This is a genomic window from Sorangiineae bacterium MSr11954 (genome assembly GCA_037157815.1).
GTDB lineage: Bacteria > Myxococcota_A > Polyangia > Polyangiales > Polyangiaceae > Pendulispora > Pendulispora albinea.
Genome location: CP089984.1, coordinates 10,078,573 through 10,193,915 on the forward strand (window position 1 = coordinate 10,078,573; position 115,343 = coordinate 10,193,915).

Genomic DNA, 115,343 nt, shown 5'->3' on the forward strand with positions numbered 1-115,343 from the left:
GTCGAGGGCTCCGACTTTGCGGAGCGCTTCGAAGAGGGCGATGCCGACGGCGTTGGCCAGGTTGAGGGAGCGCACGGCGCCCAACGTTGGAATCGCCACCACGCGATCGGCGTGCGCCTCGAGGAGCTCCTCGGGGAGGCCCACGCTCTCGCGACCGAACACCAGCGCATCGCCGGGCGCAAAGTCGGCTTCAATGTAGCTCCGACGGGCCACGGCGCTGAAGAGGTGCAGCTTGCCCGGCTGCGCGCGCGGCGCGCCTTCCTTTTCGCCTTCTTTCGCGAACGCGTGCAGGAAGTGCGAAAAGTCGAGGTGCCGGCGCACGTCGACCAGGTGCCAATAGTCCACGCCGGCGCGACGCACGCTGTGCTCGTCGATGCGAAAGCCAAGGGGGCCCACCAGGTGCAAAGGTGAGCCGGTGGCGGCGCCCAGTCGCGCGATGTTCCCCGTGTTCGGTGGGATTTCGGGCTCCACCAGCACGATGTGGAAGGGATCGGGCAACGGATGGGCACGCAGGCGCGGGGTTTTGTCGTTGGTACGGGGCACGCGCCCGTGGACATAGCACGGCCAGGCCGCGAGCTACCCGCGTGCTAGGCTAGGTAAATGCAGAGTGTGCAGAGTGTTCCGCCCGAGGTGGAGCGCTTTCGGGTGGAGTACCGCAAGGCCAACGTGGGGCCGCACTACAGCGGGTGGTTGCACTTTGCATTCACCAGCGTCGGCTCCCTGGCCATTTTGGCCTTCGCGGCGATGCACGTGCACCGGCCGTCGGCGCTGGAGTGGCTGACGGTGCCCATCGCGTTCGTGTTCGCCAATGTCTGCGAATACTTCGGGCACAAGGGGCCGATGCACCGCCCCAAACGGGGGATGGCCATCCTTTTCCAGCGCCACACGCGCGAGCACCATCATTTTTTCACGCACGACGCAATGGCCTACCAGTCGTCCCGCGACTTCAAGATGGTGCTCTTCCCCCCCGTCATGCTCTTCTTCTTCCTCGGTGTGATTGCCACGCCGGTGGCCACCTTGCTCTTTTTCGTGGCCTCATCCAATGTGGCCTGGCTCTTCGTCATCGTGGCCATGGGCTATTTTTTGACGTACGAGTGGCTCCACTTCGTCTATCACTTGGACGAGAGCTCGTTCGTGGGGCGCCTGCCGGCGGTGAAAGTTCTGCGCCGACACCACCAGACGCATCACGACAAGGCGCTCATGGGGAAATGGAACTTCAACATCACATTCCCCATCAGCGATCTCATTTTCGGAACGTACTTCCATCCATCGCCATCGGCCCGAGCTGCCCGAGCTGCCAATGCGCGAACCTCCGGCGGCTCGCCCTCGACGGCGCCGGATCGCAGAGGATGATCGTGCAGAATCGCGGCTCTTGATTTACCCTCGCCGCGACACCCATGAGCACTCCCGCGCCCCCCGAACTGCGCAATCGCATCTGGCTCATCAACCCTCGTTTTCAGCTCAAATACACCGGAATGTTGGTGGCGGTGGTCGCCCTGGTCATGCTGGTCCTCGGCGTCGTCATCGGCAAGACGGCCAATACCGCGGCGCGCTACGCGCAGATCGCGACCCTGCAGGCCGAGAAGGCGATGAAGGAGTCGCAGGTAAACTCGCAGCTCACGCGCGAAAGCGTGCTTATGAGCGGAAACCCCGAGCTCCTCAAGGTGGTGGAGGAGGGGCTCTCGGAGACGGATCGCCAGGCGGAGGCGAACCTGCAGGCGGTGCAGAACAACCGCGCCGAGATCGAGATGCAGCGGAAGTTGGTGCTGGGGGTGCTCATTTTTGCCGGGGTCGTGCTCACCTTGGTCCTCACCGTGATGGGCGTGTTCATCACGCGGCGGGTGGTGGGGCCGGTGCACAAGATGAAGCGCCTCTTGCGGCGGGTGGGGACGGGCCGGCTGGTGGTCACCGAGCGCCTGCGCCGCGGCGACGAGCTCGAGGACCTGTTCGACACCTTCATGCAGATGACGTGGTCGCTGAAGGCGCTGCAGACCGGGCGCATCGCGACCTTGGACGCCACCATCCACAAAGCGGAAGAGAGCGGCGCATCGCCCGAGGTGCTGGACGGGCTGCGCGTGCTTCGCGCTCAGATGGTGCTCGGGCTCAGCAAACGGCTCACGCGGACCTCGATCATATGAAAGGTGAAGCGCTGATTCGCGAAACGGTCGAGGCGGTCTGCGAGCTGTTCGAGCGCGGAGAGTACAACCCGACGGCCATCATCGACTTGGGCGTCCTCGTGGCCAACGCCGACGGGACCATCGACGACGAGGAAGTGGAAGCGCTGCGGGTGATCTTTGGCCGCCTTCTGCGTACGCAGCTCGATGGCGACCTCGTTGAGCACCTCATCGTGGCCAGCCGCGAGGTCATCGACGCAGCCGGGGTGGGCTCGCGGCTCCGCTTGATTGCCGAGATCCTGAAGGACTGCGATGCGGTCGAGGAAGGCATCATCGTGGCGCTGGGCATCGCCTACTCGAGCGAGGGGTTTTCCGCTTCGGAGCGAACGCTCGTATCGTCGCTGGCCCACGCTTGCGATCTTCCATCGTCGCGGCTCGAGGAACTCATTGAAACTGTTCGCCTTGCGGTAGAGGCTCCGTAGGGCGAAGATTATTCACATGGCTGACAAGGGGCGCTGGTCGATCGTCAATCCGGCGGGCGAAGAGGTCACCTTTCTCTCACGCGAGGAGCTCGTTCAAGCCGTCCTCGAGGACGATATCGAGCCCCACGCCGAATCGATTCCCCCCGAGCAGCCCAATGCCGAAGCGACTTCGCCTGCGCAGCAGCGGCCCGAGACCGGCTCGAATCCGCCGCGCACGGGGTCGATGCCGCACGAGCCGGCGCGCACCGGGTCGATGCCGCACGAGCCGGCGCGCACCGGGTCGATGCCGCACGAGCCGGCGCGCACCGGGTCGATGCCGCACGAGCCGGCGCGAACCGGGTCGATGCCGCCGGACCAAACGCGCGCGGGATCGGTCCCGCCGGTGCGAACGAGCCGGCCGACCCCGCTGGATCGGCTCACCCCACCGGGGAATCGCACGACGCCCGCCCCGCGGTTCACGCCGCCGAATCGTCTGACGCCGGAGAGCACGGATCCTTCCGTCGCGCCGCTGCCGAGGGATGCGTTGATCCCGCCCGAGACGACCACGAGCCCGAGGATCAGCGAGTTCGCGGGCGACGAAAGCGACGACGGCGCACGGCCGAGCGCGGACGAGTTGCAACGCGCGAGCGCCGACGAGGTGCAGCGCGTGAGCCTCGACGAGGTGCAGCTCTCGAGCGCCAAGGTGCCGCTGGGCGAGCGCGTCACGGCCGACGAGCTCGAGGCGCCGCCTTCGTTGGGCGCGGGCGAAGCGCCGCGTTCGACGGGCGACATGGCGCCGCGCTCGACGGGCGACATGGCGCCGCGTTCGACGGGCGACGTCGCGCCGCTTTCGACGGGCGACGCGATGCCGCTTTCGTTGTCCGACGTTCTGCCGCCATCGTCGTTGGTCGGACATGTGTCGTCGCCTTCGACGGGGGACGTGTCGCCGCCTTCGATCGGAGAGGCGATGCCGCTTTCATTGTCCGACGTCATGCCGCCGTCGGCGGGGAACGAACCGACTCTTCAAATTACGCGGGGCCTGATCGCACCGGCTCCTCCCTCGCCGCCGTCATCACCGCCAGCAGCGTCGCGGCAATCGCCTCCCGAGGACGAAGGGTCGCCCTTGTCGCTGTCGGAGGTGGGGGGCGCGTTCGCGCCGCCGTCGGAGAACCTCGACGCAAAGCACGTGAAAGGCGCGGCCGAGCGCCCGGCGGACGGCGATGTGTCGGACGACGAGGAGACGGTGCGCAATGTCGACGTCGAAGCGGCCTTGAAGGACGAGCGGACGGCGGACATACCGCAGGGGCTCAAACGCGTAACGCCGCCGCCTCCCCTTCCCCTGGATCGGCGCCCCAGCAAATCGTCGCTGGTACCGCCCTTGCCGATCCGCCCTTCGAACGCTCTGGTTCGCGAACGCGAACGCGACGAACCGCGAGGCCCCGCGCGCTCCAGCATCACCTCCGCCACGCGCGTGGAGGCGCCGACCTCCACGGTCGTCATCACCGATCGCCGCACCCCCACGCCGCGACCGTCGAAGGCGCCCGAGCGCGCGCGCATCACCGCGCCATCGCTGCCGCCACCCGACATCATTCCGGACGCCCCCGCGTCGTCCCGTGAAACGTCGCCGTCCACCGCGGAGCGAACACCGGTGGCGGCCACCACGACGGCGTCGCCGTCGCGGAGAGCGACGTGGATCATCCCGGTGGCGCTGGTCGGCATCGGCGCCGCGTTTTGGATTGGCTCGCGCATGAACCGCGACGCCTCGCACGAGACCGCGCCTACGAACCAGCAACCCCAGCTGGAAACACCAGCCGCCACGGAGCCTGCGCCCGCGCCTCCTTCGCCGCCCGCGGCGCCAACGGAGACGGCCGCCGCGACCCCGGCGGCCGCATCCAGCGCACCATCGACCCCGCAGGCGGACCCCGCGGAGTCGGCCGCGCCCACCGCCTCGTCGCCGCCCGCGACCCCCGACACGCCGGCGACGGCGCAAGCCCCCGCGGCCACGGGCGCGAGCCCCGCTCCGGTCGCCGTTACGCCCACGCCAACCCCTGCAGCCTCGAGCAAGGCGCCGGCGGCCGCCACCGACAAGCCGCATCCGACACCACCGCCGACAGGCGCAGTCACCGCGCCCACACCGCCCGGCAACGAAGCGAGCGGCCCGATGCTCCGGCGGGCGGCCGCCGTGATGCGAAGCGGAGATTATGCGGCGGCGCGGCAGCTCTATCAGACGCTCCTGCAGAAGGAGCCCAAGAACCCCGAGGTGCTATCCGGCCTGGGCGACACGTCCCGCGCGCTGGGCGACAAGGCAGGGGCGCGCGGATATTATGTGCGTGCGCTGGACGCGAGCTCGACCTTTCTCCCCGCGCTGCTCGGTTTGGCCGACACGGAGTGGGATTTGGGCGACCGGGTGAGCGCGCAAAAACACTACAAGGACCTCCTCGAGCACCAACCCAACGCTCCTGAGCGAGCGCGCCAGCGGGCCAAAGGTCTAGGGGCACCGTGATGCCGGCGTGATAATCTGCTCCACATGTCGACGGCCGCCCGCGATTTGTGGCAACCGATGCTCGAAGGATTCGTCCGACTGCGTACCAAGTGGCCGCGCCGCGGCTGGAGCTGGGACAATCGGCTCAACTGCGTGACGTCTTCGATCAACGCCGATCTGGAGCACGAGGCGCGCATCATCGCCCGCGAAGGGCTCCCCTCGGAGTGGACGTCCGCCAGCATCGGCACCGCGCCGCCGCGCGTGCGCGATCTGGCCGAGCGCTCCGGAGGGCTGCGCGCAGGACAGCTCCTCTACTCGGCCGGCCCCGTCGCCGGCGTGCTCGCGTACGGCCTTTGGTGGCCGTGGGGCGACGGCGTCACCATCTCGCTCCGCATCGGCCTCGATATCGGGATCATGGACGAGCCGTATCCGCGCTTCCGCGACGTGTTCGGCGTGGAGTTCTAGCCGGTGTCGCGCGTGCGTAGCGGCGAGCGGTCGGTGGTGCTGATCACCGGAGCATCGTCGGGCATCGGCTTGGAGTTCGCGCGGCAGATGGCGCCCACCGCCAAGGCGCTGGTGTTGGTCGCGCGGCGCATCGAACGGCTCGAGAGCCTCAAAGAGGAGCTGGTTCGCGCGCACCGCGAGCTCACCGTGCACGTGTGCGGCTGCGATCTCACCGATCGCGAGGCCACGCGCCGCATGCTCTCCTCCATCGAGCACGCCACCGGCGGCATCGACGTGTTGGTCAACAACGCCGGCTTCGGCGATCTCGGGGTCTTCGATCGCGCCGACTGGGACAAGACCGAGCGCATGATCACCCTCAACGTGACGGCGCTCACCTACCTCACGCACCGGCTGCTGCCGTCGATGGTCTCGCGAGGGCGCGGCGGCATCCTCAATTTGAGCTCCGGCTTCGGGCTCTCGTTCATGCCGGGCTTCGCGACCTACATCGGCACGAAGCACTACGTCACGGGCTTCACCGAGTCGCTGCGCCTCGATCTGGCCGGCACGGGTGTCACGGTCACCCAAGTGTGCCCGGGCCCCGTGCGCACGGAGTTCAACGACACCCTCGGGAACTTCACGGGGGTCGAGCCGCCGTCCTTCGTTCAAATTTCCGCGGAGGAGTGCGCGCGGGCGGCGCTTCGCGGGTTCGAGCGCGGGCGGGCGTTGGTCATTCCCGGGCTATTCATCCGCGTCATGATGGTGCTCAACGCGCTGTCCCCGCGGTGGCTGAAACGCCTACTTTACGCGCCGATCGCGCGCAGGCTGCGTCGCGTCCAGGTGCAGCAGGCGAAGACCTGACCGCCCGGCCAAAAAAGCATTTGCATCGTCGGGCTTCCCCGTGCGTCCATCGGGCCAGAAGGGTCCCATGCGCACCTCGATCTCACGGCGAGCTTTCTCGAAGTCGGCCCTCTTGGGCTCATGTACGGCGCTGCTTTTTGCGGTTTTGTGCCCAAGCTCGGTCGCGGCCGAGCCCCGTCCCCTCCTAGGCGGCGGCAGCGGCGGATTTCTCACCGTGTCGTCCGTTCCGCCGGCAAAAATCTTCGTGGACGAGCAGGACATGGGTCGCACCACGCCCGTCGAGAACCTTCCGCTCCCCGCGGGCGACCACAAGCTCACCCTGGTGTCCGTCACCAACAATGGCGCGTTGAAGCGCTCCCTCGGCTTCACCATCACAGCCGGGCAGACGACGCGCCTCAAAATCAATCTGTAGCGTTACTTCACGACGCGCAGGTACGGCGGCAGCTCTTTCTTCGGCCGCGGCGGCGCGCTTCCAATGGGCGCGGACGAATCGCTCACGTCGCGGAGCGGGCTTCGCGTGTCGGCGGCGGCCGCCGGGGGCGGGACAGCCGAGAGGCGCGGGCGCGGCTCTTCGCCGGTGGTGCTCGCGACGCGCGGACGCTTGACGACGCCCTTCTTCTTCTTGGCCGTGTTCACATCGCCCTCGGGCGGATCGGCCAGGCGGCGCGGCCCGCGGCGGGGGGATGCGGCAGCGGCGGCCGCCTTTCCATTGTCGGGGCTCGAGTCCTTGGGCGCTGGCGCGACTTGGACGGGCCGCGTTTGGCGGGAAACCTCCACGGGGACGTCGTCGGGCCACACCATTCCGCGACCGTCTTCGCCGACCATGGCAAAGACGCTCGCCCACGGCACCACGCAATGAAACGGTGAACGATTGAAGCTGAGCGTGCAGCTCATACCATCATCGTCCAGGTGCAAATCGGGGATCGGAACCGGCATGTTCAGCCCGATCTGCAAGACGAGCTGGGGCTGGCTCTTGAACCAAGGTGGAACGATCACGCTGGCGACGCGCGGATCGAGGTGAACGTGAACACTCGAACGCTCCAGGAGCGCGAGCGCGACCTCTTTCTTAGGGGGCAACGGTCGGGACATCAGCTTCCAGCGGTTCATCCTACTACGACCTTGGGGCCTCGCGACAGCGGGGTCCGACGTGAGGGCGACGCCACCTCAGGTGGGGGCCCGATCCAGATGGAGACTCAGGTAGGGACGTGATGTGGGCCTGCGGAACCACACAAGAAAAATAAACCTTGACAGCAGAAAAACATCACAGGGCCGCGAGACGCGCCAGTCGATCGTACATAAATGTAGGGAGGAATCGGCCGATGGAGCTCCAAACATCGAGCGGCCACGGAAATGCGATGACCGCCGGGGCGCGTTCGAGCCGCCGAACCATGATGTGGGCTGCTTTTTGTGGCGAACACATCCACGGTGTAGGGACACGTCCTTTCAATGTGAGGACCATCGACGTATCGACGAATCCCGGTTGGACGTCGGTCACCTTGACCCCCGCGGGGGCGAGCTCGATGCGAATCGACTCCAAAAACGTCGAGAGCGCCGATTTGCTTGCACTATACATGGCTGAATACGGCATTCCACGGCGGCCCGCGAGGCTGCTCACGCCGACCAATTGCCCGCGTTGCTGACTGAGCATGATGGGCACTGCGGCCAGGATGGTGGCGATGGCGCCGCGGATATTGATATCGATCGCGCGTTCTACATCGTCCCACGACATCGTACTTATGTGTTGGTAGCTGCCGGCGCCCGCATTGGCGATCACGCAATCGAGGCTACCGAGCTCGCGCTCCGCGCGCTGCACCGTCTCGAAGACCGCGCGCGGCTCCCGGACGTCCAGCGGGAACACGCGAATCTGCCCGCCTTTTTGGGCGATGGCGCGCGCCTCCGAGGCGACGCGCGCGAGCTCCGGGGCGCGGCGGGCGGCGATCGCGACATGTGCCCCCTTACGAACATATTCGAGCGCCAGCGCACGTCCTATTCCGCTCGATGCTCCCGTGATAAAAATGGTCGCAGGCCGCATGAGAGAAACATTAGACCAGGGCGCGGGCGGGGCGAAGTTTCCATTCATCAGCGCGCGGGGTCTCGTCGAGCACGTCAGATCACGCGCAAAAGTGCGGGTTGAAGGACCGATGCTGCGACTGGGGATCCTGCCCGCATTCGAGCGCGTGTCGCGCCACCGGCTGCACAAGCTCGGCATACGAAGCCGTTCCGTGGAGACCGACATCGGACGGCTCCATGTCCTCGACGGCCGCGGGCGGGGCTCGCTTCCGCCCATCGTGGTGCTTCACGGCATCACCTCGTCGTCCGCCGCGTTCGGGGCCGTGCTCGCGCAGTTGCAGCGGCACACGCGCCGGATCATCGCGCCCGACGCGCCCGGCCACGGCTTCAGCGAGGCCCCGCGGAGCTTCCTCGATCGCGACTCGCTGCTCGACAACATGACGAGCGCGCTCGATCAAATCCTCGACGAGCCGGCCATCGTCTGCGGCAACTCGATGGGCGGCGCCATCGCGCTCCACTACGCGGCCACCCGGCCCGAGCGGGTGCGCGGCCTCGTCCTCCTCTCGCCCGCCGGCGCGCCGTGGAGCGAAGAGGAGGTCCGCGATCTGGTCGGCACCTTCGGCGTGAGCTCGGCCCGCGACGTGGGCGCGTTCATGGACAAGATTTATCACGCGAAGCGCCCTTGGTTCACGCCGCTCATCGCGGCCGATCTCGTTCATTCGATGCGCCGGCGCGCGGTGAGGGAGCTGCTCGCATCCGCCGCCCCGAACTACGGCGCCACCCCCGAGCAACTGGCCTCGCTCCGCATGCCCACGCTCCTGTGGTGGGGCCGCTCCGAGCGTCTCTTGCCCGCGAGCAACCTCGCCTACTTCCGCGAGCACCTCCCGCCGCACGCGATCATCGAAGAGCCCGAGGGCATCGGACACTGCCCCCACTTCGATCAAGCGCGCACCGTGAGCCGCCGCATCGCCGAGTTCGCGCGATCCATTCCCGTGTAAGCCGCGGGCGGCGGGCTCGCGCGGCCCGTCCGTGTGGGCCGCGCTCCTCCTCGCTAGGCCAAAAAGTAGAGCATGGCGAGGGAGAGCGCTAAGGTCGGTAAGAGCACGAGGGTGCCGAGGCGGATGAACTTGCCGATGGAGATCGCCACCCCGGCGCGGCGCAAGAGATCCATCCAGAGCAACCCGGCGAGGGAGCCGATGGGCAAGAGGCGCGGGCCGATGTCGCCGCCGATCAGCGCGGCGAGAATGGCGCGGCTCCCGTCGTGAGCGCCGTAAGCGCCGTGCTCGCGGAGCGCCATCATGTTCAAGATCGACATGGGGTGGTTGTCGACGATGGCGGAGCCCAGCGCGGCCACGGTGCCGATGACGCCGATCTCGGAGCCGGCGTGCGCCGACGCGGATTGATAAAGGGCCGCCAAGCGATCGACCACGCCCACGTGGCGGAGGCCGCCCACCACCAAAAACACGCCCCATAGAAACACGAGAATGTCTGGCGAGACATGCCCGAGCACCTTGCGCGCAGGCGCGATTCGGTAGTGCCAGGCGAGGGCGAGCGAGCTTGCCGCGCCGGCCACCGAGACGACCCAAATGGGGCCGCCGAGGGCCGCCATCACGGGATACGCCAAGAAAACGGCGAGCAAGAGCGCCATGGCCGGTCGCTCGGCGGGGTGCGCCTTCGCGATGGAGACCGGCGCAGGTTCGGCGACGGCGCTCTCCAGCTCATGTCGGAAGTGACCGCGCAGAACGGCGTACGTGAGGATGGCGCCGGCCACGGAGATGGGCAGCATGACGGCGGCATACGCGTTGAACCCCACGCCCGCGAACTCGGCCACGATCATGTTCATCGGGTTCGAAATGACGAACGGCGCGACCCCTGGCGCGAGGAACACCGCGAAGGCAAACGCCTCGGTGAGCGCGGGCCGGCCCGGATAGAGGCGGCGCGTGAGCGCGATGACCAGCGGCGTGAGGAGCAGGATCGCCGAGTCGTTGTTGAGCAGCGAGGGCGTGACGACGCTGACCAGAAACACGAGCCCGAACGCGCGCGCCGCCGAGGTGCGGTGTGCATACGATTCGATGCGCTGCGCGAGCCGTTCGAACGCGCCCACCTCCTGCACCACGCCGGTCAGGATCATGATGCTCGTGAGCGCCGCCAGCGGACGCCATTGCATCTGCGCGGACGTCCGCATGTCGTCCAGCCGCAGCAAGCCCGCCATGAACAAGACCGCGACGCCGACCAGCGCAGCGGCCCCCGGCGTAAAACGCAGCCCGCGAAGCCCGACCCGCGGACGCGAAACGGCCAAGGTGACGGTCACGGCAAGGGTGGAGTAGGCGACGGCTTCGTCCATTGCGCCGCCGCACTGCAGCACCCGGGCCAACGGCGCTCTCCGCGCGATCCGCGTCGCTGCACGCGCTACGCGCAGCAACGGCGCGATGCCGGATCGCGGCCACCGCGCGAACGAAGGGCCCGAGGGTGGTGACATGATCCACCCGAGCACGCGTTCGAAATGCCAATCCGACGATGTCGAGGAGAACGGCATATTCCGGGCGATCCCGCGCGGCCGCGGTCGTCGTTCGCGCCGCCAACCCCGATCGCAACGAGCTGGCTCGGGATCGGCGGTGCAGCAACGGCGACGCGCAGGCTCAGACCCACGACGCCCGATACGTCAGGTCGAGCGGGTGGGCCGGGTGAAACGACTCCTTCACGTAAAAGGCGGTGGCGAGCAGCTTGCCCGAGGTAATGAGGAGATCGCGCAACGCCAGACGGAAATAAGGAATGGACGCCAGGGTGAGCCCCAGGAGCTCCACCCGCGCCTCCTTGGGGCCCTCGCGGTAAACCACGATTCCGCCCCCGATGCAGGTGCGCTCCCAGATTCGACCGGACTGGGCAAGGGCCATCCATGGGGTCAACCCCACGTGCTTGGCGACGTTGCTCGTGATGGATAGCAGCTTGCGGTGCGCCGGGCGCATCAGCGCATAGGCGATGGCTTCCCGCTCGACGGCCGAGAGACCGAGCCGATCGCACGCGGTGTAGTGCGCATACACCACGTCGCTTGGAAACCAGACGCCGACCACGGGCGCCATCAGCGTTTCGCGGTGCATCTCGGGAATGAGCTTGGTATAGCGCTCGAAGAACCCGCAATCGCGGATGGCATTCTGCGAGGAGACGATCCACGTGCTACGAAATTTCGTGGTCGGCGCCACGCGCTCGCGAGGCACGTCCAGATCGACGAGAATCTCCGCTTCGTTCCGCCCCATCCGCCGATTATTGCATAACTGAGCTCGAGCGGAACGGTCGGCTCGACCTACCTATCGGTGTAAACGCAAGGTTCGTAGGCGGTGGCGATCGGGACACATGCGCGCGCGCCAGTGAGCACTGGCGTACGCCGCAAAAAGTAATTCGTCATCGATATCGAAATAGCCATTATCGTTCGTGCGAGCCTCGACGGGCGCGCACCTACGGGCCAGCAATGGGTGCCGAACCTCGCTCGAATCCATTTTTCGTCCATTTGCTGTATTTGAACATCGATGCTCGCGGGCTGCGTTATTGCCTTTTCGCGAATCATGCCATCGCCGGACACGGCCGAGGTCGACAGCGTCGAAGAGGCATTGAACTTGCGAAGGGCGCCTTCGAAAGGAGCATACATGACTTTTCGAAGGGTGCGCGGCACGCGCATTTTCATGCACGGCGTGGAGGTCACCTCGAGCGCGGCCGTTGCAGCGCTCGTCGTTTCGTGTTGGGGGAAGGAGCCGTACCCGGCGGAGCTCACACAAGGGCCCTCGGATCCTTACGGATGGAGCCACGAAATCGTCGAAGGCAACACGAGCCTCGACGTAAGCCAGCGGCTAGGTCGCGCCACCAGCATGATCGCAGGCCACTCCGTGCGCGATATCGTCACCAATCCTTCGGTGCGCGTTCGCGGCGACGATAAATCGTGCGTCAGCTGCCATGCATGGGCCACGATGGTCACGCGCACGGAGTTCTGCAATCGCTATGTACCGGTCTTTCTCGCGCTGCCGACATCGGCCGGGAAGCCCAGCGATCCCGCTTCGGCAAAACCGCAGCTCCTCAAGGATTTGCTCGATGAATGGCGCGCGCGCGGCTGCCCCGACTGATCGCAGCGCGCGACGTCACATCGATGTGTTCATGAAGGTAACAAGCATGTAAATAACGAGTATTTCATAAAATGTTGCAACGGCAGCGCGCCGCGGGCGCGGATCGCATGATCCTGAGGTGGATCGCGCGCCCATCAACGAGCGTGCAAAGACTCTTCACACTCTTTACACTCTTCCACTCTTCACACACGGGGAGCTCGAGGGTGCTCAGCGTATGAGAGCGTCTAGATTCTTGGCGCGCTGGCTGGGCAAAAACTCGGTGACTCGAAAATCGGCCAAGCCGTGCGCGATAAACGGATCCTCGCGCATGATGGTCTCGATCTCGTCCTTGCCGTCGCCCGCGGCCACGATGATCCCACCGTCGCGGGGCACCTTGCGGCCCGAGACCAAGAAATGCCCCGACGCATAATACTTTCGAAGAAAGACCATATGGTCCTTCATGCGTGCGTCGATTTCTTCCAGCGGTACCTTGTAGACGAGCTCGATGACGAACATGAGCCGTACCTTACATCAACCGCGCGGCTCCTTCGCACACGCGCATCAAGGGCACAATCGCCGATTCGGACTGCCACTTCCCGAGGACGCCACCGACTCTTCGCAACCGGGCACACCCTGGGCGGTACCCGGGGTTCCCGTCACCGTGATCGGCGGATTGACCGCGAGCGGCGGTGAGCTCGGCGTCGGCTGGTAAATACTCGACGGATCGTGACCCGCATAAGCCGAGGTGCCACGCGATTGGCCCGCGCACGCCATCAAACCAAGAGCCATCGCGATGACCACGGATACGCTTCGAACGGACATCCACAACCTCCATGCCTTGCGATGGCTGAAAAGAGGGTGGCGTTTCTTGCGCATTCCGGGAGCGTGGGTACAGAGCTCACCTTCTCCGCGAGCTCCTGGAACACGGGCCCAAGTCGCATAAGCACCCACACAATCCCGTTTGCGCCGCAGGTGCAAGCGTGCGCCTTTTAATGTTACCCATCATCAATACGGACCACGCCTGCGCGGGTCGAGGGTCGAGGACCAACGTCTACCCCGGAAGGAGATTGGATGATGAGCATTCGTCGATGGGTAACCCACACTGGAGGCATCTCGTTGCTCGCCGCGTTCGTCGCGGCGCTCGGCTGCGCCGATGGCACCCGCGGCGACGCGCCCGGAGAGCCGCCTGCTCGGGCTCCCCTGGCCGGACCGCCGCGGTTCGACGCGGGCAGCACCCTTCGAGCCGCGGCGTTCACGAGCAAATCGAACCCGAATCCGCACCTCGAGAACAACGACACCACCCTGGGGTTCTTCGACGTGGGCACGTGGTTTTGCTTCGATGGCGTGGAGATGAGCGGGGTGGGCAGCCTTGGCCTGCGCATGGCGGCCGCGAACACGGGCGGGGTCTTCTCCGTTCGAATCGATGGCAACGCGGGCACCGAGATCGGGCGCTACACGGTGGCGACGTCCACGGGGGGATGGGGCACGTGGGAGACGCGCACCATGACATTGACACCGGTATCCGGCGTGCATTCGCTCTGTCTGCGCGGTGAGTCGGGCTACGGCATTCTCAACCTCGCCTGGCTCGAGCTCGGGCAAACCACGGCGGCCGTTGGGGCCACCACCCCCTTCGTCAGCTACGAGGCGGAGGCCGGGAGGCTCGGGGGCGGGGCCGCGATCGTGGCCCTCACGTCGCCGCCGACCACGCCGTATTCGAGTCCGGAGCTGGAGTCTTCGGGTCACGCGTACGTTCGGCTGAATGCAACGCATCAGTACGTGGAGTGGGTGAACGACACCGAAAAGAACATCACGTTCATCGATGTTCGCGCGTCGATCCCGGATAGCGCCGATGGCAAAGGGCTCACGGCCACCTTGGATCTGTATGTCGATGGCGCGTTCCGCCAGACGCTCACCCTCACCTCCAAACAGACTTGGGGCTACGAGGGCAACGACCACTACAACAACGAAAGCCAAAATCCCTCGGACGGCCGCCCGCGCACGTTCTTCGATGACGTGCACACCTTCATCACGGGCGCCGCCGTGGCCCCCGGCAGCACCCTCCGGCTCCAGAAGAGCGCCGCGAACACGGCGGCCTTCTACGACATCGACGTGGTGGACGTGGAAGCTCCTCCCGCACCGCTCGCCCAAACGCCAAACTCCCTATCCATCGCGGCCGACTGCGGCGCGGTGGCCAACGACCGCAACGTGGACAACTCGGGCGCGATTCAGACTTGCATCGATAGGGCTGCGTCGCAAGGAAAGAGCCTCTGGATTCCCCCGGGCGCCTTTTACGTGAGGACCGTTGGCGGACTCCATGCCAATGGCATCACCATCGAGGGCGCGGGCATGTGGTACAGCACGATTTACCGCAACATGCCGCTGCCCAATGTGAACGGGTCGGGGCAGCCGCAGCCGCTGGGCGCCATCTTCAATCTCACATCGTGCACGGTGCGCAACTTTGCGCTCGATGCCAACGCAACGAGCCGGGCCCAAATCGACGGCGCCGGCGGCGCCATGGATACCACGGGCACCCATTGGGTGGCCGACGGCATTTGGACCCAGCACACGATGTCTGGGTTCTGGGCATCGGGGACTGGAGGAACGGTCAAGAACTGCCGATTGACGAGCATCTGGGCCGACGGATGCAATATCAACAACGTGAGCAACGGAGGAAAGGTCGGAAACGATCTCACCGTTCAAAACAACTTCGTACGTGGCACGGGGGATGATGCCATTGCCATCAACTCCGTCGATTACAATGACTTTGGCCCCACCCGCGTCTATTACACCCCCATGGCGAGGGCCAAGGTCATCAACAATACATCCATCGCCCCTTGGGGCGGCAAAGGAGTGGCGGTTTACGGTGGCGGCGGCCACGAGGTGCGCAACAATGCCATGAGCGACACGGCGCGCTATATCGGTCTTGGCGTGGGCAAGTTCGGGGCGAATGGCTCGAACCTCACCTCGGCAACGGTGACCGGCAACCTGGTCGTGCGCTGCGGCGGCAATGCCTATGTGCAGCAACAACCCGCTTTGCACATCGGCAACGGCGGCGATGGCCATGAAACGGGCACGGTCGCGAACGCCACCGTGTCGGAGAACACCATCGTGGATGCGCTCTACAACGGAGTGGGGTTCTCCGCGAGCACCGACACGCTTCTGCGAAACAATACCATTCGCCACCCTGGACTCGACGGTATCGTCATCTCGCCGCCCTTTTACCCTGCACCCACCGGCTCGGCGGCCATCCGCGACAACATGGTAACGGGGCTGAACTCTGGAAAGTCGGCCTTCCGCAATCTGTCGAGCGGCTTCACCGCGACCCTCAGCGGGAATAATTGGTAAAGATGGACAACTCGCGCCTCGCGCGGTCGAAACACCCGCGCGAGGCGCTTATGCCGGTGTGCATCCGGGATCGCCGCCCGCCGCCGGCTGTCCCATGAGGGAGGGTCGAGAATTTTTTCAGCAGGGAGAAGACGTTCTTCCCAGCGTAGATGAAGATTGCCGACGTAGCCTATGGCCTCTCTTTTTCTTCCCATCTTCGCGACGAACGCACAGTATCCGTAGTCTCAGGGCCGTTGGTCCCGCCCGAGCTGCTCTCGCTCCGCGGCCGCTTTGGCTCCGAAGCGCGATTTCATGGCCCGATCACCGAGTCGATGCGCGCGGAGGTGAAGCTCGGCCTCGACGCCATCGCGGAGGCGTGCGTCGTCCAGAATGGGCGCATCGTCGACGCGCACGTCAACAATCCGCATTGAGCCGCGGTCATCCGCGCGGGATCCGTCCACGTCACGGCTCGAAGCTGACGTGGACGTGGTCGAAGTGATTCTGGGTGATGCTCCCGCGGTCCTCCATTTGCGACCAGCCATCGCCTTGGTGGATGCGCTGGCGGTAAATGACATAGGCGATGCGGTACTTGCTCATGTTCGAGACGGCAAACTCCGCCAGGCGATTGCCGAACTCGTGATTGTCGCTGGGGACTTGGCCGTAGGCCTCGGAGGTCAGCATATCGAGCGCCAGATCGGCGCTGGGCTGGTGACCATTGTAGGTACCGGCGCGGCACGCCTCCACGAAGCAGCAGGCCTCGTTCGCGAAGGTTTGGGCTTGCGAGCGAACGGGCGGACCTTCGATGTCGACCTGTTTGTCGCAGGTGGACGAGTCGCACGAGGAGCACTGGCCCTGCGTCTGCTCCTGCGCCTGCGACGCCTTGCTGACTTGGGAGGAACAGTTGCTCGTGGCCCCCGTCGACGTCTGGCACGCCGAAACGGCGTTGGCGCCTGCCGATGCCGACGCGGTGAGCGCCGAATTGCAGCCGGTGGTCAAGCACCCGACGGGCTCCACGAGCTTGGTCTGCGGGCGGAGGCCGGAGGCTTGGAGCTCCCGGCTCGATCGCCCGGTGAGCTTGCCCCCGGCGCGCGCGGACTGCGTCTCGAGATCGGCGATGATGCGGTCGACGATCTTTCGTGCGCGCGCGTCGTTCGCGAAGGTGTTCTCGAGCACATTGAACCGCGCCCCGCCCGCGCCGGCCTCGATCGTCATGCGCGCGTGGCTCTCTTTGGTCGAGAGGGTCGCCTCGAAGGTGCCCTGCTTCGCGCTCGTTTTGTGCGCGAACTGAACGATCGGCGTGTGCGATCCGTCGTAGCCGCGCACGGTGGTGACCTCGGATTGGCCGCTGTCGAGCCCCCACGTCTCCACACCGAGCTCGGAGCGCGTCTGGTCCGACGCCTCCATGACGACGAGATCCCCCGTCGCCCCCTCGCTGACCGGTGCTTGCTCCGAAGGACTCGAACACGCCAGCCCCACGGCCACGAGAACGGTCGCCACGACGGGCACGATTCGATTCATATTTTTCGCATCAGCAACCGCAATGCCACTCGCATTGCCGCGCAAATGCAGCGATGAATGCGCGGATCTTCGCCGGCATCCCGCGGATCTTCGCCGCAGCGCCGAGGAACTCGGACTTCCGAAGATGGAAATGCGATTGCCACTTTCGCCATCGTGGGAGACACTACATGTACGACATCGAGGGGCATGCGCGGGCGCCTGCGGTGCGCTCCCAACGTGCCCGGGCGCGCCCGTCCATCGGTTGCGGCACCCAAGCTCACTGTGCCATTTTTGCAGAGCGCGTGCCGTTCTCGAGGGGCCGCAAATTCGCGATGATGCGAGGTGGCATAGCGGCTGATGAGGAGGGTCGCACCATGAATGAGGCAACCCCAAGTCCCCTTGCATCGCTCCTCGTGACGGCACGCGATGCGCTCCTCGAACGATGGGCGCAACGGCTCCTCCATGATCCCGAGGTGCCCAGCGCACAACGACTCTCGAGGCCCGCGCTCGAAGACAACTTCCCCGTGCTCATCGAGCGCATCGTTCAGCGACTCGAGCGAATGGCCGCGAACCAGGACGGTGGCAAGCCGGAGCACAGCCAATCCGAGGACGTCGGCGTCGCCCATGCTCGCCATCGCTTCGCCGCGCAATACACCATCGCGGAAGCGCTCCGGGAGCTCCGCCACTTCCGCGGGGCGGTCCTGGATATTTGTGACGAGCATCGGAGCGCGCTGACGATCGGGGAAGCGCGCGTGCTGCACGCGACCATCGACGAGTCCATGGAGATCGCGGCGAGCGAAATCGAAGGGATGGCGGTGCGCCGATTCGAACACGTGATGGCCATCGTCGCCCACGATTTGAGGGCCCCTCTTCAAGTGATCACCGGACATGCGACGCTCTTGAAGGAGGGCCTGGCGCTCGGCGCCTCGGATTGTGCGATCGTGGGGGCCGCGCTCGAGCGGAGCTCCAAGCAAATGGTGCGGCTCATCGAAGATTTGGGCCTCGCCTCCGAGCTGGAGCTCGGACATCTCTCCATCCAGCGCCGGAGCGTGGACGCGCGATCCATCGTCCAGAACGTCATCGAGCAACTGCGCTACATCGCCAATCGCAAATCGATTACCCTCGCGACCACGATGCCCGAGCAACCGGTGCTCGCGGTGTGCGATCCCGAGCGCATCGAGCAAGCGTTGGGCAACATCGTATCGAATGCCATTCATTTCACGCCGCGCGCGGGGCAAATCCGCATCGATCTCAAGGCGTCGCTGAAACAAGCCATGTTCCGTGTGCTCGACAGCGGACCGGGTATTGCGCCGGAGCACCGGGAGCACGTCTTTCATCCTTTCTGGAAAGGGTCGAGCACCCGTCGAACGGGCATGGGGCTCGGTCTCGCCATCGCGCGCGGTATCGTCGAGGCCCACGGCGGGACCATCTTCGTCACCAGCCCGCCGGGCTCCGGTGCCGTTTTCTGCTTCACCATTTCCCTCGAGGCCGACGAAGCGCCCAGCGAGAGCATCGAGATTGGTTCGCGCTGAGACGTGCTGAGGTGCGCGCGCGTCCGCGCGGCACGGCCTGTCGAAGCTCTTGCGTTTGCAGGGAGTGTGCGGAAAGAGGTGGCGCGATCGAGAGCTTTTGACTCATCCGTGATGCGCCCATGGTGGCGCAATTCCTGCGATGCGTTCGGGCGAACGAGCTCCGAGTGCTCACGGTGCTCGTTCATCCGGGGGGCCAGCACTTCATGCAGGAGGGCTCGCCAATGAGGAGGCTACTGGGGATCCGGGAGAAGTCGTGTATCGCGCCGCGTCCGAGGAGGTCGGCGATGAGGTGCACGCTCCGGAACCTTCCATCGTCGGGTACGAGGAGAGTGGCCGGATCGTGGCAAATTGCCCGCTTCTACCGGACTGCCACTGCCGCTGCGCGGCGCGCACACTGGCCTCGCAGCAGGATCGGGATCCAACAGCTCAACCGTTTTCATGGAGATCCGAGCGGCTCTTGCGAACGTGGTGAACGCGCTCGCGGAGCTGTTCGAACTCGCTCTGCAAGTGCTTCAGATCGTCATCGCTCATGTCCTCCAGCGCTAGGAGGCCATTGCGCGCGCGGGCGTTGCTGCGAATGAGCTCATCGAGCTTCAAATGGATCGCCTTCGCGTCACGATTTTGGGTGTTCTGAATGAGGAAGACCATCAAGAACGTCACGATGGTCGTTCCCGTATTGATCACCAGCTGCCAGGTGTCCGAGAAGTGGAACATTGGTCCGCTCACCGCCCAGATGGCGATGACGGCGACGGCGATGAAGAAGGCCGCCGACGTCCCTGCTTTTTCGGCGGTCGCGTGAGCGAATTTTCGAAAGCGGTCTTCCATGAAACGTCGAAACAGTGCAAAAAATGGGCACATGTCCTTGAACGAGAACGACACCGAGAACGAGACGGAGCCAACCGTAACTGGCAACCTTACCGATCGTGCCGGGTCGCTCGAGTCGACCATCGGGGAACAGCCAGTCCCCGCGACGTTCGCCGTCCTCATCGAGAGCGTCAAAGACTACGCGATCTTCATGCTGGACGCGCGTGGGATGGTCGCGACCTGGAACGCGGGCGCAAAGCGGATCAAGGGTTATGAGCCGCACGAGATCATCGGCCAGTACTTCGCGAAATTTTATCCTCCCGAGGTGGCCGCGAGCGGCAAGTGCGAAATGGAGCTCGAGGTGGCGGCGCGCGATGGGCGCTTCGAGGACGAGGGGTGGCGCGTCCGCAAGGACGGCAGCCGGTTCTGGGCCAACGTGATCATCACCGCGCTGCGCGACGAGCACGATCACCTCGTGGGGTTCGCAAAAGTGACACGCGACTTGACCGAGCGACGAAAGGCCGAGGACGAACGGATCGAGTACGCCAAGCTCCAAGAGGCGAGCAACATCAAGGACCAGTTCCTCGCCACCATCTCCCACGAGCTGCGGACACCGTTGAACGCGATCCTGGGGTGGGCCTCGCTCCTCAAGACCTCGGAGGATCTGCAGGAGATCGCCAAAGGTCTGGAGACCATCGAGCGCAATGGGGAGGCGCAAGCCGTCATCATCGACGACATGCTCGACATGTCGCGCATCGTCACGGGCAAGATGCGCATCGATCCGCGGGCCGTCGATCTCGCGGCCATCGTCCGCGATGCGATCGAGGTGGTGCGCCCCGCCGCGGACGCAAGAGAGATTCGACTCTATCCCACGGGGGTGGAGGAGCCGATACGGCTGGTTGGCGATCCGGTACGCCTTCAGCAAGTGGCTTGGAACTTTCTTTCGAACGCGGTGAAGTTCTGCGGAAAGGGAGGCTCCGTATCCATCGCATTGACGCGCGAGGACTCGAGCGTCCTGCTCCGCGTGGCCGACACCGGACAAGGTATCGCGGCGGAGTTTCTCCCCTACGTCTTCGAGCCCTTTCGCCAGGCGGAGAGCGGCCCCGCGCGCCGAGTGGGCGGCGTCGGCCTCGGTTTGGCCATCGTCAAGCACATCGTGGCGTTGCACGGGGGCGTCGTATCGGCCGAGAGCGCGGGGCCGGGTCAGGGAGCGTCGTTCACGGCCAAGCTCCCGGTCCGCGCCGTTGCCCCGGTGGAGCCGGAGATTCCCAAAGCCACGCCGGCCAAGCCTGGACCCGCCCCTGGGCAGAGCGCGCTGCGGCTCGACGGAATCCGCGTGCTCGCCATCGACGACGAGGCGGATGCGCGCGAGATCCTGAAGACGCTCTTTCGAATGCGCGGCGCGACGGCATATCTGGCGGGGTCCGCCGAAGAGGGCCGCCAAGCGCTCGCGTCGTTCAAGCCGCATATCATCGTGAGCGACGTCGGTATGCCGGGCGAAGACGGATATCAATTCATGCGGAGCGTCCGCGCGCTCCCCAAGGAGAACGGCGGGGTGACCCCCGCGATCGCGCTCACGGCCTATGCGTATGCCGTGGACCGGCAACGTGCGCTCGACGCGGGGTTCAACTACCATTTCGCCAAACCCGTCGACTATGCCGACCTCATTCGCGCGATGCACAACCTCGTCAGCGTGGTCGATACACCTTGGCGGAGAGGTGCGGAGTGAGTTGCGGGCGGCGCGATGCGGGGCGCCGTGCGGGCGGGAATGGGGAAACGCCTCCCGCGCGAGCCTGGTAGAGCAGCGCTGAAACAACATCGCATTATCCGGTCCCCTCGCCATAGCGCTGCGCGTTGGCGGCGATGGCGTCGGCGATGAACTGTGTCAGCCCGGCGGCGTGCTTCTCGTAGTAGGCTGCGAATCGTTCGTCGGAGACGTACAATCGTGACAATCCGACGTGTGCCGAATAGGAGCACGCGTAGAACCATCGATCGATGTGTTGGCGGTGCTCCTCGGCCAGGTCCATTGCGCGGGGATCGCGGGCGGGCACCCTCGATTGAAAGAGCGCTGCGAACGCGCGCACATTGGCGTCGACCTGCGACTGGATCGTCTGCCAATCTTCTTCGCGGTAGCCCTTTGCGCGCCTCTGGCTTTCGGCGTACGCCTCGGTGTGACCCCAGCGGGCCTCGGCTTCTTCGGCGTACTTGGACGGGTCGAATCCTTCGAGCTCTTCTTCCGGTTTCATGTTGGCACCTCGTTTCGGAGTGATGCACCCTCACGTCGCGAGAGGGTCAAGGGGACGACGTCGCTTTCGTTCGAGCACCTCGCTTCTGCTCTACCAAGTAGATGGATCGAGCAGGCTCGAGCGCATGCGTGTTGTCGCGTCAATCGCGTACATCGAGCAGCTGCTCGACCCATGCCTCATCGCCCTTCGTGCTGCGTGGAGGTGAGGGCAGAGTCCTCTTCGTCGCCGTGGGAGTTCGGGGGGAGCCATCGCCCAGGTGCAATGGCGACCGCCAGCGCGGCGACCGTCGCAAAGCGCTCCTCGGGCTTTTTGCGCAAGCAACGGGAGATGGCCTCCGCGAGCTTGGCCGACCAGCACGACCCCCACTGGAAGCGTACCTGCGATGTACCAGCGTGTACCGGAAGGCGATAATCGGTTGGTACACGGGTGAATAGCGATTTCGAACTTTCTCGACATCGCGACCCCGGCGAGCCACCACGGTGCACAGGCACGGATTTTGGAATTCGTCGGGCCGCTTTCGCGGTGATGCTCACATGAAGTCGAGACCACATCACTTGGAGCTTGAAACCGCAAGGCACTTACAAGATTCGCTCATGCAGTGACTCGGAGTACCTGCAGGTCCGCTCGTGTGACGTATCCCGCCCTTTCTTACAATCCACCCTCGCTACGGAGGCTCCCCATGACGTCCAGCGTTCTCGGATCATCCATCGCTACGTTTGCCCTCGTCGTCCTCGGAGCTGCGTCGACCAGCGCGTGCGACCGAATTTCGGGGACCGACGAGCAGCCATCTCCTCTGGTGAACGATGGGGGACAGGATCGTCGATGCCGGCCGCCATCCGCGCAAAACGCCTCGGGCCCGAACCGTGCGCCCGCTCTCAAGGTTCGATCGGTGTTGACGCTCACGGGTCCCGCTTCGGAAATGGCAATCCCATACAGTTTTGCGATTCATGACTACTTTCGCGAGTTGAATGAGAGCGGCGGGATCCGAGGCTGCCCGATCGATTACGATCTGCGGGATGACGCCTACGATGTCACCAAGGCACAAGCCATTTGGGACCTCTGGAAGGCGGCGCCCGATTGGGACGAAGTGGTTCAGGTCATGACCTGGGGTGACGATGCGACGCTCAACCTTTCCCCGCAAGCCACTCAGGAAGGAAAGCCGCTCGTCAGCGGCTCGCATGCAGGGCTCCTTGCCTCACCGCGCCCCATCGACGTGATCGTCGACGTCCCAGACGTCGGAGCGAATTTTCAGGAAGCGCTATTGCCGCAGCAGTTCAAGAGCCCGGGCTTCCCGAACAACTTCTTCGCCAGCACGGACGACTCGACGAGCGCTCGGGGTGCGGTGTTTCACGTAAGGCAGAACCAGGCCAAACGCCTGGGGTTCTTTTACTGCAACACCGCGGCTTTCTGTAGGAGGCCGTCGCCCGCCGCGCACGCGTACGCGAGAGAGATAGGTCTGCCGATCGGGCGCGATCTCTTCCTCGAGCCAAACGAGGACGAGGCAAGCTACCGCGAAAAGATCCGCTATTATTTTCGCGGCGAGATCGATTATAAAAAATCCCACCCCGACTACGATATGGTCGATTGGGTCTGGGTCGGGAGCTCACCACGCGCCATGGCGCTCATCGCGAAAGCCGTAGCTTCCGTCCAGCAGGAGCTGCGCGCGTCCATGCCGAACCCCATCCAACTGATCGCCAACGAGCGGGCCTTCGACGAGGGCCTCTATGCTCGCTGCGGCGCGGCTTGCGTCGGCAACGTGCATGGCGCTCTACCTTCCCTCGCCTTCGGCGATATGTCTTACCCCTCGCGGGAAATGCCAAAGGTCGTTGCGCTTTACGACAAGTGGCGCACCATCGACGGGTCGGGCAGCAGGGCGGTGTTCGCCGACGGGGTAAGCCTCGATGCGCGCACCGTCAATTACGTCAAAGGCTATGTCAGCGCGCTCGTGTTTCGCATGGCGGTCGAGCGCGTCCTCGATGCGGGCAAAACGGTGACGGCGCAAAATGTGAAGGAGGCCTACGAGTCCTTCGCGAGCGTAGGCACGGGTGGTCTGACCGAGAACTTGGCCTTCAGGCCCGAAGATCATCGTCCCCAAGGCACCGTCTACGTCTACAAATTCAGCCCCGCAGGCGAGCTGCTGAGCGAACCTCCTCCCCGCCTCACGAAGCTCGACCGATCATGGCTCGGATGGTGACCACGTCGCCCCACCGCGCCATCGCGACACGTCGATGATGGCGCCCCCCCATCCGCCCGCGCCGCCCGCCGGACGGTGTAGGGCTGGGTCGCGGGCGGCATCCGGCTCGCGTGCTTCGCCCTCGTCATGGTCCCGTGATCGCCGTCAGCTTGCTCGCCGCCTCGACGGAGACGAATGGGCGACACGCGAGCCCGCGCCACGACGTCAGAGACCGAAGGTGAAGAACGGCTGACACTTCAGCGGCGCGGCGTTCTCGGGATCCAGCGCCCGCAGCACCAACTGCGTGACATTGGGATCGATGGCCAAGCCCAAGTGGCCGCTGAAATCCTGCGAACAGGCGTCCTGCAGCACGATGTTGGTCACATTCGCCGCCTGGAGCACCCCGCTGGTATACGGGGTTACCACTTGGTCGTGGCGTGAGACGATGTTCGTGTAAATAGGCCCGGCCACCGCGACCCCGCCCGCGTTGAGCTTTTGCATGAACGGCGAGTCGGGCATGAACTCCAGACAAGACGCGCACGCATGACGGCTGAACAGATCGGCCAGACCGGGTGCGGCGCTCGTCAGCAAGCGAATCAAGGTCGAAAGCCCGCCGAGGGTGGTGCCCTGGTAGTTGGCGCCGAAGCCCACGAACCGTTTGACCTTGGATGCACCACCAAGGAATTTGACGTAGTAGGCCGGAACGGTGGTGCCCTCCGAGTGCCCGACGATGTCGACTTGCGAAGCGCCGGTGGCTGCAAGGACTTTGTCGACGAAGGCATCGAGCTCGGCGGCGCTCTCGGCCATCGAACCGATGCCGCCGACCCAAGGCCCGAGCACGCCGGTGCCATAGGTCGGAGAGAATACGCAATAGCCTTTGCTCGCCAGCTGGGGCCCGTGGAAGAACCAATTGCCAGCACCGGTCGCGCCGAGGCCGTGCATGAGCACGACGGGCTCGGGATGTTCCGCGGTCGGCTTGCAGTTCCAGTCGTTCGTTTGGGCGCTGGCCAGCTCGAGGGCGGCGGGCTCGGTGCCGTCGAGGACCACGATCGGCGCGGGGCCGGCGGCGTTTTGAACGGGATCCTCGGCCCCCCCAGCACTACAGCCGCCGAGCAGGAGCGCGAGCACCATGTATCCACCGGTACGTGTAACGTTCGCCATGATCGAGCACCTCCAGGGGATAATCTACGAAACCGAGCCGAGCACCGGCTTGTACGAGGAGGCTGTTCTATTTGTATGAACCGGCTATTTTGAATGCTCAATGCGGGAACCACTGCGATTCACTGCTTATTACGGTATGCGCCGATTCCTGCTGCTGGCGCCCACGTTCATCCTGGAGCCTCCCCGTCCCTATCGGCGCCTCACACCGACCTTGCTCGTGGCGTGCAGGGAACCATTTTGGCTCGAGTGCGGCGATGACTCGTCCCTGTCGGCCCGTGTCGCACTGATAGCCCCGAAAGTACCGCGACGGCGCTTGGTGGCCGTCAACAGCGATTTGGCGATCTTCGACCTGCCGATACATTCACGGTTCGGCGAAGAGCCCGTGCAATCCCTCGACTTCGAGCGATTCACCTCGCTGTTGCCGGCGCTGGCGGAGGCGTTCGCGGGCAAGCTGTCCTGCGCCGGGGTCGATCGGCTGTTCGAATCGGCCGTGCAGATCATCTCGGGCCAGGCGCCAACCCCGCCGACCCTCGATCCGCGGATCGAGCGCGCGCTGGAGCTCATCGACGAGCTGCCCTTCGACGAGGTGACCTTGACCGCGCTGGCGCGCCGTTTGTCGTTGTCCTCCTCGCGCTTGCGGCATCTGTTCAAGGAGGTCACCGGCAATAGCGTGAGCCACTACACGCGTTGGGCCGCGGTGTGGCGGGCCGTCTCGCTATGGTCGCAAGGACGAAAGCTCACGGAAATCGCGCACCAGGTCGGCTTTCACGATCTCGCGCACCTCGATCATGCGTTCATCGACGTCTTTGGCCTCAATCCATCGACGGTCATCAATCCGGAGAATGTCACGCTAATCCGCTGTCCGTGAACCACGTGGGGGAGCTTTCGACCTCGGGGGGTGAACACCAGCCGGTCGATCGACGTGTCCAGGCGGGGCCGGGCGACTTTAATCGGGAACCTCACGAGCCCGTCGTGACTCCCTTTGGCTGTTCCCCGTCCTACGTCCACCCGCACGGATGAAAGTGGAGATGCAAGCCATGGCCCGACCCCTTCTATTATCGTCGTACGTCTTTCTTTGCTCCGCAGCTCTTTTCCTGCTCATGAACGGATGTGGAGACTCGAACTCACAAGATTCGGGAGCTCCGCCGACGAGCAACACCGATGACGGTGAAACGCAGGCCGCGCGAGGCGCGCAGCTGTACGGTGCGCACTGCGCCTCATGCCATGGGCCGAGCGGCGAAGGCTCGGGGGAAGCTCCTCCGCTCGTGGGCAAGGAGGCGCTTCCGTTGCATCCGCGGTCCACACAAAGGGTGCGAACGAACCAATTCCACACCGCCCTCGACGTCGCGCAGTTCGCGGTGAGGACCATGCCGCCCAAAAGTCCCGGATCGCTCAAGGAAACCGAATATTGGGACATCATCGCCTTCGATTTGAAAGCCAACGGGGTCTCGGTGGCTGGCGTGCACATCGACGCGACGAGCACCGCCAACATCAAGTTGCGTTGATTTCGCTCCAGCGCGACGTATTGCCACGTGAAGGAGCTCACGCGAGCGCGTCCCGAGATGGAACGCGCGAGCATTGCCATGGCACATCCAATGCGTTGCCGATGGCATGACCACGCACCTGGATCGCCGTGCCCTACTCGGTTCGTTTGCGGCTTCGCTCGTTGCCGGCGTCGTCGGTGCTTGCAAGAAGGAATCGCCCCCAGCCGAGGGCGCCACCGCGTTGCCGCCGGCCAAGGTGACCCGCGACACCATGCCCATGCGCCAATTGGGCAAGACGGGTGTCGCGGTATCCATCGTTGGGCTGGGAGGGTTTCACATCGGTGTGCCCGAGGAGAAAGAGGGTATTCGCATCGTGCGAACCGCGCTCGACCGCGGCATCAACTTTCTAGACAATTGCTGGGACTACAACGACGGCGAGAGCGAGCTACGCATGGGAAAGGCGCTCCGGGACGGCTACCGTCAAAAGGCCTTTTTGATGACGAAGCTCGATGGCCGTACCAAGCGCGCCGCCGCCGAGCAGCTCGATCAGTCGCTGCGCCGCCTCGGCACCGACCGGATCGATCTGGTGCAGATCCATGAGGTGATCCGCGACACCGATCCCGCGCGCTGCTTCGGCGAAGGCGGCTGCGTGGAGGCGCTCACCGAGGCCAAAAAGGCCGGCAAACTTCGCTTCATCGGGTTTACGGGGCACAAGCACCCCGACATTCATCTGGCCATGCTGCGCGCGGCCGACGCCCACGGCTTCGCGTTCGACGCCGTGCAGATGCCGCTCAATGTCATGGACGCTCATTTCCGCAGCTTCGAGCGCAATGTGCTGCCCGTGCTGATCGACAAAGGCATCGGGGTGCTGGGGATGAAGTCGATGGGCTCCGGGATTTTGCTCGAGAGCAAGGTGGTGACGGCCGTCGAGTGCCTGCACTACGCCATGAACCTGCCCACCTCGGTGGTGATCACCGGGTGCGATTCGATGGGCGTCTTGGAGCAGGCCATCTCGGCCGCCATCGCCTTCAAGCCGATGGATCGAGCCTCGGTCGAGGTGCTCCTCGCAAAGACGCGCGACGCCGCCAAAGACGGCGTCTACGAGAAGTTCAAGACCAGCGAGAAGTTCGACGGCACCGTGCAGCACCCGAAGTGGCTCGAGGGCGCTCAGATTTAGCGCACGGCGCTGCGAGGTGCGGCGACGCGCGACTAAATGCTTTTGCTGCTGTCGCGCGCCGGCCCTTTGACCTTTCCTCGTCGAGCGCGCCGCTTTTCATGAGCCGATGTCGATTTCGATTCCTTGGGCGGGCTCGGAGGCGGCGTCGCCGACGCGGGTGTGGTCGTCTCCCGCGGGAGGCTCAGGGACACGGGCGGAGGAAGAACGGGCATGGGCGAGCTCGTTGCGGGGACGCTTGCCTTGTCTGCAGCCGCAGGAGCAGGAGCAGGAACAGAAGGAGAAGCAGGAACAGAAGCTCCCGTCTTGGCTGCGCTGGTTGCAACGTGCCCCGAACGCGGCACGGAGGGCTTGGCCTTCCAATAGCGTCCGTGGGGCGCGGGTGATCGAACGGGCTGATGACCGGCAGGGCGCTCCGCAGCACGCGCAGCTCGCGCCGGCCTCGGGGTAGGCTCGGCGTAGGCCGAACCGGCGACGAGGCTGCTAAGTACAAGGGCACAGGAGAGAGCGAGAACGCGCATGTGCACACGATAGTGGGCCATGCGGAGCGGGCAAGTTTTAGGCGGTGGTCGTGCGACCCATCATCCACACGGGGGTTCCGGCGCGGCACCATCCGGCACTCCGGCGTCCGGCGTTTGGGCATCCGGCGCCTGAGCATCCGGCGGAGGGGCGTTCGGAAGATTGAGCACCGAGCACTCGGACGAAGTCGATATCGCCGGCGGCGGTGGACAGCAACGGCTGTTCGCGGCGCATCTGTCGCGCGCGAGGTGAACGCACTGCAAGCCGGATTGGCAATCGGCGTGGCCATTGCGGGTATCGCAGCGCTCACCTTCGCCCTGATTCGGCTCGGTGCAGGCGGCCAACGAAGAAGAAACAGCGAGGAGGAGGGCTCCGAACACGGAGATGACAAGGAAGTAGCCGCGCATGGTGCTCGCTATCTGGGACGGTCCCGCGCGCACCAACCTATCGGCGCTCGCCCCTATTCCGCCGTGGGTCGATCATTCCGCGCCAAGCGGGAGACGTCGTTCGCACACCCTCGAAATTGGACGAAATTGGCCAGCACCGCTCCCGCGCCGGCTCGGGCAGCCCGGCGTTCCATGGAACCAATCCTTCCGCGCGGAATACGAAGTTCCCGCAGGCGGAATACCGCGTTCCGCGCGCGGCCTTCGCATTTCATCGTGCAATGGGAAAAGTACGCGATACATATCACGAATAACGATATGGAGGGATTTTTGCAATTACAGGCGTAACCCCTACGGAGGAGGGAGGGTACAAATGAAGACCATGTTATGGAAAGACATCGTCGGGCGTGCGGCCGTGGCGCTTGGCGCGCTCGCCGTCATGCCGATGATCCAGGCCGGATGCCGTGCGGACGACACGAATGACGAGCCCCCGGGGGCGACCGCGCGCGGTGTTTATGCGCTCGACGCGAGCGAAGGCGAGATAGCGCTCATCTCGTTCATCGACGGTACGCGCTATTGGGTTTGGAAGAACACGCCCGCGTGCCCCGCGTCCGGCGATACGAACACCTGCGGCGAGTGGGGAACGTATGCCGTGACGGGCGACCAGCTCACCCTGACCGACGATCGAACGAAGGCTTCGCGATCGCTCCCCTTCCAACAAAGCACGGCGGTGAAATTACCGGCGCTCACGCCCGCGAACATGTCGGTGGGGATCCTCGATGGTCTGGTGGGTGGTGGCGGCTCCCTCGTCGAGACGCAAAAGTCCATTTCGGGAGAGGTCAGCATCGGGGGACGATCCATGCGCCTCCTGACCAACCCCGTCGAGCTCCTGACGAGGTGCGAGGCGCGCGAGGCAGGGAGCGGGGCGATCCCGGGGGCGCCGTCCCCGCAAGAGAACTTCGAGCGCGGCGTCTTCCGCTCCGGCCAATTCGCACCGGGCGGCACATACGATCCGCGCACGGCGGCGCAGGGCAACCTCTATCGCTCGGCCACCGCGACCTCGCACCACTATGCGCTCATCAGCGATCGGCTCCCCGCCGGAACGACCTGGGAAGAGGCCAACGCGGCGCTCCAACGTTTCAATGGGCCGACCGGGCCCGCCGTGCGCGGCGAGGGGGACGATCCCAATTCGACCAAGGGCTGGGTGGTGGACCCCGTTTTCAACTTGCCCATCGGGTGCGTCACATTCGAGCGTGGAAACGGCTGGGCGCGGAACACCACCCAATGGAATCACCCGTTCATCGGCACCATTACACGTTACGTGGTGGACGGCGGCAATTGCACGTTTCGCATCCTCACGGTGGGCGAAGGCCAGGGCGGCGGCATCGTCAATCCGCCCACGACCACGGGGCAGGGTGTCACCGCGGGCCGCCACATCGCCAACGCGATGGGCGGACCGTCCATCTTCCGCGATCTCGACCAGAAGCTCATTCAGTCGGTCCGACCGGCCCGTGCCGGCGGCGGCTGCTGAGAGCCGCTCGCGCAGCTCAAATGTTCACGTTGGCTCACGCCGGCTCACGCCGGTTCACTTCGGGGCGGCAAGCAGCCGCGCGGCCAGTCCCGTAAAGACGGTGCCGCTAAAGATGTTGAGCGCCCGGGCCATACGACGGCTTCGGCGCAGCGCGGATGCCACGCGCCCCGAGAGCAGGCCGACCGTCGCATCGACCGCGAGGCCCAAAAGAACGAGCGTGACCCCGAGGATGAGAAACTGCATCGTCACGGCGCCGCGGCCGGGATTCACGAACTGCGGCAAAAACGCGACGTTGAACAAAATGACCTTGGGGTTGAGGAGGTTGGTGGCCGCCCCCTGCCAGAATGCCCGCGTACGGGTCGGCCCCGCGCGTCCCGCGACCGCGTCATCACCTTGCCCCAGGTCCAGCGCGCCACGGTCGCGAAATGATTTGACCGCAAGGTAAATGAGGTAGGCCGCGCCCGCCCAACGCAGCACCTCGTAGAGCGCTGGCAACCTCGTGAACAGCGCCGAAAGCCCGAGCACGGCAGCCATCGCATGCAAAAACGCGCCAAACGCTACACCGAGCGCGGCCATCAAGCCCGTCATGGGCCCACCGCGGCCGCCCATGGCCACGATAAACATCATGTCCGGGCCCGGGGTCACGCACAGGCCGAAGGCGGCAACGATGAAAGCGGCATAGGACGATGCGTCGGGCATCCCGGGCAGATAGTGGCGCATGGCCGCCGTGGCCAGGGGTGATTCACATGCCAGGTTGCGCGCGGAGGGAATGATGAGCTCCGCAATGGCGTTGGATGGCGATGGCTAGCATCGGTCATATCGCCGTGGGATGCCTCGCCGCGCGGCTGGAATCATCGGCCGCGATCTCCACGCGCACCCTGGCCGCGAGGATGGTCGCCTATTCGACCTTGTCCTTGCTGCCCGATCTCGACGTCTGGGCCTTCGAGGCGGGGATCCCTTACGAAGTGTCAACGGCCACCGAAAACTGACCCATCTCGGCCATCAAAAACTGACCCACCCCGCCGCGATGGGGGGCACTCACCGCGTGAGCGCCGGCACCTCCTGGGTCGCTTTGGGTTTGCTCTCGTCAGATCTTGAATCTGTCTTTTTGGTGGCCGCGGCCGGGACACGGTCTCCCGGACCGCGAGTGACGAGGACCTCCGCATGCTGGGCCAGACGGTCCAGGAGTGCGGCCGTCAGCTTGTCGTCGACGAAGACCCGGTTCCATTCACTAAAAGCCAGATTCGATGTGATCACCGTTGCGCACCGTTCGTGCCGGGTGGACAAGACGTCGAAGAGCAGCTCTCCGCCGGCTTTTTCAAACGGTACAAAGCCAAGTTCGTCCACCACCAAGAGTGAAACCCTTCGCAGTCGCTCTTGCAGGCGAGAAAGAGCGCGTGCATCCCGGGCCTCGGTCAGTGCCCGGACCAAGTCGGAGGCGCGGTAAAAGAGCACGTGGTGGCCGCGCTTGATGGCCTCGATGGCGAGCGCGATGGCCAAGTGCGTTTTTCCGGTGCCCACGGGGCCCAAGATCACGATGTTGCGCGCCGTCGGAATCCAGGCACCACGAGCCAAGTCTTCGACGCGGGCGCGTTCGAGACCGTGTGGCCTCCGCCAATCGAATTGCGACATCGTTTTGTGCACGGGCAGACGAGCCGCTCGCATGCGGCGCCCAATCGCGTGCTCGGCGCGGACTGCGAGCTCGGCGTCGAGCAACGCCCGCAAGTACTGCAACGGTGACCAGCCTTCGGCCAGCGATTGACGTCCCAGCGTTTCGCACTCTCGTGCGACGGTCGGCAGCTTGAGTACGCGCGTATGGGCGCGTACGGCGGCCAAGAGCACGTCGTCGGTGCTCATGCCGATGCCCTCTCGAGAAGCACGTCGTAGCGCGATAGGTCGGGCGTCTCGACCGCGTATTCCGATAATGCCAGCGGGACAGCGGCGAGGGTTTCGGTGCGCCTTGTGCGTTGCAGAAAGGGCACCAGCGTACCGCACGCAAGGGCGGTGATGATGGCTTGCTTGACCCGACCGACTCCCTCGCGGTCAGCGCGCTCCAACCACGGAGCCAGTCTTCGTGCAGCTTCGATCAGGTCGGGCGAATACCGATTGCAAAGCGTCTCCCAGAGCTCGGGCCATGGTGAGCCGAATTGTACCACCAACTCGTGAGCGACCTGGCGCAGAGCTTGTGGCTTGCGCGATAGTGGCAGTAGCAAATGCCGATAGTCGATACTTCGGCCACCGAAGGCCACGCGAGGATGGCAGATGGTCTCGTCGCCTTTGGCGAAGGTGACGGTGTCGATGCCTAGGAATAGGTCGACCATCTGACCGCACCACCGACTGGGCACCGAGCGCCCGCGACGAGGTAGCTGGCGTGGTGGCGAAGCTGCACGGTGCGCACCTGGCGGCCGTCAAAAGGCGCTGGGAGAGGCCGCAGCGCGCTGCGCTCGCGGGCCCAGGCCTCGACGTACATCGGATTGCGCGAATGCTGAGCATCGAGGCGTGCTTGCAAAGCCGTGGTCATGGCGGCAAGTGATTCACCGCGCGGAATGGGCACCAAATGCTGGCGACGTACGTGTCCTCCGCGGCGCTCGACTCCTCCCTTGTCGTGGCCTTCGCCGGGGCGGCAAAAACGTGGCTCGAAGGCGTAGTGGGCGCAAAGCGCGGCAAATCGGGGCCGAAGCAGCCGTGGCGCCCCGACGAGGATCTTGGCCACGGCCGCGCTCAAGTTGTCATAGGCCACGGCGGCCACCACCCCCGCGAAGTAGGTAAACGCCGCAACGTGAGCCGCTAAGAACCAAGTGGCGTCTTGTTGCGCGCAGAGCATGGCGAAGTCGCGCCCTGAGTGCATCAAGCGCATCACGAACATCCACGCCTTCTGGCGAATCCCCGAGGGCTCGACCCACACTTCGAAAAAATCCACCTGTGCGAGCTCGCCGGGCGTGTACACCAGAGGAACAGTCACCTCACGCTCACCGCTACGAAATTCGGCCACCAATCGCCGCACGGTGCGCTCGCTCGCCGTGTGCCCGTTTTCACGCAATAGCTCCCACAGCCGCTTGGCCGTCAGCCGCTGTTTGCCCGCCGTAAAGGATCGGCGCGCTCGCCAGATAGCCGCGGCCGCCGTGGCCACCTCGTCGCGCACCGGGCTTGGTCGGACCTGTTTTTCTGGCCTTGGAACCGGAATCTTGTTGGCCCTCACGTATCGCCGAATCGTGTTTCGCGACAATCCGAGCTCCCGCGCCACTTCTCGAATCGGAACCCCTTCGCTCGCCACCTTGTGTCGAATCACTGCCACCACGTCCATCGGCACCATCCCCGGACGACGACTCCCCGCGCTTCGCTCCGCCGGGTGGGTCAATTTCTGGTGGCCGTCGTGGGTCAATTTAACGTGGCCGCGTACACACCGCAAAGGCGCCACGCCTGCATTCGGGCCCTCGGGCGCCGATCATCACGGAAAGCCGGTGATCATCCCGGGCTCGATGGGCGCGGCGAGCTACCTGCTCGCCGGCATGGGCCGCGAAGACGCGCTCGCGAGCGCCTGCCACGGCGCCGGCCGTGCGCTCTCCCGCGCCAAGGCCACCCACGTTCCCAAGGAGGTTTTCGCCGGCGCGGTTGCAAAGCTGCGCGTGGTCGGTCCCATCGATCCCCGTGCGCCGCAGCTCGCGCGCCGTCGCGATATCCTCGACAAGTACGAAAAGCGGGTCATGGAGGAGGCTCCGTATGCGTACAAGCCCGTGGAGCCGGTCATCGATTCCGTCGAACACGCGAACATCGCGCGAAAGGTGGCGCGCCTGATGCCCCTTTGCACCGTAAAGGGGTAGCTCGAACGTCGCCTCGTGCTTTCGCCGCGGCCGTCGGCACTCGCGGCGAGCGGCGCGCGCATCGAGCTACCCGGTAGGGGGCCGCAACAGTAAGAGGTCGGCCGCGCCGCAATACGTTCCGCTGGGGGCGATGGCGCTTCGCGGTCCGGTCGGCCCTGCGGTGGGGCGCATTTCGTCGAATACGGAGATGATACCAAAGTTGTTTCGTGCGATCATGCCATCGGGTGTGACCCACGTGGCGTTTTCGCCACCATCGTTGATGGCCAGCATCACGAGCATCTCGTTTGGCGCGCGGCTCTCGATTCCGGGCGATGTATAGATCCTGGTCATGCCGAAGGAGGTCCGCTGGGCCACACCGTCGAGGGGCGCGAGCTTGTGCACACCGCGGTAGGCGACGAGCACGAGCGCTTCGAGGGACGAGGCCACGGTGGCCGCGAAGTGATAAACGCGTTCGTCCGTCGGTAAGATGACTCGATATGCCCACACGGCGGCGGAGCCGCAAAGCGGAAAATAGTCCTGCACCTGCCACCCCGCCGGAAACGTAATTTTGCTCTCCGCCTTATCGACGTAGATCACCGCGATGAGCAAATCGTCCGCTTGCGCGCCGACAGGCGCATCGATATCGAAATTCACGGCGTTGACGGGCATCGCCGTCGATATGTTGACGAAAACGGGGCCGGCCGACCCGGAGTCACTCGAACGATCGGAATCACTTGAATCACCGTCTTTGGGCGGGCCCATCGCATCGCCCGCGCCGCCTCCACCTCCGCCCCCGGTCAAGGTATCGACATCCACCAGAAAGGAGCATCCTGCCGCCACGGCGATGCCCACAAGCACGCTCGCGCGCAAGGTGTATCGATGCAAACCACGCCGATGCGAGGCGGACCTTGTCATGGGAGCACCCGCGAACGATACGCCGCGTTAGCCCCTCGAGCATCGCTGTTTACGTTCCATTTGAGGATGAGGTTCTCGCGCAACCGAGTGCGGTCCTTTTATTGACGTCATTGGAACGGAACTGCGAGCGCGAACCAATCGAAATTAGGACGAGATCCTTCCCAGCGTGACGCCAATGTCCCATTCACACGCGCGCCGACGATTCGACGAGGTCGATCGCGAACGTTCGTCCGCTGCACATCGAACGGCGCGTTGCATGCGGAAGGTTCGTCCTGCTCCGGCTATCGGGAGCGACGAGCCTCCGGGTGCACCGTGTCTCCTCTCCTCTTCTTCTTCTTCTCTTTCCGATCCCGATCCTGGCCGATCCTGGCGGCCTCTCCGGACGAAGGCGGGCGCAGCGCGGCAGGGTGGTGTATGACAATGTACACGCAGCGCACTTGGCCGCGACGCCGTACCGGGCTCGCCAATAGCCGATTTCGGAGTGGATTCGCCTAGGTTCGGTCGGGAGGCCGCAGGTGGGAGCTTGACGCGGCCGCCTACATCTCTATCTTGCCGACGTGACCTTCGGGTCACAGACGCACCTCATAACGGGGGCGATCGGCTTCGACGGAGATGACAACGGCATTGCTGCGTACCGTGGCCCGCTGATCCACGTAAAAATCCGCGGAACGTATAGTTGCGAACGATAACGCACTCGCTCTCGCTGCCTAAAAAACAGTAGAAGCCGTCCGACCGAAGGGCCCGCCAACGCCCTCGGAAGGGCGTCAACGAGTTGGCTAGCAAAGTGTCGGGTTACCGGGCACGGCGCGAAATCAAACAGGTGACTAGCTCCGAGAGCAGCCTGCCGATGGGCGACTTCCGGAGCAAATTAAAATGTCGGCTATGTACGTAGATGCGTGTCGCGTGTGATTTTCGGACCCGGGTTCGATTCCCGGCGCCTCCACTGATGCGATAAATTCGATCCCTCCTCCGAAAGGAGGAGGGTGAGAGTGTCCAGCTTGCAGGGTGGCCTGATAGTATGGGCGACCAAACCTCGAGCTTTGGCGTGAGGGCAATGGCCCCGGTCAGGCGGCGGAGGGCGAGAGCGGATCGCGCCCATTTTGCCTGTCCCTCGGAACTCGACCTACTGCGGCGCTGATTCTGGCGCAGCATTGGGGCGGCAAGCGAATGGATCTCTGGACGAAATTGGGACGTCGGCCGATACCTTTCGGGACGTGCGCGCCGATAACGATCCCGGCGCGCTCTCTTTCTGCGCATGGCCCAGGCGCAAGCAACGTCGCGACGACGATCGCGGTCATGAACGCAAAGGCAAGTCGGGGGCAATTCGAGCGTGAGCGTGCAGGGGCTTTGCATGACGGACCTCCCATGCAGTGGTTCGGTGGAATCGATTTGGAGCGCGCCGCCTACCGGCAGGTTCGGGAAAGCAGGCCGTTGGCGGCCCGGCACGGCGCAGAGAGCCACTGCCGTCCGATGTCGCCTTTGCTGCAAGGAGGTGAACGTCCGGTGAGCCGTGGTCGCTCTTCGAGGAGCCGTTCGAATCTTTCAATCGAGGCACTGCTGGGCAGGACAGCCGTATGGAACAAGTCGGCCGTATGGAAGGAGAGCAGGCGCGCACGCCGAGGATGTCGGTCCGCACACTAGTGCGCTTCCTGTCGTCCATTGGGGCGCCCGTGCGCTCTACGCGTCTGCGGATCGGAGCGCTGAAGCCGACCAGGTAAAGGCGATTCTCGTGCTCGAGCATGTAAAACGCGAGCTCGTCGAGGAGCGATCCCGAGCCCGGCGAGTGCATGGTGCACGTCGTCGAGATGAGGAGGCCGGATACTTCGGCCACCACCCGGTGGCGGCCGCGGATGTGCCCTTGGCAATGACTCCGTATCGAGAACGCCATGCGAGCTATTTCGGTTTAGGCTCATCATTCCCTTCGCGACATCATCAGAAGTGTCAACGCGGCTCTGCGTCTATCCACGATTGGGCAGATTGATTGCGTGTTTCTTGAATAAGGCAAAATACCCTTTCGCGCCGCGGATCGGGCTCACCCGAACCGTGAATGGACGGATCCTTCATCGGCAGTTACGGAACGTGGTGTGCGGTGTCTGATGGTTAAAGGAGCGGCGAGTCGTTTTGCATGTTGGGACATGCAAAAAAAATCTCCGACGAGGCAACGATGTGACCGCCACAACGTCGGGTACGTCGGCAGCGGCTTGCGCTCTGCCGTTGAAGTAGCGGAACGTCGACTTGCAACTGTGTTGTCGCCGCAATGTTTAGAAGAAGCGGGCCGAATTTGCGCGAGTCGAAATGGCCGTTGCTTCGGCTCAGAATTGCGAATCGTAAGGCAATCGAGGTACGACGGGGAATTTCACCAATCGATCGAAATTGGACTTGCGGTCATCAAAGAAGGAATCCACCATGCAGCCGTCTGAAACCGTGGCGGGGAGGGTCTGGCGCCTTTGGCAGCAAGATCGCGAATCGACGGCCCCGTGAGCCGGGGAATGAAAGGCTGGCTATTACTCGGAGCACGGTTCTGCCCTGAGCTACGGCTCTTCCGTCTTTTGACGGTGAGGGCTTCCGGAGGCGCTCCGTGAGCACGGTCACCCCCGTGACGGTGGCGCAGAGGGACGACCTCATCGCCGATACGGCAACGAATACGGCAGCGGGCGCACCGAAAGTTGGAAGTCGCATCCGTGAACACATTCGACTGGATCGACTCCTTGAGCGCGGTGAGGGTTGGATGCTCTATCTCGCCGACGATGAGGCGTGCGCCCACCTCATTCTTGTAGTCATCGCCACATCTACGGCCGCCCTTGAAGCATGCTTGTCCGGTCGGGGAACAGGAACCGTTCTGAATCGGTCGACATTGGGGCTGCTGCACATCGCCGAAGTCATGCTTGAGGAAGCTCACTATCTCCGCTTTTGTGAGCGCCTCCTCGAGCCGCAGCATGCCGCGAGCAAAGAGCTGACGCTCGAATCTCCAAGTTCACCAAACGAAGCGCGCCTCGCGGTGGGTAGTACCTTCGCCGAGCGGTACCGCATCGACGGCGTGCTCGGTCGTGGCGGCATGGGCGAGGTGTATCGCGCATACGACAGCGTTTTTCAACGCACGGTCGCGCTCAAGGTCGTTCTGGACCACGCCTCCGAGAACACACCCGAGCAGCGCGATGACGCGCAACGACGGTTACTGAACGAAGCTCGTCTGGTGTCCGTGTTGAAGCATCCCCACATCGTCGAGATCTTCGACGCGGGCGAGAGCGCGGGGCTGCCGTACTTGGTCCTCGAGCTGTGTGACGGGGGTAATCTTCGGAAGGCCATGCAAGGAGATGCGGGGCAGACCGAGCGTTTGCAATGGCTCACGGAGATCGCGGAGGCGCTCGCCCATGCGCACGACCGCGGAATCGTGCATCGCGACGTGAAACCGGAGAACGTTCTCCTTACTCACGAGCGAAGGGCAAAGGTCACCGATTTCGGCATCGCGAAAGCGTTGAAGCGCGAAGGTCACGAAAGCAACACGTTGTTCAGCATTGTCGGCACGCCACGCTACATGGCGCCGGAGCAGCTCTCGGGCAAAGCCATCGATGCACGCGCCGACCAATACGCCTGGGGGCTTGTCGCCCACGAGCTGCTCACGAAGTCCCACCCACGTTTGCGGGAGGTGAACGCGCTTCGCGTAGACCACGGTGCCACGGTGACGCCGACGGTACCGCCCCACCTGCGTCGCGTCCTGACGCGTGCAATGGCGCCAGAGCCAGAGGCTCGCTATGCCAATTTCCATGCGCTCTTTCTGGATTTGCAGCCTGCGCGGCGCTGGCGCGGGTGGCCTGTGGTCCTCGGAGCGATAGCAGCCCTCGCTGTAGCTGGTGTGACGGTGGGCCGGTCGATTGTCCGTCCCCAGGCCCCCGCCCAGGCAACTTCGGCGACCCCTCCGATCGCAACATTCGACACCGAGAAGGTCGATGCGGAAACGGTCAACCGTTGCGCCCCCTCGGCGCGTCCGCACCTCGCCGCGGGCCTTCAACTTTGGCGCGACGCTTCGGAATGGGAGGCACTTCCAAAACTCGAAGAAGCCACCACGCTGGATGCAGAATGCGCCTCCGCGAGTCTCTATTACATCATCGCCGCGAGCTACACCTTCCCGAAGCGGCGCGATCATTTCCGGCATGCACGCGAGCATCGTGCACGACTGACGGAGCGCGAGCGGCGGATCCTCGACGTCCTCGAGCCTTGGGTGGCCGATCCGCCCGATTTTGCGGAAGTCCATCGCCGGGCTGCCGCCAACTCCGCGCAGATGCCACGCGATCCCGATTTTCGCACGCTCCACGCTCGCGCGTTGGCTCGCATGGGGCGTTTGGATGAGGCTCTTACCGTTCTCGATGCGAGTGCGGCCCTCCAGCTCAATCCCGTGGCGGGCCACGAATACGAGGCGGCACGAATACTCATTCGAAAGCGCGATATCGTCGCGGCGCTCGATCGGTTCGACCGATGCCTCAACGTATCGCCGGACTCCGGGGATTGTCTCCGGTGGAAGGGACTGTTTCTCGCCTCGCGGGGGGACTGCACAAAAGCGGAGGCTGCCTTTCGCCGGCTCATCTCGGTCAAGTCGGACAGTCAGTTTGCGCACTACGCTCTCGCGAACGTGCTGCTCGTCTCGACGCACGATGCGACAGTTGCTCGGAACGCCTACGAACAACGTTGGCGCCACCTCTCGGCCAAGGACTTCCTCTCGACCCCGGCACCGGACGTCTCCCGCCTAACCCCAGAGATCACCTGAGTGGAGCCCGATAACCGGCGTGAACGAACCAGTTGCTCGCGTGCGTCTCGGTGACTCGAAAGCGCGCTCGTCTGGCGATGAGCCGAAGCGCTTTGGGGTGGCGGGGAGCGTGGCGTCGCACGTATTGCTTTTGGAGGGCCCAGCCGGATTCAATTGGATTGAGGTCGGGCGAGTATGGGGGCAAGTAGACGACACGAACGCCGCGCGCCTTGCAGGCGGCTACGACACGCGGGTCGCGGTGGGCGGGGAGGTTGTCCATCACCAGGACGTCTCCGGGGTACAGTCGAGGGAGCAGCTTGCGTTTCAGCCAAGCCAGGAAGCGGGGACGGTTGGCCGTTTTGAACATCGTGCTGAGGACGACCCATCCCGATAGGCGCATCGCCCCAAGAAGTGTGAGGTTCGTGCCCCAGTTCATAGGAATGCGATCGATGAATTCGCGACCTCGCTTCACCCAGGCGTGGCTCCGACTCATGGCCAGGTTTAGGCCCGATTCGTCGAGAAAAACCAGCTTTTCCACGGGAATCCGGAGGATCCTCCGTCGGAAGGAGCGGCGCTTGGCTATGACGTCGGGTCGCTGACACTCCAACGGCCGTCGGCGTTTTTTTTGATGACGTACCCATACCGATGCAGCGCGCGCTTCATGCTGGACACATGAACTCGCGCGCCCCGCGGGCGAAGCCGATTGAACTCCGCCGTAATCTCGTTAGCGGTCGCATCGCGCAGCTTCGCAACAAGCGCATCAACGTCGCCCTGGCCGATCGGGGACGGCGTTCCGCCTCGCTTCGGGTCGGCGCCGAGCGGCACGCCACGACGCCCTCGACGAACCCACCGCTTGACGCTCGCCTCACCGATACGAAATCGAGCGGCAATTACCGCATAGCTTCCGTCGCCAGCTTCGTACGCCTCGACGACCCTGGCTCTCAATTCAAGAGGGTGCGCTTCCGCCATGCCGCGACCAGATCATGCCTCGAGCCAAAGAGCAAGACGCTTGATCGACCCAGGTGAGCACTGGGGTTAACACTACTCAGTCAATTTATGGTGGAGCGAACAGGCGCACCGGAGCGCTGCATCGCGGGCAAGGCGTAGTGAGGCACTGCAGGAGACGCTTCCGAATCGAAGGGAGCGTCGCCGGCCGGTGCGGGTCCTCGCTACGCCGAAGCTTTATTTTCGCGGAGGCGTTCCTGTTGAAGAAACGCGAAGCTCACGAGAGTGAGAAGTGCGTGGTGATGAAGGCCACGCCAGGAGCGACCCTCGAAGTGGTCGAGCCCGAGCTCCTCTTTTAGCTGCTGGTGGCCTTGCTCGATCACCTTGACGCAAACCACCAAATCGTCCTGACAGAGGGATAGCGTGCTCGATCGTGAGCTTGTCGCCGGTAACGACGACGCGCTCAAGAAGAAGACGGACGATCCTTTGGCGCTCGGTGAAGTCGAGCTTGTCGAATCCCTTGCGGAGTGTCGAGGCGAAGGCCGCGAGGTCATCGGCGATGCGTGTAACGCGGGTGGAGTCCATCTGCTGACCAATCAAGTCCTCGCCTCGGAGGCTGACGGAGTCCATGGCACTGTCGAGTCTCTCGCGTCGGGACTTCAGTTGCTCGACGCTGATCGCTCCTCGTTGGTATGCGTCGATCAATCGCTCGACTTGGAGTTCGAGTTGTCGTCTCGCTCCTTCCAGGCGCGCGAGCTCCTTGGCAACGCTCGACGCGGCTTGACGACTTGTTCGCCATAGTTCGAGTTCGCGTTGGAGCATTGCGGGGCTCTGCACCCAAGATCGAATCGCGTCCCACACAACACCGTCGAGTTCCTCTGCGCGCACGCGCTTGGCGGTGCACTTGCTCATTCGCCCGGTGTCGACAGGATCGCGGCGAGCACATTCATAGTAAAAATACTCGTAGCGCTTGCACACGCTCGACTGGTGCCCACACGCCATCTTCCAACCGCACTCACCGCACGTGACGAGAGCCCGCAGCAAGTAGTCATGCTGCACGTTGCGTGGCGCCCAGATTTTGTTCTTCGCCAGCCGTGTCCGCACGCACTCTTGATCCTTTTCGGTAACGAGCGAAGGAATCGAAACGTGTAGCCATTGCGCCCGCGGGCGGATGACGTGCGAGCTCTTCGCGTTCTTACGATATCCACCAGGACGACGCGGACGCTTTGGCTCTGCGGGTTCGCGTTTGCCGTACGTCGCCATGCCCGTGTACGCAGCGTTGGTCAGGATGACGTGCACGCTGCCTGCGACCCAGATCTTGGCGCGGCGCGGCTTGATGCCGAGCGCGTTCAATCGTTTGGCGACTTGCCGTGCACTCAGCCCTTCGTCGAGCACCCATCGATACATCGCACGGACATTCTGCGCCTCGACCTCGTCGATCACAATGCTTCCACCGGGCACGGCCTTCGTCCTGACGATCGCGTATCCGTACGGCGGTATTCCAAAAGGAAGCATTCGACCTTCGCGCACTTTGTGCATTCGTCCTCGCCGCGTACGTTCCAGGATCTTGGCACGCTCGTACTCGGCGATCACTCCTTGCATCTGGACAAGCAGTCGATCCTCCGCACGCTCGCCGACAGGATGTTCAACGAAGTGTACGCGCACCCCACGCTTGGTGAGCTCTTCGAGGATGACCTGCTGATGGACGTAACTTCGCGCGAGCCGATCAGGACAATATATGTAAATTACATCTATCAATCCATCTGCCGCGGCGTCGCGAAGTGCATCGAACGCGGGGCGGTCCAAACGCGACCCGCTGAATCCTTCATCGACATAGCGCCGATCCGGCGCGATGCTCACGCCACCAGCGGCGCACGCGCGTTCGATCGCTTCGACTTGCGAGCCGATCGTTTTCTCTTGCTCCTGGCGCGCCGTTGAAACGCGCGCGTACAGCGCCGCTCGGTTCTTCATGCATCACGCTCCTCGAGAACGCCGACGCTCGTGGGGATGAGGAGCCTCGACCTCTCGTTGTTGTCCGTTTGCATTGCGCGGGCGGCGGCCTCTCGGACGATCACGAGCTTCACCACCTGCCCGAGTCGTTCCAAACCGTCGGATTGCGGTCTCGCGCGTAACTCGACCTTCCATTTTCGCTTCGCCATCGCCGATGGCCTCCCCGCGCGAGGGAGCCCCATCACGACTCGCGCCGCAGGGCAAGTTTTCGGCTACGCCGCGATGTCGCGATCGACGAACCAGCTTGAAAACTCGTCGCTCCAGCGCGAAGCGGACCAAGATTTTACGGTTTGCGTCTGGGCTTCCTCGCACGACCAGCGCGCTTTGATCGCGCCCACGACTTTCCGAAGCGATGCGTCGGTTGGATGGTTCGTTAGGTAGTACTTCTTTTCGCCGTTCGCTCGTTCTTCACAGACGAGCCAGGCCTCCGTGCCGGGCAAACGGCATCCGACGCCGGTTCGCTTGCCGTCTGCGATGGCGACGCGACAACGAGCGAAGCGGGCACTCATCGGTCTGCCTGTCGTCGTTGTTCGCCAGGTGACTTTCTTGAATCCTTTATCACCGAGGGCCTGAATCATCTCCGAGGCGGCATCGACGGGGTGACTCGGAATCGGATGTTTCTGATTTCCGATGCGAGCTGGCATCTTGATTTTCACGTTGGCCGGATAGACCTGTTGAGTCGACTGTACTCCGAGTGCCCAGAGCAGCCCTTCGCTCGAAAGCGCCTCGCGAAACTCTGTGCAGTGGCCGTAACCGGCGTCGGCCAGCACCGTCCCGAACCGAACGCCCGCTTTCCGAAGGCGTCTCACTTCGTCGATCGCGATCCTCCACTTCTCGCGAAAGACGACGTTGTCCGGGATGCCCACTTTCGCGCGTCGCTCCGGGTCGGCAGCCCAATCCATCGGAACGTAGAGCTGCAAGGACAGCGGAAGGGGAACGATGTCGTTGGCCAACGTCACGGACACCAAGCACTGACAGTTCGCCTGTTTTCCGAGCGCTCCGCAGTACTGATGTGCGACGCCAACCGATTCGCTTCCCTTCTTTGGGAGTGCGGTGTCGTCGATGATCAAGAACGCATCGTCCGCACCAAGTAATGCATCCGCCTTCTCCCACAGCACTTCTTCGACCGCCGCGGCGTCCCAAGCAGACTCGCTTACGAAGTGACGCAACTCCTGCTCGTGACCAGGCGCAACTCGCTCTGCCAGCGGCTCGATACTCTTCCGCTCGCCGGGCAGCAGTAGCCCTCGCAGGTAGAGCGGTGCCCAATACCTGCGTTTCTTCGTCCGCCACGCCGCGAGAAAGGGCTCGAGGAACCGATCGAAGCGCTGCTCCCAACCTGTCGAAGACACGGCCCACAATGAAGCAGAGCGGCCGCCGAATGGAAAGTAAAAAGTGACCGAGTAGTGTTAAGTGCGTATTCCGACGTGACTCGGGGATCGATTCCAACGACACCCGGGGCCTCATTCCAACGTGACCCGGGGGCCGATTCCTGGGCACCCGGGGACGCATTCCAACGACACCCGGGGGCCGATTCCTAGGCACCCGGGGACGCATTCCAAAGGGGGCGGTCCCCCCCGCAGCGGCGAGCAGGGTCACAGCTTCATCGCGTAGACAGGCGCGATGTCGGAGCGAGTGTCCATGCGGAAGGTCCGAGAAGTTCTCAGATTGAAGTTCGAGTGCGGGCGCAGCCACGCCGAGATCGCGGCGTCGGTGGCAATCGGTGAGACGACCGTCGGCGATTACCTGGCGCGCGCACGTGCCGCGGGGCTCGCGTGGGCGGAGGCCCGGTTGCTGAGCGACGCCGAGGTGGAGGGGCGGTTGTTCCACGATGGTGGCCGTAACGAGCCGCCGTCGCGCGTGCCGATCGATTTCGCGTGGGTGCATCGAGAGCTGTCGCGTCCGGCGGTCACGTTGCAAACGTTGTGGGTCGAGTACCGCGATGGGGCGATGGGTCAGGCACCGCTCAAAGCCTACGAATACAGCCGCTTTTGCGCCTTGTATGCCCAGTGGAAGAAGAAGCTGAGCGTCGTCATGCGCCAGGTGCATCGTGCCGGCGAAAAGATGTTCATCGATTACTCAGGGAGAAAGCCACACGTCGTCCATCCATCGACCGGAGAGGTTTACGAAGTCGAGCTGTTCGTCGCGGTGCTCGGCGCGAGCAACTATACGTACGCCGAGGCGACGCGCACGCAGAAGGTCGCCGACTTCGTCGGCTCGACGATCCGCGCCTTCGAGTACTTCGGCTGCGTCCCCGAGGTCGTCGTGCCCGATCAACTTCGCAGCGCCGTTTCGGGGCCGGATCGGTACGAGCCGGACATCAACCCGACCTACCTCGAGATGGCGCAGCACTACGGCGTAACGGTGATTCCGGCGCGGCCGAGAAAGCCGAGGGACAAAGCGAAGGTCGAGGGAGGCGTTTTGATCGCGCAGCGGTGGATCCTCGCGGCGCTCCGGAATCGGACTTTCTTCTCACCCGGTGAGCTCAATGTGGCGGTCCGCGAGCTGCTCGAGCAGCTCAACAAGCGCCCGTTTCAAAAGCTCGAAGGATGCCGGCACTCGGCCTTCGAGACGATCGACAAGCCCGCCATGCGCCCTCTGCCCGCTCACCGCTACCAGATCGCGAAGTGGCGAAAGGTGAAGGTCAATATTGATTACTGCGTCGACTACGAGCACCGACTGTACAGCGTGCCGTACACGATGGTGGGGGCCGAGGTGGAGATTCGTGCAACCGCGACGAGTGTCGAGATCCTGCACCAGAGCGAGCGCGTGGCGTCCCACGTGCGCAGTTATGGTCCGAAGGGCACGGCGGTGATCTGCGACGAACACCGGCCACGCGAGCACCGCGACTATGGCAAGTGGCCGCCCGAGCGCGTGGTCGCGTGGGCCGAGAGCATTGGCGATCAGGTCGGTGAATTCGCGCGTCGGGCTCTCGGGCAGCGTACGCACCCAGAGACCGGATACCGTACCTGCCTCGGGGTGATTCGGCTCGCCGACCGATACGGCAAGGCTCGCGTGAATGCGGCGTGTGCTCGTGCGCTGAGCATCGGCAGCCCCACGTGCAAGAGCGTGACGGCGATTCTCAAAAATGGCCTCGACCGCGCGCCGCGGGTCGAGCCCCCAACTCGAGCGCCCATCGCGCACGAGCACATTCGCGGCGCAAGCTACTTCGATACGGAGGATGAACGTGATCCTGGAAGAAACGATTCAGAAGCTCGTCGAGATGAAGCTGCACGTGATGGCACAGACGGTGCGCGAGATGCACGCGTCTCCCCCGACGGAACCCCTCTCCACTGACGAGGTGATCGGGATGATGATCGACCGCGAATGGGTGGCACGGGAAAACAAGCGACTCGAACGTTTGCTCAAAGACGCCCGAATACCCAATGGCGTGAGCCTCGAAGAGCTATCGTGCGAAGCAGGCCGCGGTGTCGACCGCTCCTTCGCGCGTACGCTCGGGGCTTGCCACTGGGTCCGAGCGAAACAGAACGTGATCGTGGTCGGAGCAACGGGAGGCGGAAAGAGCTTTCTCGGTGCAGCCCTCGCCCAAGCGGCGTGCCGGCAAGGCTTTCGGGCGCTCTGCATTCGCACGTCGCGCCTGCTGGAGCAGCTCGCCGTCGCGCGTGCCGCGGGCACCTACGCCCAGGCGCTCGCGCGCATCGCGAAGATGTCGGTCCTCGTGCTCGACGATTTTCTGTTGTCGCCGATGACGGAGATCGAGCGGCGCGATCTGCTCGAAGTGCTGGAGGATCGGTACGACCAATCGTCGACGGTGATCACGTCGCAACTTCCGACGAAAACTTGGCATCAAGCCATCGGCGAAGCGACAATGGCGGACGCCATCTGCGACCGCCTCGTGCACAACGCCCACGTGGTGACCCTTCGGGGCGGCTCGATGCGGAAGAAGAAGGCGATTGCCCCCGAGGTGACCGAAACGAAAACCTGACCACGCTCGTCGCTACGCTCCGGGCCCCGCGTCATGTCGGATTGAGCCCCCGCGTCGGCTTGGAACAGCTCCCCGGGTCCTTCGGAATATGCAGTTAAGCGACGAATATGCGATGGCCCTTGTCAGTGGAGACTTCGACAATGCTCTCCACCTCGTCCGACAATGGAACGAGGCTGTTCGAACCAGCAATAATGGCCGTTTCCGCGGCATACCTCTCTTGCAGCTCATCGAGCTGCTGCGGGAGCTCGGCCATGCGGAAGAAGCCCGCTCGATCGCTGGAACGGCACTACGAGAACATCGCGCCTGGACGGCCGACGAGACGTTCGACGGCGATATCGAATTTGCGCGATTAGCTTATATCACGGGCTCGATTGACACGAAGAAGTACCGCGAACTTAGGGACGCTTGGATTCGGGTGAGCGATCGGTCCCCCGTGGAGACCTGGCTAAGCGGATTTGCGGGCCTTTCCGGCGTGGGCGCCGAGATGGCACCACCTATCGCACCAGGTGAGTATGCTCAAGACTGGATTGAAATGTCCGCTGAGACATTTTCGCGGGCGTCGGCCGAACTGATCCGCGTCGGCCGCACCCAAGACGCGGTCCAGCATGCAGACGCGGCGGCACAGTGCTGTCTCGCATTTGATCCCATGGAGTACGTGCATGGCCAGGTTGCGGCAGCACTGGCCCACGATGCGGCGGGCGACACAGCAGCCGCGTGCACACGATATACGTCATTGCGAGAACTCTTTGCGAAGTTCCCGAAGAGCGCCAGTTTTCGCTTGGCAACGAGGCGCTTGAAAGATCTCTCGTGCATGCCATCGGCAAGATGACAGAAGGCCACTACCTCCGGTTCTTCTTTTTGGGCTCACTGTATAACACGAAAATACTAGGAGAACGATTATGCCAACCGACGAAAATATGGATCACACAGAAGATGTCGCCGCAACAGAACCCGTCGAGTCTCCACTTGCTTGAGCGAGTGCAGCTCCCAGGAAGCTTTTCCCGCCCCCGCGGCGCCCAGGACGATCACATTCGGCTTGGCTCGGACCCATTGGCACGCTCCCAGCGTCCGCGCGAAGGAGCGATCGCCACCGCGCCCTGCCTCGCACGATAGCTCCTCCAAGCTCACGCCATCGGGGACTCGCGCGTCTTTGAGCAGCCGATCGAGCCGCTTACTTTCTCGCGCGGCCCACTCCATCTGGCGAGCGCGCCGAACCTTTACGGCGGGCAAACAGCGGCTGACGGCCAAGCGGCTGGGGGAGCTATTGCGTGAAAACAGGCACACGGCGAGCGAGCGCACCGTGCGGCGATCGGTGGCCGAATTTCGTAGCGATGAGCGTGATGTGACTGTTCCCCTGGTGTACACGCTCGGCGAGCTCGCACAGGTGGATTTTTCCGAGGTGTGGGTCGAGCCCTCGGCGATTGGTTCGGGTGCCCAGGAGCGTGTTCGGTTTTGGTGTTCGGCGGTTTCTCGATGGGCCGAGCCGGAGGCGGGCGGCGGGGCGATGCGCTGGAGCTCGCGCCGGATGGCGTCGCGAAGAAACGCGTCGCCCTTGAAGTCGAGGCGAAAGCGAATGCGCCGGGCACGAACGCCTTCACCGAGATCCGCGCGAGCAGCTCGTCGAGTGATGCGGCACCGAGCAAGGTGGCGGCGCGCGACATGGCACCAGGGGAGCAACGGACACGAAGCGGGTCAATAGGACGGATCCCAGCGCGGCCGTCGCGCAGACCATGCGACTGAGCGGTGCAGCCCCATACGCTCGGCGCGCCTCGCGCCGATGCGTTCGCACGATCGCCACACGCGCGACAGCGATCCGCCCGTCCGAGAGGTCCCGATCGCGCGCCGCCCGTCATGAGCCCGCAACCCGGCGATACGACATTTAGAATGAATCGAAACGTGATGTCGCACCAAAACTATTTATCACTTTCACTCCACCCACCACACAATTCAATCGAATGATTTGACTCGACATTCCAGCCGTACACGAGCGTCACGCGTGCCCGTCGCGATTTTCATCTTAGATGTCTTTTGGACCATATTTCGATTAAACACGCCTCATCGATTGATGCGATCCTAAATCGACATTAATCACTAAACGCTTCCGAGTGGCGTCCTGCGCTCCACCCCGATGCGAGCCGAGCAATGACGACGGCTCAACACGCTCGCAGGCGTCGCGCGAAAGTCGCAATTGGAGGTAGTTGCCATGGACACCATCTCGAATCGACTGATGGATACTTGGGTTTCGCTCACGTCTCTGCCCATCCTCGCTTGCGCCCTCGCCGGTTGCTCCGCGGATACCGGCGCTGCCGACGCGACGAACGTGACCGACGAAGCGACCACCGCCGCGATCGAGGACGATGCGACACCGAACCCGGAATCCGACCTCCGGCCCGGGGTCGTCGGCGATCCCGCCGTGAGCCGCGACGCCTTGGGCAGATTGACGGTCTTCGTTCGAGGCGGCGACGACGCGCTCTGGTACAACGTGCAGGCCAGGTTCGGCGATCGCTGGGGTCGTTGGCGGCGGCTCGGTGGACGCATCGACGCGAACCCGGCGGTGGCCCCGAACGCCGACGGCCGCCTCTCGGTGTTCGTGCGCGCCGCGGGCTCCGGCGCCTTGCTCTCCATCACCCAAGTCGCGCCCAACGCCGCGTTCGGTGCATGGGTCAACCACCGCGGCATCCTCACCTCCCAACCCACGGTCGGCCAGAACCTCGACGGTTCCCTCGAGGTGTTCGTGCGCGGCACCGATAATGCCGTGTGGGTCCTCCGGCAGAGGGAACCCAACGGAAGAAGGTTCACCCCATGGTCCTCGCTGGGCGGACAATCCGCGGGCGAGATCACCGTCGCGCCCAACGCCGACGGCAGGCTGTCCCTCTTCATTCGCAGCACCACCACCGCCAAGACCAACTTGCAGTACAGCCACCAAGTCACCTCCAAAGGCCCCTACAGCGCGTGGGAGCCGCTCCTCGGCGAGCTCGGCTCGCTGCCCGCCGCGCAGCGCGGGGCCGATGGCCGGGTGGATGCGTTCTACATTGGTTTCAACGAGAATGCCCTTTGGGTCGTCCCGCAGATCGCCCCCAACGACGGTTTCCGCGACCACTTCTATCAGGGCGGTTTCTTCGTGATCGACTCGAAGATAGCCACGAGCCAGCAAGCCGACGGGAGGATCTTCGTCGTCGCCCGCATCCCCGATAACGGCCTCGCCTATCGCCGCCAGGGCGCGCCGGGCGGCGTGCTCCCCGGCGCCTATGTCAGCAACCCCGCCATCGGCAATCGAGCCGACGGCCGCCTCGCGATCTTCGGCGCCGGCCCCGATGGGCAGCTCTGGGTCACGACCCAGATCGCCCCCAACGGCACCTTCGGCCCGCCCACCGTCGTCGAGTAATCGTCCCCACCTGGCCCCTCCCGCACCTCGGCTGCTGGAGGGGCCATCTTTGCTCGTTTGCGCTGGTGCGCGCGGCGAGGCCCTCGGCCGGCCACAAGCTCCAAGCGCGATCTACGCCCGTTCGCATCTCACCCTGGTATCGCCTCGCCGGCGCACCGCATTCGTCTGCCCAAAACACCAACGCTCGCCGCCCCGATGGCAGTCCGTAGCCCTCGAAACGGCGGCTGAATCTTTCTAGGTCCACCCCGCCTCGCCTTTGGAGCGCCAGCAGACAAGAGATTTTGCGCGCCGAGAGAACTTTCGCCGAACACGAACGTCCGGATGCAGGTGCTGAGTCGCCTTCGTGCAACGACCTCCCGAGTTCTCTTCCTGTCCGTGATGGCACTCGGTGCAGCGTTCATCACTGCGTCGAGCCTCGTGTACTTCGAGCAGGATGAGCTTGCGCCGTTCGTCATCGAGAGGCTCCCCTTGCGGTTCGAGGCGCTCTGGCTCGTGTCCTTGCGCGTTCACGTCGTTGCGGCGATGGTCGCGTTCCCGCTCTGCATCTTGCTGATGACGCGGACCCTGCAACGGCGCGCTGTGCTGCATCGATGGCTGGGCCGGATCGCGGGCACGGTCATTCTGTTTGCGCTGGTTCCATCGGGTGCCGTCCTTTCGCTCGAAGCAAAGGGCGGCCCGCTCGTCAGCGCTGGTTTTCTTCTCAGTGGTGCGCTCGTCGCTTGGTTCGTGGTGAAGGGCGTTCGCGCAGCGCGGCGCAAGGAGATGGCTGCCCATCGCCGCGCCATGATGCATGTCTTCGCCCAGATGAGCGTCGCGGTGACGTCGCGCGCGCTGCTCTTCGCCTTCGACGCTGCGGGAATGAGTCCCGATGTCGCGTATGTCGTTGCGCTGTGGTGCCCGGTCCTTGCAAGCGCCGCAGTCGCAGAATCATTGGCCGGATCTCTCAAGAGGATGGTGCAGGTTCATGGTCTCAAGATGGCAACGTTTCTGCGTGCTCGGGTTGTTGCTCGTCCCATCGCTCGCGTCGGCCGCTGACTCCCTCCCGGCTGCCGTGCAGCGCCGCGTCGAGGAAGCGCTTCTAAAGCCCCTGACCGAGAAAGAGAAGGTGCGAAGCCGCTTCTCCCGCGCGCGACTCCCTCCGCACGAACGCCGTGTGCGCGTGCTCCAAGCAACGGCGATCATCGACGCGAGCGGTCGCGAGTACGTCCCGTTTGCAGTCGACGTGCGCTACGGCGACGAATGGCAAGAGGACGATATCGTCGGCTGCGCATACCCGCAGAGCGGTGCGCTCTTTGTAAAGCACGGCGACGCATACCGCCCTGCGGGCATCCTGCTCGGCAAGCGCGCCGACCCCGCTCCTGCGGTGTGCGTTCCGGGTAAGCCGCCGAGCTGAATCTTCGGTATCGGATCGACTCTCCCCCCGCCGCGGGATGCCCCACGGCGAGGGAGGTGATCAACGGTAGGCGATATCTCAGGGAATGCTGTCGGGTGTCCGTTCGGCCAGCGGGACCAGCTGCGCGAAAACGTCCGCAGCGCTTTCGGGTTTGCCCGGGGCGAGGTTCGCCTGCAGGGATGGCGCGTTCGAGAGCGTTGGTGACAAGTCCTCCACGGGCGTCAAGAGAAGCTCGCCATTCTCCTCGTGCGCCAGGAAGCGAAGCTGCTGCAGGGCTGGGATTTCTGCGAGCACCACGCTCTTGGCGCTTCGCGACTTGGCCAGCTGATTGCGCGTATCGTGCGCCGCCTTGGCCAGGTTTGCTTGGCCAAAAACGGATGGAACCCACTTCCCCTTTCGCCGGCGCACCACCATGCCGGTGCGAACCTCACCCCCCGCGATGACCGGATAAAAGAAGGTCCCCATGTCGACGAGCAGCCCCTGAGGGGAGTCACCCGCGCGATACCCGCGCAACGTGTCCAACCGCACCATGCGCATGGGAATGGCCTCGCCGAGAGTAGCCCCATCGAGATCGAGCGATGTCAGGGCTACCGTGCCTGGTTCTCGAGCGAGCTTTCGCAAGGTGGGGAGCGCCGCCAAGGCGGCCCGATCCCGCTCCGGCGAATTCGCAGAGAGGTCCATTGCAGAAGCGGAGAGCGTCTGTGCCTTCGAATTGGCTTCCGCGTCTACCGCGGTCGATGACGGTGCGCAGCCCGCGAACGCGAACAGCGCCAGTCCAATGAAGTAGTTTTTCATTGTCGCTCCCCGTGGACATAACGGTCGGATTGGTGTTCGTGGTCGAATTCGACGCCGCCCATGTATTCGTCGTAGCTTATCGTTTTGACGTCTCCTGCCCCGACGGGGAGCGGATTGTTCAACGTGATCCAGAACTGCACGTCATAGTGAAACGCCTTGCCCACCATGATGTGGCTACCGCCGCCGTGCCAATCCCAGGCAATGATGAATGGACGATGGGCGGTCTCCAGTTCATACTGGATGTTGCGGGCCGTGAGATAAGGCATCCACTCGCTATCGATTCCGTAGATGTCGAGATCCACGGTCGATGGTCGGTTGCACGCCCCCGGCACGGGAACCTTGCAACAGTCGTTGCGGCCAAAGTGCGCATTGGCGAGATCGCACTGCATGAGGGGAACGCCCGCGTCGGGCCCCAAAAATGTCCTCTTCACCATTCGCGAGCTGGCTGCCCAGCACCACTCGCTCTCCCGTTGCCCTTCGAGAGGGACGTCCACGCCGTGGGCATTGGCGCAGACACCGTTCATACAGGAGTATCCCGGGTTGCACTGCGTGCACGCGCTAGCATTGCTTTCGATGCTCGGAGCTTGCGCGTCTCGAAGCTCGCCCGCGAGCTCCATCGCGATGTCGTCTCCCTCCGTACTTTCGCCACTTTCACCAGACGCGCCACAACTGGCAAGTGCCGGGACTACCAGCAGGCTCGTGCCGGCCAGCCACCGCCATCTGAATGTGTTTGTCATGAAGGCTCCTCGAGAGCAGGTGTTTGCCACGCCGCCATCAAGTTTCGAGCCAGCTATTCGTGGTGATTTGATTTCGACGAACCCGCGAACAAAGCGGCCGCCGAGGCGATTGCGCGTACCAAGTGTACCGCCCTACGAGCGGTACACTCCCACGCGCGAGCGCCTTCTTGGTACACTCCAGTACCGAACACCGTGGCGCTCATTGTGCCGGACCGCGCGAGCGCGCGCCTGGCTCTCGAGACGGGTGGACTAGAATCAAGCAAGGGCGCCGGCTGGAACGTCATTGCCAAGGCCTATCCTCACTCAGCGGCTCGAGGCGACGGGGGTTGGCGTTTTTTTGTACGTGGCGGCCGTCAAGGCGCCGCGGGGGTGGTCGATGGCGTGAATTCCATGGCGATCTCCAAGTGCGAGACGATCTCGTCCAATCGCAAGAGGACGGCGCGCGCAGCGGGGGCGATCACCGCCCGCGTAAGATCCTCCTTGTCCGCAAAAGCCGCGATGGCGTCCATCGACGCCCACTGGGTTTCGACGACGATCTGCACGGGCTCTGCGCCGTCCGAAACCAGAACGCGCGCACCGGCAAAACCCGCGATGGGGCGCAGCTCGGGCAACACGTGTTCGCGAAAATGTGCCAGGTAAAGATGGCTTCCTTCCCGTGTAGCCTCGGCGCGCCATACGCGCATGACCGATCGATGGCTCATGGTCGCACCTGGGTGCTCGCGCCTTCTCCGACCACGGTGGTCCACTCGCGCACGCGCCACGATGTGACGCACCCGTTGCGCACGTAAGGATCGTCGGCAGCAAAACGGCGCACCACGTCCGCGCTCTCGGCGCGAAAGAGAAGAACGGCGCCATCGATGGGATCCGCGAACGCGCCACCCAGCAAAAGCTCGCCGCGCTCTTGCGATGCCCATGCCTTTTCGAGATGGGCGCTTCGGTATTGGACGCGGCGCTCGGGATAATCGGCGGTGACGTCATAGAAGAGCAGATAATGCTTCATGTCATTTCTCCTTCGGTCGATGGTACCACCCACCCGTGCGGATCGGGCCCGCGGCCCGGGGTCGAGGCGATGATTTGCTCTTTGACGACCTGCGCGATCCGGCGCTCGTTCACCGAAGGGAAACGCGTATCGGGCGCACGCCAGGCTCGTGACCTTCGTCGAGCAGCTCGCTGCGGAACGCGCTCGCCGATTCACGTGGCCGTTCGTTGGCGGCATATGCCGGATCGGGGTGGCGGTGGTGCAAAAATATCGTACTTTGCCGTTCCGCTCGAATAGGTACAATCGCCCCCAATGAAATGGGTTGGCTGGATTGCTCCGGTTCTTCTGCTCGTGCCGGTGTCCTGCTCGACGGGGAACGCGTCGGGCTCGAGCGACGGGGGGTATTCGGAGAGGAACGATGGTGGCTCGAACACCGATGCGAGCGCGGACGGACCGTCGCCTGCGGGCTGGGAGTTGACCACGTCGAACACCGGCCTGGCGCGGATTGGACTCGAGTGCGCGCGCCTCCCACTTTATGCGGGGCCGAGCAAACCACCCGCCGGCACGATCATCACCGAGAAGCGCATCGCGACGGGCTTGGATCTGTCGGCGGGGAACATCGTGGTCGAGCGTAGCTGTATCCGCCCGACCACCATCGCCAAGGGGTTGCCGGTGGTGACTACGACAGACAACGACGCATGCCGCGGCGACGACTGCCCTGCGGCGCCGACGATGGTCGTCATCCGTGATTCGGAGATCGATGGCACGGCGGTCGCCAGCGCGACTATCGCGTATTCATGTGCGTTCCTGGGGATCGGGACGCTCGAGCGCAATGACATTCACGATGTCGGCAGCGGCATTTGCTTCTTCAACACGGGCGATCATCTCGACGCCGTCGCGCGAGGCAACTACGTTCATCACCTGCGCGCCACGGGTGATCCTGCGTCAACGGGCTCGCACAACGAGGGCATCACCATTCGGGATTTCGAAACCCGCCTCCACCCGGAGCGGCGCGCGATAATCCGCAACAATCGATTCGATTCGTCCTCGGGCAACGATACCGCCGCTTTCTTCATTCAGACCTACGGGGGTGACATCGACCAAGTCCTGCTCCAGGGCAATCTCTTGGAGGGGCAAGGGTATCAACTGGTCTTGGAGGCTGGATTCAACCATGTCTACGGCCGCGCGCTGAATGCCATCGATAATCGCTTCAGCGGAACGGGATATGGTATCGGATACGTCGAGCGCAAGGGGTTGCCCTACGGGTGGGCACTTTGGCAAGACAATGCCATGCACGATCCGGCGAAGCCCGCCCACAGAGGGCAACTGGTCGCGAGCCCTTAGTCTCCCGCGGCAGGGCCCCGCGCCACGTTCGGGCGATCTCCGCGACGCCCGATCCTCGCGGCGCCACTCGGAGACGGTCACACGTGGCGTGTCGCTGCCCAAAACAACAACGCGATCGCACAAATGGTCGCGCCGAGGGCGCACACACCGGACCAACCCGCCCAGGCATAGACCGTGGTCGAGGCGATCGACCCCGTCGCGCTGCCGATCGAGTAGAAGATCATGTAACCGCCGACGAGCCGGCTGCGAGCCTCCGGCTTCACGGCGAAGATCATGCTCTGGTTGGTGACGTGCACGGCTTGAATGGCAAAGTCGAGGAGGAGCACGCCGATGATGAGCGCCCACAACGACGTGCCCAGCATGGCAATGGGAATCCACGATACCAGCATGAGCGCGAGCGAGAGCCCCGTCGTCCACTGTCCGAGACCGCGATCTGCCAATCGGCCTGCACGGCCCGCGCCGAACGTCCCCGCGGCGCCCGCGAGGCCGAAAAGGCCGACCTCCGTATGCGACAGCGAGAATGGCGGCGCCGAGAGCGGAAGCACCATGGGGGCCCAAAGCACATTGAAGGCGGCAAAAATGAGCAACGCGAGGACGGCTCGGACGCGGAGCAGCGGCAGATCCCGAAACAGCCCCACCACCGACTTCAACAATTCCAAATAGGATCGCCCTGCGTCGCCGTTTTCGTAATGCGGAAGGACGCGGTACAAGAGCCCCGCCATCGCCAAGGTCAAGGCGGCCGAGGTGAGGTAAACCGAGCGCCACCCGCCAAGATCGGCCAGCACGCCGGCGACGAAGCGAGCCAACAGAATTCCGAGCACGACGCCGCTGGTCACCGATCCGACGACGGCGCCGCGTTCCTCCGGTGCCGCAAAGGTCGCGGCGAACGCGACCAGCACTTGCACGACGACGGCGAGCAGCCCCACGACGAAGATGCCCCCCAAGAGGACCGCCCCCGTCGGCGCGAAACCCACGACCACGAGCGCCGCGGTCGATGCGATGCCCTGTCCGACGATGAGCCGCCGCCGATCGATCCGATCGCCCAGGGGCACGATGAAGAAGAGCCCCAACCCGTATCCGATCTGGGTCGCGGTCACGACGATGCCAATGGAGGCCGGGCTGATGCCGAAGTCGTGCGCCATCGCGTCGAGCAGCGGATGCGCAAAATAGATGTTGGCGACGCTCAGCCCGCACGCGAGTGCAAACAGCAAAATCACGCCCCGCGATAGCCCGGCCGCCGGTTTGGCGGCCTCCATGCCGGTCGCGGACCGCGCTCGCGCCGGCGCGCTGGGATCGTACCCGGTCGACTCTGCTTCCCGTCCGAAATTCATCGTGAAGCTCCTTCGAAAGTGGTTCTAATATAGAACCTGTTGTCCGACAAGCCATCCGGTTCTATATTCGAACCACGTCGTGGGCACCCTGCCAGCGGCCGGAAGGAGAAACGTGATGAAGCGCATCAGCCTAGAGCAAGCCGAGTGCCCCGTAGCGCGAGCACTGGATGCCATCGGCGATTGGTGGTCGCTCCTCATCGTGCGCGATGCGTTCGCGGGCGCGCGCCGGTTCGGCGAGTTTCAGAAGGGCCTGGGTGTCTCGAAGGGGATTTTGGCGACGAGGCTGCGCGATCTGGTGGCTCTCGGTATCCTCGACACCGCGCCGGCCTCCGACGGCACGGCGTATCAGGAATACGTTCTGACGAAGAGAGGGCGCGATCTCTTTCCCATCGTGGTCGGCCTGCGGCAATGGGGCGAGGATCACTGTTTCGAGGCCGGCGAGGCGCACTCGATCCTGGTGGACAACGAGACGGGCAAACGCATCGAGCGCATGCAGCTGCGAGCGAAAGACGGTCGCGTCCTCACGTCGAACGATACGACCGTAAAGAAGCTTCCGAGTCCGCGCGCGAGCAAAAGGACCGCGCGCGCGTCACGCACGCCGAGGTCTTCACGGAATCCCTAGTCCGGCTGGGCCGGATTTCAAGATCGGTCGAGCGCCCTGGACATGCTCGCGCCGCAGGCACGACGGCGGCGGGAGACCTGCGGCGCGTCGTGCGACGGTGGCGGGAGATCCGCGGCGCGTCGTGCGACGGTGGCGGGAGATCCGCGGCGCGTCGTGCGACGGCGGCGGGAGATCCGCGGCGCGTCGTGCGACGGTGGCGGGAGATCCGCACCTTGGCGGCGGAGAGGTTCCCCTTCGCATATCCCGACGGGCCGCACAATGCCGAGTCGTTGATGGTGCATCCCACCACCGGCGTCGTTTACATCATCAGCAAGACGACCACTGGAAAGAGCCGCGTCTACAAATTTCCGGAGCCGCTCAAGGCGAATACGAAGGTGACGCTCATCCAAGTCGCGGAGTTGAATTTGCCCTCGGGCAACAGCGGCACCGCGACCGGCGCCGATATTCATCCGTGCGCACCGCGCTTTCTGCTCCGCACCTATTCGCGCGTGTACGAGTTCCGCGCGGCGGCGGGAGAGTCATTCGAACAGGCGTTCACGAAGGCGCCGATCCGGGTCACCGCGCCGTCCGAGCCGCAGGGCGAGGCGATCACCTATGCCATCGACGGCTCGGGGTACTACACGGTGAGCGAAGGGACGAGGCAGCCGCTTTACCGCATTCCCGCGAACTGAGGGCGCAAGGAAGCGCCTCGAATGCCCGGGGCACGAGCACGTTCGCGGGTATGCTCACCGCCGAAAACCTAAAAGACAATCGCACGAAGAGTAAAGCTCGACGCCGTCGCACGTCCCCGGGAACGTCAGGGAACGGGTGTATAAACCTGGTCGCGACCACCTGGCGACGGCGTATGGGCAGCATCCGCACCGGCCGCGACGTGGCACCCAACGCAAACGTCTTTCGCGCTACCGCTGCTGCCCAGACCGTCGGCCGCGATCCGACCTCCCGGAAGCCGCTCGTACCAATACCAATTGGCGCCGCCCGCACCGTCTGCATTCGTCTTCAAATAAACGGCATATCCGCTCGGGGTCGTGCTGGTGGCGCTGTCGTACAGCTCCTTCACGGCCGCGGCGCCTTCGGGCCAGTCGGCCGTTCCCGTGGCATTCGCAGATATGGCATCGTTCGAGCAAATGCGGTTGTATCCATGGGGTGAAGGGGCTCGGGCCTCGTGAACCGCGCGCTCGCAGTGCCACGATTTGTAGGCTCCGGACTGCAGCCACGTATCCACGCTGGAACCGCCCGTGGCGGGTCGCTGCGCCGTGCCTTGGGAGGAGAAGGGGGAACCTTTGTCGTCGTCCGAGCACGCGACGCCCAGAGCGGCCGCAGCCAGGACCATGAAATGGACGATCACTCTCATGGAGCACGATACGCCGCCTCCCCCCGTCGGTTTCACGAAGCCGATGGCGAATTTTCTTCCTCCCCATCCGAACGGGTACGGGTCGGCCGTCGACTCCGTGCGTCGACGCTGCCGCGCTGAAAGGCTCCGGGATGAGCTGAACGTGGATCTGAGAACGGCCCATGCTGCGCGGGCGTAACCGCCGATGGGCGTCGCTGTTCGCACGGCTATGCAGCGCGACGTCCGAGGGTCGATGGCTACCTCTTACGCGGAAAGCGCCTGGCGAAATCGTCGGCCATCTCGTTCATCGTCACGAACCGCACCCCGGCGTGATGGCAGATGTGGGCGTGCAGGCGCGCCAGCATCGACAGAACTTGCGGCCTCCCCGACACGTCCGGATGAATGGTCATCGGAAATACCGCATAGTCCATCTCGCGATAAACCCAGTCGAACTGATCGCGCCACATTTGCTCGATGTCGCGGGGGTTCACGAACCCATGGCTGTTGGGGGAGCTCTTGATGAACATCATCGGAGGTAGATCGTCGAGGTACCATGATGCGGGAATCTCGATGAGATCGGTCTCCTCACCGCGCTTCAACGGCACCATCCAATCCACCGCCTTCTTCGAATAGTCGACCTTCGTCCAGCTATCCCCGGCGCGCATGTAATAGGGCCTGAAGTCGTCGTGCATCAAGGAATGGTCGTATTTGATACCCCGCTCCAAAAGCAGCTCGTTCGTGACCTTCGAGAACTCCCACCAAGGCGCGACATAACCCGTCGGCCGCTTGCCCGAGAGCTTCGTGACCAGCTCGATGCTCTTGTCCAGGACGTCCGTTTCCTGCTCGCGCGTCATCGCGATGGGGTTTTCGTGGCTATATCCGTGTAGACCAATCTCGTGGCCCGCGTCGACCACCGCCTTCATCTGCTCGGGGAACGTCTCGATCGAGTGGCCCGGAATGAACCACGTGGTCCGGATGCCGAGCCGCTCGAACAGCTGGAGGAGCCGGGGCGCCCCCACTTCACCCGCAAACAACCCACGCGAAATGTCGTCCGGCGAATCCTCCCCGCCATAGGATCCCAACCACCCCGAAACCGCGTCGACATCGACACCGAATCCGCAGAGTATTTCCTTGGCCATCGTCGCCGCTCCCTTCCTCATGGTGCCGGACAATCAAATTCATCCTGCACGGACCATAAGACGGCCATAGGCGCGCAACAACCGACAAAAACTCGCCGTTCACATGAGATAATATCAGCTATCGCCAATCTTCGAAGTCACACGAGCGGCTCGGCGTATGGCGACTTGCGCTCGCGAGGGGGCGGCGCGCGACGAGGGCGATCCGGCAGCTGCGGCCCGATCGCCCTCGCACACGCTGGCCTTCCACTCGGCAAATCTCACGTATCCGTATCGAATCGATCGTGAGCTTCACTGCGGAAGAGGCGCCCTCTCAGCCGTGAACTTCGTCCGCCGAGTCGTTGAGATTGCCGTCCAGATTCTCTTGGATGATCGTACCGCCGAGCTGCCGCTGCCAGCCTCCACCACCGGGATCCCCCCCGTCCCTGAGCTGGGCTGCATCGAACCCATTTTGCGCATTCTTCCACGACGATGCGGTGTTGCGGAAGCTGTAGGCGCCCAAGTCGTGCCAGTACTCGTCATTGAAGATCAGCCGGCGGCCCACACCGTCTCGATGCTCGTAGAGGCACACCCAGCCGTACGCGCATTCCCACGCGGCCGCCCCCAAATAAGCCTCCGTCTCGCTGGCGGTAAAACAACGCACATCGTTCGGAGAATAGACGGCACACGCCTGTGCATCACCCCAACCATCTTTCGTCAGGTTGATCGAGGCTCCGCGATACGATGCGATCACGTCGACGCCGGGAGCTTCGATGGTCTGCGGTTTCTGTCCGCGACTCGCGCCATCGTTGCCGTCATGAGCAGACGCCGAGGGCGTTGCACCGAAAAGACCGATCATCGCGGCGGCCGCGCTCACGGACGACAGCACCTTCTTCGAAATGGTCATTCATTGACTCCTTGTGTTTGTCGATTCATGCGATCGAATAAAGTATGGTGTACGTGCTCGCGCTGGGCACACGTCACCGGCCATCCATGTCGAAGATAGTGCGCAAAGCAATCCGCCGATGTCGACGCGACTCGAGCTCACTTCGTCGAAGTGAACAAATATGGCACTATCAATCGTCAGTGGCGGGCGCACTGCAATGAATGGTTCCTATTCGATAGATGAGCGTTATCGCGCTGGCCAGGGCAACGGGCGCCAATGTGGTGAACATTTTGCGCCATGCGCGCGTGGCAAATGCTCCGCCACGCCTGTCATCGCGCAGTCGTACGTCACGGCGAAAGCCGCCAGCTACGGGACGCGAGACTTCGACGTTTGACGGAACTTGCTCGGCGTGAGCCCGTACCATTTCAGGAACGCTCGCGCGAAGCTGCGCACATCGTCGAACCCTAGGAGGCGCGCGACGTTCGACATCGTGCGCCTCGGATCGCGCACGTAAAAGAGCGCGAGCTCGCGCCGGACGGTATCGAGCTCGGCCTGATACGTGGTGCCCGCCTCGCCCAGTCGCCGTTGCAAGGTGCGCGTGCTGAGGGCCATTCTTCGCGCGACATCGGGCAATGTCATCGACTGCGATCGAGAGTCCAGTCCGAGACGAATCTGGTCTCGCAGTCCGGGGACGGGATCCGCCGCCGGCACCTGCGGAGGGAGAAGTATGTGCGCGAGATGATCAAGCCAGGGCAAAACGACGGGATCGCTCGATACGAACGAAAGTGGCGCAATTCGCTCTTCGAAGGCGATCGCGTTGTGGTTGGCATCGAAACGAATGCTCTTCGTTCCAAAGTAGCGCTCGAGATACGTCGGGTCGGAAGGAGCACCGTGGGCAAATTCGATGCGAGTTGGTCGGATGAGTTCCCCGGTCGACTCTCTCACCAAGCGCAAAATGGCAGCCAAAATGAACTCGTTGGCGTGTCTTCGTTCGTGCATCATGTCGCCCGGGCTGCTCTGCACGAGGGTCAGGCTGCCGTGGCCCTCGTGAAGGGTCAGGCGAGCCCGCCTCGACACCAGACGCGCGTACTGCGCGGCCCGCCGCAACGCCGCGCCGACGTCGGGGGAATGGCGCGCCGCGAGCTCCGCCAATCCGAAGGAGCCCCGCGGAACGTCTTGCGCAACATGTATACCTAGGAAATCATCGTTGGCGCGCGTCGCAGCCTGTTCGACCGCGGCGGAGAAGTTCTGCACAGATATCGTGTACTCCTTCAGCCGCTCACCGCTCGGTTCGGGGAGGGCGAACGTACACTGGACTTCGTCCGCCGCGGCCCGCGCGCCATTCCTCTTCATCCACTCCAAAGCAAGTGGAAGAAACTGCGAGCGAATCATGGGATGGCGCGATGAGGACACAGGACATCGTCTCGTGGGCGCGTCGCGCCTGATGCCTGGCTATCGGATCCGAGAATGCCGGGCAAGGGCATTCGTGGTTGGCGCAGTTTGATCCATGACGCATTCAGCAGATGTTCAGATGTCGATATGTCATATATCTCGGCCGAAATTGCCTGGCGCCTCGATACGTCATTACGGGACGCGGCGGTCGGTCTCTACGGCTAAATGCGCCAGCGCCCGCCCAGTGTCAGCGCAGCGTGGAGGCGTCGTCGTCGCGGACGATGGGCACACCGTAATGCTGTTTCGGGCCTTGAAATAATTGAATATCGCCGCTCTCTCGATCGACGCGGAGCCATACGCGCCGATCGGCCGTCGTGTACTCGAAGGTGTCGTATACGCCTGGCTGCGCGGTCATGGGCGCGGCCTCGGTTTCCCCATCCAGCTTCACCTTCCACGGTTCGGCGAGGCGGTCGAGAACGAAACCGCTGCGGCCGTCGCGGGACGAGTAATGGCCGAGCAGGCGAGCCTTCTGGAATGGGGTCAGCGCCGTCGCGGCTCCCGGGCTCGCCGCGCACGAGAGCACGAGCATCAACGCCCCCAGGCCGAGCGCGCCACGGACGGTCACGGCTTCAACTCCCCTTTGGCTTTGAGCACCGAGCACACGTTGTCTTTGAGGTAGCCGTTCGCATTGTCCTTGAATTCCTGGAGGACCGGCGCACGCAGCTCGGTCCAGCACGCGTTGGCGCTCACATCGCGCGCACCGGAAGCATTTTCGTAGTTGGTCGGGAGGGCGAGGCCCGCCACCACCGCGAGCCGTAGATCTTCGTCGGCGCAGGCCGCGTTGTTCTTCGTCCCGGCGACCGCCGCCTGGAAGAACGGAACGGCCACGTACGGGAACTGATTTTGGCGAACGATCTTGCCGATGGCGAGGGCGACGTCACGCTCGGTGCCGTCCACATTGACGAAGTCCTTTGCACGCTGGATACATTCTTTGCCGGAGTAGCTTTGCTGCAAGCATTCCGTGAACACCTTCTTGCCGACATCGGCCCGCTTGGCCATGAACTCTTTCGACTTGGGGAGCGCCGGATAACGTTTGACCATTCCTTCGGCGATCCAAAAGCCCTCGTAGGCGTCGCTCTTGGACGACAGCGAACCGACGTATTCCGTCGCGGCCTTCACCAAAAGACGTTCCCACGTGGCCTTGCGCTCGAGGGGTGGAATGTCTTCGACGTGCGCGAGGAGCTCGGCCCATTGTGCGCGGTTGGCGAGCGCATCGAGGTCCGCCATCGTATAGGTCTTGCCCTTCGCCTTACGCGGCGAAGGAAAGGATGGTTCTTTGCTATCCTTGCCGTCGAGCGAGTCGGGCTCGATATCCGCGACCTTCACATCGACGGTCGTGGCTCCTGCGCAGAGGTCGATGAGGGCGGCGCGGCTCGGCGGGGTCGAAGCGGAGGCGGGCCCTGGATTTTCCACCGGGGCAGCGCCGGAGGTGTTCACCGGCTTCGGCGAGCCGCCGCAGCCGGTCGCAATAAGCACCGTGGGCAAAATAAATGGCACGAAAGAGTACGCGATGGATCGTGGCTTCATGTCGGCACACCGAGCAATGGCCACGCCATGGAATGGGTGCGTTGAAATCCCACGAGAATAGTGCAGTACGCAGCGGAACGCTTCGTTCCATCTCGGAAGCGATGATTCCGTACCTGGAAGAAACCATTCCGACCCTAGGTTCGCTCCAATGACGACCTGGATCCGCGAAGTCTGCGAAACGAACGGCATCCGCATCCACTACCTCCGCACCGGAGGTGCCCGACCTCCCGTCGTTCTGCTCCATGGATTGATGGGGAGCGGCGCCTGCTGGACTCCGCTGGCGCGCGCGCTCGAAGGCGAGTTCGACGTTGTCATGCCCGATGCACGAGGGCACGGAGGGTCGAGCGCGCCGCCGCATGGGTACCGGTACGACGACCTCGCGAGCGACGTCGTGGGTCTCATCCGCCGCCTGGAGCTCCCTCGTCCAGTTCTACTTGGCCACTCGATGGGCGGTATGACCGCCGCGGTGGCGGCGAGTCGGGGTGCGGGGCACATGCGCGGTGTCATCCTGGTCGACCCGACGTTCTTGAGCCCCGAGCGCCAACGCGAGGTGCACGAGAGCGACGTCGCCGATCAACACCGCCGCGTTCTCCGTCTACGGAGGTCGGATCTCGTCGCGCAGGCCCGAGCCCGGCACCCGCACCGAGCGCCGGAGATCGTCGAGCTTCAGGCCGAGGCCAGGCTGAAGACCCGCATGGAGGCCTTCGACGTGCTCACGCCGCCCAATCCCGACTATCGCGACGTGATGAGCGCGATTGAGGTGCCGACCCTGCTCGTGATCGGCGACAGCCCCGTCGTCACGCTCGAGATGGCAACGGAGCTGCGCGGCCTCCATCCGCGCTTGCGCGTCGAGCAAATCGAGAACGCCGGTCACGGACTTCCGTTCGAACGACCCGAGCGCCTGGGAGAGGTGGTCCTGTCGTTCCTCCGTGAGCTGCCTTAGCTTCACGCTCCGACCTGCCTTGGCTCGAAGCGGCGCGGGGTGGCGCCGGTCACGAGCATCGACGTGCTCACGGGGCTCTACGACTTCCTGAGCCAGCCGTTCGGCGAACAAGTCACGTTCATGCCGAAGGCGTCGGTGTATTTCGTGTCCACGAGAAAACCGAGGCCCTCGGCGAGTAACACGGCTTGGTTGATGATCTCGAAATTGGCAAGTAGAAAAATGTCTTCGAGCACGTAGTAGTCGCCCGGCGCCATGTACCCGTTCACGAACGTGGCCAGCCCGGCGACGTTCACGTGAGCATCGTCGACCACCAGCCAGGGGTGTGGCAGCGCGGCAAACAGCTCTTTGTCGAGCTGGTTCACATCCCGCAAGTCCGCATGATGGAAGCGCAGCCGCGGATGGGACGCGCTCGGATGGATGCACGCGTCGAACATTTCGAACGAGTGGACCTCTCCATCGATATCCGAGGCGGTCAGCTGGTCGGCGAACCACAGGCCGCTCCCACCTTGAAACGCCCCGAACTCGATGATCGTTCTCGGCTGGAGCTCCCAAATCAAATTGGAATAGAGCACCAGGTCGAACGGAGACTTCAAGTTCAGGAGCCCCTTGTATGCTCGCGACGCCGAGAGCCGGTGCAGCCAAGGGGCTCCGCCCTGCACGGCGCGCGAGGCGAGCCACGCGTGCTGCTGCATCGAGAAGGGGCGCTCGGTCAGCCGCTGAAATCGATTCGGCGGATCGACGCCGAACTCGGAGGAGCGCATCCATTCGGTGAGCACCGCGTCGCTCAAGCGGTCGCCGACGACTTCGGCAGGATAGTGTTCTTTCATACGCTCGAAGTAATTGCGACCGTGAAACACGTTGTTTGACATCCGAAAATGGCCTTCCTATCGAGGGTACCGTTTATCGCGTTTCAAGAAAGTTCGACATCGCACAGGGGTGCGAAATGCGCTCGCGGCTCGTCGATACGGCGATTCGGATGCGACGGCCCGCGAAGCGTGAATATGGCGCGCAATTCAGCGAAGGCGACTTCGCCTTCCTTCGCCGCCTGGCGAGCGAGCTCACCCTTCCGCTCGGACTCGGCTTTGCTCGAGGCGGCGCAGGGTGACGCGGTAGAGCGCGAGCGTTCCGAGCTGGAAGGACTGCGCGAGCAGCTCCAAGTAATGCTCGAAGCGCAAAGCCCTGGCCTCGCCCACCAAGGCGACGGCCCGAGCGCGACGGGCGCGGAATCGATCGAGCCATGCGCGGAATGTCCGCGCGTGGTGCAGCCGATCGTTGCGCAATGTCTCGATTTCGAAGAGGCCATCCGAGGCCTCCGCGATCTCCGCCAGAACGGGCAGCCTGGATACGGGAAATGCATCGACGAAGCGATCGCCCGGCGTGGGCTCGCGTTGCCCCCGGGTGTACGCGATGGTCTGCAGCGACAAGGTCTTGCCCGGCGCGAGCCACCCGCGGCACTTTTCGAAGAAGCGCCGGTAGCTGGCGATCCTCGCGGGCCGCGGATCGCCCAACCGGGCAAAGAGCTCGAAGGCGCCCACCGAGACGATTCCGTCGAAGGGCTCCTCCGGTGCGTAGTCGGCCCAGTCCGCGAGGTGAACCTCGATGCGGGCGTCGCCCAACGAGGCGACGTAGTCGGCCTGAGACGGGCTCCGGGTGAGGCCCACGGTGTGAGGCACACCGTGGTGTTCGACCAAGCGTCGTACGAGAGATCCCCATCCGCATCCAATGTCCAGGATCCTTCGGGCCTCCGCCGCGCGCACCTGCTCGGCGTGGTAGTCGAGCTTCTTGAGCTGAGCGGCGTGGAGGTCGTCCTCGCCGTCGTCCCACCATGCGCACGAGTAGGTGAGGGTCGGGTCCAACCATAGCGCGTAAAACGCAGTCTCCGCGTCGTGGTCCCGCGGGATGGCGTTGGCCACGTGATGGGCCCGTTCGTCCGTATGGTTCATGACCTCGACCACGCCGAATCTTCGCCGTATGCGTGTGCAATCGAGATGTTCGGTGTCAGAGCCCAGACGCAGTGATACCAGCCCACGGGCAGCACCAAAATGTCGCCCGGCTCGATGATGCACTCCGTTCGAAATGCTCTCGCGAGAAGCGGGTATCGATCGCGATCGAAATGATCGGGATCGATCAGCTCGCTGTTGCGGACAATCGCTGCGCTATACATGTACGGTGTTTGGTCGGGGCAGAACAGCACCACCCGCTTGCGGCCATAAACTTGTCCGAGAAAGACGGGGGCTCCGTCTCGGTGCAGGTAGGTGCTGGGCCTGTCGCCCGCGGGAGCGCCCATCCAGAGCTGCGGGGGCCGGATCTCGTGGTGGGGAAACCAAGGCGGCGGCTGAACGTCGGGATACATGCTCTCGGGGAGAGGACATCCATTGACATAGGCTGGCTTCTCGCCGCCCGAAGGGGTCTCGTTCATTCGCGCGATGAACTCACGCATCGGGATCGTGACTTGCTGCTCCACGACGACGCTCGTATCCCCATATTCATCGGCGATGCGCTCGGGTGTCCATGCCAGGGCGCGCCAATCGCGCATCATTCCAGTAGCGATCAGCGGTGTGTTGCGCGCGAGGGTGTCCAAAATCTGTTCTCGCGTCGGCCGCTGCACGCGAGGCACTTCTTGCAGGGGTGCGCCGCGCGCCATGGTGTCGACCGCGCGGAACTGTTCGGCGGCCTCCTCGTTCGACTTCAAGAGCAGCGAATAGATCCCATACGCGAACAGCAGATCACCCTCGATCGCCAGCTTTCCGCTTTGGATCAGCGTTCGAAACTCGACCCGATCGGAGACGAGCTCCAGAAATGCATCGGACGAACAGTTCACGGTCGCGCGCGCGGATCCCTCGCCGCCGAGAACGACACGCGCAATTCCGCGCTGGACGAGGATTTGGCACGGCTCGCGCCCGTCGAAGCGGAGATGGAGCGCCCCGTCCGTCATTCCCTCCCGAGCCGACTGCGGGAACCGCGCCAGGACATCGTCGATGTTCGTGTATAGTTTGTTGCTGGGGTTGCGCGAAGCGTACATGGGCTGGCCTCACTCCATCGAATTCATGGCGCGTGCGACCGCCGTCCAGAAATTGCCGTAGAGTCGAAGGTGCTCGTGAAACCCGCTTTCGATTCGGAGCTTCGATTCGCCGTCGACGTGGAATTGCTGCGCGCCCGCCAGCGATTCCAGCTTGTGTTCCTTCTCGGCCGCCCCGATGTGCGCATAGAAATATTCGCAGGCCTCGTGGAACTCGTCTTCCAGCTCCCACAGCCCCTTGTATTGCGTCGCGCCATCGTACAGCTTGCGCAGCATGGTGTAGGCCTGCCATTCTTGGGCCAATTGTGCGCCGGAGCCCGTGGCGTTGTCGGCGCTGTACAGGCGCCTTTGCCCTTCGATGAAGCCGGTCGTCTCGGGGAGGACGGCCACGTTCGCGGCCATATTCTCCCATACGAGGGTCTCGGGTTCGCCCAGCTTGTTTCCCAGCTGCTCGAACCAAGCGTCCAAAAGGACGGAGTGCACCTTGTCCACCCGACCATACCCCATCTCGGAGTAGAGCGTTTTTGCGTATTCGGTGCGGGCTTCCACGTTTCGGGTGTTGCTGATCATCACCGATAGAATCTCGGGAAAAGCTCGAACGACCTCCCCGTAGTTCCTCGCGAAGACCGCGATCTGTTTTGGGGCGCAGCGCCCTCGCGTCCACTTGTCGTAAAAATCGTTGTTGAGCGCCGTGCTGGTGTAGACCGTTCGTGCGAGGGCCTCGATCGGGTCTTCGGTCTGTTGGGCGCGCGCGGCCGCGACGGCGGGTGTTCCGGATGATTGGGTGGCGATGGTCTGATTCATGGTGCTCACTATCGTGTGGGTGTCGGGGTTCAATTCGATCGATCGAGCCTGCGTAGGGCACGGCTCAATGTCGCGGCGAGTGCGGTGACGTTTGGGGGACGAACGATGCTGTAGTGATCTCCGGCTACGGAGTGGACTTCGATGGGCAGCTCCGACCACTCTGCCCACCCGCAGGTCGGATCCTCGGCCAGCCGCCGCGCGGATTCGGCCGTGGGGGCCTCTTCGGCGCGGATCAAGGTGATGGGCCCTGGATAGATCCGAGGCACGTAGCCGCGCAGCGCCTCGATGTGGGCCTCGAGGACATGGAGCAGCCGCGTGATGAACGACTCGGCGGCCCCCGCGGAGCAGAGACCGTGAAGGGCCGCCTGCTCACCGACATGGGCGAGATGATCGCTGGGGTGCAGCGCCTTCAGTCGTTCGGGATCGACCTCGAGCCCGAGCTCGTTCGCCAGCCCGAGGAGGAGCGTCTGCTTACTTTGCGGGTCGGAGCGGCCAGCGAAGGTCGGGGCCCAGGTGTCGACCAGCACCAGAGCGTCCACCTGTTCGCCGCGCTCGATGAGTCGATGCGCCATCTCTCGGGCGACCACGCCACCGAAGGACCACCCCCCGAGACGATACGGTCCTTTCGGCTGGATGTTCCGTATGGCCTCGAGGTACCGCTGAACCATGTCCTCCACGGTGGTGCAGGGGCGCTCGCCGCCATCGATGCCCGCAGCTTGCAGACCGTAAAAGGGCTGCTCGTCGCCGAGCGCGCGGGCGAGGCTTTGGTATCCCAGCGCCGAGCCGCCGATGGCGTGGACGAAGAAGAGGGGCGGCAGGGCGCCTGTCGTACGCAACGGGAGGATGGTGCTGGGCGGGGCGGCGGAGCCTTCCTCCATCGCGGCGGACAGCCCCGCGACGGTCGGCGTGTGAATGACCTGGGACAAAGACACGGAACGACCCAACGTCTTTTCGATGCGTATCGCGAGGCGCACCGCCAGCAGCGAGTGGCCGCCCAGCGCGAAGAAATCATCGTGCAGGCCCACACGAGGCAACTGGAGCACGTCCGCAAATACGTCCATGAGCGCTCGCTCGAGCGACGAGCGCGGAGCGTCCGCGGCGCTCGCCTCGTATACGGGTTTCGGCAATGCACGCCGATCCAACTTGCCATTTGGCGTGAGCGGCCATCGGTCGAGCATTACGTAGGCCGCCGGCACCATGTATCCGGGCAGCGCCCGCGACGCATGCTCGCGCAAGGTCGGAGAGGGCGGAGGCTCGCCCGTGGGGAGCCAATACGCGATCAGCCGGGCGTCTCCATCGCCGCCGCGACCGTCCGCCTGCACCACCACCGCCTCGCGGACGTGGGGGTGGGCGACGAGCACGGCCTCGATTTCGCCGAGCTCGATACGGTTGCCACGGATCTTGACCTGTCCGTCCTCGCGACCGACGTAACGAAGGACAGAATCGCTATCGCGCCGCACGATATCGCCGGTTCGATACATCCGGCTCCCCGGTCGGCCGAATGGATTCGGGACGAAGCGCGCGGCCGTTTGCGCGGGGTCGTTCAGGTAGCCGCGCGCCAGCGCTTCGCCGGCGATGTACAGCTCTCCGGCCACCCCCAGCGGTACGATGTCGTGTCCGCGATCGAGCACATACAGTTGCGTGTTGTCGACCGGCTCCCCGAGGGACGGGCGCTCCGAGGTGGCCTCCTCCGATGTTGCACGCTCCGAGGTCGCCTCCTCGGACGGTGCGCCGGATGAAATAACGCAAATCGTGGTGTCGACCGTGCACTCCGTGGGACCGTACTCGTTGACGGCGACCATCTTCGGGATGGCGCGAAGACGTGACCAGAGCTCCTCGTCGATGGCCTCGCCGCCCACCTCCAAAAGCCGGATGTCGGCGAGCCCGACGTCGAGCCAGGTGCGCAGCTGCGATGGGGTCACGTCCACGGCGTCCAGTCGCTCCGCCTTCACCCACGCCATCATTTGCCGGGGGTCGAGCCGGGCGGCCTCGGGCACGATGACGATCGTATGTCCGCTCAACAGATGAGCCCACTGCTGGATCGACGCGTCGAACGTGAGGGGCGCATTCAAGCTTACGCGAAGCGGGCCCCGCCCCACCTCGGAGACGATTCGTACGTAGGACTGCCATAGATTGACGACCGAGCGATGCTCGACCACGACCCCTTTGGGCGCCCCGGTCGATCCCGAGGTGTAGATGACATAGGCCGCATGGTCTGCGCGCACGCGCTTCTCGACTGGGTCGAGCGGCTGGAGCCCTTCCGCAGGGGGAAGCTCGTCGATGCCGAGCGTCTCCACCGAGCAGTCCGCGAGCTTTTCGCGCAGCCGCGAATGCACCACCACGATGCCAGCGCGGCTCATCTGAAGAATCCGGGCGAGCCGCGCCCGAGGATGGTTCGGGTCGAGCGGCAGGTACGCGCCTCCCGCCTTCAGAATACCCATTACGGCCACCAGCCACTCCGCCGATCGCTCCAGCAGCAACCCAACGACGATCTCCGGCCCCACACCGCGCACGCGGAGGTGGTGAGCGAGCTGATTCGCGCGTTCGTTCAGCGCGCGATAGGAGAGCCGCTGCCCCTCGAATACGACGGCGTCCGCCTCCGGCGTTCGTGCGACCTGCGCCTCGAAGCATTCATGGATGCAGCGCGGTCCAGAATGGGCGCGCTCCGTGTCGTTGATGCGCGCGAGGATGGCTTGCTCTCCAGAGGTCAAAAGAGGGAGCCTGGACACACGGACTTCTGGATCGCGCACCACCGACTCCAGCACCGAGAGGAAACGTTCACGCAGGCGTTCGATCGTGATCCGATCGAAGAGCGCAGGTGCGTAACGGAACGATCCTCGAAGGAGGCTCCCCTCCTCGCGGAGATCGAGGCTCAAATCGAACATGGCAGGCCCGGGCGCGAGCTCGAAGCCCCTGGCCGTCAGCCCGGCGAGCCGCAACGTCTCGGCGGGGGCGTTTTGCAAGGTGAGCATGACCTGAAAGAGCGGGGTGCGGCCGAGATCGCGCGGCGGCGAGAGCGCTTCGACCAATCTCTCGAAGGGGATCGCCTGGTGCGCATACGCCCCCAAGGTCGTCTCCTTGACCTGCGCGACGAGCTCCGCGAACGTGGGATCGCCGCCGAGGTCCGAACGCAAGACCAATGTATTGACGAAGAACCCGATTAGCTCTTCGAGCTCCTCATGCGGCCGCTCCGCGATAGGCGTCCCCACCGCGATATCGGTCTGCCCGCACCACCGGCCGAGCAAGGATTGGAGCGCGGCGAGCAGCACCATGAAGATCGTCGCCTCCTCGCGCTGCGCGAGACCGCGCAACCCGTCGGCGAGCGCGCCCGGAATCGCGATGGAGACCTCGGCCCCCGCGCGATCCGATGAGCCGGATCGCGGGCGATCCGTCGGCAGCTCGAGCGGGGTCACACCGGCGAGCCGGTGCTTCCAATAGCCCAATTGCTCCTCGAGGATCCGCCCCTCGAGCCAATCGCGCTGCCAGATCGCATGATCGACGACCTGCACGGGCAGCTCCGGCAGCTGCGCGACGCGGCCATCCCGCCGCGCTTCGTAGTGCGCCGTGAGCTCGCGGATCAGGACGGCGATCGACCATCCGTCGCTCACGATATGGTGCATCGCGCCGATGAGGACATGGTCGGCCTCGCCGAGCCGGCACAAGCTCGTCCGAAGGAGCGGACCTCGCGCCAATTCGAAGGGCTCGCGCGCCAGCGAGTCCGCGTACCTCTGGACGGCTCCCTCCTGCACCGCAGGCGAGAGCGCCGCCAGGTCGATCACGGGCAGGGCCCACGGCGAAGGCGCGTGGATCCGCTGAACGGGGGCGCCATCATGCAGGGGAAATGTGGTCCGCAGCACCTCGTGCCGCCGCACGATGTCCTCGATGGCGAGCCGCAAGGCATCGACTCGAAGATCGCCATGAAGGCGCAGGGCAAACGGGATCGTATAGGCGGTGCTCGAGGGCTCGAGCCGGTCGAGAAACCAAAGCCGCTGCTGCGCGAACGAGAGCGGCGGGTGCTCCCGTCGCTCGGCGCGGGCGCGCGTAAGGGGCGGCGCCGAGACCTTCCACCCTCGCTCCGACGCGCCGAGCCGCTCGCTCAGCGCGCGCACCGTGGGCGCCTCGAAGATCGCGCGAATCGGCACTTGCAGCTCCAAGAGGCTTCGGAGCCGCAAAATCAATTGGGTCGCGAGCAGCGAGTGGCCGCCGAGCAGGAAGAAGTTGTCGTTCAATCCCACGTGCTGCAATCCGAGCACCGCCGCGAACGCATCGGCGACCGCTCGCTCCATCGGCGTGCGCGCGGCGTCGTCCGTCCGGGATACGCGCAGGGCGGCATCGTCGGGCGGCGGCAGCCCCTTCCGATGCAATTTCCCGCTCGGCGTCAGCGGCCACGACTCCATCTTCACGTAGAGCGAGGGCACCATGTACTCGGGGAGATCGCGCGCGAGGGCATCGTGCAACGTGGTCGCCGCCGGCGCGTCGCCGTCCGCCTGGATATAGGCCACGAGCCGCTTCTCGCCCGGCGTATCTTCGCGCGCGAGCACCACCGCCTCGCGCACGCCGGCCTGACGCCTCAACGCGGCCTCGACCTCCCCCAGCTCGATGCGATACCCGCGGAGCTTGACCTGCCCATCCTTCCGCCCGAGGAAGCGCAGCTCACCGTCCTGCAAGCGCGCATGATCACCCGTTCGGTACATGCGACTGCCGGGTGGACCATAGGGATCGGGGATGAATCGCTCGGCCGTGAGCGCGGGATCGCGGTAGTAGCCTCGCGCGACCTGAACGCCGCCGTGGAAGACCTCTCCGGGCACGCCGAGCGGCACGCGCTGCAAGCTCGGATCGAGAACGTGGGCCGACACGTGGGTCAGCGGCCGCCCGATCGGGGGAAGATCCGGGATGTGGTCGGCCAGCTCCGGGCCCTTCCAGGACGTCGTCACGTGGGTCTCCGTTGGACCGTAGTGATTGAACAGCCTGCAGCCGGGGATGCTCCGCAGAAACGCGCGCACGTCGTCGTTCACCCGCAGCACCTCGCCGCCGATGGTGATCTCGCGGAGCGAGAGCCGCGCGCACATTTGGGGCGTCGCGCGCCGCGCGAGCTGATGCAGCATGACCACGGGGATGAACAATCGTTCGATGTGCTCGGCCGCGAGCAGCTCGAGCAGCTGGGAAGCATCCATCCGCTGCTCATCGGACGAGAGCACCAAGGTGCCCCCGGTGTTCAGGGTCGAGAAGGTATCTTGAAACGACACGTCGAACGAAAACGACGGAAACTGCAAGGTGCGCGTCCCCTCGCGCGCGACCGAGTTCGCGATTTGCCACGCGACCAAGTTGCACAGCGCGCCCGTTCGCATGGCGACGCCCTTGGGCCGGCCCGTCGAGCCCGACGTGTACATCACATAACCCAAGAGCTCCGGGTGGGAGAAATGCTCCGGATTGTGCTCGTCGGCAGGCGGCGCTTCCTCGTCGAGATAAATGGAATGAGCGCCGTGCTCCGGCAGCTTCTCGACCAGGTGACGTTCCGTCAGCAGCACCGAAACGCCGCTATGGCTCAACATATGCGCGACGCGTGTCTTCGGGTAATTGGGGTCGATTGGCAAATAGGCGCCGCCCGCCTTCAGGATCCCGAGGATTCCGACGATCAGGCGCGGCGATCGCTCGGCGCTGATCCCGACCACCACGTCGGGTCCGATCCCCAAGGCCCGAAGTCGATGCGCGAGGCGATTCGCGCGGCGATTCAGCTCGTCGTAACGGAGCCTCTCATGTCCGTGGACGAGGGCGATCGCGTCGGGCGTGGCCTGCACCTGCCGTTCGAAGGGCGCGGGGATGCACGCCGGCACATCGATCGGCGGCGGGCCGTTCCACGCGTCGAACCATTGCGCCTCCTCCGCCGTGAGGAGCGGCAGCGATCCGATGCGGGTGCCCGGATCCTGCACGGCTCCCTCGAGCAGCACCCGGAAGTTCCGAGCCATCCGTTCGATGCTCGCCGCATCGAACAAATCGGAGTCGTATTCGAAGGAGCATTGAAATCCGTGCTTCGTCTCGTCGGCATACAAGGTCAGATCGAACTTCGATGTAGCCGTTTCGATGTCCTCGAAATCGAGCTTCAGCTCGTCTCCGAGATCGAGCTGCACCTTCGGCGCGTTCTGAAGCACGAACACGGCCTGCACGAGCGGCGAACGACCGAGATCCCGGGCGGCGCCGAGCTTTCCGATCAGCAGCTCGAACGGCAACTCCTGGTGCGCGTACGCCCCCAGCGCCATCTCTTTCACGCGCTGCAGGAGCTCGCGAAATGGCGGGTCCCCGTTCAACTTCGTCCGCAACGGAAGCATGTTGATGAAGAAGCCAATCAGGCCATCGAGCTCGGCCTGGCTTCGATTGGCCACCGGGCTGCCCACCACGATGTCGTCCTGGCCAGCATAGCGACCGAGGAGGACTTGAAAGGCGGCGAGCATGGTCATGAACAGGGTCACGCCCTCGCGCCGGGCCAGCTCGCGCAATCCGCCCACGAGATCGGGCGGCAGCTCGAGGTGATGCAACGCTCCGCGGTAGGTCTGGGCCGGCGGTCGCGGGCGATCCGTCGGGAGCTCGAGGGCCGCGGGTGCTCCGTCGAGGAGATCCGTCCAAAACGCCATAGGGCGCTCCAGCGCCTTTTCCGTGAGCCGCTGGTGCTGCCAGAGAGCGTAATCGGCATATTGAATGGGCAGCTCGTCGATGGCGCTCGGACGCCCGAGGTGCGCGGCTCGATAGTGGGTCGCGAGCTCTCGAACGAAGATGCCCATCGACCACCCGTCGGTCACGATATGGTGCATGGTCGCGAGGAGCTCGTGCTCGTGCTCACCGAAGCGGAGGAGCGTGCATCGAAGCAGCGGTCCCTTCTCGAGATCGAAGGGCTTCCTCGCCTCTTCGTGCGCCATGCGCGAGGCTTCGGCCGCGCGCTCCGGCGCGGCGAGCGCCGACAGATCCACCCGCGGCAGTGACCTCGGGCTAGGCGCATGGATCCGCTGGAGCGGCTCGCCGCCTTCGGCCTCGAAGGTGGTGCGTAGGATTTCGTGCCGGCGGAGCAGGGCGTTGAATGCATATTCGAGCGCGTCGAGATCCAACCGCCCCACGAGCCTCACCCTGCGCGCCATGTTGAACGCGGGGCTGCCCGGCTCGAGCTGGTCGAAGAACCACAGTCGCCGCTGCGCGTGCGACGCGGGGATCCGCTCCACGTCGCTCCCACGTCGCGGGATGGTGGAGAGCGGCGGCTCCGGATTCGGACGTTGGCTCTTGCGCAAGAGCTCGAACAGGGCGCGCTGCTTTGGGGTCAGCTTGCTGCGATCGACGGGCGCGTCGCTCATTTCGAAGTCTCCTCGATGCGGTGCTTCTCCAGCTCGAGATCGATCTCCTCATCGGACAGCGCCACGATCTCTCGGAGGAGCCGTTGTTCGGCCTCTTGGTGCGCGTCGGCGTCCGCGCGCGCCTCGGCGACCACGCGGGCGAGCCCTGCGGCCGTGGGGGACTCGAACAGCTTGACCAGCGGTATCTCGATATCGAACGCGGCGCGCATGCGGCTCAGCACCTGCGTGGCGAGGAGCGAGTGTCCGCCGAGATCGAAGAAATCGTCGTGCCGGCCGACCGGAGCGCCGCCCAAGGTTTCCTGCCATATCGCCGCAATGGTCTGCTCCGTTTCTCCTTCGGGGGCCACGAAGGTCGTGCGCGCTCGGCGCGAATGCTGCGGGGTAGGAGCGTTTCGGCCGCCGGACGTGCCCTGGCGGATCCAGAGCGCGAGCCGCGCATCGAGGTCCCCCGTGATCGCGACGACTTGACCATCGACCCCCGCCGTGACGAGGCGGCGGAACGCTTCCGTGCTCTCGTCGCGTGTCATGGCATATCGATCCATGGTGGTGCGGACGGCGTAGTGCTTCGTCTCCGAGGACCACGAGTCCCAGTTCACGCTCACCCATCGCGCATCGCCGCGCCGGCTCGCGCGCGCAGCGAAGGCGTCGAGGAACGAGTTCGAGGCGCTGTAGGCCACATAGCCGAGGCCGCCCAAAATCGCGGAGCTGGACGAGAAGAGAAGCACGAAGTCCACGGGGCGACCGCCGAGGGCGCTCTCCAGCGCGTAGGTGCCGTGCACCTTCGGCCGAAACTGCGCTTCCGATTCGATGTCGCCGATCTCGGTCAGCGGCCGATAGACCGATTCACCTTGGGTGAGACCTGCGGCGTGGAGCACCCCGTTCAGCGGACCAAAGCGGCTTTCGGCGCGGTCGATCGCCTCGCGCAAGCTCGGAGCGTCCGCTACGTCGACGCTCGCGACCGAGACCTCGGCGCCCTTCTCCTCCATGGCCAAGAGACGGCGAAGGATCCGGCTCTGGCGATCCTCCTCGCCCTTGGTGGCGAGCCAGCTGCTCCACCCATCGCGCGGGGGAAGCGGCGTGCGTCCGAGGAGGATCAGCCGCGCTTGGAAGGTCTCTGCGAGGTATTCGGCCAAGAGAAGACCGACGCCGCCGAGGCCGCCCGTAATGAGATAAACACCGCCTTTGCGGAGCGGGCGTCGCGGCGGGACATCCCCTTCGAGCGGCAGCGAGGTAAAGGACTGCACGAAGCGACGAGCCCCTCGATGCGCCACCACCAGATCCGAAAACGGCAAATGGATCTCGGCGACGAGCTGCTCGGCCAGAGCATTGGCATCTTCGTGGCCGGCGGGTAATGCGATATCGATGCAACGAACGGTGGTATGCGGCCGCTCCTGGGGCAGGACCTTGCACACCCCGAGCAGCGGCGCTTTTTCGGGCCGCGGCCCGCCTTCCCCTTCGAAATCGTGAAGCTCGTTCGATACGACCTCGAGCTGCACGCGCTCGCCCTGGCCGGACGCGGCAAGTGCTTGCCCGAGGCGCAAAAGGCTATAATAGCCGCGCGCTTGGAGCGCCGCGAACGAGTCGGGATCGGACGGACCGTCGCCGGAGGGCGTAAGGCTCCAAAGATGGACGAACACCTCCGGGCGAGGCGCGCTGGCCCTCCCCCGAAGCGCGGCAAGGAGGCGGGTGTAGTGCTCGGGCTCCGCCGGCGCGATGGTGAAATGCCGATCGTCGCGGACCGAAAACGACGTACCTGCGGCCACCGTCACCACCTCGTGGCCGGCCCGTTCCAAGCGCCCGATCAGCGACGCACCCAGCGCTCCCCCGTCGGTGAACACGACCCATCCCCTCGGGCTGGAGAGCGCGCCGGGTTCGAGCGGTGGCATCGGGGTGCGGCGCCACGAGGCAACGTGGAACCATTTGGCCAGATTGGAGAGCTTGCCCGAAGATAACGTGCTCTCGCCGCCGCCCAACTCGCCCGGCGGAACCCAAAAGTGCTCGCGCTCGAAGGGATACGTCGGCAAGGGCACCCGGCGCCGCTCTCGACCGTGCACGGCGCTCCAATCCACGTCGATCCCGGCCAGCCATGCCTTGGCCAGGGTCGTGCGTAGAAAGAAGGCGTCGTCGTGTTTATCCTTGGGGTGTCGGGTGGACGCGAGCGCGACACCTTGGCGCGCATCCCCGCTTTGCAATCGGGAGAGCGCCGTCAGCGTTTGTCCGGGCCCTATTTCGAGCAGGACGCGCGCAGGCTCGGCGAGAAGCTCCCGCATGGCGTCCGCAAATCGGACGGTCTGCCTCAAGTGCTGGACCCAGAACTCCGGTGTCGCGACCTCCGCGCCCGCGAGGTGGCCGGTCACGCTCGAAATGTAACGGCGCTTCGGGGCTTGGAAGCGCACGCGCGCGGCGCCATCGCGAAATCGTTCGAGGATCGGATCGAGCATGTGCGAGTGCAGCGCGCGGTCCACCTGCAGAAGCCTGTGCTCGATGCCCCGCGATCCGAGCTGCGTTCGGAGCGCTTCGACCTCCGCCCGCGGGCCCGACACCACGCATTGCGCTGGCGCATTCACCGCGGCGAGCGCGAGGGGGCCGAGCAGGGCCGCGAGCTCGCGTTCGGGGAGCGCCACCGAGAGCATCGCGCCCTCGGGCAGGGTCTCGACGCACTCGGCGCGCAAAGCGACGAGCCGCACGGCGTCCTCGAGCGACAGGACCTCGGCGAGGCAAGCCGCCGTGTACTCGCCCAAGCTGTGGCCGAGCATGACATCGGGCTCGATACCCCAGGACAACATAAGGCGCGCAAGCGCGTATTCGACGGCAAAGATGGCGGGTTGAATCGCCATACCCTCCACGTCGCGCGCCTGCACCTGCGGCCCGGGATAGAGGAGCGCGCGCAGGTCGAGCGGGAGGTGCCGCTGGAAGAGGGCGGAGACGCGTTGGAGCTCCTCGCGAAACACGGGCTCCGTCTCGTAGAGGCCGGCCGCCATGCCCGCGTATTGCGCGCCGGTGCCTGGAAACAGAAATGCCGTCGGACGATTTCGCGCCTCTTCGAAGGCCGTGTGCACCCGCTCCGGCTCTTCTCCGCGCAAGAGCCGCAGGGCGTGGGCTCGGTCGCGGCCTACGAGCGCGCGCCGGTGGCTCCAGATCTCGCGGCCGACCTGCAGCGTATGGGCGATGTCTTCGAGCGAGACATCGGGGCGAGCTTCGATGGCATTGGCGAGCGAGCCCGTCGCGGCCTCCAACGCGGTCTCGGTCTTGGCGGAGAGCACGAGCACCTGCGGACGTGGGTCGGCGTCGCTCGGGGCCGTCGGGGGCTCCGGCGGCGCTTCTTCCAAGATGACGTGCACGTTGGTGCCGCCGATGCCGAACGAGCTCACGCCCGCGCGCCGCGGGTGTGGCCCCGATTCCCAATCGCGAAGCACGTCGTTGACGAAGAACGGACTCTCCTCGAGATCGAGTTGCGGATTGGGTGTCTCGAAATGGAGGGTCGCGGGGATCTGCCGGTGCCGAAGCGCGAAGACGGCTTTGATGAGGCCCGCGATGCCCGCCGCCGCGTCGAGGTGGCCGACATTGGTCTTCACCGAGCCCAGCGCGCAAAAGCGCTTGTCGTTCGTGGTCGCTCGGAACGCGCGGGTCAACGCTCTCACCTCGATGGGATCGCCCAGCGGGGTCCCGGAGCCGTGCGCCTCGACATAGGTGATGCTCCGCGCATCGACCTCGGAGACCGCGAGCGCGTCGCGAATGACCCGCGTCTGACCTGGAACGCCCGGGGCGGTGAAGCTCGCCTTTTGGTCGCCGTCATTGTTCATGGCGGAGCCCTTGACGACAGCGTGGATGGTGTCGCCGTCGGCGAGCGCATCGTCCAACCGCTTGAGGACCACCAGACCGACACCGCTGCCGAAGATGGTCCCTCCAGCCTTGGCATCGAAGGCGCGGCAGTGGCCGTCCGGGGACATGATGCTGCCGGCCTCGTGCAAATAGCCGGTACGCTGAGGCACGCTGATGGCCACCGCCCCCGCGAGCGCGATATCGCATTCGCCTGCGAGCAGAGCTTGACTCGCTACATGGACGGTGACGAGCCCCGTCGAGCAGGCGGTCTGGAGGGAATACGAGGGACCGCGCAAATTGAGGCGGTGCGACACCCGCGTCGACAGGAACGCGAGATCATTGCCGAGCGCTACCTCGAACGCGCCGAGTGATCCGACCGCGCGCGGATTGGAAAAGAGATTGAAAACATACGTATTGGTGCGCGAGCCCCCATAGACGCCGATGCGGCCTCGAAAACGTCCGGGCGCATAACCTGCTTGCTCGAGGGCCTCCCATGCGCACTCGAGAAAAATGCGCTGCTGCGGATCCATGAGCTCCGCCTCTTTGGGGGTCACTCCAAAAAAGGACGCGTCGAACCGCTCGACACCGTCGAGGATGGGCGCGGCCCTCACGTACTTCGGATCGCGCCGGACCTCCGGTCCTTCGAGGAGATTGGGCTCGAGATCGTCGCCGAGAAAATCAATCGATTCGACACCATCACGGAGATTGCGCCAGAACGTATCGACGTCCGGTGCCCCCGGAAATCGGCCGGCCATGCCGATGATTGCGAGCTCCAATCCATTTCGCGCAGCTGTCGTGGACATCCGGTCGGTCTCCTCGATTCCAACGTCATTCGTCATGGTCTGAACCTCGAAGCGCGCGCTGGCGCGCGAACCCGTCGCGCCGCCGATGCTGCGCCGTCGTCGTGTCGGCGCGAGGCTCGTGCGCGGGGGCCTGCTCGGGCGCTTCGAGCAGGCGCGCCAGCGATCGCACGGTGAGCCCCTCGTAGAAGGTCACCGCAGGGACCTCGCGGCCCATGGCTCTCTCGAGCCGCGCGCTCAATTGAACCGCGATCAGCGAATCGCCACCGAGATCGAAGAAGTTGTCCAACACCCCGATGGGCGCAATGCCCAATGCGTGCTCCCATTGCTCGGTGAGCAGCCGCTCGAGCGCGGTGGCGGGGGCCGCGAACGGGCTTCGCAACGACGCAGGCCGTGGATGCTTCGGCGCCGCCGGAACGGGTGCCGGCTCGGCCGCGGATTCGAGGGATGGCGTCGGGTGCGGCCGGGGTCGTTCGATCCAAAAGCGCTTGCGCTCGAACGGGTATGTCGGCAAGGGCACGCGCTGGCGACGCTCATCGCGGTAATAGGCGGCCCAATCGACTCGGACACCGGCCTGCCAAAGCTGCGCCAGCGCGGAAGGAAGCTCCGCGTCCTCGGGAGTGGCGGTGTGCATGGGCCCCGCCCCCCGCGATGGCAAAACGTCGCCCGGCAACGAGGGCACGATGGTTTGCTGGGCTGCGCTGGGATGACGTTGCGAAAGGCGGCTCAGCGAACGACCGGGGCCGACCTCGAGCAGCGCGAGGCGCTCGCCGGCGAGGAGGGCATCGAGCCCCTCGGCGAAGCGCACGGGTTTGCAGAGCTGATCGCTCCAATAGTCCGGACTGGTGGCCTCCGCGGAGGTGATCCACGTCCCGGTCACGTTGGACAGGAAGGGCCGTTTCGGAACGCGCGGTCTGGCCGCGCGGATCGCGGCGGCGAATTCCTTCGCGGCAGCCGCCATCATGGGCGAATGAAACGCACGCTGCGCAGGCAAGCGGCGCGTCTGGATCCCGTCCGCCGCGAGCGCTTGCTCCACGTCGTCGATGCCGTGCGGCGGACCGGCGAGCACGCATCGTGCGGGTGCGTCGACGGCCGCCAGGGTCACCTCGCGCCGGAGGTACGGCTCGACTTCGTCTTCCGCGAGCGGCACCACCAACATGCGGCCCGGCGGCATGCTTTGCGTCAGCCGCCCGCGCGCGGCCGCGAGCGAGAGGGCCGCTGGGAGATCGAACACGCCGGCCAAGCAGGCGCAGACGAGCTCCCCGACGCCATATCCCAACATCGCACGCGGCTCGAGGCCCCAGGCCATCCACAGGCGGGCCAGCGCATACTCGATCACGAACAACGCCGTATGGGCCACCGCAGGTTCCAAGAGCTGCGAAGAGGCTTCGCCGGCGCGCTCCGCCGGGGGATAAAGCACGGCGCGGATATCGAGGTTCGCGCGAGCTCGAAGGAGCTCCGCGCACGAATCCACATCGACGCGAAATGGCGATTCGTGCCAGTAGGCCGCGGCGGCCATTCCAATGTGCGCCGCGTCCAGATCCGGAAATAGAAACGCCACCGCGCGATCGGAGCGGTCGTCCGCGGCGGAGGTCCGCACGCGCGGACGGCCCGGTTCGCGGAGGGCTCGAACGGCGTCCGCCGTATCGCGGCATAGGACGAACCTTCGATGGGCAAAGCGCTGCCGGCCGACCTGGAGCGTGTACGCGATATCCGATAAATCGGTGTCCGGGTGGGCCTCCAAGTTGGCCAGGAGCCCTTGCGTCGCCGTCTCGAGGGCCGAGTCCGTTCGCGCCGAGACGACGAGGATTTGCCACGGGCGGCTGGCCGAGGTGGGTCTGCGCGGCGGCGCCTCCTCCAGCACGACGTGCGCGTTGCTCCCGCCGACGCCGAACGAGCTCACGCCCGCGCGCCGAGGCGCGGCGTCCGGCGCCCAGGGTTCGAGGTTCGAGCTGACATAAAAGGGGCTCGCCTCGAGGTCCATTTGCGGATTGGCCCGCGTGAAGTGCAGATTCGGGGGTAGCTCCCGGTGCCGCAGCGCGTGCACCGTCTTGATGAGCCCCGCGATCCCGGCAGCGGCATCGAGGTGGCCCAAATTCGTTTTGATCGATCCCAGCGCGCAATAGCGCACGCGTTGCGTGTGCCTACGAAAGGCGCGGGTGAGCGCCTCGACCTCGATGGGATCGCCCATCGGGGTGCCGGTGCCATGTCCCTCGACATAACCGATCGACTCCGCGTCGACCCCCGCCGCCGCGAGCGCCTCGACGATGGCCTTCGTTTGACCGTCGGCGCTCGGCGCCGTGTATCCGGCTTTTCGCGCGCCGTCGTTGTTCACGGCGGATCCTCGGATCACCGCGTGCACGAAGTCGCCGTCGGCGATGGCCGCCCGCAGGGGCTTGAGCACGGCGATCCCCCCGCCGCTCGCGAAGATGGTCCCCTGCGCGCCCGCATCGAATGCGCGACAGCGGCCATCGGGCGAAGCCATCCCGCCTTTGACGTGAACGTATCCGTGCCTCTGGCCCACGTTGATCGAGACGCCGCCGGCGAGCGCGATATCGCACTCCCCATCGAGCAGACTCCGGCAAGCCACGTGCACGGCGACGAGCGACGTCGAACATGCGCTCAGGACGGTGTGACTCGGCCCGCGCAGGTCCAGTTTGTACGACACGCGGGTCGCGAAAAAATCCGCGCCATTGGCGAGGTTCACCTGGAGGGGATCGAGCGTCGCCGACGCATGGGGATTGGCGGCGACGTGGAAGAGCAAATACGTACTGAGCGGCGCGCCGCCAAAAACGCCGATTCGTCCCGGGAAAGCTCGTGGCGAATAGCCGGCGTGCTCGAGCGCCGTCCAGGCCAGCTCGAGGAACATTCGGTGCTGGGGGTCCATCAGCTCCGCCTCGCGCGGAGGGATATCGAAGAACGCGGCGTCGAGCTCCTCGATGCCGTCGGCCTCGGAGACCGCGCGGACGAACGAAGGATCGCGCAGCTGCTCGGGTGCGGCACCGGCCGCGATACACTCCTCTTCGGTCAGCGAACGGATCGATTCGACTTTGCCGCGAACGTTCTGCCAAAGCTCGTCGACATCCTTCGCGCCTGGGAATCGTCCCGCCATTCCGATGACGGCAACGTCCAGCGCGTCTGCAGGCGCCGTCATGGTGATCCTCGGTCTTTCGGGCGGCGCTCGCGGCGCGCCGTGCCACGCGCGTGACTATCTTCGTAGGTGGCGGAGATGGGGTGAGCGCGGCCGAGCAGCACCGCCAGCGCGGCCACCGAAGGTGCTTCGAAGACGGACGTCAGCGGGACGTCGACCCCGAGCTCCTCCTTCAAATGTCCGACGACCTTGAGCCACGACAGCGAATTGCCGCCGAGGTCGAAGAAGTTGTCGTCGACGCCAATTCGCTCGACGCCGAGCACCTGCTGCCAAGCGCGCGCGATGCTTCGTTCGAGATCATTGCCGGCGGGTGCGAAGACGGTCTCGAGGTCGGGGCCGGCACTAGCTCCTTCTTCCGCAGCTGCTCCAGGTGCCGCGCACGGCGCGGATTCGGCCCTCCGCGCATCGAGATCGCCCGTCGCGATCACGATCTGACCCGGGGGCGCCGCCACGAGGACGCGCTCGAGGGCGTCCTCGGACTCCTCCGCGGTCATCGCAAAGCGATCGAGCCGCGTTTGCAGCAGCCGCTCGCCCTCCGGCGCCGGCCAGGCGTCCCAATTCGCGCTGATCCATCGCTCGTCGGGCCGCTCCGTTCGCGCCATCGCGAACGCATCGAGATAAGCATTCGCCGCGGCGTACGCGGCGAGCCCCACACCTCCGAGCACGGCGGCGTTGGACGAGACGAGCAAACGGAAGTCGAGCTCGCGGCCGGAGAGGACGCGGTCGAGCGTCTCGGTCCCCCGCACCTTGGCCTGGAATTGGGCCGCGAAATGGGCCGCCTCCAGGTCGGACGCGAGGTGAATCGCGGCTTCCCCCGCCACGCCCGCCGCGTGCACGACGCCGTGCAGCGCACCGAATCGAGCCAAGGTCCCCTCGACGATCGCGCGCATTTGCGTCGCATCACCGACGTCCGCACGCTCGACGACGACCTCGGCGCCCGCGAGCTCCAACGCGGAGACCGCGTCGCGCAGCGGCCGTCGCGCGACGAGCACCAGCTTTGCCCCGACCTTGCGCGCGAGGTAGTGCGCGACGTGCAGCCCGACCTTGCCCGTTCCGCCGGTGATCAGATAAACGCCGCCATGGCGGAGCGATCGCCCCGCGGCGGCGTCTCGAGGGAGGGGGAACGGAACGTATCCCTGCACCCAACGATGCCCCGCGCGAAGCGCCACCACGGGCTCCGATCCCGATTCGATTTCACACGCCAGCGCGTCGGCCAGCCGAGCGAGCGCCGGGCCGTCTTCGAGGAGCTCGACATCCACGTAACGGCACGCGAGGCCGGCGATCTCCTGAGGCAAGACGTTGCACACGGCCATCGCCGCCGCGCGCGCCGGCGCAATGGCATCTCCGCCCCCGACGCCCACCGCGCGGTGCCCCACCACGACGAGCTGCATCGAGGCGGGCGACCGCTCTCCGAGCAGTCGCGCGAGGCGCACGCGATCGCCCGCTTCGCGCTGCGCCGCCTCGAAGTCGTCGGATCCGACGGGCGCGACGGCTCGGAGATCCACCACGCCGGAGAGGGCCTCCGGAAGCGTTTGAATGTCGGACGCATGCTCCGCGCGCACGACCACGCACCCCGCCGCGGCGAGTCGCTCGGCCAGCCGCTCGCCGAGGCCGCGTTGGTCGAGGAGCACCATCCATTTCCGCGCAGGCGCCTCGCGCTCGGTGCGCGATGGGGGCGCGAGCCGGCGGTGCTGCCACGATGGCTGATAAAACCAATCGCTCACGTTCGGATGTTTGTCCGGCCTTCCCGTGCGGCGAAGGGCCAGCGAGGGCTCCTGCGGGGCAATCCAATGCTTTCGGCCTTCGAACGGATAGGTGGGCAGCGGCACCCGTCCCGGTGATTCGCCTTCATGAACCGCCGACCAATCGAGATCGAACCCCGCGAGCCACAGTTTGCCCGTGGCCCGTGCGAAGATCTCCTCGTCATCGGCCTGGTCCAGCGGATGCCGCATCGAGGCCAGCACCGTTCGTGCGCGCGGACCTCGCGCGGTGAGCTTGGCCAGCGCCGTCAAGGTTCGCCCGGGCCCGACCTCGAGGAGCAGACGGTGCGGGTCCTCCAAGAGCAGCTGCACTCCGTCGGCGAAGCGTACGGTGTTGCGAAGGTGCCGCACCCAATAGGCGGGATCGGTGGCCTCGGCGGGGGTGAGCCATGTCCCGGTCACGGTCGACACGCACAGCATGGCAGGCGGCGACCAGGCAACCGCCGCCGCGAGCTCGTGAAAACGTTCGAGGACGGGTTCGACGAGCCGCGAATGAAACGCGACGTTGACTTGGATATGTCGAAATTCGATTTCACGGCGTTCGAGGTCGGCCATCATGGCCTCGACGGCTTCCGTCGAGCCGGCGAGCACGGTGTGACCGGGGCCGTTGATCGCGGCCACGCACAGGCGGTCGCCCGCCATGGCGCGCGCCTCGTCCTCGGAGAGCGGTACGCCGAGCATGGAGCCCTGCGGCAGATGCTCGAACAGCTGCCCGCGACGAACGACGAGCGATACCACGTCCTCCAAAGAAACGACCCCGGAGGCCCACGCCGCAGCGTACTCCCCCACGCTGTGCCCGATCACGGCCTCGGGCCGAATTCCCCTCGCCCGCCAAAGCTCCGCGGTCGCCGACTGCACGGCGAAGAGCGCCGACTGCCCCAGCGACGGCCGCATCAATCGGCGCGCGGCGTCCTCTTCGCCCGAGGTCGAAGGATACATCAGGTCCCGAAGATCCACGCCGAGCAACCGCTCCACGATGGCCGAGCACCGATCGACGTGATGGCGGAAGGCCGGTTCGCTCGCGTAGAGGCCACGGCCCATGTTCGAATGTACGGCATCGCTGCCCGCGAACATGAACGCGAGCGACGGCGTGCGGGTCGGCCGCACCGCGGTGAGCGTGCTGCGAGCATCGGGATCGTTCAACCCACGAATGGCCTCGCTGCGGTCGCGCGCGACCACGAATCGCCGGCGCTCGAGCGCCCTGCGCCCTTGTTGAAGGGTGAACGCCACGTCCGCGAGCTCCTGCGCCGCCGGCTCGCGCAAGGGCGCCGGCGGCTCACGCAAGGGCGCCGATTGCTCGCCCAGGTGGGCACTTAGCGCAGCGGTGAGCGCATCGAGGGCCGTCTCCGTCTTGGCCGAGAGCGGCAGGATCTGCCAAGGGCGCGCGCCCCCGCGCGCTCGCACCGAAGGCGCCTGCTCCAGCACGACATGGGCGTTCGTCCCACCGATTCCAAACGAGCTGACCCCCGCACGCCGCGGGGCCGGGCCCTCGGGCCAGGGCGCGAGCGCGGTGTTCACGTAGAATGGGCTCGACGCAAAGTCGATTTGCGGATTCGGCCGCTCGAAGTGCAGACTCGGAGGCAGCTCTCGGTGCCGCAAGGCTTGAATCGTCTTGATCAGACCTGCGATTCCCGCGGCGGTGTCCAGGTGCCCGATGTTCGTTTTGGCGGATCCGAGCGCACAGAACTGCCCCCGCCGAGTCCCCGCGGCGAACGCCTGGGTCAGCGCAGCGACCTCCACCGGATCGCCGAGCTGCGTCGCCGTCCCATGGGCCTCCACATAGCCGATGGTGTCCGGCGAGACGCCCGCCATGGCGTGCGCGCGCGCGATGACCTCGGCCTGGCCCGCGACCCCCGGCGCCGTGAACCCCACTTTGACCGCGCCGTCGTTGTTGATCGCCGAGCCCTTGATCACGGCGTAGATCGTGTCGCGCTCGGCGAGCGCGTCCTCCAGCCGCTTGAGCACCACCAGCCCCACGCCGCTGCCGAAGATCGTCCCGCGCCCGCGCTCGTCGAACGCGCGGCAATGACCATCGGGCGAGGTGATCCCGCCTTCCTGGTGGAGGTATCCCGCACGTTGCGGAACGTGCACGCTGACGCCCCCCGCGAGCGCCATATCGCACTGGAATCCAAGCAGCGTCTGGCAGGCGAGGTGCACGGCCACGAGCGAGGTGGAGCACCCCGTCTGGACATCGACGCCGGGCCCTCGCAAATTCAGATGGTACGCGAGCCGCGTGGCGGCAAAATCCTTGTCATTGGCCACCATCAGCGAAAACTCGTCTCCCGAAGAGGCCATCTCCGGATACGTCATCAAATTGAAGAGCAGATACGAGCTGATGCTCGTACCGGCGAACACGCCGATCGATCCAGGGTATCGGGTGCTGTCGTATCCGGCGTGCTCCAGGGCCGCCCAACCACACTCGAGCAAAATGCGATGCTGCGGATCCAGAAGCTCCGCCTCGCGCGGCGGATAGCCGAACAACGCGGCGTCGAACCGCGCGATATCGTCGAGGACCGCGCTCGCTTTGACGAAGCCCGGCGCCGCCATCGTCGCCGGACGGACCCCACGGGCCAGGAGCTCGTCATCCGAAAAGAACGTGATCGACTCCTTCCCCTCCCGCAGATTGCGCCAAAATGCATCGACGTCCGATGCTCCCGGGAAGCGGCCGGCCATTCCCACGACGGCCACCGCGAAATCGCTCGCGCTCGGATCGTCGGCGCTCACGGCTCGGACCCTTCGCCTTTCTTCCCGCTTCGCCGTCGCTGCCGCTGGAACGCCGCGATCTGACGTTGCGCGCGGCCCTTCGCCACTTGCACGATCGGCGCCGCGTCCGCGTCCTTATTCAAGTAAGACGCCAGCGCGCCAATCGTCGGATGCTCGAGCAGCTTGACGAGCTGCAACCCAGGGTGCGCGGCCGCGAGCTCGCTGTGCACTTGGACCATGAGCAACGAGTGCCCTCCCAGGTCGAAGAAGTTGTCATTCGTTCCAACCTGCTCGATTCCGAGCAAGCGCCGCCAGATCGCCGCGATTCGAAGCTCGATGTCGCTGCGCGGCGGAACGAGGGCCACTTCGACCTCGCGCCGCAGGTCGGGAGCCGGCAGCTCCTTGCGATTGACCTTCCCGTTCGGTGTCAGCGGCAGCCGCGCCAGCGCGACGAACGCCGATGGCACCATGATCTCGGGCAGACGCTGGCGAAGGAACGCGCGCAATGCGGCACCATCCGGGCCGGGCTCCGCCTTGGCGACCACGTAGGCGGCGAGCCGCCGATCCCCCGATGAATGCACGAATGGATTGACCACCGCCTCCGACACCCCCGGATGCTGCGCGAGCACGGCCTCGATCTCCCCGGCCTCGATTCGAACGCCGCGTATCTTCACTTGATGATCCGTGCGACCCAAAAACTCCAATGCGCCGCCTTCCCGCCATCGAACGCGATCTCCGGTTCGATACATGCGCGCGCCGGGCTCGCGGCCAAAGGGATTGGGAACGAACCGCTCCGCCGTGAGCTCCGGTCGATTCACATAGCCGCGCGCCAGCCCGACCCCCGCGATATGGAGCTCCCCCGCCACCCCCACCGGGACGGGTCGATCCTGCGGATCGAGCACATAGAGCTCGATATTGTCGATCGGGCGCCCGATGGGGACGACGTGCCGATCGTCCGCCGTGCATGCCCAAGAGCTCACATCGACGGCCGCCTCGGTCGGACCATACAGGTTGTGCAGCTCCACCTCCAGGCGCGAGAGGCACCGCTGCGCCAAGGTGGCCGTGAGCACCTCGCCGCTCGAGATGATGCGCTTCAAGTGCACACACGATTCGACGCCCTCTTCCTCGAGGAAGATCTGCAGCATCGACGGGACGAAATGCGCGGTCGTGATGCGCTCCTGCGCCATGGTTCGAACCAGGTACGCGCTATCCGCGTGTCCGCCGGGCCGGGCCATGACGATGCACGCACCGGCCGACAACGGCCAGAAGAACTCCCAAACCGAGACATCGAACCCAAACGGGGTTTTCTGCAGGACGCGATCGCCGGCGTCCAAATGATATGCATCTTGCATCCAATGGATGCGATTGACGATTCCGCGGTGCGAATTGATCACCCCTTTGGGCCGGCCCGTCGAGCCCGACGTATAGATCACATAGGCGCTCTGCTCGGGGCATGTCGCTCCGGAGGGCGGCGGCACCTCCGCGCGGTCATGGCCCCACCCTGCATCCATCACGAGCTGGGCCGCCCCTTGCGACGGCAACCTCGCCATCACGTGCGACTGCGTAAGGACGACCGGCGCGCAGGCGTCCTCGAGCATGAAGGCCAATCGCTCCGCGGGCTGCTCCGGATCGAGAGGTACGTACGCGCCACCCGCCTTGAGAACACCGAGCAAGGCGACGACCATCTCGATGGAGCGGTCCATGAAGATGCCCACCCGCACGTCCGGGGCGACCCCCGACGACGTCAATTGCCAAGCCAATCGATTCGCGCGCCGATCGAGCTCGCGGTACGTGATCCGCTCACCTTCGAAGATCACGGCGACCGCATCCGGCGTCCGCATCGCCTGCGCCTCGAAGAGCGCATGAAGGGAGAGCGCTTCGCCCCTCGCACGGGCGGTATCGTTCCATGTTCGGAGGATCTGCTGCCGCTCCGGTTCCGTGAGCAGCGGCAGGTCCGCGACGCGGCGATCCGGCGAAGCGACCGCGTCCTCGAGGAGGACCTCGAGGTGCCCCGCGAGCCGCTCGATGGTGACCGCATCGAATCGATCGGCGCGGTACTCGAAGGTCCCCCATAGATCGCCCTTCGCACCTTCCGCGACCGCGAGCGAGAGCTCGAACTTCGCCGTTCCCTCCACCGCCCCGTCCGGAGCATCGAACATCGACTCCCAGCGCATCTTCGGGACCTCGATGGTGCCTACGGGAAATGTCTCGAACACCAGGCCCACCTGAAAGAGCGGATTGCCGTCCCCCGCTCGGGCCGCACCGGCCTGCGCCACCACCTCCTCGAAAGGAAGCTCCCCATGCGCGAGGGCCTCGCGCACACGCTCCCCGGTGCGCCGAACCAGCTCTCGAAACGTGGGCGCGCCCGATAGATCGCAGCGCACCACCAACGTATTGGCCAAGAGGCCGACGAGGCGGCGCGTATGCCCATTCTCACGCTGCGCCGTGACCGTGCCGACGCCAAAGTCGATTTGGTCGGTGTACCGATAGAGCAACGCCGAGAATCCAGCCAAGAGAACGGCGTAGAGCGTCGCGCCGTCGCGCCGCCCGAGCTCGCGAAGGGCGTCGGTCAGCGCAGCGCGCAATCGAAACGGTACGGTTCCACCCCGTACCGCCGCTTCGTGGGTGCGTGGCCGATCGGTGGGCAGATCGAGCCGCGGCAAACCCGCGAGCCGCTTCTTCCAAAAGTCGCGCTCCGCGCCGAGCAAAGGTATTCGCTGCACCTGCCAGCGCGCATAATCGGCATACGGCACGGCAGGCGCTGGGAGTAAAGACGCCTGCGCGCCGGGATCGGCGAGGCGGTAGAGCGCGCCGAGCTCTTCGAGCAGCACCCCGATGGACCATCCGTCCGTGATCACGTGGTGCTGCGTGACGACGAGCGCATGGTCATCCGGTCCAAGGGTGGCCAATGCGGCACGAAAATACGGCCCGCCAGCGAAGTCGAACGGTGCTCGCCCCTCGTCGCGAGCCCAGCTCCGCAGCGCTTGCTCGCGGTCATCCCCCGCGGCCGAGAGATCCACCCGAGCCAAGGTGACCGGTGCCGCGGGCAATACGACTTGTCGTGGCTTGCCGGAGGTCTCGCGAATCACGGTTCGAAGCGCCGTATGCCGCTCCATGAGCGCGTCCAGGCTCCGCGTGAGGCGCGTTACGTCGAGCGAGCCCACCATCCTGAGCGCGAACTGCACATTGTAGAGCGGCGAGCCGGGGATCAATCGTTCGAGATACCAGAGACGGGCCTGCCCCGATGACAGCGGGATCTCGCCTTCGTGCGGCGCCATGGCCGTGAGCGGGCTCCCGGACGTTGGATCGTGCGGCCGTGCGAGGGCGATCTCGGCTGCGGCATGGGCCACGGTCGGGTGCTGCAGCAACCGCGGTATCGGGATCGAAACACCAAAAGCCGCTTCCAGCTCGCCAAACAAATCCACGATGTGCAAGGAATCGAGGCCAAAGCTCGAAAGCAACGCCTCCCGCGCGACGTTCTCGGGCGCTATCCCGGTCCTCTTCGCGATGGCGGAGCGGAGAAATGCTTCGATGTGTGCGGCGCGCTCCTCGGTCGATTCGCCCGCGAGCTCGGTTCTCGAATTCGCACGTGGCGCTTCCGGCGCCGGCGCCACCGATTGCGCCACCACCGCGAGGCGCCCGGCCAAGAACAGCTCCTTGCAGCCTCGCCGTTGAATCTTGCCGCTGGACGTCTTCGAAATGCTCCGCGGCTCGAGCAACACCACCACGCCCACGCGCGCGCCGTACTCCTCGGCCATGGCCGCTCGAATCGCCGTCGCGACCTCCTCGGCGCCTCCCGCGCTCGCCCGTCCAGGTTCGATCTCCGCGGCGATCACCAGCTGCTCGTCGTCCTCACGGTCCACCGAAAACGCCGCCACGCACCCGGCCCGCACCGAGGCATGAGCCTGTTCGGCCGTGAGCTCGAGATCCTGAGGATACAGGTTGCGGCCGCGCTGGATGATCAGGTCCTTCCACCGCCCGGTGACATAGAGCTCGCCGTCTTCGACGATGCCGAGATCGCCCGTGCGGAGAAATGGCCCCTCCCCGTTCGCGAGATGGGCGCCGAAGGTGGCCTCCGTCTCCGCGGGCTGGCCCCAATATCCGCGGGCGACGCTGTCGCCGGATATCCAGATCTCACCTTCACGTCCGGGTTCGAGCAGCTGCTTCGTCTCTGGCTCGACGACGTGCACGCGCAGCCCCTCCGCGCTCCGGCCCGAGGACACGAGGCTCCTCCGCTCGCCGCCGCTCCGCACCCGCGCGCCCTCGCCCTTGCGCGCACCCGTGACGAAGAGCGTGGCCTCGGCGAGGCCGTAGCAGGGATAGAAAGCTTCGCTTCGAAAGCCGCTTCGCGCGAACTTCTCCGAGAAGCGGCGGAGCGTCTCCGCCCGGACCGGCTCCGCGCCGTCGTAGGCGAGCGTCCACGAGCTCAGATCGAGCCGCGCGGCCTCCTCGTCCGTTATTTTTCGTGCGCAGAGGTCGTAGGCGAAGTTGGGCCCTCCGCTGGTGGTCGCGCGATACGTGGATATCGCCTTCAACCACCGTATCGGCCGCTGCAGAAAGGCCAGCGGGGACATCAATGTGCAAGGAAAACCCGAATAGAGGGGCTGAAGCACATTCCCGATGAGGCCCATATCGTGAAACATGGGCAGCCACCCCACGACGCTCGAGGCGGCGTTGTGCCCGAACGCGCGCTCGATGAGGCGCTCGTTGTGGAGCAGGTTGCGATGGCTCAACATGACGCCCTTGGGCGTGCCGGTGGATCCCGAGGTGTATTGCAGGAACGCGAGCGTATCGGCCGTGATCGCGGGCCGTCGCCACGCGCGCGCCGCCTGGTCCGTTGGAGCGTCGACGGCCATCCATGGGAGCGACGCGAGCTCCGGGACCTGCGGGAGGACGGCGGGGGCCAGGGCGTGAAGATCCGAGGTGGTGAGGACGGCGCGGGCCCCGCTGTCTCGCGCGATTTGCCGCAAGCGCGGCAACGTTCGATCGAGGCGCGTGGGGTCCGGCGGGTACATGGGCACCGCCATGACATTTGCGTAGAGGCACCCGAGAAAGCCGGCGATGAAATCCAAACCTGGCGGGAACAGGAGCAGAGCGGGATGTCCGCCGAGCTCTCTCTCGTGCTCCTGCAGGACCGCGGCGATCGAGCGCGCGCGAAAATCCAGCTCCGAGTACGTCCACTCGGAGGCCGCCTGTTCGACGTCGCCGGTATCGAGAAAACGAAACACGATGTCTCGAGGCTGCTTCTCCGCGCGGAAGCGGAGGACGTCTACGAGTGTCTCGTGCGGGCTCGAAGAGGGGGCGGTCACGATTTCATGAGCCGACGAAGGCTCGCAGGCCGCATATCGGTCCAGACCTTTTCGATATGAGAGAGACATTCGGCTTTCGATCCGATCACGCCCACGTCGCGCCAACCGCCAGGCACGTCCCGATCTGCCGGCCAGATGGAATACTGTTCTTCGTCATTCGAGACCACGCGATAAGTCGAAATATCCAAATCTTCCATGATCGCCATAAATTCGATGGGTCACGCGCGGCGGCCCGCGCGGTCGATTGGAGCTCGCGCCGCGAACGACGCTCCGGCATTGCTGCCCGCACCGAGATTAGCGTTCGCTGGGCGCGCCACGCCATGGCAATTAACGCCAAAATGCATTCGATTCGCGCCATGAGCGCGGCTCGATGCCGTATTACGAATCGGACGGTTTCGAGCCAGTGAATGGATCGTCACGCGCGAACGGGCGCTCTCCGGTGCCGCCACGGCATGGTCTCTTCGATCTGGCGCGCGACCGCGAGGAGCACGCCCTCCGAGAACATGCGGCTCGAAATCTGCAATCCGAAGGGGCGCCCGTCTCGAGTGATCCCCAAAGGAAGGCTCATGGCCGGCAGTCCGGTCACATTGAAGATTGCCGTGTATCCACCCAACTCCGCCGCGGCGGCAAAACCCTCTTCCGGGGCGGTGCCGCCAAAAGCACCAATCCGCGGCGCCGGTTGCGGAACCGTGGGTGAGAGCCAGATATCGACGGACTCGAGCACGGGGAGGTAACGCGCGTCGAGCGCGGTGTGCAGCTCGAGGATGTCTCGCGGATGGAGCGCCTGGCCGGCACGCGCCAGCCAGCGCGTGATGGGTTGGGTCCTTTCCCAAAGGGTGAGCGGGCAAGTTCCGATCTGATATTGCCAAAGCGGCAGAACCTCTTCGAGCGACATTTCGGGCAACGTGCCCTCCTCGACCGCGTGCCCCAGATCGGCGAGGCGTCGCGCCGCCTCCTCCACCGCGGATGCGATCTCGGGGTGGGTCGACGCCAGCGGTGTATGCGTCAGATAGCGGATCTGGAGGCGCTTGCACGGCTCGCGGGCGAGCTCGGCGAAGGGCCGGGTCGGCGGCGGCGCCCAATGGGGACGGCCGATTGTAACACCGGCCATCACGTCCAACATGGCGGCCGCGTCGTCCACTGTGTGGGCCATAGGTCCCGACGTATGTAAAATGCGTCGATCGCTCATTCCAAGTGAGTTGGGCAAGCGGCCGCGCGACGGTTTGAGCCCCACGACGTGGCAGAACGCCGCTGGAATGCGGATGGATCCCGCGCCATCGGTGCCTTGGGCCACCGGGAGCATCCCCGCGGCGAGGGCGGCGCCCGACCCGCCGCTGGAACCTCCCGCGGAGTGGTCGGGCGACCACGGATTGCGCGTGGGCGGATGGATGTCCGGCTCGGTGACCGGCATCGCGCCCCATTCGGACGTGGACAATTTGCCCAGTAGGATGAAGCCGGCGCGGCGCAGCGACCTCACGGTCAAATCGTCGATCGGGAGCCATACCGGCATGACCGCGCGCGACCCCCAACGGGTGACCATGCCGCGAACGACGTTGAGATCCTTGATTCCGGTCGGTATGCCGTGAAATGGAGGCAGATCTCCTCTGGCGCGACGCCGCTGCACGTCTTTCCATCGCGCCGCCGCGAGCGCGCGCCGGCGCGATACCGTCACGAACGCCTGGAAACGTGGATTGAGCCTCTCGATGCGCTCCAAGTATCCACGCACCAATTCTTCGCTGGAGATCCGGCCGCTCCGCAGGAGCCGTTGCTGCTCCAGCGCGCTCGCATCGAGGACGTCGTCCATGACGCCCCTCTAGCACGAATTACCGCGCCCAGCCCGGAACGGGATAATTGCCGAGGTTCGCGGCGAGGTAGGCGCCCCGCCGGAGGAAGGTGGCATGCCGGTGCAAGCCAATGGCGATCCCGTGCGAGGGGACGCCAATGGGATCCTCGAGGCCGTTCGATTCCACGCCGACCACCGTGGGGTCGGAGTCGAACGTGTCGTTCAAAAGTACGCCAGAGCCCGAGTCGCCGGAGTCGACGGATTGGCCGAAGGCGAACTGCCCATCCACCACGTGGAAAATGGATTGCCCGCTGTTCCAGGAGAGGTCACACGGGGCATCCGCACAGATATAGGGGATGTTGCGGAGGATCCGGCGCTCCAGGTTGCCGTCGTCCGTTGGAGTGAAAAGCCCGCGGCCCACGATGGTCACTTTACCGTCGGCCGGCGGACGGGCGTGGATGTCGCGGAACAGATCGAGCTTGGGGAGCTTGACCCCGTCGATGTTCTTCTCGAGGACCAGATAGGCGATATCGTCCTTGCAGAAGTCCAGACTGGTCGGCGCGAGGAACCGGCTGGTCTCGACCCAAACGGGATGATCGTTCAGGACCGTGTGCGAGAGGGTGATTCGAGAGCCGGCCTGCGATCGAAGCGAACCGAAGTGGTATTCGCATCGCGGGTTGCCCTCGGGCGGCCCCTCGACGAGCTCGTACAAACAATGCTTCGCCGTGAGGACGAGATTCGGGGCGACCAATGTCCCCGTGCACCGGACGTTCTGCCCCGTCCTCGCGCACGAGCCGACTTCTCCCTTTGCCGGATCGGTGTTGAGCGCACCGATGCATACGCCGACGGCGAACGGGTGATCGGTGTCGATGGGAGCACGGTAGAGCGCGCTCTGGTCGCTGCCGGTAGGCTCGTTGCTCTGGCCACCTTTGTCGCTGCCGCAACCCGAGGTCACCGCCATGGTGGCCCCGAGCGCAAACATCCAAGTCGTTCGATGGGTCGGACTCATCTCCAGGTCTCTTTCTCTCGAGTGTCGATCTAAATACCGCTATTGCGTCTGCGCCGAGCGCAGGACGAAACATGCCAATGCGCAGATTAGCCTGCATTGTTCGTCGGCGGCTCTTCGGTGGTCTACCATGCGCGCGCGACGCCGCAAAGTCGGATTCGCAATCAGTCGAAAGTTGCTGTTGCAGCAAATATTTAGGAGCAGAATCGTAATTTGAAAATGTACGTAGCGCGTCACGACGTATGGATCGCGCCGCGACGGGCGGGAGCGTGCTCGTTTTGGCGCGTTGGCGGAGCTCGTCCATCGCGCGCGATCCTTATTCCGCTATGGCCAATCCATTCGATCTGCGCAATTATTTCGTCTTACAAATTAATATGAAATGAATTGTCGCGTTCTTTCGTAGGGTGGTCGAGCTCGCTCTCCGCGTCCGTGCTCCGCATGATTTGCGGGCCGTCATGGACGGATTACCGAGAACGCGTAAAAGGTACGACTCGGCCCCAGCCCGAGCGGGATATTCGTATAGCCATTTCCCCAATAGACGGTGCCATTCGAAATAGCCGGGCCGGCGTTGGAGGTCCCCTCGCCCAAGAAATCGAACAAGACCGCGCCGGTCCGCGCGTCGAATGCGTACATGTGCCCGCTGGTGGAGCCGGCGTACACGACGCCGTTGGCCGTGGAGACGGCGCCCATCCCCATGCCGCCGCTCGGATCCGCGATCTGCCAGAGGATACGGCCGGTCGCGGCGTCGAGCGCGGCGTACGAGCCCGACGTAATGGTGGTGCCATTCGGCAGCGAGTGGGGGCGGCCATCGAAATTGGTCGCGGCGATGAAGATGCGCTGATCGGCCGTGGCCGCGCCCCACATGATGCCGCCGAGCGGACCACCCGGCGCGACCGATGCACTCCACACGATCCTCCCGGTGCACGCATCCAAAGCCCAATACGTGCCGTTCTTTTGTCCGGCGCCCACCACCAGCCGCGGGCCGCGCGCACCGGGAATGGTGAAGAGCTGGGCGCCGGTGCCGAGATCGGCGTCGGGGCCGTGGTGAATGGGGCAGTTGTTCGGGGGGAATCCGGGCAGGCACGCGTTGGTCCAATCGTCGAACCCCTCGGTCCCCTGTTTCCACGCGATGGCGCCGGAGTCCATGTCCAGCGCGAGGATCGAATCGACGTGGTTGTCCGGGGATTGGCACGCCTTCGGCGAGCCGCCCGCGAGCTGGCAATCCTTCACGGCGCGCGGAACCGTATAGTTGTTCCCCGTGGTCACGTAGATGCGCCGCTGCTTCGGGTCGATGGCGGGGGCGCCCCAAATGGAACCGCCGCTGTAGCCTCCCCGTGCTCCCCCGTTCTCCGGGACGGTATACGTCTTCCATCGCACCCGACCGGTGGCGGCATCGACCGCGGTCATGCTGCCTCGAAAGGTGCAGCACGGGTAATTCGGATCTTCGGCGGCGCCTGCCTCCTGAGAGGATACGGGCTGAAAGACGGTATCGCCCATGACCAGGGGAGACGCCGTCAGGCTCGCCTCGGGGTGCTCGTCGAGCCGCGCGCGCCACACCAGATCTCCGGTGCGGGCCGACACGGCCATCAGAAGGCCGCCGTGATGCTGTCCAATGTAAACGAGCCCATTGGAGACCGCGGGGCTACTCCGCGCGATGGCGCCCGGGGTGCCCGTGTACTCGGAGATCGCCCGCGACCAAATCGCGCGGCCCGTGCGAGCATCGACTTTGTGCAAGAAGCCGCCCCAATCCGGGAAGTACACGGCGCCGTCGACCACCGCGGGGGTGGCCGATACGTCGCCCTGGGTCGCATACGTCCACGTGACGGCCAACGACGGGGCGTCGTGCGGGCCAATTCGGAGCTCGGCGGGATTCGAGCGCGTGTTTCGAATGTCGTGGCCGCCCGACGGCCAGCCGTGAAGGCCCACGGCCGACTGCTCGTCGGACGTCGGAGGCTCCCGCGAGCCCCCATTTGCAGAATCGTTGCACGCGGCCGACAGAAGCACGACCGCGAGCGGAGCAGGCCAACTTCGCGCATTTCGCAATAGGGCAAACCCTTCGAGGATCATCTCGACCTCCTCTGTGAATCCGTCGTCGGATCGCGATGCGACGGCCACCTAGGCTACGATTATGTCGTTCCATTCGGCTCGGTAAGATCATTAATAGTGGACGCATCGTTCCGCTCATGGAACGATGCGCCGATGCATCTGGTCGCGCTGCAGGATTTGATGACCATCATCCGCCACGGAGGATTTGCGCCGGCGAGTCGGGCGACCGGCACGCCGAAGTCGACGCTCTCGAGGCGTGTGCGTGCGCTGGAAGAGGAGCTCGGCGTCCGGCTCGTGGAGCGCACCTCGAGGACCTTTCGGCTCACGGCCGAGGGCACCGCGCTGTGCGAACGCGCGTCGCGTGCTTTCGCCGAGCTGGATGACGCCGAGCGCACGCTTCGCTCCTTGGATGCCCATCCCCGCGGCCCGCTTCGAATCGCGGTGCCTTATGTCTTCGGGCACCTGTTCATGGGACGGCTCTCGGCCGAGTATCGGTCCGCCTATCCCGATGTCGATTTGGAGGTCGTATTCGCCGATCGCCCCGTCGACGTCGTTCGCGAAGGCTTCGACGCCGCCATCGTCATCAACGCATCCGACACCGCGGACCTGATCTGTCGCCGTTTCGCGCGCGATCGGCTGGTGTTCGTCGCACCGAGGAAGCTGCTCAACCAGCGTACGAAGGCGAGGGCGACGTCAGAGACGCCGTGGCCCACCATCGTTTACGAGCCGCTTCCCCTCCGCGCCGCGTGGCCGCTCGTGGAGGGCGGAAGACGGTTCGTCGCGATCCCGGCGCCGGTTCTCCTTCTGCGCTCCAAGCTCGTCATGCGCGACGCGGCCCTCGCAGGCGCGGGCGCCGCCCTTCTTCCCCGTGGGCTGGTCGAAGCCGATCTTGCATCCGGCCGGCTCGTGCGGGTGGGGTATCTCGAAAATAGCGATACGGTGGTGTCGATCGTCCACCCTTCACGCCGCCTCGTGAGCGGACGATTGCGCGCGTTCATCGAGCTCTTGGTACGAACATTCGCGATGGACGCGTAGATGCCGGCCGGTGACGGGCTCGACAACGTCTTTTTTTGTCCGGAGAGCCAGGCCACGTTCGTCGTGTGGGCATCCACGGCGTACACCTATCCACCACGACCAAGCGAGAAGACCCATGGCCGACTTCATTTATCTCTACCGCGGCGGCAATCCACCCTCCGAGCCCGACGAGGTGCAAAAGCAAACACACAAATGGCTCGCCTGGATGAAGGAGCTCGGCGCCAACGGCCATGTTCGAGCCGGCAATCCCCTCGAACGCCATGGTAAGGTCGTGCGCGGCAAATCGAAGACGGTCACCGATGGGCCATTTGCCGAGGCCAAGGACTTGGTCGGTGGGTATCTGCTGGTCCACGCAAAGGATTTCGACGAGGCCTTGGAGCTGTCGAAGGGATGCCCCATTTTGGACATGGACGGCACGGTGGAGGTGCGCGCCATCCACCTCGTGAACGTGCCGGCCGTCGACGGCGACGCGTGAGCGATCGCCGGCCACACGACGTGAGCGACCTCGAGCTCGGCAACCTGTTTCGCCGAGAGGCGGGGCGCATGACATCGGCGCTCGCGCGGGTCTTTGGCGTGCACAATCTGCCGCTGGTGGAAGACGTCGTGAGCGACGCGATCTTGCGCGCCCTCGAGGTGTGGAAGATCTCGGGGGTCCCGGAGAATCCCGCCGCGTGGCTTACGGCGGTGGCCAAGAATCGCGCGATTGACGTGCTCCGGCGCGAGAAGACGGCGCGCACCTTCGAGCCGGCCCTCGCCGCGGCGCTTTCGACCGAGTGGGCGCTGGTGCCGGCGGTCGAAGAAGCCTTTCGCGACGAGGTCGTGAAGAACGAGCAGCTGCGGATGATGTTCGCGTGCTGCCATGCGCAGCTCGGCGAGGAGGTGCAGGTCGCGCTGGTTTTGCACCTGCTCTCCGGCTTTGGTGCGCGCGAGATCGGCGCGGCCTTTCTCGTCTCGGAGGCGGCCGTCGAGAAGCGGCTGCAGCGCGGCAAGGCCAAGCTCGCGGAGGCGCGCTCGCTGCCGAGCATCGACGAGGGCCGCGTGGCCGCGCACCTCGGGGCCGTCCATCGCGCGCTCTATTTGCTTTTCAACGAGGGCTATCACGGTGCGCACCGCGAAGGATCGGTCCGCGAGGACCTTTGTGCCGAGGCCATTCACCTCACGTCCTTGCTGGCCACGAGCGACGCGACGAAGAAGCCCTCCACCTTCGCCCTGCTCGCCTTGATGTGTTTTGCCGGCGCGCGCCTGCCCGCGCGACGCGACACGAACGGGGAGCTGGTGGCGCTCGAGGACCAAGATCGCGCGCGCTGGGACCATGCGCTCGTCCGGCGGGCGCTCGCCGCGCTCGAGTCCGCGGCCGAGGGCGACGAGCTCACGGCCTACCACCTCGAGGCGGCCATCGCGTACGAGCACGCCGCCGCGTCGTCGCGCGCCGACACGCGATGGGACCGCATCGTGGCCTTGTACGAAGCGCTCATGCAGCTCGCGCCCTCGCCGGTGATCGCGCTCAATCACGCGATCGCCGTGGGGGAAGCGGAGGGCCCGGAGCGCGGTCTCGAGGCGCTCGAGGCCATCGATGACGCCGATCAGCTCGACGATTACCCCTTTCACGCGGCGGCGATGGGCGAGCTCTTGTTGCGCATGAACCGTCGCGCGGAGGCGCGGCGCGCCTTCGAAAAAGCGTGCGCGAAGGCCCGCACCCCCGACGAGAGACGGTGGTTCGCGACCCGCCTTCGCGCTTGCAGCGACGCTTGATGCGCGCGCGCCGAGAAGGCGCTACTTCAAATAGCCGTCGATGAAGTCAGTATAGAGATCCACGCGCGTGTAGTAGCCATACGAGACGCACGCTTGGAAGATGCTGTCCTGCCCGTACGACGTGACGCCCACGATGGTCTCCTTGCCGTCGACCTTCAGGAACGCAGGGCCGCCAGAGTCGCCGTGGCACGACTTCTTGGTCCGGGTGCCGGTCTCGATGACCGATTCGGTCACCTTGCGCAGAGGGACGGTCACCTCGCGTTTGACCCCGCCGCCGCTCCGCGTCCAGCCGTCGTCCCAGCCATAACCCACCAGGCGTACGTCCTTTCCTTCGTCGCTCGACGTGAGCGCGGCGCGGTTGAACGGCAATGGGGAGATCGCGGTCGCCTCCTCGAGGATCGCCACGCCGATGTCGTACGGTTGGTCCGCCGGCTTCGATCCATCGTATTGGGGGTGCGGGTGAACCTCTTTGACCGCGAGGTGCTCGGACGCCGCCGTATCCTGGGCCTTGGGGCCTGGGATGATCGTGTACACGGTACCCTCGCCCAAGGTGGCGGTGTCGATGCAGTGGGCGGCGGTGAGCACCACCGTCGGCGCGATCACTTCGCCCGTGCAGCCATACGACTTTCCGTCGGGGGTCTTCATTTGGAGGAAGACCACCGCAGGATCTCCGCGGTCCTCGACCCCGCCGATGATCGCGCTGCTCTCTCGCTCCGTCTCGTCGACCGCGCCTTGCGTTTGGGCGCTGCACCCCGCGGCCGAAAGCAACGCGGCCACCATCACGACTGCTCGTTTCATGTGCACCACTCCTTCATCGCACGCGGCAGCGCGCGAGAATGGATTGCATCGATTGCAATCACGACTTCGTCAATGGCCATGGCTCCGCAAGCGCGCTCGCAGCGGCTCGCGCGACCACCTCGCACGGCTGCAACACCACTCCGCGGAACCAGGCCGGATCGATTACCCTCCTGAGTGCAGGCTCGCGCGCGGGGTTATGAAACGAGCTTCACGAATTCGAAATGAAACGACGCTTCGTCGATTCATCGAAGGTCGCTCGATCCTGAAAAGAGCCGCCGGCGAAGGGATCGTCGCTCGATGGCGCCGGGCTCGTCCCACTTTGGAGCGCACGGACCGACACGGGTCCGCGATGCCGCTTTTCGCGCCGCGAAGCGCGCCCAGCCGGCTCTCGATGCATCATACATCTATAACGTCCGACCGTTTCGACTGCACGTGGGTGTGAGCCGGGGGCCGATAGCCACCTAGCAGATTTTGGGCGCGTGCACTGAGCTGCGCGGGCGCGGCCATGAGATCAGGAAGCGGCTCCCTCGCTGTGCAGCAGAGAAGTTCTGCGTTTCGATCTTTCTCAAAATGAGGAGAGAACTCCCATGAACCGACTTCGAAGTCTGGCCGTCGTTGCAGCGTCGGCGTCGATTGCATTCGCCGTGTCGGCGGGGTGCGGTGGTGTGAACGATTCGTCGCTGTCCAACGATCAGAACGGCGGCCTGAACGGCGGCGGTAAGCCGGGCATCGGCGGCGAGATCGATGACAAGGCGGCGCCGGTGGGGGACGATTTGAAGAAGTGTCTCACCTCGACGGCCAAGGGCACGCTCGCCGCGGTGAACCTGGTGACCATGTTCGATCAATCGGGGAGCATGGGCGATGACGGGACGCCGGCCGGGAACAACAAGCGAACGCGCTGGGATCCGGTCACCGCGGGCATGAAGGCGTTCTACTCGGATCCGGCGTCGGCGGGCATGAACGCGTCGCTCCAGTACTTTCCGTTGAACGATGGCAGCGGGCAGCCCGTTTGCTGGGACTATTTCTACTCGACGCCGGACGTCGCCCTCACGGGTCTTCCGAGCGCGGACCTGGTGCGCTCGATCGATCGGCACGGCCCGCTGGGCGGAACGCCGACCGATCCTGCGCTGCGGGGCGCCATCAACTACGCGAAGAGCGCGGCGCGCGCGCGGCCCATGGAGGCGACGGCCGTTCTGCTCGTGACCGATGGGGAGCCCAATAGCTGCAGCAGCACGGTCGACGGGGTGAGCGCCCTGGCCGCGGCGGGCTTCCGCGACACGCCCTCGATTCCAACGTACGTCATCGGCGTGGGGCCGCAGGCGGCGGCGGGCGGCGCCATCGACGTGATCGCCAAAGCCGGCGGCACCGGGCAAGGCATTCACGTGGACACCAACGATCCGGCCAAGACGACGCAAGATCTGGTGGCGGCGCTCAACAAAGTCCGCGGGCAAATCATCTCGTGCTCGTTCGGGATCCCCGCCCCCACCGACGGGAAGCAGCTCGACTTGGACGCCGTCAACGTCGTCTACACGCCCACCGGCGGACAGCCCAAGACGCTGAACTACAGCGAAAAGTGCGACCAGGGATTGGGCTGGCACTACGACAACCGCTCGGCGCCGAAGAAGATCGACCTCTGCAACGCGACCTGCAATACCATCCGCAACGACCGCTCGGGTCAAATCACGATTGCCTACGGCTGCAAAACGAACGTCAAAATCAATTAGTCACTCCGCGGGACACCCGCTCCGAGCGCCCCCACGAACGGCGTACCGCCTCCACGCGTCGAGGCCTCGCACATCATCCCCGACACACGCGGGACACCCGCTCCGAGCGCCCGCACGCAGCCGGCGCGTTCTAACTATCGATTCGATACGAATCTCCGTACTCCCCACACGCGCGGGACACCCATCACATCCGAGCGCCCCGCGCCGCGGACTATTTATCGATTCGATACGAATCTCCGTACACCGTCCACGCGCGGGACACCCAGTCACATCCGAGCGCCCCGCGCCGCGGACTATTTATCGATTCGATACGAATCTCCGTACACCGTCCACGCGAGCGGCGGATGGAGATCCAAATTCCCATTCTTGAGGAAGACGCGCTGCTCGGTGTCGATGCGGCTGGTGTCGCGGTGCGCCGGCTCGCTCTTCATGGCCTTGACGCGCGCGTCGAAGAACGCATTGAGGTAGGCCACCTCGTCGCCGCCTTGCGCGGGTGTTTTGGCCTTCTTCAGGGCCGCCGAGCGGATCCCCCCGAAGCTGGTCGAGCTGCTCCCGGGCCCGTGCATGACGATGGCGTCGAAGTAGGCGAATTGCCCCAGCGCGCCCAGACCGTCTTTCTTGGCCTGGCGAACGGCCGGGTTGAAATACACGCGATCGCGCTCGTCGTTCTGCGCCTTTTGGAAGGACGTGTCCTTGGCGGCCTTCTCCCAGTCCTTCGTGTAGTTGGGATCCAACCCCTCGTGCGAGGGCGTGCCGTTCACCTTGCGCAGCGCGGGCAGGTATTTCTCCAGAATGTTACCCGGCTTGATCTTCTTGTAATATTCGACCAGCTCCAGCATATCGCCGGTTCCGGAGCAGAATCCGATGATGCCGCCGGTGTAGCCGCGTTTGTCCTTGATGTCCTCGATGTATTTGTATCGGGACTTCCAATCGAGCGTGGAGTTCTCCGCGCTCGCCACGATTTGCATCGCGATGTCTTTCGTGTGCGGGTCTTCCAGATCGCCGCCGGATGCGACAGCCCCCTCCGCGGTATCGTACGGCGATTCTTCGTCTGCGGGCTCGCTGCTGCTGGCACACGCGGTGGCCGTGACGGCCAACATCAGCGCCGACGCGACGAGGAGACTTCGTCGAGATGCGTTCTGCACCCATCGGATTCGCATGGGAACTCCCTCCGACTATGTTAGGAAACTTTCCTAACAAATTACCTCCAATTCCACCGGTGTCAATGCGGGAATTCATCATAGATGCACTCGTGGAACCAATCCTGGAAATTTGCATCAATCGCTTGGTGCGCGCGCGATCCGGGCTTCGCGCGAGGCGGCGACGAAGATGGTGACGCCGATGACGGGCGCGATGGCCGCGATCGCAAACGCCGCGGAGAAAGCACGCTGATCGAAGAGCCGGCCGAACACCGGCATGATGAGCGCAATCAGCGCGGACCATCCCCCCACACCCATGCCCGCGATGTATGCCGCGTGTGCGGTGGTGAATGTCGCGGTGCCATACGACAAGGTGCCGACCACGAAGCCGGCCGCGATGAACATCGCGAAGAAGAGCCCTGCCAGGACCAAGCCCGCGTCGTGGAGCATCGGGATCGCGGCCAGCGGCAGCCCCAGGAGCGCCAGCATGGCGAAGAAGGGAACGAAGTCCTTGCGCGCCGATTTGCGGGTGCGATCGATGTAATATCCCCAGAAGAAATAACCGACTTCCCAGCCGAGCGGCGGTATCCAGAGCACATGGCCGAGCGTGGCTTGGTCGAGGTGCAGCGCGCGGCTCAAATAGATGGGCGCCGCATACGTCACGAACCCAATGGGGACGCCGCCGAACGCGTACCCCGCGACGAAGGCCCAGAGGCGAAGATCGCGCGTGCTCGGGCGCACCACGTCCGGCGGGGTCGGGCGGCTGCGCACGCTCGGCGCGCGGCTGATGACCGTCCAAAGTACGAGCCACGCGATGCCCAGCGCGCCCGTGCAGAGAAATGCCACGCGCCAGCCGATGGCGATGGCGACGGGCGTGATGAGAATGGGGGTCAGGACGGCGCCGAGCGATCCGCCGCTGTAGGACACCGCGATGCCGCGCGCGCGCAATCGGTCGGGCAAGGTTTGCGTGACCGTGCGGAGCGCGCCCGGAAAGGTGGCTCCTTCGCCGAAGCCGAGCACCGCGCGTGCAGCGGCAAACGTGAGGAGCCCGGAGGCGAACGCGTGGGAGGTGGACGCGGCCGTCCACACGGCGACGGCGATGGTCATCCCCACGCGCACACCGATCCGGTCGAGCACATGCCCCCAAAAGGGGTTGCCGGCCATGTACGCGAACGAAAATGCGGAGATGATCCAGCCGTATTGCTCGGCGCTGAGGTTCGTCTCGCGAAGGATGGTCGGTGACAGAATCGCCAAGGTGTTGCGATCGATGTAGCTGACGATCGACACCAGCATCATCGCGACGGTCGGCAACCAAAGCTTCGGCGAGGGGCGATCCATCGCCCCACTCTACGTGAGAGTGGCGCCGCTTTGCTCAGCCGCGTGTGTGCAACACCACGCGACCGAACGCTTGGCGCTGCTCGACATAGGTGTGCGCCTTGGCGGCGTCCGCGAGCGCGAACTGCTTGTCGATCACCACGCGCAGCTCCCCGCGGGCCACGCGCTCGATGCACTCGGCGATGGCGCGATGCGTCTGCGCATGCTCGTGGTCCAACGACGACAAGAGATAGAGGCCGATGAGCGAACCATTCTTGGCCCACAACGGGTACGGATCGAAGAGCGTCGGATCGCGCCCCGCGCGCCCCAAGCTGACGATGCGGCCGCGGTAGGCCAGGCATCCCACGCTGTCCTGCAGGTTCTTCCCGCCCACCGAGTCGAGGACCAGATTGACCCCTCGGGGCCCCACCGCCTTGGCGACGGCGTCCTGCAGCGACGATGTTTTGTAGTTGATGCCGTGTGCGGCGCCGAACTCGCGCAGCCGCGCGAGCTTGTCGTCGCTGGACGCGGTGGTCAGCACCTCGGCGCCGGCCTCTTTCGCGAGTTGAATCGCGGCGAGGCCGACGCCGCCGGCGCCAGCGTGCACGAGCACCTTTTCGCCCTTGGCGAGGTTGCCGAGCGCAAAGAGCGCCACGTGCGCCGTGCCGAAGGCGACGGGGACGCTGGCGATGGGAACGAGATCGGCGCCGGCCGGGACGGCCCACGTCCGCGCCGCGCTGGCGGCCACGCGCTCCGCATACGCGCCGTTCGGCACGACGGATACGACGCGATCGCCAACGCGGAAGTTCTTCACCTGGGGGCCCACCTCGCGAACAGTGCCGGCGCATTGATAGCCGACGATGTGCGGGCGCGAGAGCAACGGTACACGGGAGCGGTTGATCATGTCCCCACCCTCCACGCTGATCACCTCGACGTCGATGACGATGCCGTCGGGCGGGCAGGCCGGATCGGGGACATCCTCGTAACGGAAAACTTCCGGACCACCGTTTTCATAATAAACCGAAGCTTTCATGGGTCACCTCGTGCCGTGGACTCCGAGTCTTGGGGCCAGAGGAGGCGCCAGTAAAGCTCCGCGTGGAGAAATCGGAGCTATCACAACCGGAGGAACTCGAGCGCCCCCGAGAGCGTCCCGTCGAGCGGCCGCGCGACCCCGGACCGCTGGGCCCAACGCCGATCGAACACTTCGTACCGCTTTTCACAAATGATCTTCCATGTGATCGCCGAGCGCGACGCCTCTTGTTGGTGCGTGGCCGCGATGATGTCCTGAATCGTTCGGATCTCCTCCGGGGTGAGCGGCTGCCGTTCGAGGTTGGCGATGGCCTCGTCGGCCTCGGGATCGGGCGGAAGATCGGGGTGCATGCGCTCGGGCTTGCCCGCGAACATGACGAACGTCTCCTCTTTTTCACCCGAGCGGCGCATCGCCGCGCCCAGCGAGTGGATCATGGCGTCGCCGAAGCGGATGAAGCATTTCATGATCCAGTATCGATAGAGCGGCTCGGGGTAGCGGAAGGTGAGCTTGCGAAGATCGGCGAAGACGGCGCGGTGCTCCTCCACCCGCTCGTCGAGCCAGAAATGGCGCAGGGCCTCCACGGCGCTCCACCGCGTGTACTCGTCCATCTGGAGCGCCTCCCACTCCACGTAACGGCATTTCATCTCCGATTCGAAGAGGGTGCTCAACCGGTTGAGCCCTCGCTCCACTGGGGATTTTGCGTCGATGTATGTTGTATCGAATCTGAAGTAGTCGGCGCACGCCCAATTATCGACTATCCACTGCAGGAGGAAGTAGCGCGTCATGCGCCGGAAGTCGCCGGGCCATACCTCGCGCATCCATTGGTACGCGGGCGTCTGCCACAGATCGTCGAAGGCGCGCTGGCGGAGCACCTTGAGCAGGTGCCCCTCCTCGGTCGGACGCGAGGGATAATCGAGCGCCATGACCGCGCTCGGGTCCCGGGGCCGCTCCTGGCGGAGGACGGCGCTCGCCCTCCCCTGCACCTGCGCGTCGTACCAAAAGGTCTTCTCGTAGATTGCGCGCGCGAACTTCGCCCAGCTCGTGAAATGGTACTGGAAGATCTCGAACACCCGCGTGACCAGCGCCTTGGCCTTCTCACGCTGCGCGGGCGAGAGCTCCGCCCTTCGAAACGGGCGCTCGTCGCCGTTCTGCAGGTGCCCCGTCTCCCGCGCCAGGTGGTATTTGCCGAAATAAGGAAACGCCTCGTCGGGGCCGAGGCGCTCGACGACCGGGACGGTCCGCGTGAAGAAGACCGTCCCCGCCGCCTCCATGGACTCCACGATGGCGAAGCGAAGGAGCGGATCGGGGTTGTGATACACCATCGACACGAGCTCGAAATCGACCCGGCGCGCCCCCGCGGTTTGTTCGCACGTCAGCCACCAATAGAGATCGCGCGGCGCCCACGAGAAGCGCGCGTCCAGACCGAGCGACACCCAATCGCGCAGAAGCAGCGCGGAGTGCATTTGGTCCTCGCGCGCGTGCGCGTTGATTGCGAGCTCCAGCTCGTTCTTCGGGTCGGGATACGTGATGTAATATTTATTGAAATCACGAAATCCCATTATAAAGTCGAGCGCCATGGGCGTAAAAACCAGCTTGTCCTGAGGCGGTATGCTCCCGTTCCTCAGCCAGTCGGTAAATAGGGGATTTTGAGCCAATTTCTTGGACTCGGCGCCAATGAGATGAAAAATTTCTTTCATGGTTGTAGCGAGTACGCATACACGCCTGGATGGAGGGCGCCAAGTCCTAAACCCGTGACAAAGTAGCCATTTGGGTCGGGAAAATTCTGGTCAGTATAGATGGATGTCAAAACAACATTCACCCCGATATTAGCCATCTGACGCGTGTATACAGCCGTGCCTTATGCTGCAGTCCAGTCCGCACGAATATCGAATTGCGTTATCTCGTTACGGGGCCACCGTCGAGTTGCTGCCGGCACCTGCCAGCTGTCGAATTTCGAGACGGCTATCCGAGCAACCGCTTACACGGGATTCGCCCCGCTCGTCTCCGTCCTCGCCGTCGCGAGGTCCCATTTCGCCAGCCTATTGGGCCACCCACCTTGGGATGGCCCGGCGATCGAGCAAGAACCGCAGAAACGCCGACGTAACTGGGGCGAAATGCGCGGCATGCCCGACGCGGAGCGCTTCGGGGATCACCAGGCGCAGCTCGCTGTCGCGATCTTCGACAGCCCTGCAGGCGTACGTTCTATGCAATGACGCAAGCTTCGCCTGCAACACCGCGAGCACGCGGGGTTTATCCGAAGCTTGGATTGGGACGATATCGACCGCCGGCTGGTATCCATCGGCCTCGATCCGCCGAGCGTCCATGCGCGAGAGGCTGCCTCCGTCGAATGTGTCGTGCTTATCGCCCGACCCCTCGGGCGCCTTCCAATTTAATATCTCGTTCAGCCGGCCGTCCGTGCCGCGCAAACGGTATGTGACGAGGATATTGCAGGCGTGCGCGAGCACCCATTGGACGAGATCGTCCAGGTGGTGGCCGATGGGGAGCCGCCTATCGGCTCGGATTTCCGGGTGAGGATCGCGAATCATGCCAATCCTAGCGGGCGAGAAAGGCGTGTTCGAGCGCGCGGGCTGCGAGCGAGCGCGTGAGCTCCGTCGCGCCCAATTCGCGGCCGAGGCTCGCGGCTTGCCCGGACCAGAGCGGCGAGAAGTCGCCCGATCCGCGGCCTTCGGCGTGGGTGCGCAGCGGCTGGAGAGCGGTCGCAGCCAACGGGAACGCGGGCGCATCCGCCGCGATGGGGCCGAGCTCGCGCACGGCGCGGTTCAACACGCCGCGCGCCGGCCGGCCGGTGAACACGTTGGTCAAGGCCGTGGTGTCGTCGCGCGCAGACTTCAGCGCAGCACGGTGCACGGCCGATACATTGGACTCGGGGCAAAAGAGATATGCCGTTCCCATCTGCACGGCGCAGGCCCCCAACGCAAGCGCCGCGACGATGCCGCGTGCATCTCCGATGCCGCCGGCGGCGATGACCGGGACGCGAACCGCATCGGCGACCTGCGGCACCAGCGCAAAGGTGCCGGCTTGGGAGGCCACGTCGGTGGTGAGGAACATGCCGCGGTGCCCGCCTGCCTCGGCGCCTTGCGCGATGATGGCGTCGGCGCCATGCGCCTCCAGCCAGCGCGCCTCCTCGGCGGTGGTGGCCGACGAGAAGACGAGGCAGCCCGCGTCTTTGACCCGCGCGACGAGCGCGGGCTCCGGCAGACCGAAATGAAAGCTCACCACCTTGGGCCGCAACGCCACGACGGCATCGCACATGGTCGCATCGAACGGGGTGCGATTGGCCATGCGCACGGGCTCATTGGGATCGAGCCCCATCTCGGCATAATAGGGCGCGAGCCGCGCCTTCCAGACGCCTTCGCGCTGCGCGTCGGGGACCGGCGGCGTATGGCAGAAGAAGTTGAGATTGAACGGTCCTTGGGTTCGCTGGCGAATGAGGCCCGCTTCTTTGCGCACGTCGTCGGGGCCGAGGGTGGCGCAGGCCAGCGATCCGAGCCCGCCGCCCAGGGAGACAGAGGCCGCGAGATCGGCTTTGGGGCCGACCATGGGTGCTTGGATAATCGGATGTTCGATTCCGACGAGATCGAGAAGGCGTCGATCGGGCCACATGGGGGTCATCCTTTCCGAGGGTCGAATCCCTTCTGCGGTGTTTCGATTCAGTCGCGCATCCTACGGATGCCGTCGATCTTCGATGTCGCTCGAAGTCGATGACAACACATAACCGATATCGCCGCGAAGGAAACCAAAAGGTGCTATGATCCGACCGGACAGAGCGAAACTGCGACCAAGGGTGCCCATGCTCGAACGTGAGCTCATGTTTGGTTTCGAACAGCGCGCGGCCGCGATGCGCATCGTGCGTTTTGCCTGTTTTGGGTGTCTCGCGTGATTTGCCTGGTTGAGTGGTCGCGTGGTTGCGCGCAGGCGGGGCGAAAACAAATCGCCGGCGAATGAGCAGACGAGCTGCTACGAAAGCACCGAGGAACCCTCCATGATCGATCTTCGAAGCGATACGGTGACACTCCCCACCTCGGCCATGCGCGAGGCGATTTCACGCGCGGAGCTGGGCGATGACGTCTACGGCGAGGATCCCACCGTCGAGGACCTGGAGCAGCACGTCGCCCGGCTCCTCGGCAAGGAAGCGGGCCTGCTGGTGCCCAGCGGAACGATGGGAAACCTGTGCGCCATGCTCGCGCATTGTGCGCGGGGCAGCCGGGTCATCGTAGGGAACGAGAGCCATATCTTTTGCTCCGAGGCGGGTGGCGCATCGGTGCTGGGCGGCTTGGTGCTCCACTCCATCCGCAATACGGCGGACGGAGGCCTCGATGCGGGAGAGCTCGCCGACGCGCTCGAGAGCCCCGACGATGCGCACGTGGCGCCTGCCGGCCTCGTTGCCCTGGAAAATACGCACAATCGCTGCGGGGGCACCGTGCTCGATGCCGCGTACGTGGGGCGGGTCGCGCGGGAGGCGCATGCGCGCGGGGTGCCGCTCCACATCGATGGCGCGCGCCTTTTCAATGCGCAGGTCGCGCTCGGCGTGAGCGCGCGATCACTGGTGGAGGACGCGGACAGCGTGCAAATCTGCTTTTCCAAAGGGCTGAGCGCGCCGGTGGGCTCGATGCTCCTGGGCACCAAGGCGTTCATCCACCAGGCGCGCCGCGCGCGAAAAATGCTGGGCGGGGGCATGCGGCAGGCGGGGATCCTCGCGGCCGCATGCCGGCTGGCCATCGACGAGATGGTCGCGCGCCTGGCCGACGATCATGCGCGGGCGCGGCGGCTCGCGGAGGGCATCGCGGCGGCGGGCGCTCCGGGCTTCCACGTGATCCCGCCGGCCACGAACATCGTGCTGGTGCGCGCGGAGAGGGCCGATGGATCCATCGCTCGGGTGGTGTCGCGCCTTCGCGATGAAGGCGTTCACGTGAACCGGGTCAACGACGTTCGGTTGCGCGCGGTGCTGCATCGCGGAATCGGCGACGAGGACGTCGAGCGCGCCGCGAGCGCGTTTCAGCGGGTGCTGCGCGGCTCGTGACCCCTCTCGGCGGGGTGCGTGGGTGTATGGGAGTGCGCGCTACACGCGGGTGAGCAAGCGCACGACCGCTTCGGCGTCCGAGACGTCGTTGCGCCGCGTGGCGTGTGGATCGGTGGGGACGATCTCCGCAAAGCGCGGCGCGCCCTCGGGCGGCGGCCTCCCGTGATCGTCGTCGAAGGCCACCACCAGGCGATGCGGCAAGCCCGCCATGGCAAAGCGGCTCGTCAGGGCCGCGGCGCCGAAGCAGAGCGAGTACTCGAGGAGCGGTCGAATGTCGCGGGGCGCGCGGGATGCCGCGAGCACGATGGCGTCGAGCGCGCGGCTGCGTAGAAAATGGCGCTCGGGGGTCCATGGATCGAGCATGAAGTCGCCGGCGTCGCGCCCGTGGCTGGCGACCGCCGCCACGTGGTAGCCGGCGTAGGCGCCGCTGCCATCGTCGATGGCGTCGAAGAGGCCGAACACGAAGGTGTCGACGTCGCGTGCGGCGCCCCGCGCGAGCCCGCGCACGGTGCGGGCGATGCTCGCGAGGTCCTCGTCCAGATCGAGCTCCGACAAGGGCTCGATCAGCTTCGAGCCGACCTTACGCCGCTCGCGAACGCAGATGGCGCGCCAGCCCAAGGTGGCCGAGCGCGCGCTCTTGGCGATGGCGACCGCGTCCTCGAAGGCGGCGCCAAAGTCGATGCGATCCGAGCTGCCCATGGCGCGCGCATTCTACTCGAATCGGCCCCCTTCTCCAGGAGAGAGCGCCCCGTCGAGCGCCTCGAGCAGCTGGGCGATCTCGCCCGGCGATGTGTAGTGAACGAACGAGACACGCACCACGCCCCGCGACCCATCGACGCCCATGGCCTCCAGCAAGCGAAGCGCGTAAAAATGGCCGTGCGCCGCCATGATGCCGCGCTCGGCTAGCTTGGCCGCGATCCGTTCGGGCTCGCCGAGGTAGGGCACGAACGACACCGTCGGGGCGCGTTCGCGGGCGTTCGACGGGCCGAGCAAGCGCACATGCTCGTGCGCCGTTAGAAAATCGAGGACGCGCGGCAAGAGCGCCACCTCGGCGCCGCGAAAGAGCTCGCGCACGCGCTTGGGGCGCCCGGCCACGTCGCCGCCGCCATGGTGCGCATCGACCGCGTCGAAGTACTCGGCGACCCCGCGCGCCGCCGCGATCTGCGCATGATCGGGCCCCGCGGGAACGAGCCGCTTGCGCGGATACGGCGCGTTGAAGACGTGCCCCTCGTTGCCGAGCCGGTCCAAGAGCGGGCGGCGGACGACCATCGCGCCTTGGTGCGGACCATAGACCTTGTACAGCGAGAACAGGTACACGTCCGCGCCCAGCTCGGCGACGTTCGGCAAACCGTGCGGCGCGAACGCGACCCCGTCCACCACCGTCACGGCCCCCACCGCGCGCGCCTTGGCCGTCAGCTCCGCCACCGGATTGATGTGCCCCACCACGTTCGAACAATGGGGAAACGCCACCAAGCGCGTCCGCTCCGTCAACAACGCGTCGAGCTGCGCCGGATCGAGCCTGCCCGTCTCGCCATCCACGCGCCACTCGTTGACGGTGATCCCACCTTCCGCGAGCCTGCGCCAGGCGCCTCCGTTGGCCTCGTGATCCTGATTGGTCACGATGATTTCGTCGCCCGGCTTCAAGACTTTGCGAAGCGCCTGCGCCAACACATACGTGTTTTGCGACGTCGATGGCCCGAAGTGCACCTCGTCGCTCGCCACACCGAGGTACTCGGCGAGCCGCGCGTAGGTGGCCTCCATCCACTCACCGGCCTCCGTCGATGCGCGGTAGGCGTAATACGGCTGCACTTTGAGCCTGCGGTAATATTCATTCAAGCGGCGGATCACCGCGTTGCAAGGATACGAGCCCCCCGCGTTCTCGAAGAACGCCTGGCCCCGCATCGATGGCTCCGAGAACGTCGGGAACTGGGCTCGAACGAAGTCGATGTCGAGATCGAGCTCGGGATTGCGATTGCGATCGAGGGTCGTCGTCATGGCGAATCGAAGATAATCCAAAAATCCGTCACCCGCTCCCCCTTCATACGTCCCTGACCAAACGCTCCGGATTGGCCGTGGGCGGAACGGGTTTGGTGTCGCTTTGCGTAACGAACTCGTAGAGGTTGTAGCTCACCATGACGAGCTGGCCGCTGACATTGAAGGCGAGCGCGGAGCCCAGGGAGCTCGTGACCTCTTGGTACCCGAGGAGCGAGAGCTTGGAATTTTCGATGGTCCCCATCCAGAGCGCGCCTTCTTCGGTGGAGGAGAAGAAACAGAGGTCATCGCGGTACCGGCCCCAGACGGTGCAGAAGTTGAACACTTGGGGTGCGGCGGGGTTCACCCTGAGGTTCACGCTGTCGCGCAAGTGGATGGCCCACGACCCGAGGTCGATTTCGTAGTACCAAAGGTTCTTGTCGTCCGATCCCACCGAGCAATTGGCGACGAGCAGCGCGGGAGGGTACGCGGCGATGCTGTTGATCCCCCGCTGCGCCGCGGGGTTGTAGACGGTGGTCGAAAGAATCTTGCCGTCTGGGACGCGAACGACGCATAGATTCCCATCTTCGGAGCCGGTGACGACGGCGCCCTCCGCTCCGGTGCTACGAAGCCAAGCGACGCCGCGCACGTTGTGCAAATTCCATGGATTGACGGGGTGCTCCGCGCGCACGTCCACCGTGGTGAGCAAGGAGAGATTGCACCGAGTCGGGTCGCCGGACCAGATCGAGACATAGCCATTGGCGTGGCCCACGACCAGGTAGAGCCAGCTCCCGAGCGCAAACGAATCGGCGCTGTTGGCGACCCCCAGCTTGGGATCGTATTCGAGCAGCGCGAGCTGTTCGAGATCCTTCCATGTACCGCTCGGCGACTTCCAGAGCGCGATCGAGCGCTCGTCGTTGGAGCTGGCGAACACGCCGCCCGCGAGCCACACGATCATTTGCACGCCCTCCATCGAGGGGCTGCTCACCGCGGTGCTGATCAAGGGGCCCGCCGTCGACGAAGGATTGAACGCAAAGATGCTCAGCGATCCATCCCAGCGCCCCACGGCGAAGTGGTCGGCGTCGAGCCACGCGGCCTCTTGAGCCATGCTGTAGGTCACCCCGTCCGCCGCAATGGGCAAGGCGGTGGGTGCCACGGCGCCCTTGGGAATGAAGCTGGCCCCCTGCGCGATCAGGTGCTGGCGCGAGCGGACGACCACCGGGACAGGTTTGGTGTGCGCGGGCCCTTCCATGGTGATACCCCCCTTCGGTGCTGCAAAACATGCAAAGATCGAGCTGTGAAACCGCTGATGATCGTAGGCACGAGCTCCAACTCCGGCAAGACGACGGTGGTCGCGGGCCTATGCCGGTTGTTCGCCAATCGCGGATTGGCGGTGGCGCCTCTCAAATCGCAGAACATGGCCCTCAATGCCTATGTCACCGCCGACGGCGGCGAAATCGCGCAAGCCACCGCCATGCAAGCCCGGGGCGCCCGCCAGGAACCGATCGTGCATATGAA

89 protein-coding genes, 1 other RNA gene and 3 pseudogenes (2 of these 93 only partly in view) are annotated in these 115,343 nt (G+C 65.0%); 38 read left to right on the forward strand and 55 right to left on the reverse strand.

What is annotated here, in order from left to right; translation table 11 throughout:
* On the reverse strand, positions 1 to 543 hold the 5' portion of the coding sequence (locus LZC94_39360) for a tRNA (cytidine(34)-2'-O)-methyltransferase (protein WXB13879.1). Its footprint begins 18 nt before the window's first position; 543 of the gene's 561 nt are visible here — the first part of the coding sequence; its start codon is at positions 541 to 543; the stop codon falls past the left edge of the window.
* 57 nt (positions 544 to 600) lie between these two features.
* Between LZC94_39360 and LZC94_39365 the strand changes: the two genes are divergently transcribed.
* The 7 genes from LZC94_39365 (at position 601) to LZC94_39395 (ending at position 6,771) form a co-directional block, all read left to right on the forward strand.
* Positions 601 to 1,353: a sterol desaturase family protein gene (locus tag LZC94_39365; protein ID WXB13880.1), complete on the forward strand. Its 753-nt coding sequence runs from the start codon at positions 601 to 603 to the stop codon at positions 1,351 to 1,353.
* Positions 1,354 to 1,397: 44 nt separating this feature from the next.
* Positions 1,398 to 2,138: a HAMP domain-containing protein gene (locus LZC94_39370; protein WXB13881.1), complete on the forward strand. Its 741-nt coding sequence runs from the start codon at positions 1,398 to 1,400 to the stop codon at positions 2,136 to 2,138.
* Positions 2,135 to 2,596 carry a TerB family tellurite resistance protein gene (locus LZC94_39375; GenBank protein WXB13882.1) on the forward strand — a complete coding sequence of 154 codons (462 nt, stop codon included), beginning with the start codon at positions 2,135 to 2,137 and terminating at the stop codon, positions 2,594 to 2,596. Before LZC94_39370 ends, LZC94_39375 begins: the two co-directional genes overlap by 4 nt.
* A gap of 16 nt (positions 2,597 to 2,612) precedes the next feature.
* A complete protein-coding gene (locus tag LZC94_39380; GenBank protein ID WXB13883.1) occupies positions 2,613 to 5,078 on the forward strand; it encodes a tetratricopeptide repeat protein in 2,466 nt (821 codons plus the stop codon).
* A gap of 24 nt (positions 5,079 to 5,102) precedes the next feature.
* Positions 5,103 to 5,522, forward strand: coding sequence for a hypothetical protein (locus LZC94_39385; protein ID WXB13884.1), 420 nt, complete (start codon positions 5,103 to 5,105; stop codon positions 5,520 to 5,522).
* Positions 5,523 to 5,525: 3 nt separating this feature from the next.
* Entirely contained in the window at positions 5,526 to 6,359 is an 834-nt protein-coding gene (locus LZC94_39390) for an SDR family oxidoreductase (protein ID WXB13885.1), read from the forward strand.
* Positions 6,360 to 6,426: 67 nt separating this feature from the next.
* On the forward strand, positions 6,427 to 6,771 hold the full coding sequence (locus LZC94_39395) for a PEGA domain-containing protein (protein WXB13886.1): 345 nt from the start codon (positions 6,427 to 6,429) through the stop codon (positions 6,769 to 6,771).
* 2 nt (positions 6,772 to 6,773) lie between these two features.
* Here LZC94_39395 and LZC94_39400 read toward each other — a convergent pair whose 3' ends face one another.
* Positions 6,774 to 7,466 carry a ClpXP protease specificity-enhancing factor SspB gene (locus LZC94_39400; GenBank protein ID WXB13887.1) on the reverse strand — a complete coding sequence of 231 codons (693 nt, stop codon included), beginning with the start codon at positions 7,464 to 7,466 and terminating at the stop codon, positions 6,774 to 6,776.
* A 154-nt stretch (positions 7,467 to 7,620) separates the two neighbouring features.
* Positions 7,621 to 8,439: an SDR family NAD(P)-dependent oxidoreductase gene (locus LZC94_39405; GenBank protein WXB13888.1), complete on the reverse strand. Its 819-nt coding sequence runs from the start codon at positions 8,437 to 8,439 to the stop codon at positions 7,621 to 7,623.
* 61 nt (positions 8,440 to 8,500) lie between these two features.
* Here LZC94_39405 and LZC94_39410 point away from each other — a divergent pair, with 61 nt between their 5' ends.
* Positions 8,501 to 9,367, forward strand: coding sequence for an alpha/beta fold hydrolase (locus LZC94_39410; GenBank protein ID WXB13889.1), 867 nt, complete (start codon positions 8,501 to 8,503; stop codon positions 9,365 to 9,367).
* Positions 9,368 to 9,420: 53 nt separating this feature from the next.
* Here LZC94_39410 and LZC94_39415 read toward each other — a convergent pair whose 3' ends face one another.
* Entirely contained in the window at positions 9,421 to 10,713 is a 1,293-nt protein-coding gene (locus LZC94_39415) for an anion permease (GenBank protein ID WXB13890.1), read from the reverse strand.
* A 295-nt stretch (positions 10,714 to 11,008) separates the two neighbouring features.
* Positions 11,009 to 11,623, reverse strand: a complete 615-nt coding sequence (locus LZC94_39420) for a hypothetical protein (protein WXB13891.1) — start codon at positions 11,621 to 11,623, stop codon at positions 11,009 to 11,011.
* Between the two features lie 387 nt (positions 11,624 to 12,010).
* Between LZC94_39420 and LZC94_39425 the strand changes: the two genes are divergently transcribed.
* The gene (locus tag LZC94_39425; protein ID WXB13892.1) at positions 12,011 to 12,481 is read left to right on the forward strand and encodes a hypothetical protein; all 471 of its coding nucleotides are present in this window, start codon (positions 12,011 to 12,013) and stop codon (positions 12,479 to 12,481) included.
* A gap of 207 nt (positions 12,482 to 12,688) precedes the next feature.
* Here the strand turns inward: LZC94_39425 and LZC94_39430 are convergent, their stop codons facing one another.
* Together LZC94_39430 and LZC94_39435 are read right to left on the reverse strand one after the other, a co-directional pair.
* Positions 12,689 to 12,976: a YciI family protein gene (locus tag LZC94_39430; GenBank protein ID WXB13893.1), complete on the reverse strand. Its 288-nt coding sequence runs from the start codon at positions 12,974 to 12,976 to the stop codon at positions 12,689 to 12,691.
* Positions 12,977 to 13,021: 45 nt separating this feature from the next.
* Positions 13,022 to 13,282 (reverse strand): hypothetical protein, encoded by a 261-nt coding sequence (locus LZC94_39435; protein WXB13894.1) that lies wholly within the window; start codon positions 13,280 to 13,282, stop codon positions 13,022 to 13,024.
* Positions 13,283 to 13,531: 249 nt separating this feature from the next.
* On the opposite strand from LZC94_39435, the gene LZC94_39440 reads away from it, so the two are divergent.
* Together LZC94_39440 and LZC94_39445 are read left to right on the forward strand one after the other, a co-directional pair.
* Positions 13,532 to 15,805: a carbohydrate-binding protein gene (locus LZC94_39440; protein ID WXB13895.1), complete on the forward strand. Its 2,274-nt coding sequence runs from the start codon at positions 13,532 to 13,534 to the stop codon at positions 15,803 to 15,805.
* Positions 15,806 to 16,038: 233 nt separating this feature from the next.
* Positions 16,039 to 16,215: a hypothetical protein gene (locus LZC94_39445; GenBank protein WXB13896.1), complete on the forward strand. Its 177-nt coding sequence runs from the start codon at positions 16,039 to 16,041 to the stop codon at positions 16,213 to 16,215.
* Positions 16,216 to 16,246: 31 nt separating this feature from the next.
* On the opposite strand, the gene LZC94_39450 is transcribed toward LZC94_39445, so the two are convergent.
* Positions 16,247 to 17,281: a hypothetical protein gene (locus tag LZC94_39450; protein ID WXB13897.1), complete on the reverse strand. Its 1,035-nt coding sequence runs from the start codon at positions 17,279 to 17,281 to the stop codon at positions 16,247 to 16,249.
* 374 nt (positions 17,282 to 17,655) lie between these two features.
* Here LZC94_39450 and LZC94_39455 point away from each other — a divergent pair, with 374 nt between their 5' ends.
* Positions 17,656 to 18,813 carry a sensor histidine kinase gene (locus LZC94_39455; protein WXB13898.1) on the forward strand — a complete coding sequence of 386 codons (1,158 nt, stop codon included), beginning with the start codon at positions 17,656 to 17,658 and terminating at the stop codon, positions 18,811 to 18,813.
* Between the two features lie 426 nt (positions 18,814 to 19,239).
* Here LZC94_39455 and LZC94_39460 read toward each other — a convergent pair whose 3' ends face one another.
* The gene (locus tag LZC94_39460; protein WXB13899.1) at positions 19,240 to 19,638 is read right to left on the reverse strand and encodes a low affinity iron permease family protein; all 399 of its coding nucleotides are present in this window, start codon (positions 19,636 to 19,638) and stop codon (positions 19,240 to 19,242) included.
* Here LZC94_39460 and LZC94_39465 point away from each other — a divergent pair.
* Positions 19,637 to 21,346, forward strand: a complete 1,710-nt coding sequence (locus tag LZC94_39465; GenBank protein WXB13900.1) for an ATP-binding protein — start codon at positions 19,637 to 19,639, stop codon at positions 21,344 to 21,346. The genes LZC94_39460 and LZC94_39465 overlap by 2 nt on opposite strands.
* 94 nt (positions 21,347 to 21,440) lie before the next feature.
* Here LZC94_39465 and LZC94_39470 read toward each other — a convergent pair whose 3' ends face one another.
* Complete coding sequence (locus LZC94_39470) at positions 21,441 to 21,863, reverse strand: TipAS antibiotic-recognition domain-containing protein (GenBank protein ID WXB13901.1); 423 nt, start codon at positions 21,861 to 21,863, stop codon at positions 21,441 to 21,443.
* 919 nt (positions 21,864 to 22,782) lie between these two features.
* On the opposite strand from LZC94_39470, the gene LZC94_39475 reads away from it, so the two are divergent.
* Positions 22,783 to 24,057: an ABC transporter substrate-binding protein gene (locus tag LZC94_39475; protein WXB13902.1), complete on the forward strand. Its 1,275-nt coding sequence runs from the start codon at positions 22,783 to 22,785 to the stop codon at positions 24,055 to 24,057.
* Positions 24,058 to 24,261: 204 nt separating this feature from the next.
* On the opposite strand, the gene LZC94_39480 is transcribed toward LZC94_39475, so the two are convergent.
* Positions 24,262 to 25,197, reverse strand: a complete 936-nt coding sequence (locus LZC94_39480; protein WXB13903.1) for a lipase family protein — start codon at positions 25,195 to 25,197, stop codon at positions 24,262 to 24,264.
* Between the two features lie 136 nt (positions 25,198 to 25,333).
* On the opposite strand from LZC94_39480, the gene LZC94_39485 reads away from it, so the two are divergent.
* The 4 genes from LZC94_39485 (at position 25,334) to LZC94_39500 (ending at position 30,288) form a co-directional block, all read left to right on the forward strand.
* Positions 25,334 to 26,065 (forward strand): AraC family transcriptional regulator, encoded by a 732-nt coding sequence (locus LZC94_39485; GenBank protein ID WXB13904.1) that lies wholly within the window; start codon positions 25,334 to 25,336, stop codon positions 26,063 to 26,065.
* Between the two features lie 169 nt (positions 26,066 to 26,234).
* A complete protein-coding gene (locus tag LZC94_39490) occupies positions 26,235 to 26,702 on the forward strand; it encodes a cytochrome c (protein ID WXB13905.1) in 468 nt (155 codons plus the stop codon).
* Between the two features lie 250 nt (positions 26,703 to 26,952).
* Entirely contained in the window at positions 26,953 to 27,858 is a 906-nt protein-coding gene (locus LZC94_39495) for an aldo/keto reductase (GenBank protein ID WXB20306.1), read from the forward strand.
* Positions 27,859 to 29,130: 1,272 nt separating this feature from the next.
* Positions 29,131 to 30,288: a hypothetical protein gene (locus tag LZC94_39500; protein WXB13906.1), complete on the forward strand. Its 1,158-nt coding sequence runs from the start codon at positions 29,131 to 29,133 to the stop codon at positions 30,286 to 30,288.
* 54 nt (positions 30,289 to 30,342) lie between these two features.
* Here the strand turns inward: LZC94_39500 and LZC94_39505 are convergent, their stop codons facing one another.
* On the reverse strand, positions 30,343 to 31,008 hold the full coding sequence (locus LZC94_39505) for a LysE family translocator (GenBank protein ID WXB13907.1): 666 nt from the start codon (positions 31,006 to 31,008) through the stop codon (positions 30,343 to 30,345).
* Between the two features lie 80 nt (positions 31,009 to 31,088).
* Here LZC94_39505 and LZC94_39510 point away from each other — a divergent pair, with 80 nt between their 5' ends.
* The gene (locus LZC94_39510) at positions 31,089 to 31,277 is read left to right on the forward strand and encodes a hypothetical protein (GenBank protein WXB13908.1); all 189 of its coding nucleotides are present in this window, start codon (positions 31,089 to 31,091) and stop codon (positions 31,275 to 31,277) included.
* A gap of 49 nt (positions 31,278 to 31,326) precedes the next feature.
* Here LZC94_39510 and istB (LZC94_39515) read toward each other — a convergent pair whose 3' ends face one another.
* Genes istB (LZC94_39515) through istA (LZC94_39525) form a run of 3 tightly spaced genes read right to left on the reverse strand, consistent with a single transcriptional unit; the run spans position 31,327 to position 33,577 of the window.
* Entirely contained in the window at positions 31,327 to 32,145 is an 819-nt protein-coding gene (gene istB, locus LZC94_39515; protein ID WXB13909.1) for an IS21-like element helper ATPase IstB, read from the reverse strand.
* Positions 32,142 to 32,609: a hypothetical protein gene (locus tag LZC94_39520; protein ID WXB13910.1), complete on the reverse strand. Its 468-nt coding sequence runs from the start codon at positions 32,607 to 32,609 to the stop codon at positions 32,142 to 32,144. The genes istB (LZC94_39515) and LZC94_39520 overlap by 4 nt, the downstream gene beginning before the upstream one ends.
* Positions 32,591 to 33,577: an IS21 family transposase gene (gene istA / locus LZC94_39525; GenBank protein WXB13911.1), complete on the reverse strand. Its 987-nt coding sequence runs from the start codon at positions 33,575 to 33,577 to the stop codon at positions 32,591 to 32,593. The genes LZC94_39520 and istA (LZC94_39525) overlap by 19 nt, the downstream gene beginning before the upstream one ends.
* Here istA (LZC94_39525) and LZC94_39530 point away from each other — a divergent pair.
* Positions 33,564 to 34,109, forward strand: a complete 546-nt coding sequence (locus tag LZC94_39530) for an RtcB family protein (protein ID WXB13912.1) — start codon at positions 33,564 to 33,566, stop codon at positions 34,107 to 34,109. The two genes, istA (LZC94_39525) and LZC94_39530, sit on opposite strands and share 14 nt — an antisense overlap.
* 66 nt (positions 34,110 to 34,175) lie before the next feature.
* Here the strand turns inward: LZC94_39530 and LZC94_39535 are convergent, their stop codons facing one another.
* A complete protein-coding gene (locus tag LZC94_39535) occupies positions 34,176 to 35,003 on the reverse strand; it encodes a hypothetical protein (GenBank protein WXB13913.1) in 828 nt (275 codons plus the stop codon).
* Between the two features lie 589 nt (positions 35,004 to 35,592).
* Here LZC94_39535 and ssrA point away from each other — a divergent pair.
* Positions 35,593 to 35,949: a transfer-messenger RNA gene (gene ssrA, locus LZC94_39540) on the forward strand.
* Between the two features lie 1,632 nt (positions 35,950 to 37,581).
* Positions 37,582 to 39,765, forward strand: a complete 2,184-nt coding sequence (locus LZC94_39545) for a serine/threonine-protein kinase (GenBank protein ID WXB13914.1) — start codon at positions 37,582 to 37,584, stop codon at positions 39,763 to 39,765.
* Here the strand turns inward: LZC94_39545 and LZC94_39550 are convergent.
* The 5 genes and pseudogenes from LZC94_39550 to LZC94_39570 form a co-directional block, all read right to left on the reverse strand.
* Positions 39,758 to 40,282, reverse strand: a complete 525-nt coding sequence (locus LZC94_39550) for a transposase (GenBank protein ID WXB13915.1) — start codon at positions 40,280 to 40,282, stop codon at positions 39,758 to 39,760. The genes LZC94_39545 and LZC94_39550 overlap by 8 nt on opposite strands.
* Positions 40,283 to 40,323: 41 nt before the next feature.
* Complete coding sequence (locus LZC94_39555; GenBank protein WXB13916.1) at positions 40,324 to 40,713, reverse strand: helix-turn-helix domain-containing protein; 390 nt, start codon at positions 40,711 to 40,713, stop codon at positions 40,324 to 40,326.
* A gap of 224 nt (positions 40,714 to 40,937) precedes the next feature.
* A pseudogene (locus LZC94_39560) lies at positions 40,938 to 41,072 on the reverse strand (IS701 family transposase).
* 520 nt (positions 41,073 to 41,592) lie between these two features.
* A pseudogene (locus LZC94_39565) lies at positions 41,593 to 42,660 on the reverse strand (recombinase family protein).
* A 251-nt stretch (positions 42,661 to 42,911) separates the two neighbouring features.
* On the reverse strand, positions 42,912 to 44,048 hold the full coding sequence (locus LZC94_39570; GenBank protein WXB13917.1) for an IS701 family transposase: 1,137 nt from the start codon (positions 44,046 to 44,048) through the stop codon (positions 42,912 to 42,914).
* Positions 44,049 to 44,319: 271 nt separating this feature from the next.
* Between LZC94_39570 and istA (LZC94_39575) the strand changes: the two genes are divergently transcribed.
* The 6 genes from istA (LZC94_39575) (at position 44,320) to LZC94_39600 (ending at position 51,420) form a co-directional block, all read left to right on the forward strand.
* Entirely contained in the window at positions 44,320 to 45,993 is a 1,674-nt protein-coding gene (istA, locus tag LZC94_39575) for an IS21 family transposase (protein WXB13918.1), read from the forward strand.
* Positions 45,956 to 46,642 (forward strand): IS21-like element helper ATPase IstB, encoded by a 687-nt coding sequence (gene istB / locus LZC94_39580; GenBank protein WXB20307.1) that lies wholly within the window; start codon positions 45,956 to 45,958, stop codon positions 46,640 to 46,642. Before istA (LZC94_39575) ends, istB (LZC94_39580) begins: the two co-directional genes overlap by 38 nt.
* 88 nt (positions 46,643 to 46,730) lie before the next feature.
* Positions 46,731 to 47,471, forward strand: a complete 741-nt coding sequence (locus tag LZC94_39585) for a hypothetical protein (GenBank protein ID WXB13919.1) — start codon at positions 46,731 to 46,733, stop codon at positions 47,469 to 47,471.
* A gap of 1,374 nt (positions 47,472 to 48,845) precedes the next feature.
* The gene (locus LZC94_39590; GenBank protein ID WXB13920.1) at positions 48,846 to 50,027 is read left to right on the forward strand and encodes a hypothetical protein; all 1,182 of its coding nucleotides are present in this window, start codon (positions 48,846 to 48,848) and stop codon (positions 50,025 to 50,027) included.
* Positions 50,028 to 50,348: 321 nt separating this feature from the next.
* Positions 50,349 to 51,062, forward strand: a complete 714-nt coding sequence (locus LZC94_39595) for a DUF2306 domain-containing protein (GenBank protein ID WXB13921.1) — start codon at positions 50,349 to 50,351, stop codon at positions 51,060 to 51,062.
* Positions 51,063 to 51,078: 16 nt separating this feature from the next.
* Positions 51,079 to 51,420, forward strand: coding sequence for a hypothetical protein (locus LZC94_39600; protein ID WXB13922.1), 342 nt, complete (start codon positions 51,079 to 51,081; stop codon positions 51,418 to 51,420).
* 78 nt (positions 51,421 to 51,498) lie between these two features.
* Here the strand turns inward: LZC94_39600 and LZC94_39605 are convergent, their stop codons facing one another.
* From LZC94_39605 to LZC94_39620, 4 genes are all read right to left on the reverse strand, one after another.
* Positions 51,499 to 52,101 (reverse strand): hypothetical protein, encoded by a 603-nt coding sequence (locus LZC94_39605; GenBank protein ID WXB13923.1) that lies wholly within the window; start codon positions 52,099 to 52,101, stop codon positions 51,499 to 51,501.
* Between the two features lie 110 nt (positions 52,102 to 52,211).
* Positions 52,212 to 52,952: a hypothetical protein gene (locus LZC94_39610; GenBank protein WXB13924.1), complete on the reverse strand. Its 741-nt coding sequence runs from the start codon at positions 52,950 to 52,952 to the stop codon at positions 52,212 to 52,214.
* 353 nt (positions 52,953 to 53,305) lie between these two features.
* Positions 53,306 to 53,653 carry a hypothetical protein gene (locus LZC94_39615; protein ID WXB13925.1) on the reverse strand — a complete coding sequence of 116 codons (348 nt, stop codon included), beginning with the start codon at positions 53,651 to 53,653 and terminating at the stop codon, positions 53,306 to 53,308.
* Positions 53,650 to 53,952, reverse strand: coding sequence for a YciI family protein (locus tag LZC94_39620; protein ID WXB13926.1), 303 nt, complete (start codon positions 53,950 to 53,952; stop codon positions 53,650 to 53,652). The genes LZC94_39615 and LZC94_39620 overlap by 4 nt, the downstream gene beginning before the upstream one ends.
* 291 nt (positions 53,953 to 54,243) lie before the next feature.
* Between LZC94_39620 and LZC94_39625 the strand changes: the two genes are divergently transcribed.
* Positions 54,244 to 55,275 (forward strand): hypothetical protein, encoded by a 1,032-nt coding sequence (locus LZC94_39625; protein ID WXB13927.1) that lies wholly within the window; start codon positions 54,244 to 54,246, stop codon positions 55,273 to 55,275.
* Positions 55,276 to 55,352: 77 nt separating this feature from the next.
* On the opposite strand, the gene LZC94_39630 is transcribed toward LZC94_39625, so the two are convergent.
* Complete coding sequence (locus tag LZC94_39630; protein WXB13928.1) at positions 55,353 to 56,606, reverse strand: MFS transporter; 1,254 nt, start codon at positions 56,604 to 56,606, stop codon at positions 55,353 to 55,355.
* Between the two features lie 115 nt (positions 56,607 to 56,721).
* Between LZC94_39630 and LZC94_39635 the strand changes: the two genes are divergently transcribed.
* Positions 56,722 to 57,228 carry a helix-turn-helix transcriptional regulator gene (locus tag LZC94_39635; GenBank protein WXB13929.1) on the forward strand — a complete coding sequence of 169 codons (507 nt, stop codon included), beginning with the start codon at positions 56,722 to 56,724 and terminating at the stop codon, positions 57,226 to 57,228.
* 185 nt (positions 57,229 to 57,413) lie between these two features.
* The gene (locus LZC94_39640; protein WXB13930.1) at positions 57,414 to 57,899 is read left to right on the forward strand and encodes a hypothetical protein; all 486 of its coding nucleotides are present in this window, start codon (positions 57,414 to 57,416) and stop codon (positions 57,897 to 57,899) included.
* A 125-nt stretch (positions 57,900 to 58,024) separates the two neighbouring features.
* Here LZC94_39640 and LZC94_39645 read toward each other — a convergent pair whose 3' ends face one another.
* The 6 genes from LZC94_39645 to LZC94_39670 all read right to left on the reverse strand — a co-directional run bounded on the left by LZC94_39645 (position 58,025) and on the right by LZC94_39670 (position 63,487).
* Positions 58,025 to 58,579: a cytochrome P460 family protein gene (locus LZC94_39645; GenBank protein ID WXB13931.1), complete on the reverse strand. Its 555-nt coding sequence runs from the start codon at positions 58,577 to 58,579 to the stop codon at positions 58,025 to 58,027.
* A gap of 236 nt (positions 58,580 to 58,815) precedes the next feature.
* The gene (locus tag LZC94_39650; protein ID WXB13932.1) at positions 58,816 to 59,697 is read right to left on the reverse strand and encodes a polysaccharide deacetylase; all 882 of its coding nucleotides are present in this window, start codon (positions 59,695 to 59,697) and stop codon (positions 58,816 to 58,818) included.
* A gap of 310 nt (positions 59,698 to 60,007) precedes the next feature.
* The gene (locus LZC94_39655) at positions 60,008 to 60,580 is read right to left on the reverse strand and encodes a peptidase inhibitor family I36 protein (GenBank protein ID WXB13933.1); all 573 of its coding nucleotides are present in this window, start codon (positions 60,578 to 60,580) and stop codon (positions 60,008 to 60,010) included.
* A gap of 345 nt (positions 60,581 to 60,925) precedes the next feature.
* Entirely contained in the window at positions 60,926 to 61,951 is a 1,026-nt protein-coding gene (locus LZC94_39660; GenBank protein ID WXB13934.1) for an AraC family transcriptional regulator, read from the reverse strand.
* Positions 61,952 to 62,198: 247 nt separating this feature from the next.
* Entirely contained in the window at positions 62,199 to 62,576 is a 378-nt protein-coding gene (locus tag LZC94_39665) for a hypothetical protein (GenBank protein ID WXB13935.1), read from the reverse strand.
* The gene (locus LZC94_39670) at positions 62,573 to 63,487 is read right to left on the reverse strand and encodes a hypothetical protein (protein WXB13936.1); all 915 of its coding nucleotides are present in this window, start codon (positions 63,485 to 63,487) and stop codon (positions 62,573 to 62,575) included. Before LZC94_39670 ends, LZC94_39665 begins: the two co-directional genes overlap by 4 nt.
* A gap of 199 nt (positions 63,488 to 63,686) precedes the next feature.
* On the opposite strand from LZC94_39670, the gene LZC94_39675 reads away from it, so the two are divergent.
* Positions 63,687 to 64,481: an alpha/beta hydrolase gene (locus LZC94_39675; GenBank protein WXB13937.1), complete on the forward strand. Its 795-nt coding sequence runs from the start codon at positions 63,687 to 63,689 to the stop codon at positions 64,479 to 64,481.
* Positions 64,482 to 64,558: 77 nt separating this feature from the next.
* On the opposite strand, the gene LZC94_39680 is transcribed toward LZC94_39675, so the two are convergent.
* The 13 genes from LZC94_39680 to LZC94_39740 form a co-directional block, all read right to left on the reverse strand.
* Entirely contained in the window at positions 64,559 to 65,350 is a 792-nt protein-coding gene (locus LZC94_39680) for a hypothetical protein (GenBank protein ID WXB13938.1), read from the reverse strand.
* Positions 65,351 to 65,539: 189 nt separating this feature from the next.
* Complete coding sequence (locus LZC94_39685) at positions 65,540 to 66,424, reverse strand: class I SAM-dependent methyltransferase (GenBank protein WXB13939.1); 885 nt, start codon at positions 66,422 to 66,424, stop codon at positions 65,540 to 65,542.
* Entirely contained in the window at positions 66,421 to 67,503 is a 1,083-nt protein-coding gene (locus LZC94_39690) for a cupin-like domain-containing protein (GenBank protein ID WXB13940.1), read from the reverse strand. The genes LZC94_39685 and LZC94_39690 overlap by 4 nt, the downstream gene beginning before the upstream one ends.
* A 9-nt stretch (positions 67,504 to 67,512) precedes the next feature.
* A complete protein-coding gene (locus LZC94_39695; GenBank protein ID WXB13941.1) occupies positions 67,513 to 68,337 on the reverse strand; it encodes an iron-containing redox enzyme family protein in 825 nt (274 codons plus the stop codon).
* On the reverse strand, positions 68,334 to 75,641 hold the full coding sequence (locus tag LZC94_39700; protein ID WXB13942.1) for an amino acid adenylation domain-containing protein: 7,308 nt from the start codon (positions 75,639 to 75,641) through the stop codon (positions 68,334 to 68,336). Before LZC94_39700 ends, LZC94_39695 begins: the two co-directional genes overlap by 4 nt.
* Positions 75,638 to 80,302: an SDR family NAD(P)-dependent oxidoreductase gene (locus tag LZC94_39705; GenBank protein WXB13943.1), complete on the reverse strand. Its 4,665-nt coding sequence runs from the start codon at positions 80,300 to 80,302 to the stop codon at positions 75,638 to 75,640. Before LZC94_39705 ends, LZC94_39700 begins: the two co-directional genes overlap by 4 nt.
* On the reverse strand, positions 80,292 to 83,417 hold the full coding sequence (locus LZC94_39710; protein WXB13944.1) for an acyltransferase domain-containing protein: 3,126 nt from the start codon (positions 83,415 to 83,417) through the stop codon (positions 80,292 to 80,294). Before LZC94_39710 ends, LZC94_39705 begins: the two co-directional genes overlap by 11 nt.
* The gene (locus LZC94_39715) at positions 83,414 to 87,898 is read right to left on the reverse strand and encodes an SDR family NAD(P)-dependent oxidoreductase (GenBank protein WXB13945.1); all 4,485 of its coding nucleotides are present in this window, start codon (positions 87,896 to 87,898) and stop codon (positions 83,414 to 83,416) included. Before LZC94_39715 ends, LZC94_39710 begins: the two co-directional genes overlap by 4 nt.
* Positions 87,895 to 93,186, reverse strand: a complete 5,292-nt coding sequence (locus LZC94_39720) for an amino acid adenylation domain-containing protein (GenBank protein ID WXB13946.1) — start codon at positions 93,184 to 93,186, stop codon at positions 87,895 to 87,897. The genes LZC94_39715 and LZC94_39720 overlap by 4 nt, the downstream gene beginning before the upstream one ends.
* A complete protein-coding gene (locus tag LZC94_39725; GenBank protein WXB13947.1) occupies positions 93,183 to 93,392 on the reverse strand; it encodes an MbtH family NRPS accessory protein in 210 nt (69 codons plus the stop codon). The genes LZC94_39720 and LZC94_39725 overlap by 4 nt, the downstream gene beginning before the upstream one ends.
* 209 nt (positions 93,393 to 93,601) lie before the next feature.
* Positions 93,602 to 94,990, reverse strand: coding sequence for an amidase (locus LZC94_39730; GenBank protein ID WXB13948.1), 1,389 nt, complete (start codon positions 94,988 to 94,990; stop codon positions 93,602 to 93,604).
* 19 nt (positions 94,991 to 95,009) lie between these two features.
* Positions 95,010 to 95,978 carry a trypsin-like serine protease gene (locus LZC94_39735; protein WXB13949.1) on the reverse strand — a complete coding sequence of 323 codons (969 nt, stop codon included), beginning with the start codon at positions 95,976 to 95,978 and terminating at the stop codon, positions 95,010 to 95,012.
* A gap of 450 nt (positions 95,979 to 96,428) precedes the next feature.
* On the reverse strand, positions 96,429 to 98,042 hold the full coding sequence (locus tag LZC94_39740; GenBank protein ID WXB13950.1) for a PQQ-binding-like beta-propeller repeat protein: 1,614 nt from the start codon (positions 98,040 to 98,042) through the stop codon (positions 96,429 to 96,431).
* 132 nt (positions 98,043 to 98,174) lie between these two features.
* Between LZC94_39740 and LZC94_39745 the strand changes: the two genes are divergently transcribed.
* From LZC94_39745 to LZC94_39755, 3 genes are all read left to right on the forward strand, one after another.
* Positions 98,175 to 99,056 carry a LysR substrate-binding domain-containing protein gene (locus tag LZC94_39745; protein WXB13951.1) on the forward strand — a complete coding sequence of 294 codons (882 nt, stop codon included), beginning with the start codon at positions 98,175 to 98,177 and terminating at the stop codon, positions 99,054 to 99,056.
* 115 nt (positions 99,057 to 99,171) lie between these two features.
* Positions 99,172 to 99,531, forward strand: a complete 360-nt coding sequence (locus tag LZC94_39750) for a YciI family protein (GenBank protein WXB13952.1) — start codon at positions 99,172 to 99,174, stop codon at positions 99,529 to 99,531.
* Entirely contained in the window at positions 99,528 to 100,808 is a 1,281-nt protein-coding gene (locus LZC94_39755; GenBank protein ID WXB13953.1) for a sigma-70 family RNA polymerase sigma factor, read from the forward strand. The genes LZC94_39750 and LZC94_39755 overlap by 4 nt, the downstream gene beginning before the upstream one ends.
* Before the next feature lie 21 nt (positions 100,809 to 100,829).
* Here LZC94_39755 and LZC94_39760 read toward each other — a convergent pair whose 3' ends face one another.
* Positions 100,830 to 101,606: a trypsin-like serine protease gene (locus tag LZC94_39760; GenBank protein ID WXB13954.1), complete on the reverse strand. Its 777-nt coding sequence runs from the start codon at positions 101,604 to 101,606 to the stop codon at positions 100,830 to 100,832.
* Positions 101,607 to 102,193: 587 nt separating this feature from the next.
* Between LZC94_39760 and LZC94_39765 the strand changes: the two genes are divergently transcribed.
* The gene (locus LZC94_39765; protein WXB13955.1) at positions 102,194 to 103,330 is read left to right on the forward strand and encodes a VWA domain-containing protein; all 1,137 of its coding nucleotides are present in this window, start codon (positions 102,194 to 102,196) and stop codon (positions 103,328 to 103,330) included.
* A gap of 293 nt (positions 103,331 to 103,623) precedes the next feature.
* Here LZC94_39765 and LZC94_39770 read toward each other — a convergent pair.
* The 6 genes and pseudogenes from LZC94_39770 to LZC94_39795 all read right to left on the reverse strand — a co-directional run bounded on the left by LZC94_39770 (position 103,624) and on the right by LZC94_39795 (position 110,374).
* A pseudogene (locus LZC94_39770) lies at positions 103,624 to 104,349 on the reverse strand (chitosanase).
* 258 nt (positions 104,350 to 104,607) lie between these two features.
* Entirely contained in the window at positions 104,608 to 105,807 is a 1,200-nt protein-coding gene (locus LZC94_39775; protein ID WXB13956.1) for an MFS transporter, read from the reverse strand.
* 34 nt (positions 105,808 to 105,841) lie between these two features.
* The gene (locus LZC94_39780; GenBank protein ID WXB13957.1) at positions 105,842 to 106,816 is read right to left on the reverse strand and encodes a zinc-binding dehydrogenase; all 975 of its coding nucleotides are present in this window, start codon (positions 106,814 to 106,816) and stop codon (positions 105,842 to 105,844) included.
* Positions 106,817 to 106,896: 80 nt separating this feature from the next.
* Positions 106,897 to 108,372 carry a hypothetical protein gene (locus LZC94_39785; protein WXB13958.1) on the reverse strand — a complete coding sequence of 492 codons (1,476 nt, stop codon included), beginning with the start codon at positions 108,370 to 108,372 and terminating at the stop codon, positions 106,897 to 106,899.
* Between the two features lie 480 nt (positions 108,373 to 108,852).
* On the reverse strand, positions 108,853 to 109,359 hold the full coding sequence (locus LZC94_39790; protein WXB13959.1) for a hypothetical protein: 507 nt from the start codon (positions 109,357 to 109,359) through the stop codon (positions 108,853 to 108,855).
* 7 nt (positions 109,360 to 109,366) lie between these two features.
* Positions 109,367 to 110,374 (reverse strand): nitronate monooxygenase, encoded by a 1,008-nt coding sequence (locus tag LZC94_39795; protein WXB13960.1) that lies wholly within the window; start codon positions 110,372 to 110,374, stop codon positions 109,367 to 109,369.
* Positions 110,375 to 110,816: 442 nt separating this feature from the next.
* Between LZC94_39795 and ltaE the strand changes: the two genes are divergently transcribed.
* A complete protein-coding gene (gene ltaE / locus LZC94_39800) occupies positions 110,817 to 111,854 on the forward strand; it encodes a low-specificity L-threonine aldolase (GenBank protein WXB13961.1) in 1,038 nt (345 codons plus the stop codon).
* A 39-nt stretch (positions 111,855 to 111,893) separates the two neighbouring features.
* Here ltaE and LZC94_39805 read toward each other — a convergent pair whose 3' ends face one another.
* Genes LZC94_39805 through LZC94_39815 form a run of 3 tightly spaced genes read right to left on the reverse strand, consistent with a single transcriptional unit; the run spans position 111,894 to position 115,077 of the window.
* On the reverse strand, positions 111,894 to 112,553 hold the full coding sequence (locus tag LZC94_39805; GenBank protein WXB13962.1) for a hypothetical protein: 660 nt from the start codon (positions 112,551 to 112,553) through the stop codon (positions 111,894 to 111,896).
* Between the two features lie 12 nt (positions 112,554 to 112,565).
* Positions 112,566 to 113,849, reverse strand: coding sequence for an aminotransferase class V-fold PLP-dependent enzyme (locus tag LZC94_39810; protein WXB13963.1), 1,284 nt, complete (start codon positions 113,847 to 113,849; stop codon positions 112,566 to 112,568).
* A 43-nt stretch (positions 113,850 to 113,892) separates the two neighbouring features.
* Entirely contained in the window at positions 113,893 to 115,077 is a 1,185-nt protein-coding gene (locus LZC94_39815) for a hypothetical protein (GenBank protein ID WXB13964.1), read from the reverse strand.
* Positions 115,078 to 115,134: 57 nt separating this feature from the next.
* Between LZC94_39815 and LZC94_39820 the strand changes: the two genes are divergently transcribed.
* A protein-coding gene (locus LZC94_39820) for a cobyric acid synthase (GenBank protein ID WXB13965.1) crosses the window boundary here: on the forward strand, positions 115,135 to 115,343 show its beginning. The gene runs 1,240 nt beyond the window's last position; the window shows 209 of its 1,449 coding nt (coding positions 1-209); its start codon is at positions 115,135 to 115,137; the stop codon falls past the right edge of the window.

What these genes read in the sequence shown, in the direction of transcription:
- LZC94_39365 (WXB13880.1), top strand. Translation starts at nt 601, where the DNA reads ATGCAGAGTGTGCAGAGTGTTCCGCCCGAGGTGGAGCGCTTTCGGGTG.
- LZC94_39370 (WXB13881.1), top strand. Translation starts at nt 1,398, where the DNA reads ATGAGCACTCCCGCGCCCCCCGAACTGCGCAATCGCATCTGGCTCATC.
- LZC94_39375 (WXB13882.1), top strand. Translation starts at nt 2,135, where the DNA reads ATGAAAGGTGAAGCGCTGATTCGCGAAACGGTCGAGGCGGTCTGCGAG.
- LZC94_39380 (WXB13883.1), top strand. Translation starts at nt 2,613, where the DNA reads ATGGCTGACAAGGGGCGCTGGTCGATCGTCAATCCGGCGGGCGAAGAG.
- LZC94_39385 (WXB13884.1), top strand. Translation starts at nt 5,103, where the DNA reads ATGTCGACGGCCGCCCGCGATTTGTGGCAACCGATGCTCGAAGGATTC.
- LZC94_39395 (WXB13886.1), top strand. Translation starts at nt 6,427, where the DNA reads ATGCGCACCTCGATCTCACGGCGAGCTTTCTCGAAGTCGGCCCTCTTG.
- LZC94_39400 (WXB13887.1), bottom strand. Translation starts at nt 7,466, where the DNA reads ATGAACCGCTGGAAGCTGATGTCCCGACCGTTGCCCCCTAAGAAAGAG.
- LZC94_39405 (WXB13888.1), bottom strand. Translation starts at nt 8,439, where the DNA reads ATGAATGGAAACTTCGCCCCGCCCGCGCCCTGGTCTAATGTTTCTCTC.
- LZC94_39410 (WXB13889.1), top strand. Translation starts at nt 8,501, where the DNA reads ATGCTGCGACTGGGGATCCTGCCCGCATTCGAGCGCGTGTCGCGCCAC.
- LZC94_39415 (WXB13890.1), bottom strand. Translation starts at nt 10,713, where the DNA reads ATGGACGAAGCCGTCGCCTACTCCACCCTTGCCGTGACCGTCACCTTG.
- LZC94_39420 (WXB13891.1), bottom strand. Translation starts at nt 11,623, where the DNA reads ATGGGGCGGAACGAAGCGGAGATTCTCGTCGATCTGGACGTGCCTCGC.
- LZC94_39425 (WXB13892.1), top strand. Translation starts at nt 12,011, where the DNA reads ATGACTTTTCGAAGGGTGCGCGGCACGCGCATTTTCATGCACGGCGTG.
- LZC94_39430 (WXB13893.1), bottom strand. Translation starts at nt 12,976, where the DNA reads ATGTTCGTCATCGAGCTCGTCTACAAGGTACCGCTGGAAGAAATCGAC.
- LZC94_39435 (WXB13894.1), bottom strand. Translation starts at nt 13,282, where the DNA reads ATGTCCGTTCGAAGCGTATCCGTGGTCATCGCGATGGCTCTTGGTTTG.
- LZC94_39440 (WXB13895.1), top strand. Translation starts at nt 13,532, where the DNA reads ATGATGAGCATTCGTCGATGGGTAACCCACACTGGAGGCATCTCGTTG.
- LZC94_39455 (WXB13898.1), top strand. Translation starts at nt 17,656, where the DNA reads ATGAATGAGGCAACCCCAAGTCCCCTTGCATCGCTCCTCGTGACGGCA.
- LZC94_39465 (WXB13900.1), top strand. Translation starts at nt 19,637, where the DNA reads ATGAAACGTCGAAACAGTGCAAAAAATGGGCACATGTCCTTGAACGAG.
- LZC94_39460 (WXB13899.1), bottom strand. Translation starts at nt 19,638, where the DNA reads ATGGAAGACCGCTTTCGAAAATTCGCTCACGCGACCGCCGAAAAAGCA.
- LZC94_39470 (WXB13901.1), bottom strand. Translation starts at nt 21,863, where the DNA reads ATGAAACCGGAAGAAGAGCTCGAAGGATTCGACCCGTCCAAGTACGCC.
- LZC94_39475 (WXB13902.1), top strand. Translation starts at nt 22,783, where the DNA reads ATGGCAATCCCATACAGTTTTGCGATTCATGACTACTTTCGCGAGTTG.
- LZC94_39480 (WXB13903.1), bottom strand. Translation starts at nt 25,197, where the DNA reads ATGGCGAACGTTACACGTACCGGTGGATACATGGTGCTCGCGCTCCTG.
- LZC94_39485 (WXB13904.1), top strand. Translation starts at nt 25,334, where the DNA reads ATGCGCCGATTCCTGCTGCTGGCGCCCACGTTCATCCTGGAGCCTCCC.
- LZC94_39490 (WXB13905.1), top strand. Translation starts at nt 26,235, where the DNA reads ATGGCCCGACCCCTTCTATTATCGTCGTACGTCTTTCTTTGCTCCGCA.
- LZC94_39495 (WXB20306.1), top strand. Translation starts at nt 26,953, where the DNA reads ATGCCCATGCGCCAATTGGGCAAGACGGGTGTCGCGGTATCCATCGTT.
- LZC94_39500 (WXB13906.1), top strand. Translation starts at nt 29,131, where the DNA reads ATGAAGACCATGTTATGGAAAGACATCGTCGGGCGTGCGGCCGTGGCG.
- LZC94_39505 (WXB13907.1), bottom strand. Translation starts at nt 31,008, where the DNA reads ATGCGCCACTATCTGCCCGGGATGCCCGACGCATCGTCCTATGCCGCT.
- LZC94_39510 (WXB13908.1), top strand. Translation starts at nt 31,089, where the DNA reads ATGGCTAGCATCGGTCATATCGCCGTGGGATGCCTCGCCGCGCGGCTG.
- istB (WXB13909.1), bottom strand. Translation starts at nt 32,145, where the DNA reads ATGAGCACCGACGACGTGCTCTTGGCCGCCGTACGCGCCCATACGCGC.
- LZC94_39520 (WXB13910.1), bottom strand. Translation starts at nt 32,609, where the DNA reads ATGGTCGACCTATTCCTAGGCATCGACACCGTCACCTTCGCCAAAGGC.
- LZC94_39535 (WXB13913.1), bottom strand. Translation starts at nt 35,003, where the DNA reads ATGACAAGGTCCGCCTCGCATCGGCGTGGTTTGCATCGATACACCTTG.
- LZC94_39555 (WXB13916.1), bottom strand. Translation starts at nt 40,713, where the DNA reads ATGGCGGAAGCGCACCCTCTTGAATTGAGAGCCAGGGTCGTCGAGGCG.
- istA (WXB13918.1), top strand. Translation starts at nt 44,320, where the DNA reads ATGTCGGAGCGAGTGTCCATGCGGAAGGTCCGAGAAGTTCTCAGATTG.
- istB (WXB20307.1), top strand. Translation starts at nt 45,956, where the DNA reads ATGCACGCGTCTCCCCCGACGGAACCCCTCTCCACTGACGAGGTGATC.
- LZC94_39585 (WXB13919.1), top strand. Translation starts at nt 46,731, where the DNA reads ATGCAGTTAAGCGACGAATATGCGATGGCCCTTGTCAGTGGAGACTTC.
- LZC94_39590 (WXB13920.1), top strand. Translation starts at nt 48,846, where the DNA reads ATGGACACCATCTCGAATCGACTGATGGATACTTGGGTTTCGCTCACG.
- LZC94_39595 (WXB13921.1), top strand. Translation starts at nt 50,349, where the DNA reads ATGCAGGTGCTGAGTCGCCTTCGTGCAACGACCTCCCGAGTTCTCTTC.
- LZC94_39605 (WXB13923.1), bottom strand. Translation starts at nt 52,101, where the DNA reads ATGGACCTCTCTGCGAATTCGCCGGAGCGGGATCGGGCCGCCTTGGCG.
- LZC94_39610 (WXB13924.1), bottom strand. Translation starts at nt 52,952, where the DNA reads ATGACAAACACATTCAGATGGCGGTGGCTGGCCGGCACGAGCCTGCTG.
- LZC94_39615 (WXB13925.1), bottom strand. Translation starts at nt 53,653, where the DNA reads ATGAGCCATCGATCGGTCATGCGCGTATGGCGCGCCGAGGCTACACGG.
- LZC94_39620 (WXB13926.1), bottom strand. Translation starts at nt 53,952, where the DNA reads ATGAAGCATTATCTGCTCTTCTATGACGTCACCGCCGATTATCCCGAG.
- LZC94_39625 (WXB13927.1), top strand. Translation starts at nt 54,244, where the DNA reads ATGAAATGGGTTGGCTGGATTGCTCCGGTTCTTCTGCTCGTGCCGGTG.
- LZC94_39630 (WXB13928.1), bottom strand. Translation starts at nt 56,606, where the DNA reads ATGAATTTCGGACGGGAAGCAGAGTCGACCGGGTACGATCCCAGCGCG.
- LZC94_39635 (WXB13929.1), top strand. Translation starts at nt 56,722, where the DNA reads ATGAAGCGCATCAGCCTAGAGCAAGCCGAGTGCCCCGTAGCGCGAGCA.
- LZC94_39645 (WXB13931.1), bottom strand. Translation starts at nt 58,579, where the DNA reads ATGAGAGTGATCGTCCATTTCATGGTCCTGGCTGCGGCCGCTCTGGGC.
- LZC94_39650 (WXB13932.1), bottom strand. Translation starts at nt 59,697, where the DNA reads ATGGCCAAGGAAATACTCTGCGGATTCGGTGTCGATGTCGACGCGGTT.
- LZC94_39655 (WXB13933.1), bottom strand. Translation starts at nt 60,580, where the DNA reads ATGACCATTTCGAAGAAGGTGCTGTCGTCCGTGAGCGCGGCCGCCGCG.
- LZC94_39660 (WXB13934.1), bottom strand. Translation starts at nt 61,951, where the DNA reads ATGATTCGCTCGCAGTTTCTTCCACTTGCTTTGGAGTGGATGAAGAGG.
- LZC94_39675 (WXB13937.1), top strand. Translation starts at nt 63,687, where the DNA reads ATGACGACCTGGATCCGCGAAGTCTGCGAAACGAACGGCATCCGCATC.
- LZC94_39680 (WXB13938.1), bottom strand. Translation starts at nt 65,350, where the DNA reads ATGTCAAACAACGTGTTTCACGGTCGCAATTACTTCGAGCGTATGAAA.
- LZC94_39685 (WXB13939.1), bottom strand. Translation starts at nt 66,424, where the DNA reads ATGAACCATACGGACGAACGGGCCCATCACGTGGCCAACGCCATCCCG.
- LZC94_39690 (WXB13940.1), bottom strand. Translation starts at nt 67,503, where the DNA reads ATGTACGCTTCGCGCAACCCCAGCAACAAACTATACACGAACATCGAC.
- LZC94_39700 (WXB13942.1), bottom strand. Translation starts at nt 75,641, where the DNA reads ATGAGCGACGCGCCCGTCGATCGCAGCAAGCTGACCCCAAAGCAGCGC.
- LZC94_39705 (WXB13943.1), bottom strand. Translation starts at nt 80,302, where the DNA reads ATGACGAATGACGTTGGAATCGAGGAGACCGACCGGATGTCCACGACA.
- LZC94_39710 (WXB13944.1), bottom strand. Translation starts at nt 83,417, where the DNA reads ATGACGGCGCCTGCAGACGCGCTGGACGTTGCCGTCATCGGAATGGCG.
- LZC94_39725 (WXB13947.1), bottom strand. Translation starts at nt 93,392, where the DNA reads ATGGCGATCATGGAAGATTTGGATATTTCGACTTATCGCGTGGTCTCG.
- LZC94_39730 (WXB13948.1), bottom strand. Translation starts at nt 94,990, where the DNA reads ATGGACGACGTCCTCGATGCGAGCGCGCTGGAGCAGCAACGGCTCCTG.
- LZC94_39735 (WXB13949.1), bottom strand. Translation starts at nt 95,978, where the DNA reads ATGAGTCCGACCCATCGAACGACTTGGATGTTTGCGCTCGGGGCCACC.
- LZC94_39740 (WXB13950.1), bottom strand. Translation starts at nt 98,042, where the DNA reads ATGATCCTCGAAGGGTTTGCCCTATTGCGAAATGCGCGAAGTTGGCCT.
- LZC94_39745 (WXB13951.1), top strand. Translation starts at nt 98,175, where the DNA reads ATGCATCTGGTCGCGCTGCAGGATTTGATGACCATCATCCGCCACGGA.
- LZC94_39750 (WXB13952.1), top strand. Translation starts at nt 99,172, where the DNA reads ATGGCCGACTTCATTTATCTCTACCGCGGCGGCAATCCACCCTCCGAG.
- LZC94_39760 (WXB13954.1), bottom strand. Translation starts at nt 101,606, where the DNA reads ATGAAACGAGCAGTCGTGATGGTGGCCGCGTTGCTTTCGGCCGCGGGG.
- LZC94_39765 (WXB13955.1), top strand. Translation starts at nt 102,194, where the DNA reads ATGAACCGACTTCGAAGTCTGGCCGTCGTTGCAGCGTCGGCGTCGATT.
- LZC94_39775 (WXB13956.1), bottom strand. Translation starts at nt 105,807, where the DNA reads ATGGATCGCCCCTCGCCGAAGCTTTGGTTGCCGACCGTCGCGATGATG.
- LZC94_39780 (WXB13957.1), bottom strand. Translation starts at nt 106,816, where the DNA reads ATGAAAGCTTCGGTTTATTATGAAAACGGTGGTCCGGAAGTTTTCCGT.
- LZC94_39785 (WXB13958.1), bottom strand. Translation starts at nt 108,372, where the DNA reads ATGGGATTTCGTGATTTCAATAAATATTACATCACGTATCCCGACCCG.
- LZC94_39790 (WXB13959.1), bottom strand. Translation starts at nt 109,359, where the DNA reads ATGATTCGCGATCCTCACCCGGAAATCCGAGCCGATAGGCGGCTCCCC.
- LZC94_39795 (WXB13960.1), bottom strand. Translation starts at nt 110,374, where the DNA reads ATGGTCGGCCCCAAAGCCGATCTCGCGGCCTCTGTCTCCCTGGGCGGC.
- ltaE (WXB13961.1), top strand. Translation starts at nt 110,817, where the DNA reads ATGATCGATCTTCGAAGCGATACGGTGACACTCCCCACCTCGGCCATG.
- LZC94_39805 (WXB13962.1), bottom strand. Translation starts at nt 112,553, where the DNA reads ATGGGCAGCTCGGATCGCATCGACTTTGGCGCCGCCTTCGAGGACGCG.
- LZC94_39810 (WXB13963.1), bottom strand. Translation starts at nt 113,849, where the DNA reads ATGACGACGACCCTCGATCGCAATCGCAATCCCGAGCTCGATCTCGAC.
- LZC94_39815 (WXB13964.1), bottom strand. Translation starts at nt 115,077, where the DNA reads ATGGAAGGGCCCGCGCACACCAAACCTGTCCCGGTGGTCGTCCGCTCG.